This is a genomic window from Daeguia caeni (assembly GCF_042653845.1).
Lineage (GTDB): Bacteria > Pseudomonadota > Alphaproteobacteria > Rhizobiales > Rhizobiaceae > Brucella > Brucella caeni.
In genome coordinates, this window is record NZ_JBHSEL010000044.1 from 57,672 (window position 1) to 165,742 (window position 108,071).

Genomic DNA, 108,071 nt, shown 5'->3' on the forward strand with positions numbered 1-108,071 from the left:
CGCACGGCATCCGGCTACCGCGTTTATGGGCACGATGAGGTGGAAACGCTGCGTTTCATCCGTCGCAGCCGTGATCTTGGCTTTTCCGTTGAGCAGATCCGCACATTATTGTCGCTCTGGCGCGACCGCAACCGCAGCTCGGCCGATGTGAAGCGCGTGGCCCTGCAGCATATTGCCGAGATTGAAGACAGGATGCGCGCCCTTGCCGCGATGGCCGATACGCTGCGCCATCTGGCCGAGACCTGCCAAGGCGATGATCAGCCAGACTGCCCGATCCTGCATCGACTGACGCAGGCCGAACCGGCCTGCTACACAAGACCCGACCGACGCAAGGGCGCGCTGTTGCACAATGAGCTTTAATCACGCCGCCAGCGGGCTTTTGAAGCTGCGCAGACGCAGCGCATTCGTCAGCACAAAGACACTCGACAGCGCCATGGCCGCAGCCGCCAGAATGGGCGACAGAAGCGTGCCGGAAAACGGATAAAGAATGCCTGCCGCAACCGGGATCAGCGCCGTGTTATAGGCGAAGGCCCAGAACAGGTTTTCGCCAATATTGCGCATTGTCGCCTTTGAAATGGCAATGGCATTGACCACGCCGGTGAGTTCGCCCGACATCAGCACCACATCGGCACTTTCAATGGCAATATCCGTGCCGGTGCCAATGGCAATGCCGACATCGGCCACTGCCAGGGCGGGCGCATCATTGATGCCGTCACCGACAAAGGCTATGCGTTTGCCGCTTTCGGCAAACCGCTTCAGCACATCCACCTTGCCATCCGGCAGAACCTCGGCCACGACCTCGTCAATGCCAAGCTTTCTGGCAATGGCTTCCGCCGTGCGGCGATTGTCGCCGCTGACCATCACCACCTTCAGCCCCTGACCATGCAAGGCAGCGATTGCGGCCGGTGTCGTTTCCTTTATGGGATCGGCAACGGTGATGATGGCAGCAAGCCTGCCATCAACCGCCGCATAAAGCGGCGACTGGCCTTCATCGCCAAAACGCCTTGCATCCTCTGCAAAGACTGCCACATCAAGCCCAAGCCTGGCCATATAACGGTCAGCGCCGATGGCCACGTCATGCCCATCCACACGCGCTTTCAGACCATAGCCGGGCAAGGCTTCAAAATCAGCCAATGCGCCCAGCGCAAGCCCCTTTTCTTTCGCGGCAGCAACAATCGCCTCGGCAATCGGATGTTCTGAACGCGCTTCAACGGATGCCACCAGCGCCAGCAATTCATCGGCATCAAAACCATCAGCCACCGAAAAATGCGCCAGTGCCGGCTTGCCCTTGGTCAGTGTGCCGGTCTTGTCGACGGCAACGACCGTGACATCACGCAATGCCTGCAAGGCATCGCCACGGCGAAACAACACGCCCATTTCCGCAGCGCGCCCCGTACCGACCATGATCGAGGTTGGCGTTGCCAGCCCCATGGCGCATGGGCAGGCAATGATGAGCACGGCAATTGCGTTGACCAGCGCATAGCCCAGCATTGCTGTGCCGCCAAGGATGAGCCAGAGCACGAAGGTCAGCGCCGCTGCAACCATGACCGCCGGCACGAACCAGCCGGTGACCTTGTCGACCAGCGCCTGAATCGGCAGCTTGTCGGCCTGCGCATCTTCAACCATGCGGATGATCTGCGCAATGACCATATCGCGGCCAACCTTGGTAGCGCGGAAGGTGAAGGTGCCGGTTCGGTTGATCGTGCCACCGACGACGCTCGCCCCCGCATGTTTCTCAACCGGAACCGGCTCACCGGTGATCATCGATTCATCCACAAAGGATGAACCTTCCATAACCTCACCATCAACCGGCACTTTTTCGCCAGGACGCACCTGAACGAGATCCCCAACGCGCACCTCGTCCAGCGCAACATCAACAGCCACGCCATCGCGCAGAACACGCGCCGTCTTTGCCTGCAGGCCCACCAGACGACTGATCGCGGCACTGGTGCGGCCCTTTGCGCGCGCCTCAAAATAGCGCCCGACCAGGATCAGGGTAACAATAACAACCGCCGCCTCATAATAGACATTGACGGTGCCTGCCGGCAGAATGCCGGGAAGAAAGGTTGCGACAACCGAAAATCCCCATGCGGCAAGCGTGCCAAGAACGACCAGCGAATTCATGTCCGGCCTTGCGCGGAAAAGCGCAGGGATGCCTTTCTTGAAGAAGCCAAGACCGGGGCCAAACAGCGCAAGCGTCGTCAACACGAATTGCAGATACCAGCTGTTTGCCATGCCGATCGTGTCCATGACGAACATATGCATGGCGGAAAAGAGATGCGAGCCCATCTCAAGCACGAAGACGGGCGCGGCGAGAATGGCGGCGACCAGCGCCTTGCGTTTCAGCCCGGCTGCTTCCGCATCACGTCTTTCACTTTGCGTTTCGCCCGAAACAGCCTGTTCATCGCCCAGCGCATGTGCCTCATAGCCGGCATCGGCAACCGCGCTCACCAAGGCTGCAACCGGCACGGCGCCGGTAAATTCAACATGGGCGCGCTCGGTTGCAAGGTTCACGCTTGCCCGCGTCACACCCGCAACAGACTGCAACGCCTTTTCAACCGCGCCAACGCAAGAAGCACAACTCATGCCCTCGACCGCAAGATCGACACTGCCGGACGGCACGTCATAGCCCGCATTGCGAATGGCTTCGATGACGCCCGGCACATCCGGCGTGCCCTTGAAGCGCACACTGGCACGTTCGGTCGCCAGATTGACCGAAACCGAATCCACCTGCGGCAGCCGGGCAATCGCCTTTTCAACCGCCGCAACACAGGACGCACAGCTCATGCCTTCAACCGGAATGGAGGTCGTCATCTGATCGGGCTTTACGGTCGTGTTCATGACAAATCCTTTCGGCGATGCCTGATATCTTATCGCAATCAGCGCATAGTCCTATCAATAAGGCTTCCCACCGTTGGAAGGTCAAGCGGTGTCGTTCCCCGGCGCGATTGCACGCAGCTCCAGCGCGAAGATGCTTCTGGGCCTGACTTCAAACCCTGAGCGGGCCGGACGACTGGCGGATGATGAGTTTATAACCGATCTGGCGTGACGGCTCGGTCTTGCCGCTTTCGATCTGCTGCAACAGCATGTCTGCCGCATCGCGCGTCATTTCAAAGACCGGCTGGCGGACGGTGGTGATCTGCGGTGCAACCATGCTGGCAATGGCGCTGTCGTCAAAGCCGACAACGGTCAGATCATCCGGTACCCTGATGCCATGATTGAAGGCGACCTGCAGGGTAGCGGCAGCCATATCGTCATTGGAGGCAAAGATTGCCGTCGGCCGATCCTTGAGCGTCAACAGCCTTTCACCGGCCACAAGCCCGCTTGCAAAGGAAAACCCGCCTTCGGCGACATAATCCGGATTGGCTTCAATGCCGGTCCCGGCCAGAACCTTGTGATAGGCGGCCAGACGCAACTGCGCCGAACGGTGGCTCAGATCGCCAGTAATGAAGCCAATCTTCCTGTGGCCGAGCGAAAGCAGATAATGCAGCAATTCTTCAGCTGCTGCCATATCATCAATGGTGACGCTGCTATTGGGGTAGACGGCAAGATCGCCCGCAACACGGGCAAAGGGCATGCCCGATTCCATCAGTTCCTTCAGGATGGCCGGATCATCCGACATGGGCGGGGTGACGATGATCCCGTCAAGCCCGGAGGCATGTGCGGTTTCCACCAGTGCACCCAGAATATCCGCACGGCGTTCAACCGGAAAGATCAGCAGGCGATAGCGCGTCTCGCGCAACCGTTCGAGCGCCCCCATCTGCAATTCCGTGACATAGGCAGCGCTGGGATTTTCAAAGAACAGGCCAATCAGATTGGAACGCCGCTCCACCAGATTGCGCGCCGCCGCATTGGGGCGGTAGCGCAATTGCGCGCCTGCTTCCTTCACCCTTTCGCGAATGACATCGCGGACATTCGGCTCACCCTTATAGACACGCGACACCGTCTTGATCGACACGCCCGCCAGACGCGCCACATCATGAATTGTCGCCCTTTTCGCCATTTCTGCCGCCATCAATAACCATCTACCCCCGTACTGGAGGTGTTACTACAGCATCAGCAGCAAAACCGGAAACGCTTTTCAGCAAATACAATGCGCAAAAACAAAAGGATAGAACACCCCGCGTAAAGCCAGCAGGCACGGCACGCAAGGCAGTTGCCGGCCGTCCGGCAGTGCATTGCATTTCGCAGTTGCAGACGGAAAACCGGTGCCACTTTCCCGGAACTGCTTAAGGCAACGAACAAACACGTGAACGGGTGAGGAAACGTACCTCGCGCCCATTGTCGAGCGAGAACATGCCGCCTCGGCCCGGCACCACATCGATGATCAGCTCGGTATGTTTCCACGCCTCATATTGCGGGCCACTGATATAGAACGGTGCGCCGCCGATCTCGCCCAGCTTCACATCCGTATCCGAGATGAGAAATTCGCCCTGCTGATAGCACATCGGCGAGGACCCATCGCAACAGCCGCCGGATTGGTGGAACATGATCGGGCCATATTCGGCCTGAAGTTCCTTGATCAGGGCAAGAGCGGCCTCGGTTGCACTGACCCGGCCAGTATCTAGTTGTTCAGCCACTTTTTCCTCCCTGTTTTCCGTGTGCGGGAACAGTCGGGACGCGCCGCAGCCAGCAGGCGCGCCCCGGACATCACCCCGGATCGATCTCAGAAGAAGCCAAGCTTCTTCGGGCTGTAGCTTACCAGCATGTTCTTGGTCTGCTGGTAGTGCTCAAGCATCTTGAGGTGGTTTTCACGGCCAATGCCGGACTGTTTATAACCGCCAAATGCCGCATGCGCCGGATAGGCGTGGTAGCAGTTGGTCCAGACACGACCGGCCTGGATGCCACGGCCAAAGCGATAGGCACGGTTGCCATCACGTGTCCACACACCCGCGCCAAGGCCATAAAGCGTGTCATTGGCAATCGACAACGCCTCGGCATCGTCCTTGAAGGTGGTGACCGAAACCACCGGCCCAAAGATTTCCTCCTGGAAGATGCGCATCTTGTTGTGGCCCCGGAATACGGTCGGCTTGACATAATAGCCGCCTGCCAGTTCGCCCGGCAGGATGTTGCGTTCGCCGCCGGTCAGGACTTCCGCGCCTTCCTGCTTGCCAATGTCGATATAGCTCAGGATCTTCTCAAGCTGTTCAGTGGAAGCCTGTGCGCCGATCATGGTTGCAGGATCAAGCGGGTCGCCCTGCACGATGGCTTCAACGCGCTTCAGCGCACGTTCCATGAACTTGTCATAGATTTTTTCATGGATCAGCGCGCGGCTTGGGCAGGTGCAGACCTCGCCCTGATTGAGCGCGAACATGACAAAGCCTTCAATCGCCTTGTCGAGATAGTCATCATCTTCCGCCATCACATCCTGGAAGAAGATGTTTGGCGACTTGCCGCCCAGTTCCAGTGTGACCGGGATGAGGTTCTGGCTGGCATATTGCATGATAAGACGGCCAGTCGTCGTCTCACCCGTGAAGGCGATCTTGGCAATGCGCGGGCTGGAGGCCAGTGGCTTGCCGGCCTCAAGGCCAAAGCCATTGACAACATTGACCACGCCGGGCGGCAGGAGATCCGCAATCAGCTCCATCAACACGAGGATGGAAGCCGGTGTCTGTTCAGCCGGCTTCAGCACCACGCAATTGCCGGCGGCAAGGGCTGGCGCCAGTTTCCAGACGGCCATCAGCAGCGGGAAGTTCCATGGGATGATCTGACCGACAACACCAAGCGGCTCATGGAAATGATAGGCGATAGTGTCATGGTCGATTTCGGAAATGCCACCTTCCTGCGCGCGGATCGCGCCGGCAAAATAGCGGAAATGGTCGATTGCCAACGGCAGGTCGGCATGGGTTGTTTCACGGATCGGCTTGCCATTGTCCCAGGTTTCGGCTGTGGCCAGCCTGGCAAGATTGGCTTCCATGCGGTCGGCAATCTTGTTGAGAATGATGGCGCGTTCTGCCGGGCTGGTTCTGCCCCATGCCTCCCTTGCGGCATGGGCGGCATCAAGGGCCGCCTCGACATCAGCGGCCTCAGACCGGGCCACCTCGCACAGAACCTGACCATTGACCGGCGAGGTATTTTCAAAATAACGCCCGGACTTTGGCTCAACCCATTTGCCGCCGATGAAATTGCCATAGCGCTTGGCGAATTCCGGTTTCACCGTTCGGTGAAATTCTACCTTATTCATGACATTTCTCCTCCTGATAGAACGCCGCTCCTCCGGCGTTTATAAGAACAGGATGCCGCGCAGCCGTTCAGATGTCATCCTGCTCGCCCAAGCTGGCAATATCTTCTGTCGCAATATTGAGACAGTTGCATCCGTCATTATGGGCCGCATCGCTGCAGGCGGCAGTCAATGCGCACGTATGATTTTCAGGCGATTGAGCTTGCGATGCATGGTCGCGCGGCTGATGCCCAGCAAGGCCGCCGCCGCCGAAATATTGCCTTCACAACGCGCAAGCGCGCGCATGATGACACTGCGCTCAGAATCGGCCAGATCCTCACGCGGATCGACCTCCTGCCCCAGCAAATCCGCCGCGGGCAGTCCATGACTCAGGGCTTCATCGGTCAGATCAAGCGCAAGCCGCGCTGCGCGCGTTGCGCCGATCACCAGATCATTCCGATCCACCGCAATCAGCGCGCCGCCCGTCCGGTCGGCGCAAGGGGCAAGCATGATGCGCGCATCGGCAAAGACCTGACGGAAATATTCCATCTCGATGCGGCGCGCCGCGTCAACCACAGCCATGGCAATCAGATGAACGAAGGACTCGGTCAGATCAGACCGGCAGGACGATACATCAAGTGCTGCAATCAGCCGGCCCTGATGATCGTGAATGGGCGCAACCGTGCAGGAAAGCCCGATATTGCGCGCATGAAAATGCTGGTCGCGATGGATGGTCAGTGCACGCTGTTCGGCAATGCAGGTGCCAATGCCATTGGTACCTTCGCTTTCCTCACTCCACACAGCACCCGGCCAGAGCCCCCAGCGGTAAAAGGTGGAATCATCGCCCGCCGCCCCGCGCCGCTCCACCGGCACACCATTGCCATCGGCCAGCAGCACACAGCAGCCAACCCCACCAACGGCGAGATAAAGCCTGTCCATACTGCCCTGCGCCACATGAACAAGACGTTCGACACGCTCCCGCGCCTCGCGGAATTCGCGGTCGGACAAGGTTCTTACCGGCCCGGTCGAAGCCGGATCCAGGCCATAATGTTCGGCTGAACGGCGCCACGAAGCAACGAGTGCCGACCGCGCGGCATCACCCATTGCTATGGCGCGCTGAATACGCTCTGCGTGACTTCTTCCCTGCGGCGTGCCCATTTTTCCTCCCAACGGGCTTCTACCCCCCGACAGGATATAATGGACTCTTGTGCCGCCACTGGCAAGCGTGACACAGTATGATATCAGGCCACCGGAACTGTCGCGAAAAAGTCCTGCAATTGCCTTGCCTCGGCTGCAGAAAGCCGCAGCCCAAGCTTGGTGCGCCGCCATAGCACGTCTTCCGCACTGCGCGCCCATTCATGGTCGATGAGATAGCGCAGTTCCGCCTCATAGAGGTCAGCGCCGAAATGCCGGCCGAGATCTTCCAGCTTCCTTGCCTCACCAAGCAGTACGCGCGAGCGCGTGCCATAGAGTTTGAACAGCCGTCTGGCATGCGCCTCGGTCAGGAACGGATAATCCCTGTGCAGCTTCTCGCTTTCGGCAGCGAAAGCCTCAACGGCAAAATCACCGCCGGGCAGCTTTGCCTGATGCGTCCATGGCGCGCCACGCTTGCCCAGCTGATGCTCGATCTTTTCCAGCATATGTTCGGCAAGCTTCCTTGCCGTGGTAAGCTTGCCGCCAAACACGCTGATCAGCGGTGCAGAACCCTTTGACGCATCTTCCTTCAGCACATAGTCACGGGTTGCGGCCTGTGCCTCGGTTGCACCATCATCATAGAGCGGACGCACGCCGGAAAATGTCCAGACAATATCCTCGCGACGCACCGGCTCGCGGAAGTATTCGCTTGCCGCCTCGCAGAGATAATCGATTTCCTCTTCGCTGATGACGACATTTGCCGGATCGCCATGATAATCACGGTCTGTCGTGCCGATCATGGTGAAATCATCTTCATAGGGAATGGCGAAGATGATGCGCTTGTCATTGTTCTGGAAGAAATAGGAGCGCGGCCCGTCAAACTTGCGGCGGATGACAATATGGCTACCCTGGACGAGACGGATATTGTGCAGGTCGCGGTCACCTTCCACCCCTTGCAGCACCTTGTCCACCCATGGACCGGCCGCATTGACAAGCAGGCGGGCGCGCACTTCGTCACGTGCGCCGGTGACGACATTTTCCAGCGTCACCGTCCAGCACGCATGATCGCGGCGAGCGGCGACAACCTTGGTGCGCGTGCGGATCACCGCCCCGCGATCGGCCGCATCGCGTGCGTTAAGCACCACGAAGCGTGCATCATCGACACTGCAGTCGGAATATTCAAACGCCTTGGTAAAGAGCGGCTTCAGCGGTTCTGCCGCCGGGTCTGTACGCATGTCGAGCGTTGCCGTTGCAGGCAGTCTCTTGCGGCCACCCAGATGGTCGTAAAGGAAAAGACCAAGGCGCAGCAGCCATGCCGGGCGCACACCGCCCGGATGATAGGGCAGAACAAAGCGCATCGGATGAATGATGTGCGGTGCCGTTGCCCACAGCACTTCGCGCTCGATCAGTGCCTCGCGCACCAGACGGAATTCATAATATTCAAGATAGCGCAGACCACCATGAATGAGCTTGGTTGCGCGCGAGGAGGTTCCGCTTGCCAGATCATCCATTTCCGCAAGCACAACCGAAAATCCACGCCCGACCGCGTCCCGCGCGATGCCACAGCCATTGATGCCGCCGCCAATTACAAAAATGTCAACAATTTCTTCCTGTGCCATCAAGGACTCCGGGCCATGGCATGCCGCCATGCGCATTCATGATCGAATATGACAGATAATCGAAAGCAAGGTCTTTCGCGCGCGGATTATGTCATAATCCTTATAATAAATACGTTTTGCAGGGCAAATAAGTTGTGAAGGGAAAATGGTCGGAGTGAGAGGATTCGAACCTCCGACCCCCTCGTCCCGAACGAGGTGCGCTACCAGGCTGCGCTACACTCCGCGACCAGATCAAGAGAAGCGGCAAAACCGCGTCTGATGCGCGGCTTATAACGCTCTGATTTCGATGCTGCAAGTATGAAATGCGAATTTTTTGTCACAGGCCCATGGGCTTCACACAGGCGTGACAATCTGTGCCGCCGCAGGCCCGTAAGCGATAAAATGCGAGTTGCAGAATGCCGCAACTCCCTTGCCCGATCCGCGCCCGTAAAACAGCGTGGAGCCATCCGGCCTGACCGTCATGCCGCCTGCCGCGCGCAAGATTGCGTCACCTGCTGCCGTGTCCCATTCCATGGTTGGGCCAAAGCGCGGATAAATATCTGCCTGCCCACGCGCAATCAGGCAGAATTTCAAGGATGAGCCAACCGAAACACAGTGCTCCATATTGTGTCTTTCAAGCCAGGCCGCAGTCTCCGGCGTCTGGTGGGAGCGGCTTGCAACCGCAACAAGCGCGTCTGCCGACCGGCGCACACTGATCGGGCGGCGTTTTGTGATCATATGGTCAGGCGAGGTTTCGACCTCCTCGGCCTGTCCATTGGCTGCAGTGAACAAGAGATTGCGCGCCGGCGCATAAACCACGCCCAGAACAGGAACGCCCTCTTCAATCAGTGCAATATTGACGGTGAAATCGCGGTTGCGCGCCAGAAATTCCCGCGTGCCATCAAGCGGATCAACCAGAACAAAGCGCGCGCCCAGTTTCTCCGGCAGGCGGCCTGCTGCTGCTTCTTCTTCCGCCACCACCGGCACGCCAGGAAGCGCCCTGGCGAGGGCTGCAAGAATGATTCGCTCTGCCGCATGATCTGCATCCGTGACCGGCGACTGATCCGGCTTTGCAAAGACGCCGCATTGACCATCATAAAACTGCATGATGGCGCAGCCAGCCTCCAGGGCAGTCTGTTCCAGAATGGCGGACAGGGTTTCGCCATTCGACTTGTCATTCTCGGAGGCTGACATCTTCATTGCTTATCTAGATGGACCAGGAATCACTGCCATAACTGCCGACAATGCCGCGTTCGGCGAGATACTTCTCTACTTCCGCGACGAGTTCGTCAATGTCGCGTCCCCTGGTTTTCAGATGCAATTCTGGCGATGCAGGGATTTCATAAGGCGAATCGATGCCGGTGAAGCATGTGATCTCTCCCTTGAGCGCCCTGGCATAAAGCCCTTTTGGATCACGCGCGATGCAGTCTTCAAGTGGCGTATCGACAAAGATCTCGATGAATTCCCCTTCGCCGAGACGGGCACGGATACGGTCACGTTCGGCCTGGAAAGGCGAAATGAAGGAGGCAAGCACGATCAGCCCCGCATCCACCATCAGCCTAGCCACCTCGCCGACGCGGCGGATATTTTCTGCCCGGTCTTCTGTCGAAAAGCCGAGATCACTGTTCAGCCCATGGCGGACATTGTCGCCATCAAGCAGATAGGTGTGCTTGCCCAGAGCATGCAGGCGCTGTTCCAGCCGGTTGGCGATTGTCGACTTGCCGGATGCCGAAAGCCCCGTAAACCACAGCACAACCGGCTTCTGGAACTTCTGCGCCGCGCGCGCCTGCTTGTCGAGATCGAAGGCATGCAGATGCACATTGGTTGACTGGCGAAGCGCACTGTCGATCATGCCTGCGCCAATCGTGGCATTGCTGATGCGGTCGATCAGAATGAATGCGCCGGTGACGCGATTGGCAGAATATGGATCAAAGGCGATCGCTTCGACCGTCTGCACATGGCAAAGGCCGACTTCATTGAGATCAAGCCGGTCTGCCGCCTGCCGCGCAAATGTATTCACATCCGTGCGATGCTCGATCCGACTGATCGTCACCGGTGTCTGGTCGGTTTCGGTGCGCAAGAGATAGGAACGCCCCGGCTGCATTGGCTCTTCGCCGAACCAGACAATATGGGCAGCAAAACGGTCGGCCACTTCTGGTCGCGCTTCTGTACCAACCAGAATATTGCCACGGGAAATATCGATCTCGTCTTCCAGCACAAGCGTCACCGCCTCGCCCTCGCTGGCGCGGGGCAGATCGCCATCATAGGTAACAATCCGCTTTACGCGCGACTGCTTGCCGGACCTGGCCACCACCACACTGTCCCCCACGGCAATGGAACCGGAAGCTATCGTGCCGGCAAAGCCGCGGAAATTGAGGTTTGGCCGGTTGACATATTGCACCGGAAAACGGAACGGCCTTGCCACCGCCTCATCATCGATACGCACCGTTTCCAGATGCTCCAGCAGACAGGGCCCCTGATACCAGCCAAGGCGCGGTGAGCGTGCAGTGACATTGTCGCCAAAGCGCGCCGAAAGCGGAATCGCCTGAATGCCGGCAAAGCCGAGGTCCCCGGCAAAGCCCAGATAATCGGCAACGATCCGTTCAAAGACATCCTGCGAGAAATCAACAAGGTCGATCTTGTTGACGGCCAGAACGATATGCCGGATGCTAAGCAGTGAGGCGATGAAGGAATGGCGGCGTGTCTGCGTCTGCACGCCCTGACGCGCATCGACCAGCACCACGGCAAGATCGGCAGTCGAGGCACCGGTTGCCATGTTGCGGGTATATTGCGCATGGCCGGGCGTGTCGGCGACGATGAATTTGCGCCGCGGGGTTGAGAAAAAGCGATAGGCGACATCGATGGTGATGCCCTGTTCGCGCTCGGCCTCCAGCCCATCCACCAGCAGCGCAAAGTCGAAATCATCATCCGTCGTGCCGAATTTGCGGCTGTCATTTCTGAGGGCTGCAAGCTGATCTTCGAAAACCAGCCGGGTGTCATAGAGCAGACGACCAATCAGCGTCGATTTGCCATCATCCACCGATCCGCAAGTGAGAAAGCGCAACAGCGTCTTGCGCTCCTGCTCGGCAATGAAATCGGCAACCCTTGCGCTTTTGCCTTGTGGCTGGATTACGGCATGCATCAGAAGTAGCCCTCGCGTTTCTTCTTTTCCATCGAGCCGGTCTCGTCGCGGTCAATGGCGCGGCCCTGACGCTCGGATGTACGAGCAATCAGCATTTCCTCGACAATGTCGGAAAGGGTGACGGCCTGCGATTCAATCGCACCGGTCAGCGGATAACAGCCGAGCGTGCGAAAACGCACGAGCCGATCTTCCACCTTCTCGCCCGGGCGCAATTGCATGCGCGCATCATCCACCATGATCAGCATGCCATCGCGCTCCACCACCGGACGGCGGGCGGCAAAATAAAGCGGCACGATCGGGATGTTTTCCTGCAGAATATATTGCCAGATATCGAGTTCCGTCCAGTTCGACAGCGGGAAGACGCGGATGGATTCGCCCTGTGCAATGCGCGTGTTATAAATCTTCCACATTTCCGGCCGCTGGTTCTTGGGATCCCAGCCATGCTGGGCATTGCGGAAGGAGAAAATGCGCTCCTTGGCGCGTGATTTTTCTTCATCACGTCGTGCGCCGCCAAAGGCGGCATCAAACTTGTATTTGTCGAGCGCCTGACGCAGCGCCACCGTCTTCATCACATGGGTGTGGACATTCGAGCCATGCGTGAACGGGCCAACGCCCTCACGCACGCCATCCTCATTGACATGGATGAGCAGTTCAAAACCTTTTTCGCGCGCCTGCGCATCGCGAAACTCAATCATCTCGCGGAATTTCCATGTCGTATCAACATGAAGAAAGGGAAACGGCGGTGGGGCCGGATAAAAAGCCTTCATCGCCAGATGCAGCATGACAGAGGAATCCTTGCCCACCGAATAGAGCATGACCGGATTGGCGAAACTTGCCGCCACTTCGCGAAAGATATGGATCGACTCTGCTTCAAGACGCTGCAGATGCGTCAGGTTTTTCGTCAGCAAGGCATGATGCACGACATTACTCCCGGCAAGCAAACAAAACCATGCCGGTCACATGATGGACTTCATCCGGCACGGATCGCCTGGCTCTGCTGAACCAGTTGGCCGTGCATTGTCGTGAATTGCGCACGCGATGGGAAAGAATGCTATCGCCAATTGCATGGAGCTTGCAGGAAAAACTGCCCGCGCCTGCAGCAATTGCGGAACAAACTTGCACAGAGCATAAAAAGTGATTTTTGCGCTTTTTGCCGCAAAATCATACAAAATCTATATGATTTTTGCTTTATAGCGCGAAATTCTGCGTTTCATGCAGTGATCAGCGCGAGATCTTTGCGGCCGGAATAGGTGGAGGGAAATGAAGAACAGGTCCAACGAGCACACCGTCGTGGACGAGAAATAGCCTAGAGCAAACCGAAAGTGCGCGCCTTTGCGACGGCCTGTACCTTGTTCACGGCAACAAGTTTATTAAGGACATTGCTGATGTGAAAATTGACCGTGCGCGTTGAGATATTCAGGATTGCCCCAACGATTTCGGCCGTCTTGCCTTCGCTGGTCCAGCGCAGGATTTCACGTTCACGCGCTGTCAGATTGACTTCAGCGATGCGGCTGATGCCCGGAATGTCAACACGTTCAAACATGGCAAGATGCAGCATGTTGCTGGCCAGCTGCAACTGACGGCGCAGCATCGAGATTTCCCCAGGTGTCAGTGCCGGCTTCTCGCGCAGCAGCGTCAACATGCCGAACACACCCTGGGCGGCCCAGCATGACTGGGTAATGCCGTGTTTCAAACCAAATCTATTTGCATCTGCCCAGATCTGTGGCGCCTCCTCAAAGAGATTTTCCGTCCACACGACAGGCTCGATGCTCTTTATGGCTCGACGGACAAGCGGATCGATTTCTGCATATTTCTGTTTGGTATAATTTTCTGCCCAACCTGCTGGCATGTCTTCATAACGCAACCATTTGACTGTACCGTTCAAGGACGGCACCTGCATGATGTAGGAAACATGCACAAAGCCAAGCTTATGGGCAAACTGCCTGATATGTTCAAATAATTGCTGGTCTGTGTCTGCAGACTGCATGGCTTCATATAATTTTTCCAATTGCATGTAAGACACCCCCATGTCTTGCGTCAGGAACGTGCATCATGACATAGCGGCACAAATGTACTGCATTACAATGCATCACCTGCTGCTACTTACAATTGTTTCATCCTGCCTGAGCCATTACTAGCTCAAACGGGTAAAAATCATAAATAATCACTTGGACTTCGGGGCGGATAAACGACTGCACCGGACTTTCTTAATATCATAATTCTGCATTCAACTCTACAATTATCAGTTGCATAAAATCACAGTAATTACAAATTACTTCGACTTTCAGAGAATTCAGAAATTGCTAATGTGGAAAGGCAGCCTGAAATTCAGGCTGCCGCATCCTCCTTGTCGCCCGGCACATAGTTGAGGATCGGAGCCAGCCAGCGTTCGACCTCGGCAATGTCCATGCCCTTGCGCGCGGCATAGTCCTCGACCTGATCCCGCTCGACCTTGGCAACGCCGAAATAATAGCTTTCCGGATGGCCGATATAGAGACCGGAGACGGATGAGCCCGGCCACATGGCATAGCTTTCGGTGAGTTCCACACCCGTTGCGGCGGTGGCATCCAGCAGGCGGAACAGGGTTGCCTTTTCGGTATGGTCAGGCTGCGCCGGATAGCCCGGAGCCGGACGAATACCCTTGTAAGGCTCGGCAATCAGTTCTTCCGGCGTAAAATTCTCATCCGGCGCATAGGCCCAGAATTCCTTGCGCACCCGCTCATGCATCAGTTCGGCAAAGGCCTCGGCAAAGCGATCGGCCAGCGCCTTGACGAGAATTGCAGAATAATCATCATTGGCGCGTTCAAAACGCTCGGCAATAGCTGCCTCGCCAATGCCGGCCGTCACGACAAAGCCGCCGACATAATCCGGCTTGCCGCTTTCGACCGGCGCGACGAAATCTGACAGTGCCACATTCGGGCGGCCATCGCGCTTCGACAATTGCTGGCGCAGGGTAAACAGGGTGGCAAGTTCCTGCCTGCGGCTGTCATCAGTGAAGAGGCGAATATCATCCCCCACTGCATTTGCCGGCCAGAAGCCGATAACAGCTTTCGGATGGAACCATTTTTCATCAATGATCTTGGCAAGCATCGCCTGCGCATCGGCCCAGAGCTGGCGTGCGGCGGGCCCTTGCGCCTCATCATCGAGAATGGCGGGGTAGCGGCCTTTCAGTTCCCAGGTCTGGAAGAAAGGCGTCCAGTCAATATAGCGCGCAATCTCGGCCAGATCATAATCCTCGAACACTTTCGTTCCGGTGAAGGCTGGCTTGACCGGAGCAAAATTCTCCCAGTCCAGTTTCTGACCATTTGCACGGGCGCGTGCCAGTGACAGGCGCTGCTTTTCCGCCTCATTGCGTGCATGTGCTTGGGCAACCCGGGCATATTCAGCGCGAATGCCTGCAATATAGTCGTCTCTGATTTCCGGCGACAGAAGATTGGAAACAACGCCGACCGCGCGGCTAGCATCAATCACATAAACGGCCTGACCGCGCTGATAGCGAGGATGGATCTTCACCGCCGTATGCACGCGGCTGGTGGTCGCACCGCCAATCATCAACGGAATGTCAAAGCCTTCACGCTCCATTTCGGAAGCGACATGCACCATTTCATCGAGCGACGGGGTAATGAGTCCCGAAAGACCGATCACATCGACCTTTTCCTCGCGCGCCACCTGCAGGATCTTCTGCGCCGGCACCATGACGCCAAGATCGATGATCTCATAATTGTTGCAGGCCAGAACCACGCCGACAATGTTCTTGCCAATGTCGTGCACATCGCCCTTGACGGTCGCCATCAGCACCTTGCCGGCGCTCTGACGGCCTTCACCACCATTGAGCCGCTTTTCCTCTTCCATATAAGGCAGAAGAACGGCAACCGCCTGCTTCATCACGCGCGCGGATTTCACCACCTGCGGCAGGAACATTTTTCCTGCGCCAAACAGATCACCAACCACATTCATGCCGGCCATCAGCGGGCCTTCAATGACATGCAGCGGACGTTCGGCCTGCTGGCGCGCTTCTTCGGTGTCGATCTCGATAAACTCGGTAATGCCATTGACCAGCGCATGTTCCAGGCGCTTTTCAACCGGCCATTCGCGCCAGCCGAGATCCTGCGCCTTGGCTTCCTTGCTACCGGCATTGCGGAAGCGTTCTGCAATCTCCAGCAGGCGCTCGGTCGCATCCGGGCGGCGGTTCAGCACCACATCTTCGCAAGCCTCACGCAGTTCCGGATCAATCGCGTCATAAACGGCAAGCTGGCCGGCATTGACAATGCCCATATCCATGCCCGCCTGAATGGCGTGATAGAGGAAGACGGCATGCATCGCCTCGCGCACCGGCTCATTGCCGCGGAAGGAGAAGGACAGGTTCGACACACCGCCCGAGACATGGACATGCGGCAGGGTGCGCACGATCTCGCGCGTTGCCTCGATGAAATCGACACCGTAATTGTTGTGTTCCTCAATGCCGGTGGCAACAGCGAAAATATTGGGGTCAAAGATGATGTCTTCAGGCGCCAGACCGGCCTTCTCGGTCAAAATCCTGTAAGCACGGGTGCAGATTTCGATCTTGCGTTCACGCGTATCGGCCTGCCCCATTTCATCAAAGGCCATGACGACAACCGCAGCACCATAGGCACGCACCAGACTGGCGTGATGAATGAAGGCTTCCTCGCCTTCCTTCAACGAAATGGAATTGACGACCGCCTTGCCCTGCACGCATTTGAGGCCTGCCTCGATCACCTCCCATTTGGAGCTGTCGATCATGATCGGCACACGGGCAATATCCGGTTCGGCGGCAATGAGATTCAAAAACTCCACCATCGCCTTTTCCGAATCGATCAGGCCTTCATCCATATTGATGTCAATGATCTGCGCTCCATTGGCGACCTGGTCACGCGCCACATCAAGGGCTGCCGCATAATCGCCCGCCGTGATCAGCTTGCGGAATTTGGCCGAGCCGGTGACATTGGTACGCTCCCCCACATTGACGAATGGAATATCCCTGGTGAGCGTGAACGGCTCAAGGCCGGACAGGCGCATCAGCGGTTCGAGCTTCGGGGGCTGGCGCGGCTTGTATTTTGCCACCGCTGCCGCAATGGCGCGGATATGTTCCGGCGTCGAGCCACAGCAGCCACCGACAATATTGACCAGGCCATCACGGGCAAATTCCTCGACCTGGGCTGCCATCAGTTCCGGCGTCTCGTCATATTGGCCGAACTCATTCGGCAGACCGGCATTCGGATAGGCGCAGATGAAGGTATCGGCCACGGTCGAGAGTTCATCGAGATGGGCGCGCATGGCGCTTGCCCCCAGCGCACAGTTAAGCCCGATGGTAAAGGGCTTGGCATGGCGCAGCGAATACCAGAAGGCCGTCGGCGTCTGGCCGGACAGGGTGCGGCCGGAAAGATCGGTGATCGTGCCGGAAATCATGATCGGCAGACGGATACCGAATTCAGCAAAGACTTCTTCTGCCGCAAAGACAGCCGCCTTGGCGTTCAACGTATCGAAAATGGTTTCGATCAGGATGATGTCAGCCCCGCCATCGATCAGGCCGCGGATCTGTTCGGCATAGGCAATGCGCAGCTCGTCAAAGGTGATGGCGCGAAAACCCGGATTGTTGACATCCGGCGACAGCGAGGCGGTGCGGTTTGTCGGCCCAAGCGCACCGGCAACAAAACGGCGGCGGCCATCCTTCTGTTCCGCGCGCAAGGCGGCGCGGCGGGCAAGGCGCGCACCATCACGGTTCAGCTCATAGACGACATCTTCCATGCCATAATCGGCCTGCGCGATCGAAGTGGAAGAGAATGTATTGGTTTCGAGAATGTCCGCGCCGGCCATGGCGTAGGCATAGTGGATTTCCTCGATCGCCTTTGGCTGGGTCAGTGTCAGAAGATCATTATTGCCCTTGAGCTGGCAGTCGCAGCCGATGAAACGGTCGCCGCGGAAATGTTCTTCATGAAAGCCAAGGCCCTGGATCTGCGTGCCCATCGCACCATCAAGGATCAGGATGCGTTCACGTGCAGCTTTTGTCAGCGCGGCCAGCACCTCCGAACCGTCCGGCCTTGCCGCCGTTGCACCGAAAAGAGCGTCGAGAGATGACGTCATGAGAAGTACCGCCTTGATGGTTATGCGCTGATCATGGAGGACCGTTTAATGACATAAACATATCTTTATGTCAAATCGCACACGCGACCCGCAGCCCACAATCATCTACTGATTTCATCCCCTATAAACTGTGATCCTGCAGGACACGGCTTTGCCATAGTGCAGCCATAGATTGCGCAATGCATTCACGATGAACCTTGTTGTCTTGCATGACGTTGCATGACCTCGGACGCGCCATCGGCAGATCATTTTCAAGTCTGCAATGTTTTATGGTAATTTTGATGAAAAAACGTGTTTCAGCCCTGTTTGTCATGTGCCTGTCGCTTGGCGCAGCTGTTTCAGCCAGTAGCGCCCATCCGATGACCATACAGTTTCTGCATGTCATGACCATGTATGCGGACATGGCCAAGCCTGCGCAATATCATGATTATCGCCATGGCCCGGCCTGGTGGCATGTCCCACGCTGGTGGAACGGTCCGCTCTGGCGGTTTGGTCCGCGCCGGTGGGATGATGCACGCTGGTGGCCCCGCCTGCCCTATAACGGCCCCGTGTCCCGCCATGTCCCGTGCCATTACCGGCCCATGCCGGTCTGTCGCACCTATATCAATGCGCATATGCGCTGGTGCTATGACCGCTATCGTTCCTGTCGGGCCCATGACAACACCTACCAGTCCGTCAACGGCCCACGCCGACAGTGCCATTCGCCCTTTATCTGACGAATGGCATGATATGAAAAGCCCCGGCCAAGACCGGGGCTTTCACGCAATCCTGCAGCCTGCCGATTACGTCACATAGGCCGTGATGGAAGCGGCCACCAGCGCAATGGCTGCGACAATCATGCCGCCATAGACACGCGGCTTGTCAAACAGCACGGCAAAGGCTGCAAACCAGCTTACCACGGCCGCGCCCAACGCAAAGAGAAAGCCCGGCTTGTCGCCCGCAATCAGATTTGCCGCCATCAGGCCGGCAATGATCAGCGCGCCAAATACGATCATCAAACCCGTGGCATATCGCTCGTAATCGTCCATTTCATTTCCTCGGCTTCCGCTCATGCCTGAACGGAACATGTCACCATTGCGACCAGCGGCACGGGAAAAGAATCGTCCTCTTCCCTTCCCTGCCAGATTGCTTTCACAAAATCATTATTCTGGCCGTTGTTCAACCGTCTCGCTGCAGCCTGCAACTTTTATCAGGCTGAATAGGATAAAACTGGGTCAACAAGACGGCATTCGCAAAGAAACGGTCAGCCGTTTTCGGTCTTGATATCGGCAGAGAAGCGCAATTCCCGCATCGGACGCACAAGCTGTGTCGTCGCATCATAGGTCGGATGATTCTTGTAGGCGTAGAAAGCCTCTTCATCCTTGAATTCGGCATAAACAACCAGGTCAATCTTGTCGCACATCGGATCGACCTGCATGTTCGGCAGAACCTCAAACACATCCGAATACGGGATCGTGCCAAGCTGCAACAGCCCCTGACGAACCGTCTCGATATCCTGCCCTTCCTTGACGCTGAAGAAAACAATATGCCTGATCACGCCTAGTCTCCGAAATTTGGTGAGCCGTATCTAGCGCATCAAACCCCGGAGACAAACAGGAAAATCAGCAACGCAAAAATTCAGACAGCTTTCACACGTCGCCAGGCAAAGCCGCCCTCTGCCTTAACAGAGCCATGCCCCGGCTGATAATAAGCGGGTGTGTCAACCAGACGGCGCTGTTCCAGCCGGGCAAGCGCCACCGGATTGGACACCTGCAGCGTATCAAAGCCGGTGCGCAGCATGAATGCCGCCTGATCAATCAGCACATCGCCATAGGCGCGCAATTCGCCGCGAAAACCGGAACGACGCAGAATTTCCGCCTTGGAATAGGAACGCCCATCATTGAAAGCCGGAAAATGCAGCGCGATCAAGGGTAGCTCATCCAGACGGTCAAGCAGCGGTTCGATCTTTTCGGCGGGCGCGACACTGACCCCGATGCGGCGGTTCGAGGTGCGGCGACGCCCTTCATCAAGGCCAAGCCAGACGGCAAGGGGAAGGATCACCGCAGGCGCATCACCTGCCTGTTCCAGATCATCAGCAAAAATATAGTCATCCGTGCGAAAGCCGTCCCCGGACCAGAGTTTTGTTTCGGTTGTGTCGGTCATGTCTGGTCTGATGCTCCCAAATTCTTCAAACGATCGGTCAGTCCGGAAAGATGGATGCCGCATTCTGTCTTTTCCGAGCCGGCCCAGCGGCCGGCGCGTTGATCTTCACCCTCATAGACCGGCCTTGTGCAGGGCATGCAGCCGATGGAGCGATAGCCTTCCGCCGTCAGCGGATGAACTGGCAGGTCGTGTTGTTCGGCATAGGCTTTCAGATCGGCTGCCTGCCAGCGCGCCAGCGGGTTGATGCGCATGCGCGGACCGACGGCTTCAAACACCGCAAGTGTGGCGCGTGTTGCCGCCTGAAACTGTTTGCGTCCCGTCATCCATGCCGCAAAGGGGGCAACCGCACGCGCCATCGGCTCAACCTTGCGGATGAAGCAGCAGCGATCCTTGTCGATCATCGACAAGGCGCCAAAGGGGTCTTCTTTTTTCAACATTTCACCGAGCGGTAGAATGTCCTGAACATTTTGCAGCCCCAGCCGTTCAGCCAGCGTCTTGCGATATTCGAGCGTTGCGCGAAAATGCCTGCCCGTATCAAGAAAGAGAACAGGCGTTGCCGGATCGACCGCGGCAATCATGTGCAAAAGCACCGCAGATTCCGCACCAAAGGACGAGACAACGGCAATGCGCCCGGCAAATAGCTCCTGAACGGCCTGCGCAATGATTTCCTGTGGCGTGGACGCGCCATGGCTTGCCTCATAAAGCCGCGCCAAGGCTTGCATCCTTGTCTCATCGTCAGGAAGACCATTCTCTGGGCCGGGATCAGGCTGCACGGGAGACCTCGCCATAAAGTGCCTGCCTGAACGGCTCCATGCCAACACGACGATAAACGGCAAGGAAGGTTTCTTCCGGTGACTGGCGCAAGCCCAGATAGGTATTGACGATGGTCTCGATCGCATCGACCACTTCTTCCGAAGAAAAGCCGCGCCCGGTGATTTCGCCAATGGCGGCATGTTCATCGGCCGAGCCGCCCAGCGTGATCTGGTAAAGCTCATCGCCCTTCTTTTCGACGCCGAGAATGCCAATATGGGCGACATGGTGATGGCCGCAGGCATTGATGCAGCCGGAGATTTTTATCTTGAGATCACCGATTTCCGTCTGACGCTGCTGGTCGCCAAAGCGTTCGGAAATGCGCTGTGCCACAGGAATGGAACGCGCATTGGCCAGTGCGCAATAATCAAGACCGGGGCAGGCAATGATGTCGGTGATGAGACCGGCATTGGCCGTCACCAGACCAACCGTTTTCAGCCGCACATAGACGGCTGGCAGATCAGCCTTGGCGACATGCGGCAAAACGAGATTCTGCTCATGGCTGACGCGGATTTCATCAAAGGAATAGGCTTCGGCAAGATCAGCCACCAGATCCATCTGCTCAGAGCTTGCATCACCCGGAATGCCGCCAATCGGCTTCAGCGAAATCGTGACGATGGCATAATCCGGATTCCTGTGCGCCGTCACGTTGCGTCTTACCCAGCCGGCAAAATCGGGATCCGTCCTTTCTGCCATGGCCAGAATGCCCCAGCCTTCGGCCCGTTCCGGCAGATCCGGCAGGCGGAAATAGTTTTCAATCGCTTCGATATCGCGCTGCGGCAGTGTCAATTCGCCATTGCGGATCTGTTCCCATTCGGCATCGATTTCCCTGACGAGTTGATCAACACCCGTCTCGTGCACGAGGATCTTGATGCGCGCCTTGTATTTGTTGTCGCGCCGTCCATAGAGATTATAGACGCGGACAATGGCCGTCACATAGGTGAGCATCTCCTCGACCGGCAGGAAATCGCGGATTTTCTTCGCTACCATCGGCGTGCGACCCTGACCGCCGCCAATATAGACCGCAAGCCCCAGCGCGCCTGCCTCATTCCTTTTCAGCTGCAGGCCGATGTCATGCACCTGGATGGCCGCGCGGTCATGTTCAGCACCGATAATGGCGATCTTGAACTTGCGCGGCAGATAGGAAAATTCCGGATGGAGCGACGACCATTGGCGCAGGATTTCAGCATAGGGGCGCGGATCGGCAACCTCATCGGCCGCGGCACCGGCAAAATGGTCTGCCGTGACATTGCGAATGCAATTGCCAGACGTCTGGATGGCATGCATTTCGACTTCCGCCAGTTCTTCCAGAATGCGCGGTACATCCTTCAGCGCCGGCCAGTTGAACTGGATGTTCTGGCGCGTGGTGAAATGGCCGAAATTGCGGTCATAGGTACGGGCAATATGGGCAAGCTTGCGCATCTGTCGGCCGGACAGCGTCCCATAGGGAATTGCCACGCGCAGCATATAGGCGTGCAGTTGCAGATAAAGACCGTTCATCAGACGCAGCGGGCGGAACTGCTCCTCTGTCAGCTCGCCAGACAAGCGCCGCGCAACCTGATCCTTGAACTGTTCAACGCGAGCCGCAACAAAATCACGGTCGAATTCATCATAACGATACATAAGCAAAATCCAGTATGGGGCAAATCCGGTATGGAATCAGCGGTCAAGAGGCTTTTTTCAGCGCCTGATGATCACCGAAGGTCACGATGGTCGGGCCCGACAGGCGAATGCGCTCGCGCAGGCGGATCGGGTAAAGCCCCTCCGCACGCTCCTCGACATCAATTACATTCACATCGACCACCAGATTGTCGCGCGCTGCCCTTTTGCCCGCCTCTTCCAGCGCGGCCACGGCCTCGGCATGGCGCGCAACCAGCGCACCCTCAATGGTTTCCAGCCATTTGCCATCAGCGCCAAGCCAGACAGCCTGCCCATCAATCAGGCGGTTTGCGGTGAGAACCTTTACGATCATGTCACAACTCCAGAATTCAGGATGCGAGCGTGGCCGGAACCGAGACAGGCTGACGCGCCAGCGCCTCTGCCCTGTCAATCGCGCTTCCGGCAACGGCATCGCCAATGATCACCATGACCGGGCCGGAAAGCGCCATGCTTTCCAGCGCGGGCAAATCTTTCAGCGTTCCGTGAAACAGACGCTTGTCCTTGCGGCTGGCATTTTCCACCACGGCAACGGCGGTATCCTCATGCAGGCCGGTGGCGATCAGCCGTGCTGCCACCGATGCGGCAACCGAAGCGCCCATATAGACCGCAATGGTGGCGCCAGAGATGGCAAGCTTCGCCCAGTCCGGCAAAACATCGCCATACATGTCATGTCCGGTGGTAAAGACGAGCGAGGCAGACACACCGCGCAGTGTCAGCGGCAATTCCATATCCGCCGCCGCCGCAAAGGCCGATGTAATGCCGGGCACGATCTCAAAACCGATATTGGCAGCGCGCAATGCCGCCATTTCCTCGCCTGCACGACCATAGACCAGCGGATCGCCCGATTTCAGCCGCACGACACGCTTGCCTTCCCGGCCAAGCCTGATCAGGAGGCGGTTGATTTCGCTCTGGCTTCTTGAGTGGCAACCCTTGCGCTTGCCAACTGCAATGCGCTCGGCATCGCGCCGGCCCATGGCGACGATTGTTTCCGGCACCAATGCGTCATGGACAATCACATCCGCCTGCATCAGCACGCGCTGCGCCCGCAGAGTCAAAAGGTCTTCCGCGCCCGGCCCGGCACCAACCAGCCAGACATGACCCTGTCCCTGATCCTGCGGCTTTTCAATCAGCATTGCGGCTGCGGCAGCCGCCTGTTCATGGTCGCCATTTTCAATTGCGCGTGCGACCGGCCCATTGAAAAAATGGCGCCAGAAACTGCGCCGCGCCAGACCTTTTGGCACCAGCCGTTCAACCAGCGGCCGAAAACGATCGGCAAAGCGTGCGAGTTCCCCGAGATGCGGCGAAAAGGCCGCATCAATGCGGGCACGCAACATCTGCGCCAGAACAGGTGCCGTGCCTTCAGAACCAATGGCGATGGCCACCGGGGCACGGTTAACAATGGCAGGCGTCAGAAAATCGCAAAGGACAGGACGATCAACGACATTGACCGGAATTTTCAGCGCCCTTGCCATTTCAGCCGCAGCACGGTCTTGTTCCTCATTGCCAGTAGCCACGAAAACAAGTTTGGCCCCGGCAAGATATTTTTCTGCCAGAGGCGCGGCAATATGCTCAATCCCCTGGCTTGCGATGAACTCTGCCAGCGATGGCTCAACCGTTTCTGCCACAATGCGCAAGCGTGCTTCTGTTTGCGCCACAAGGCGCGCCTTGTTCAGGGCCTCTTCGCCGCCGCCAACAATGACGACAACCTCCCCCCGCACGCGGAAGAAGACAGGAAAATCAGCCAGAAGTGACGCATTCGATGACGACACGGAACCATCCTTTCAAAGATGGCTTATTATCCCGTGAGATTAGACTGATTATAAGAAACGGGCTTGCGCCGCCTTATTGTGATGCGCATAAGTTTTTCCAGAAAATGACCAATACAGAATTTTAATTCCGCAAAAGGCGGATTTTATATCCTACAATTTTTGTGTAGTTATACTTTTCACCCGCTATGATTTCCTACCGTAAAAAAGCCCGCCACATGTTTTGGCAGGCGGCGCGGCAAAACCGCAATCAGGTCAAAACGTAGTGAAAGACGGGCATGATCGGGCTGCTTTGCCAACCACAGATCAGCCGCTGCCTCGATACGCCGCATGGCCTGTGGCGTGACGGCCTGATGGGCGGCTTCAAGGCTCGCGCGCGCCTTCACTTCCACGATCAGCACCAGATCGCCGCGTCGGGCAATCAGATCAATTTCGCCAAGCCGGGTGCGATAGCGTCGCGCGACAATGCGAAAAACCCTTGAGAACAAGAAGCCATGCGGCAATGCGTTCGGCATTCAGTCCACGAAAGAAAGCAGCCTGCTTTTTTCCGCGGGTTTTGCTCATCCGCGCTCCGCCTTCAACTGCATCAGGCGCTGATAGAGAACCGATTTCTGTCCGCCGGTCATGCGCGCTGCCTCGCCTGCCGCTTTGGATGGCGGCAATTCCGCGGCAAGTGACAGGAGCAACCTGTCAATATCGGCCTCGCTTTGCGGTGCCACCTCATCCGTTGGCGGACCGACCAGAAGCACGACTTCGCCACGGATACGGTCTTCGCCGTCAAATTCCTGCGCCAGTTCGCCCAGCGGCAGGGTGACGATGGTTTCATAAGCCTTGGTCAGTTCGCGGCAAAGGGCTGCCTGCCGATCCGCCCCGAAGACATCCACCATATCGGCAAGGCTGGCCGCAGCGCGGTTGGGCGATTCATAGAAAACCAGAGTCGCATCAATGGCCTTCAGGCTTTCAAGCCTTGAGATGCGCTGCCCGTGTCTGGACGGCAGAAAGCCGCAGAACATGAACTGATCGGTCGGAAGACCCGATGCGGCAAGGGCAGCAAGAACGGCAGAAGCCCCTGGCACGGGCACGACACGAATACCCGCTTGCCGCGCCTCTCCAACCAGCCGGAAGCCGGGATCGGACACCAGCGGCGTACCGGCATCAGAGACCAGCGCAACGCTTTTGCCAGAAGCAAGAGCCGCAATCAGCTTTTCGCCAGCTTCCGCCGCATTATGTTCATGATAGCTCATCGGGCGACGCTGAATGCCATAGCGATCAAGCAGCACACGGGTGACGCGTGTATCCTCACAGGCGATGATGTCGGCGCTTGCCAATGTTTCTATGCCGCGCAGCGTCATGTCGCCCAGATTGCCGATTGGTGTCGAGACAATATAGAGCGCAGGCTCCAGCGGACGGGCGCGCATGGTCATGCCGCCAATCACATAATCACGCCGTTCTTCGTTTGATCCTTCGCTCATCTTTCCCTCAGGCGACCAGTTCGGCCACAAGTGTATTGAGAACCAGCGCGCCATCCGGCGTCGCACGGATGATATTGCCGCTCACAGGCTCGATCATGCCCTGAGCGACCAGTCTTGCAAGCCGCCTTTCATCAAGGTCATGACCGGTGAGCCGCCGGTAACGGTCAAGATCGACTCCTTCACGCAGGCGAAGTCCCATCATCAGGAATTCATCGCCCTCCTGCTCACCATTGAGGCGTTCCTCCTCAACAATGCCATGGCCGGCGCGTTCAACGCGCTTCGCCCATGTTTCCGGATGTTTTTCGGTGATGGTGACGGTGCGCGTGCCGTTTTCGACAAAGCGTCCATGCGCGCCGGGGCCAATGCCGACATATTGGCCATAGCGCCAATAGACGAGATTGTGCTGCGATTCCCGTCCCGGCACGGCGTGATTGGAAATCTCATAGGCAGGAAGCCCGCGTTCTGCCGTCACAACTTGCGTTTCTTCATAAAGGGCTGCGGCATGATCGGGATCAGGCGTGGTGAGTTTGCCTGCCTTCCAGAGATTATAAAACGGCGTGCCCTCTTCAATGGTCAGCTGATAGAGCGACAGATGATCGGCCGCCAGATCAATGGCTTCCTTCAGCTCCTCACGCCAAGCCGTGATGGACTGCTCGGGACGGGCATAAATCAGATCAAAGGAAAGGCGCGGAAAAATCGCGCGCGCCAGCCGGATGGCAGCCTTGGCCTCATCGACCGAGTGCATGCGGCCAAGACGGCGCAGATCCGGATCATTGAGCGCCTGAATGCCCAGCGAAACACGATTGACGCCCGCAGCGCGATAACCGCGGAAACGCCCGGCCTCAACACTGGTCGGATTGGCCTCCAGCGTGACCTCAATATCGGGCGCAATCGACCAGAAACGGGCAATGCCATCAAGCAGGGCAGCAACCGTTTCCGGCTGCATCAGGGACGGCGTGCCGCCGCCGAGAAAAATGCTGGTAACAGTGCGCGGGCCGGTGCGCGCGCGCAAAGTCTCCATCTCGCGGACAAAGGCTGCCGCAAAGCGCTTCTGATCCACCGGCTGATGGCGCACATGACTGTTGAAATCACAATAGGGGCATTTGGCCAGACAAAACGGCCAGTGCAGATAGACGCCAAAGGCATTTTCCCCATCCGTCCGCGCGATGGGCAACGCATCTGGCTGGGGAATGTGCGCCATCATTATGCCTGTGCCGCTTGAACGCCGAAAACGGCCTCTGCAAATTTCTTGAAGGCGCGGGCGCGATGCGACAGGGCCGAAGCATCGCCCGGCTTCCAGCCATGTTTTTCATCCGCTGTCATTTCGCCAAAGGTTCGGTCATAACCATCCGGCAGGAAGACCGGATCATAGCCAAAACCGAGCGTGCCGCGCGGTGGCCAGACCAGCGTGCCTTCCACCTCACCGCGGAAATATTCGGCCGTGCCATCCGGGAAAGTGAGGCAGATGACCGAGATAAAGCGCGCCTTGCGTTGGTCGGGTGTGGTTGCCCCCTTTTTCTGCAACAGGTCCTCCACCTTCTGCATGGCCAGGCTGAAATCGCGCTTTCCATCTGCGGTTTCCGCCCAGTTGGCGGTATAGACGCCGGGTTCGCCATCAAGCGCATCAACAGCAAGACCGGAATCATCCGACAATGCTGGCAGGCCAGTGGCCTTGGCGGCAGCGAGCGCCTTGATATAGGCGTTTTCCTCAAAGGTCGTGCCGGTTTCATCCGGCTCCGGCAGGCCGAGTGCTGCAACGGAGACCACCTCGAAGCCGAAGGGGCCAAGCAGCCCGTCAAATTCCCTGAGCTTGCCTGCATTGTGCGAGGCAAGGACCAGCTTGCCTTTTTCCAGCCTTGTCATTTTCATTCCCATAATCTTTTCAGGCCTTTTCAGCCCCAGAGTCCCGGTTCGGCGATTTCCAGCGAATTGCCGGATGGATCACGAAAATAGATCGAGCGCGCGCCATTCGGCCAGGAAAAATCAGCCTCAATGGCAATGCCATGGCGCTTGAGATGCTGGCGCCACGCATCGATTTCATCGCCCTCTGCTGCAAAACAGACATGCCCCGGCCCGGTTGCGCCATGTGTTGGCACAGGCAATTGGCCGGGCTGTGCCGGTTTCAGGCTTTCTTCCGCCTTGAACAGCAGCAATATGCCGTCGCCACAGCGGAAAAAGGCATTGCGCTCGTTTTGTCTGCCAACCGGCTCAAGTCCGATCACCTCGCGGTAGAAACGCACCGCCTCGGCGATATCACGGACATAGAGCGCGGTTTCAAGAATGCGGGCAGCCTGCATTTCCGGTTCCCCCGAAAAGCCGCCCGTCCAGTGTCAGGCGACAGCCATTTTCTGCAGCGATACTAGGCGATCAATGCCGCCACGGGCAAGCCGCATCAGCGCGCTGAACTCTTCTTCCGAGAAGGGCGCACCTTCCGCAGTGCCCTGAATTTCGACAATGCCGCCCTTGCCGGTCATGACGAAATTGGCATCGGTTTCGGCTGATGAATCTTCGGCATAATCAAGGTCAAGCACCGGCGTGCCTTCATAAATGCCGCAGGAAATGGCGGCAACATGGTCCTTCAGCACCTTCTCGACCTTGACCATCTGGCGCATTTCCATCCAGCGCAGGCAATCGTAAAGCGCAATCCAGCCGCCGGTGATCGAAGCCGTGCGCGTGCCGCCATCAGCCTGCAGCACATCGCAGTCCACCGTGATCTGGAATTCGCCCAGCGCCTGCAGGTCAACGACTGCGCGCAGCGAACGGCCGATCAGACGCTGGATTTCCTGCGTGCGCCCACCCTGTTTGCCGACGGCAGCCTCGCGGCGCATGCGCTCGCCGGTTGAACGCGGCAGCATGCCATATTCCGCCGTCACCCAGCCCTTGCCGGAATTGCGCATCCAGCCCGGCACCTTTTCCTCAAGGCTTGCAGTGCACAGCACATGCGTATCGCCAAACTTGACGAGGCACGAACCTTCCGCATGTTTGGAGACGCCACACTCGAAGGAGACGGGGCGCATTTCGTCAAAAGCGCGATTGGATGGACGCATGATCTTTCCTCTATAAATATCCTGTTGCGGCTTTTTAGGCGCAACACGACAAAATAGAAAGGCGTTTTGCCGGACAATGACCAATACTATGCCCAGTTATCATGAAACGGCATGAATTACAGCGCCACCCCCTTTGACGACAAAGGGTTCAAGCCTATATTTATGCCGGAAATAGTGGGTTCCCAAAGACAGGATCATGATCAAACAACCGGAACATCAATTACTGAATGCGCTGGATCAGAGGTCGCGCGACATTTTCCGGTTGATCGTCGAAAGCTATTTGAGCGGCGGCGAACCGGTGGGGTCACGCAACCTGTCTCGCCTGCTGCCCCAATCCCTGTCTCCTGCCACCATCCGCAATGTGATGAGTGACCTGGAGCATCTGGGGCTGATCTATGCGCCGCATGTTTCTGCCGGTCGCCTGCCGACGCATATTGGCCTGCGCTTTTTCGTCGATGCCTTTCTGGAGGTCGGCGACCTGCCACCGGATGAGCGCAGCTCCATCGAAGCACAGGTCAGCGCCGCAAGCGCCAGCAATTCGGTTGAAAGCCTCCTGACCGAAGCAAGCCAGGTGCTTTCGGGTCTGTCGCGCGGCGCGGGTCTTGTGCTTGCCACCAAGACAGAAGGGGCGCTCAAACATATTGAATTCGTCCGCCTTGAGCCGACGCGCGCGCTTGCCGTTCTGGTGATGCAAAATGGCGATGTGGAAAATCGCGTCATCGACCTGCCGGCCGGCATCACCGCCTCGCAGCTTACCGAGGCCTCGAATTTCCTTAATGCGCATATTCAGGGCCAAACCCTGTCAGAAGCACGCGCGGCCTTGCGCAAGCTTTATGAACAGACCCGCATCGAGCTTGACCAGCTTTCACAGGAGCTTGTCGCCAAGGGCCTTGCGGTGTGGAGCGGTGCCAGCTCTGACCAGCCTGCCCGGTTGATCGTGCGCGGCCGCGCCAATCTTCTGGAAAATGTCAGCGCCCAGGAAGATATTGAGCGCCTGCGCCATCTCTTTGACGATCTCGAAACGCAGGATGGCATGATCCAGCTGCTTGATCTGGCCGAGGAAGGCTCTGGCGTGCGCATTTTCATCGGCTCTGAAAACAAGCTGTTTTCGCTTTCCGGCTCATCGCTGGTGGTCGCGCCCTATCGCGACAGCGAACAGCGCATCATTGGCGCGCTTGGCGTGATTGGCCCGACAAGGCTCAATTATGCGCGCATCATTCCTATGGTCGATTACACCGCACAGATCGTCTCGCGCCTGCTGCGCTAGATGACAGAGCTGACAAGTTTACAAATTAGACCTTGATTTTATTGACCTGACACTCGATATCCCGGTCAAAGACACGATATTCGAGACGGAAGAGAAGTATGGCCGACGAAAAGAACAAATCCACAAAGTCCGATCTTGAGCAGCGCGACATCAACAATCCACGCGACCGCGAAGCACTGAGCCGGGCTGCCGACGAATTCCTCAAGGCGCGCAAGGCCGAAGCCATGGCCGAAGCCGCTGAAGATGAAGCCGTTTCTGAAACTGATGAAACCGCAAACCGCATCCTTGCGCTTGAGGCGGACAATGCCGAGCTGAAGGATCAGCTTCTCCGCCTTGCCGCCGACATGGAAAACCTGCGCAAGCGCACCCAGCGCGACGTGCAGGATGCACGCGCCTATGCAGTGACCAATTTCGCGCGCGACATGCTGTCGGTTTGCGACAATCTGCGCCGCGCCATTGAAGCCATTCCGACCGATGCGCTGGAAACGGATTCCAATCTGAAGGCTTTGGCCGAAGGCGTCGAGATGACCGAACGCGCCATGCTGCAGACGCTGGAACGCCATGGCGTGACCAAGCTTGAACCGGAAGGCCAGAAATTCGACCCGAATTTCCATCAGGCCATGTTCGAGGTGCCAAACCCGGATCTGCCAAGCAATACGGTTGTTCAGGTCGTGCAGGCCGGCTATGCCATTGGCGACCGCGTGCTGCGCCCGGCGCTGGTTGGCGTTTCCAAAGGGGGCCCGAAAGCTGCCGCCAATGGCGAGACCAAGGCTGCAGCCAATGACGAGGCCGGCAAAGACAACGCCTGATATTGTTGCAAACCGAATGCGAACAGAGCGGCGGCATTGTCCGCCGCTTTTTATTTGATCCCGGTCAAAATTTGACGACTATCACCATATAGCAAATGCGCGTGCCGCCGCTGACCTGTGGCTTGGCCCCGGCACCATTTCACACGGAAGGCCGCGACGTGACGCTTTTTGAGTTCCTGAATTACATCGGTGTTTTTGTATTTGCCGCAACAGGCGCGCTTTCGGCCTCGCGCCGCCAGCTTGATATTATCGGCTTCATTTTCCTGGCCAATATCACCGGCATTGGCGGCGGTACCATGCGCGACCTTCTGCTGGGTACACCGGTGTTCTGGGTCGAGAGACCGATCTATCTGCTGCCGGGAACGCTTGCCGCCATCATCGTCTATTTCACCGCGCACCGTGTCGAATCGCGCTACCGCCTGCTTCTGTGGCTCGATGCCATCGGCATGGCGGCCTATACGGTAATGGGCGCGGCAAAGGGGCTTGATTTTGGCTTTGGCGCACCCGTGGCAATCGTCACCGGCATATTCACCGCAACACTTGGCGGCATATTGCGCGATATGGTGGCAGGTGAACCATCCGTGCTGATGCGGCGCGAAATCTATATCACGGCCGCCTTTGCGGGCGCCTGTCTCTATGTGATTCTGGCTTGGTTCGGCATCAATCCGATCATCACGGCGCTGACATCGGGGCTGCTTGCCTTTATCGTTCGGGGCGGCGCGCTTTATTTCGGCTGGACATTACCGGTCTATAAAAGCCGGCCCGGCCGCACGGCAGAAGAACTCCTGCGCGACCGGATCGTGCGTTGATGCAACCAAGCCTGCCAATGGCCCGGATCAGCCTTGCTGCCCCGTCAGAGGAGGCCTGCTTTCCTTGCCACGTCCTTGAGGCTTACCTGCGAACGCGGGCCCATCTGCTGCACGATCGTGCCTGCGGCAAGCGCACCAAGACGGGCGCAATCTTCCAGCGAGCGATCCTGCGTATAGCCATAGAGGAAGCCGGCGGCAAACAGATCGCCTGCGCCGGTACTGTCCACCAACCTTTCAATCTCGATGGCCGGAACATAATGGGTCTGTTGGCCTGAAACGACCACGGCGCCCTTTTCCGAACGGGTGATGATGGCAAGCGAGCATTCATGCCGCAGTGCCGTGACAACCGTATCAAGCGATTGCGTCTCGTACAGCGACTTTGCCTCTTCTTCATTGGCAAAGACGATATCAACCATGCGCTGGCGCATGAGCGTCAGGAACTCATCGCGGTAGCGGTCGACACAGAAGGGATCAGACAGGCTCATGGCAACCTTGCGGCCGTTTTCATGCGCAATCTTCGATGCCATGACAATAGCTTCCTTGGCGCGCGGCGGATCCCACAGATAGCCTTCGAAATAGGTCACTTTCGAATCAGCAACCTTGGAGGCTTCCACGTCTTCCGGGCCGAATTCGACGCTGGCACCGAGGAAGGTGTTCATCGAGCGCTCGCCATCCGGCGTGATGAAAATCATCGAGCGGGCGGTTGGCGTACCTTTTTCCAGCGGGCGCGTATCAAAGGCAACGCCCTGCGCGCGAATGTCGTGCGAGAAAACACGGCCAAGATGGTCGGTCGCCACCTTGCCGAAATAGGCAGCACGGCCGCCAAGGCTAGCAATGCCTGCCGCCGTATTGCCTGCGCTGCCACCGGACATTTCCGTGGCAGGTCCCATGCGCTTGTAGAGCAGTTCGGCGCGGCTGGCGTCGATCAGATTCATGGCACCCTTGATGATGCCGTTTGCTTCGAGAAAGGCGTCATCCGTGCGCGCCAGAATATCGACAATGGCATTGCCAATGCAAAGAACGTCGTACGTAGCCATGAGCTGTCCGGTAGCTCCCCTTGTTACCTGCGGCAAACATGCCGCTGTCATGTAGTGCCGGTTTAGCGATTTGCAACACCTTTGGCTAGCCTGCCCGGCAACAGTTATGCCTTGCGGGGGAAAACCGGCATACCTATCTCATCAGCGTCAATTGCCAGGACGAAGCCAAAATGATCCTTGATGCAGCGTTGAAAGCCCTAAGCCGCCTGTTTACGCCGGAATTCCGCTCCGTTTTGTGGAAGTCGCTCGGCCTGACGCTGCTTTTGCTCGTCGGCCTGTGGATTTCCATCAGGCAGATGTTTTTCTCCTTTGGCTGGCCGTGGCTGGAACAGATCCTGCCGGGCATGCCCGACTGGGCTGGCTGGCTTGGTATCGTTGCGGCCATCATTGCGGGCCTTGGTCTTGCCTTCGTGCTGGCTCTCCTGATTGCCCCCATCACGGCATTGGTCGCCGGACTGTTTCTGGACGATGTGGCAGAAGTCATTGAGCGCGAGGACTATCCGGATGACAGCCCCGGCACGGCCCTTCCGCTGATGCGCTCCATGGTCGTATCGCTCAAGTTTCTGTGTGTCGTCATTCTCGGCAATATTGCAGCGCTCTTGATGCTGCTGATACCCGGCGTCAACCTGATCGCCTTTTTCATGGTCAACGCCTATTTGCTCAGCCGCGAATTCTTTGAATTTGCCGCCATGCGCTTTCGCAGCGAGGCCGATGCCAAGGCGCTCAGGGCAAGACATGGCGTCACCGTCTTTCTGGCCGGCCTGCCGATTGCATGTTTCATGGCGGTTCCGCTGCTCAACCTGCTCACCCCGCTTTTCGCAGCAGCCATGATGATCCATCTCTACAAGGCGATTTGCCGGCGCGAATCTGCTCAGGCCTGAGGCGGCAGTTCAACCAGCGAGGCTGGCACATCGCAGGTCTTTTCCGGCGATTTGCAGATATCGGCAATGACGCATTTCGCACATTCGGGCTTGCGCGCCTTGCAGATATAGCGCCCATGCAGGATCAGCCAGTGATGCGCATGCTGCATATATTGCAGCGGGATGACACGCACGAGAATATCCTCGACCGCTTCCGGCGTCTTGCCCGGCGCAAGTCCGATGCGATTGCCGATGCGCAGAATATGGGTGTCGACCGCCATGGTCGGCTGACCGAAGGCCATATTGAGCACGACATTGGCCGTCTTGCGCCCAACACCCGGCAGTTTCATCAATTCCTCGCGGCTGTCCGGCACCTGTCCGCCATAGTCGCGGATCAGCACTTCTGACAGCAGAATGACATTCTTCGCCTTGTTGCGCCAAAGGCCGATGGTGCGGATATATTCGCCGACCTTTTCCTCGCCCAGCGCCAGCATTTTCTGCGGCGTGTCGGCCACCGCAAACAGGCCGCGTGTTGCCTTGTTGACGCCGGCATCCGTTGCCTGTGCCGACAGCACCACCGCCACCAGCAGTGTAAAGGCATTGACATGTTCAAGCTCGCCCTTCGGCTCCGGGCGCTGCACCGAAAAGCGGCGGAAAATCTCGGCAATCTCGTCGGCGGTATAAAGCGTGCCGGCAACCCGGCGCGCCTTGCGGCCGGGGGCAGGAGAAATGGATGATTTGATTTTGGCGTTTTGCATTTTGCCTCTATAGTCGCAGCGGGTTGCGCTGTACAATCCATGTGCCAATGAATATTGCGTGTGGCCATGTCTCATCCTGACGGAAAGACACAACCGGACAGAATGCCTCAGCCTGAGGGATCATCCCTGTCCGCGCCAGCATATCACCCGGACGGGGCCAATCCCGATCGCTATGATGCGCCCATTTTTCAGGCGCTGCTTGTGCCCTATCGTTCGTTGGGGCAGACGGGCTTTTTCATCCTGATGACGGCGCTGATCAGTTGCTGGCTTTTCATCGGCATCCTGTTCTGGTCGATCGGCGCCTGGCCGATCTTCGGCTTTTTCGGGCTGGACGTGCTGGCGATCTATCTCGCCTTTCGCTGGAATTATCGCGCCGCCCGCGTGCGGGAGGAGATTTCCGTCTCCCGGCGCGAACTGCAAATCAAACAGGTCGCTCCGTCCGGCAAGATCACCACGCACAGTTTTCATCCCTTCTGGACGCGCTTCAGAGTACATCGGCGCACCGGCATCGGCCGCGATGACAAGGTCAAGGGCATTGCCGCCATGCATGTCGTCTCGCGCGAAAAACAGGTGCTGATCGGCAGCTTTCTCAATCCGGATGACCGCGAAAGCTTTGCGGCCGCCTTCCGTGCCGCCCTTGCGGAAGCAAGACGTTAACCGTCTTCATTCTCGTCAACAGGAATCGATTGCGTGCTCTTGAAGTCCGGCGGATCAGAAGCCATATCTTATGCAGGAAAGTGACGCCGTAAGGGTGCTTTCCAATACGGTCGCTTCAACGAGGACTGAAATATGACACGCATGACTCCATTTTCGAGCCCATTGCTGCTCGGATTTGACACAATGGAAAAGACGCTGGAGCGCATCGCCAAATCCGGCGATGGCTATCCGCCGTACAATATTGAACGCCTGCGCGGTGAAACCGGATCTGAACGCCTGCGCATCACGCTCGCGGTTGCGGGTTTTTCAAGCGATGATCTTGAAGTGACTACGGAAGATAACCAGCTTGTCATCCGTGGACGTCAGAACGACGATACTGAACGGGATTATCTGCATCGCGGCATTGCGGCGCGGCAATTTCAGCGCATCTTCGTGCTTGCAGACGGTATGCGGGTTATTGGCTGCGAACTGAAAAACGGCTTGCTTTCGATTGACCTCGACAGACCGGAGCCGGAACGGCTCGTCAAGCGCATCAACATTACGGTTAAGGATTGACCGCGAAATCTGAAGCACCCTGATCGGCATGCTTGAAGCGGCTGCTCTGATTTCAGCTTTCCGGACAGATTGCAGATGGTGACAGCATCATCCGGCGATTGTCTGGCAGATGAAACTGGCATGGCGCGCATCACGGCGACTGATCCTCGTGTCTGATGTGCGCATGTCCCGCCGGGCTTGTTCATGCCCGGTTCAGTGAGCAAGGCTCACGCTCAAATACCAGCTCTTGGCGGCATGGTCGCTCAAGACATGCCGCATAAATGGAGGCCAAGACCATGAACAGACCGATCTTCACAGACACCGAATTCGCCAGACTTGGCGTTGGTGAAGTTGCCTATCTGCGCAAGATTCGCTCCGAAGATCTGGCGCGCAGCTTCCCATCCCTGCCGCCCATAGCCAAGGGTCTTGAACTTTGGGCCCTCTTTGGCGCAAGCGGCGAACCGATCGTGCTTTCCGACATGCGCGCCACCGCCCTTCTCAGCGCAAGCGAACACGATCTGCAGACCGTCACCCTGCAGTAAGTCCATCAGGGTGCAAAAGCGAGAGCAATTCAGATTTTCACGCAAATGCTGAATTGCTCCAGTCCATTGCTCCTTTCTCGCCGTTCCGGACGGAAAGCCACCTGCCGGAACGGCCCGAAAGCACAGAAAGGCCGTCGCCCGAAAGGAGCGACGGCCCTTGCATATCGGAAAGAACAAATCAGGCAGCGTTGCTTGTCGGCTGCGCCTTCAGGAATGAATAGAGTGCCTGAGCGTCCCGCGTGCCACGCAATTTGGCCACAGTATCGGCATCACGCAGCATGCGCGCAATACGCGACAGGGCCTTCAGATGATCTGCTCCGGCATTTTCCGGCGCCAGCAGCAGGAAAACCAGATCAACCGGCTGGTCATCCAGAGCCTCAAAATCGACCGGTGTTTCCAGACGCGCGAAGATACCGGCGATCTTGTCGATATTGGCCAGCTTGCCGTGCGGGATGGCCACACCATTGCCAACGCCGGTGGAACCGAGGCGTTCGCGCTGCAAAATCGTTTCAAATACTTCGCGTTCAGGGAGTCCGGTCAGTTCTGCTGCCTTTTCAGACAATACCTGCAAGAGCTGCTTCTTGGAGCTGGCTTTCAGCGCAGGGATGATTGCTCCCGGCTGAATCAGATCGCTGAGATCCATACTCTCCGTTCCTTCTTCAATCGAACCCTAATGGATCCGTTATGGAGAAGCGCTCGCAAACACCGCGCATTGGCGGAACATGCGAGCGCCTCCGGTTACTGTCAGGCGCGTGACGTTGCCTGGCGGGTGACCGTAGATGGATCGACCCAGCCGATGTTGCCGTCGGCCCGACGATAAACAATATTCACTTCATCATTGCCTGCGTTGCGGAACACAAGAACCGGCTGATCAATCAGATCCAGTTCCACGACCGCTGAAGCCACAGACATGGTGCGCAGTGCAACGGACGATTCTGCAACGATGGTCGGTGCATAATCCGCCGGAAGATCCTCATCCTCTTCCGGCAGCGGTGCCATAACACGATATGCAACGTCATCATAGACTGCATTTGACTGTTGTACACTGCGCGACTTCAATCTGCGATTGTAACGACGCAGGCGCTTTTCAAGCTTTTCAGCCGCAATGTCAAATGCCAGCTGCGGATCCTGGGCTTCGCCAGAGACCTGAAGAGTTGCGCCGCTATCAAGGTGTAAGGTGCAATCGGCACTATAACGCGAACCGGATTTGGTAACGGTGACCTGGCCGGAAAAACCGTGGTCGAAATATTTCTCGACCGCATTATTCACCCGATCAACGATCTTGCTCGTAAAAGCCTCGCCGACCTCCATATGCTTTCCAGATACACGCAGAGTCATGGTTACACCTCATTTGCGTTGCATTACACAAGCAGTCTAATCGCAAGCTGCGCGAAGCGCAAAGCCAACCATCATCAAAGTAGCGTTCATTCCAATTTTTTTACAGCTGTTAACAGATGGTTATCAAAAATCAGCCGTAGAAACAAATAATACCAGCGCAAACTGTCACACAAACCGGCAATTGCTCCATATTTCCTGACAATGCGTGTGGATTTCACAGAACGGCCAATCATTTTTTTGAATGAAACGCGTCAAGCTTCAAGATTATTCATGATAAAAACCCCGCTCGCGAAGAATTGAACAACTCAATCCGGCTGCAGCCAGCTTAACCGCATGAATATCCCGCAATAGACTGGAACCGTTCTTATTTTAGTAATTCCGGAAGGAAAACCGGCGCCCACTTTTCCTGAACTGCTCTAGCGCCGGCCTGCCGCCATGGCCTTCTTTTCACGGCGGCGCTGGACGGAAGAAGCTATATTCATGGCCTCGCGATATTTGGCCACGGTGCGGCGAGCAATATCAATGCCATCCTTCTTCAGCGCCTCCACGATCGCATCATCCGACAGCACGTCATCGGGTTTTTCCGCGTCGATCATCTGGCGAATGCGATGGCGCACGCTTTCCGAGGAATGCGCATCCCCCCCTTCAGACGAAGCGATGGAGGCGGTGAAGAAATAGCGCATTTCAAACACGCCGCGCGGCGTGGCGACAAACTTGTTGGCCGTCACGCGGCTGATGGTTGATTCGTGCATGCCAACCGCGTCGGCAACATTGCGCAGATTCATTGGCTTGAGATAGGTCACGCCATGGCGCAGAAAGCCATCCTGCTGGCGGACAATCTCCTGCGTGACCTTCAGGATCGTCCGCGCACGCTGGTCAAGGCTGCGCACCAGCCAGCTTGCTGTCTGCATGCAGTCCGACAGAAAGGTCTTTTCCTCGCCCTTCACGGAGGCGCTGACTTCCGCATAATACTGATTGTTCACGATCAGGCGCGGCATGGCCGCAGGCGTCAGCTCGATGGCCCAGCCGCCCTCATTGGTCGGCGTTATGACCGCATCCGGCACGATCGCCTCGGCCACTGCGACCTCGAACTGCGCGCCGGGCTTGGGATCAAGCGTGCGGATCTCCGCCAACATATCAAACAGATCTGCCTGATCCACATTGCAGATTTTCTTGAGCGCGGCAAAATCGCGCCTGGCCAGCAGATCGAGGTGATCGATCAGGGTCGCCATGGCCGGATCAAGACGATCCTTCTGCTGCAACTGGATTGCAAGGCACTCACGCAGATCGCGCGCAAAAATGCCTGGCGGATCAAAGCCCTGCACAAGGCGCAGGATCCGTTCGATTTCGCCCGTCTCCACCCCAAGCTGTTCGGCCATGGCGTAGATATCGCCGCGCATATAGCCACTTTCATCCAGTGCATCGGCAAGCGCCGTCGCGATAAAGCGATCAGCCGGGTCGGCAAAGCCAAGCGCGATCTGTTCGGCCACATGATCGCGCAGCGAAACACGCACGGCCGTGACCTGATCAATGTCATAACTGCCGGTCGAAATCGGTGCATCGAGATTAAGGCAATGCCATTCGCTGTCGCGTTCAGGCATCACCACATCGCTCTGGCCCGGATCATCGGGAAAGATGTTTTCCAATGAACTGTCAAAGGTGGAAGAAAGGCTTTCAGCATCGTCCGTGACTTCTGTCCTGAACCAGTCGCCTTCGGCATTGGCGGAAGGCTGGACATCATCCAGCGGTTCATCTGCTTCTTCCAGCGCATCCGTGCCGGAAAAATCATCATTGGCTGCCTCGATTCTGTCCAGCAGCGGATTGCGCTCGATCTCCAGGTTCAGAAACTGCTCCAACTCGACATGCGTCATTTGCAGCAGCTTGATGGACTGCATCAGCTGCGGCGTCATCACCAGTGACTGGGACTGACGGATATCTAGTTTCGGCGATAAAGCCATAAAATGCGTCACACCCCAATTTATTGCACATTTTGCAACTGCAATTGCCGAATCCGACAATTGCCATGCAAAAAGTGATGGATTTTTATCAATGCTGACCCAATACTATGAAACCGGGCCGCAGCCTGTATTGATGGTCCCCGTGTCCGGCGCTTCCTCCAGCCAGACAAAACCATAATACACGGCCCAGAGTAAATTGAAACTGGTATGATCCTTGCTTGTGAGTTTAGTTTGCCCATGCATGGATGGGAAGCGGAAAATCGTCGCGGATCATGACAGGGGACAGATTTTCCAGAATGCGCACCCCATCCCGGCCGCAACAACGGGCGGCCTGATGAAACGGCAAGGGACAGAAAAGACCGGAACTGCCCTTACAGCGTGAACTGATCCCCCAGATAGAGCCGGCGCACATCCGGATTGGCGACGATTTCGGCCGGGCGTCCATGGGTCAGAACCTGACCGGCATGGATGATATAGGCGCGGTCGATCAGGCCCAGTGTCTCACGCACATTATGGTCGGTGATCAGGACACCAATGCCGCGGCTGGTCAGATGGCGCACAAGCTGCTGGATATCGGCAACCGCAATCGGATCAACACCGGCGAAAGGTTCGTCCAGCAGCATGAAATTGGGGCGCGAAGCCAACGCACGGGCAATTTCCAGACGCCGCCGCTCGCCACCCGAAAGCGATATGGCCGGTGCCTTGCGCAGATGGGCAATGTGGAATTCTTCCAGCAGCGCATCCAGTTCGGCTGCCCGCTTGGCGCGATCCTTTTCGACCACCTCAAGCACGGCCTTGATATTGTTCTCGACCGACAGGCCGCGGAAAATCGAGGCCTCCTGCGGCAGATAGCCAATGCCCAGACGCGAACGGCGATACATCGGCATGGATGTGACATCAAAGCCGTCAATCTCGATCGAGCCGCTGTCGGCAGGCACAAGGCCGGTCACCATATAAAAGCATGTGGTCTTGCCGGCACCATTGGGCCCCAGAATGCCGACGGCCTCGCCAGCACGCACCCCGAAGGAAACGCCATTGACGACCTGACGGCCGCGATAGCTCTTGCACAGACCGCGTGCAACCAGCGTCCCCTTCAGCCGCTCTGCCTTGCCGGGCTGCTCTGGCAACACGTCATCATGCGCACCGGAAAAAGCGACCGGAGCATCTTCTGCCTCAGGCGTCTTGGTTTTCTTGTTCCAGAACAGTCCCACCTGCACCCCGATCAGTTCTTGCTGGGCGCAGCACCGTTCTGCTGCTTCTCGCCTGGTGACATGATGATCGATACACGGCCCTTCTTGGCTGCGCCCTTGCAGCTTTCAAGAAAAGCCTTGCCGGTATCCATATGAGCGGTCAGCTTGCAGCCGGTTGCGACATTGTCGCCGTCCGTCAGCACGACCTTCGAACCTTCGAGAACCAGAACCTGGCTCTTGCCGTCATAGGTGCCGCGATCGCCTGTTGCGACCTGCGTGCCGGATTTCAGATAGACCTTGCCGCTGACATCCAGACGGTCAATGCCCGACGCGCTGAGGCCGGCCGTTCCGCCCTGTGATGCACCTTCGCCCTGTTTCTGGGAGTCCTTGTTGTAATAGACGATCATCTTGCCGGATTTGAGCAGCGCATCGCCCTGTTCCACCGAGACATTGCCGCTGAAAATGGCTATGCCTTCCTTGTCGCGCATTTCCAGTTTGTCAGCATCGATCTTGACCGGATCCTTGCCGCTGGAAAGCTTCAGACTGCCGAACGGAACCTGTTCACCGCTGGATGCTTCCTGTGCCGAGACGGCAACCGGCGTTGCGGCAACAGCCAGCGCCACAACCATCAATCCAATCTGCCCCATCCGCCCAATCTGCATTGCGCGGGCCTTCCTGCCCATGTCCATCTTGCCCGTCTCGCGTTTCATATTCCGTTCAGTCCTTAAAGCGCCTTCGCTTCCGAACATGACACTCATGCCATATCAGCCGCTCGAATCCCTTGATACAAGGGGTATAATGTGGTCCGGAATTCTGTTCAATGTTTCAGAATCCTGTTCCAGACATCGGCCTTGCCCTGCAACAGGCAATGGTCAACCAGACAATCGCCGTCATCAGGACTTGCTGTCCGAGGCACCAGTATTGCCGTCGATCGTCATGCGGACATCTTTCTCGAAGATCAGAACGGCTCCCTTGTCCTTCACCTGCATCTGACCAGCCTGGATTTCCGTGGTGCCGGTCTGGATCCGGACAGGCTTGTTGGTAGTGATCTGACCACTCTTCAGATTGATATCCGCCGAGCGCAAGACTGCCTTCAGCCCATTGTCTGTCGTAACAACAAAATCCTTATCAAGTTGCAAACGTCCATTGGCATTATCATAAATGCCAGACTTTGCCTTGACCATTGCTCGGCCATTGTCGCCAATCGGAAGCTCGGCGGAAATGCCTTCCAGCACGATCGTGCCGTTCTTCTTCTGATCCTGCGTGGCCTTGACGGCCGTCATCGAATAGGGACGATTGTCCTTGGTATAGCCATTGAGATGCGGACTGGTCATCACCAGCTTGCCATTCTCCCCGCCGGTATTGATCTCAAGCTTGACCGGTGCCGGCGGCGTGGCCAGAAAGGTGAACCATGAAAATATGGCAGCCACCGTCACAGCCAGGACAGGCAGGGCCAGCTTCAGAACACGCACCCGGATGGAATGGCGTTGCGCGGCACGGAAAACCGAAACCGCCTTTTCAGAAGCGCCAAATTGCGCGCGAGCGGACTGGCCATCGTTGCCCCCATTGGCATGCGCAGCAACAGCAATATCGCCTTTCGGCGATGGCGCACGCATGTCAATCATTGTCGTATCGGCAGTCATAGGCTCGTCCGGTTCTCTCGTCTTGTATCAAAATGAATGATCGCCCTGTTACATAAATCTGATAGGTACCACAAATCACAGGAAATATGGTTTATTTGGGATCCGGATCATAGCAAAACAAGAGTATCGGCCCTGCGCACAGGCGCGCACCAAATCGTCAATTGCTCATATCCCCCAGATCGCAACCAGATGCCCTGATTATCCTGTCTCCCTTAATCGCCCATCCTATTTATTGCGCAGCCTGATTGAAAGCACAAATCAACATACGTTTCATGTCGCATGGAGTAACAGTATGAAGAAGCTGTCCGTTACACCATATTTCTCAGTTGCGGACGGAAAACCGGTTCCCGTTTTTCCTGGAACTGCTTGTATGTTCCGACAGATTTCAGGGCAAGACTATGCAGAAGCAGTCTGCCCTCATATACTTTCCCGCATTGCATGAAGATATGACAGGTATTTCACGATGGCTTACGATGCCGATGCACTGATCGAGCGACGAAAATTGCGCCGCAAGCTGACCACCTGGCGCATTGCGTTTCTTCTTCTCGTTGCCGCCATGATTCTTGGCCTTGTCGGCTATTCCTTGCGCAATGCATCGTTCAGCCAGCCGCATATTGCCAAGGTGCGCATCGAAGGCACGATCTTTGAAAATGCGGAACTGATCAAGCGCCTCGACCGCATTGCCAAAAATGATGCGGTAAAGGGGGTTATCATCATTCTTGATTCTCCGGGCGGCACCACAGTCGGCGGCGAGACGATCTATGAAGCCGTACGCAGAATCGCGGAAAAGAAGCCGGTTGTCACCACGGTCGGCACGCTAGCCGCCTCGGCCGGCTACATGATTGCCAGCGCCTCCGACCATATCATTGCACACCAGACGTCCATTGTCGGCTCGATTGGCGTGCTGTTTCAGTATCCGGACATTTCCCGCCTGCTCGAAAAGGTGGGCGTGAGCATTGAAACCATCAAGTCCTCACCCCTGAAAGCAGAGCCGAACTATTTCAGCCCGGCCAGCGAGGAAGCCAGGGCCATGATCCGTAACATGATCATGGATTCCTATGACTGGTTTGTCGCACTGGTCGAAAAGCGGCGCAACTTCACCCATGAACAGGCGCTGTCGCTGTCCAATGGCGCCATTTTCACCGGGCGCCAGGCGCTGGAGAAGAAGCTGATCGACGGTCTTGGCGGTGAAGAGGAAGCTGTGGCCTGGCTTGCAACCAAAGGCGTTGACAGATCCCTGCCGCGCCTGGAGTGGAAACCACAGAATCAATCGACCGGCTTTTCACTGCGCGACCTGATCATCCATGCCGCAGCACAGCTCTTCGGCCTGCCGCAGGAAACCAATATGCTGATCAAGGATATCGCGAAAGAGCGCATCTTCCTTGACGGACTTCTTTCGGTTTGGCACGTTGATACCATGTCGGGTGCTGAACCGGCGGAACAATGACACGCCGGAAGCAAAAGCTGCCGAGCCAACCAAAAGCAAGGGGTTAAAGCCGTGATCAAATCGGAACTCGTTCAGATCATCGCCAGCCGCAATCCGCATCTTTTCCAGCGCGATGTTGAAAACATCGTCGGCGCGGTGTTTGAAGAGATCACCAATGCACTGGCCGAGGGCAACCGCGTGGAACTGCGCGGCTTTGGCGCTTTCTCCGTCAAGAACCGCCCGGCCCGCAGCGGTCGCAACCCGCGCACCGGCGAAACGGTCCATGTGGAAGAAAAGTGGGTGCCGTTCTTCAAGACCGGCAAGGAACTGCGCGACCGGCTGAACGGCACCGCCTGAGCCTGATCTTCCGGCCACCATCCGGCCGGGGGCCGTGGCCTGTTCATGACAGGATATTTCGGCGGACATCCCCGGCGAAATATCCTGGAGCATTTCGCTTCCAAACGCAATTTCTGCTGAATGGATGATGCGCTCTGCTCCGGATTTGTTTACGCTTGTCTTGTCGCCTCACTCGCGGGCGGCATGTTGCAAAGGGTGATTATGCTGGCAAAACGCATTCTGATGATTGTCATTTTCGTGCCATTGGCGGTGATCCTGATTGCGCTTGCCGTTGCCAATCGCACGTCGACTGTTCTGACCATCGATCCGTTCAATCCCGGCAATCCCGCCCTGTCCTATACTGCGCCACTGTTTCTCTGGCTTATCGGCGCGCTGATTGTCGGCGTCCTGATCGGATCGGCGGCAACCTGGTTTGCGCAGGGCAAGCACCGCCGCACGGCAAGACGGCACAAGCTGGAAGCGCAGCAATTGCTGGTGCGCGCCGAACAGGCAGAAAAACGCAATCTTCCAGTCAATGGCTGACAGCATGGCCATATTCGGCGTTCTTGGCCCTTCCGTTCAGTTTCTGTTTGGCCTATAGCAGTTCCAGAAAAGACCGATTTTCGTCTGGAACTGCGAAAAAACAATGTGTTAGAGCATCCCTGCCAAAGCGGAAACGGTTTTGGAAAGACCACAAGGCTGAAGCATTTCGCTGCGAGATGCGTCGGTGCAGTGCAGCTCCCCGGCTGCGGGGACGCTTGAACGATTTGCTAGAACGCGCATCCTGATGATCAGACCGATGCTCGGGAGCATCGCAAAGCCAGAGCATGAAGCGGAGTTTCGGGTGAAAGCGCCAAAAGGTAAAGGCAGAAAAGCTTCCAGTGACAAACGCGCAGGCGAGCGTCATGACAGCGCGCGCCCCGACAGCCGGCCCACCGGCTTCAGGAAGCCTCGGCCGCAATTTGCCAAACCTGCCGCGAAAAGCCCGGAAGAAAAGACCCAGACCTCCATCCGCGCAATCAAACCCTATTCCGGCCCGCGTCCGGCTGAACGCCTGCCGCTCATTCTGGAAACCGAGCCAACGGCTGACTATGCCCTGCTTGACAGCGGCAACGGGCTGAAGCTCGAACAATATGGCCCCTATCGCATCATCCGCCCGGAAGGCCAAGCGATCTGGCTGCCGACCCTGCCGAAGAAGGAATGGGATGCGGCAGATGCGATTTTCACCGGCAACACGGATGAAGAGGGCATGGGACGCTGGGCCTTTCCGAAAGTGCCGCTTGGCGAAACATGGCCGATGCAGCATGACGGCATTTCGTTTTATGGCCGTTTCACCTCGTTCCGCCATGTCGGCGTTTTTCCGGAACAGGCCGCACACTGGTCTTTCATGGACGCGCTTGTGCGTGAGGCTACAAGACAGGGCCGCACGGTAAAAGTGCTGAACCTTTTCGGCTATACCGGCCTTGCTTCGCTGGTGGCCGCGCGCGCAGGCGCGGAAGTCACCCATGTGGACGCCTCCAGGAAGGCCATCCTCTGGGCGCGCGAAAACCAGGAAATGGCGGGGCTTTCCGACAAGCCGATCCGCTGGATCTGCGAAGATGCGATGAAATTCGTTCTGCGCGAGGAACGCCGCGGCAGTTTCTATGACATCATTCTGCTGGACCCACCGGCCTATGGCCGCGGGCCTTCGGGCGAGGTGTGGCAATTGTTCGAGCATCTGCCGGCCATGGTCGATACCTGCCGTTCGATCCTGACCCGAAAGCCGCTTGCCGTCATTCTGACCGCCTATTCCATCCGCGCCTCCTTCTTCGCCATTCATGAACTGATGCGCGACCGTTTCACCGGCCTTGGCGGCACGGTCGAATCGGGCGAGCTGATCCTGCGTGAGCAGGCAGGCGGGCGCGCGCTTTCCACTTCCATGTTCAGCCGCTGGGTAGCAAAATGAGCCGTAACGACGATTTCTCCAGAACGGGCGGTTCCCGCGTTGGCCAGGTCAAGGAGGTCACGAGCCTCACCAACCCGATCGTGAAGGATCTGCGCGCGCTTGCGCTGAAAAAATACCGCGATCAGCAGGGCGTGTTTCTGGCCGAAGGGCTGAAACTGGTGATCGATGCAATGGAACAGGACTGGCGTATCAAGACGCTGGTTTTCGCCAAGGCCGGCAAGGGCAACAAGCTGATCGAACAGGTCGCAGCCCGCACATTTGCCAAAGGCGGGCTGGTGCTGGAAGTCAGCGAAAAGGTCATTTCCGCCATAACCCGCCGCGACAATCCGCAGATGGTGGTTGGCGTCTTTGAACAGCAATATAATCCGCTCGCCAGCCTCAGGCCGCAGGGTAATGATGTCCATGTCGCGCTCGATCGTGTACGCGACCCCGGCAATCTCGGCACCATCATCCGCACGGCCGATGCGGTGGGCGCGAAAGGCATTATTCTCATCGGCGACACCACCGATCCCTATTCACTGGAAACAGTGCGCGCCACGATGGGCTCGATCTTTTCCATACCGCTCTACAAGGTGACGGAAGCCGAATTCCTCAACTGGCGCAAAGGTTTTTCCGGCCTGCTGGTCGGCACGCATCTCAAGGGTGCCGTCGATTACCGCACCATTTCCTATTCCAACCAGCCGGTCGTGCTGATGATGGGCAATGAGCAGCAGGGGCTGCCCGACAGTCTGGCAGCTGCGTGTGACAGGCTGGCGCGCATTCCGCAGGCAGGCCGCGCCGATTCGCTCAACCTTGCGATTGCAACCGGCGTCATGCTCTATGAAATCCGCCGTGACGCGCTCATCCTTGATGAAAGGCCTGGCCTATGAAGCGACATGCGGTCTGGTCGTCCCTGCTTGTGGTCATCATTGCAGTTCTCGGCGACCAGATTGTCAAATATCTGGTCGAGACGCGCATGGATTATGCCGGACAGATCGATCTTCTGCCCTTTCTTGCCCTCTACCGCACCCATAATGAAGGCATCGCCTTCTCGATGCTGGCGGATCTGCATGACTGGGGATTGGTGGCGATCACACTCGCCGTCATCGCCTTCGTGCTTTACCTGTGGTGGACCAATGCGCCGGAGCGTATCTTTGCCCGCTATGGCTTTGCACTCGTTGTCGGCGGGGCGATCGGCAATCTGATCGACCGCGTCGTGCATGGCTATGTTGTTGATTATGTGCTGTTCCACCTGCCGACATGGTCCTTTGCCGTGTTCAATCTGGCGGATGCCTGTATCACTGTCGGAGCCGGACTGATCATTCTGCAGGAACTGATCGACTGGCGGCGGGAAAGAAAGGTCTAGGTTCAGACTTCCACGCACATTCCGAATTATCCTGGCATGTTGTTTCCTGTTTTCCCGCAGGGGCAGACGGGAAACCGATTTCCTCTTTCCCTGAAACCGCCTGTTTCTCCAGTTCCGGAACAAACATGCCAACCAGACGCCGGAACAATTCCATATGAACGGGAAATGTTCTGGATGATGTCTGGCAAGAAAAATCGTAACATCAGTCAATATCTATGTAATAACAACCTTCTAGGGAAGGCTCATCCATTTCAGTTAAAAATAAAATGATGTTGCCGGTCGGGCTGTTTCCCTTGAACCGCACCTGGCTTTCGCCTATTTTCATTTCATGATTGTTGGATTTTGAAAGGGACGAGGTCACACCAGCAGAATTGACATATTGGTGACATGCTTCTGTCATCCGGGCGTAGCACTGCGGCCTTATTGCATTTGTATGATCGCTTTTGCGGATCATCGCCGCAGCAGGTTACCGCGGAAATTTTACAATAAAACGAACAGTTTATTGTGTAGACAACAGGAGCGAATCATCATGACACTACTGTCTGGAACGAGTCAGGGAATCATTGATGGTACGATCATGTCCGGTCTAGAAGCACAAAAGCCCATTCTGCCCGCAAACGATGAGGCGGTGGTGCTTGGCCGTATCGGCGCGCTCGAAGTCCGGCTCGCCACGTCGCAGGACGAAGTTGAAGCTGCACAGGAACTGCGTTACCGCGTCTTTTACGATGAGATGGGTGCTCATGCACACTCCATGGCGGCGGCGGAACGGCGTGATGCTGACCGTTTTGATGCGGTGTGCGACCATCTGCTTGTCTATGACACCGCCCTCACCTGCCCGCAGCATCGCCAGATTGTCGGCACCTATCGCCTGATGCGCAGCGATCAGGCGGCAAAACATGGCGGTTTCTATTCCGCCGATGAATATGACGTGCACCAGCTTGCCCTGTCGCGCCCCAATCTCAGGCTCCTGGAACTTGGCCGCTCCTGCGTGCAGGCGGAATATCGTTCCAAGCGCACGGTGGAGCTGTTATGGCAGGGGGCATGGGCCTATTGCCGCCGCCATGCCATTGACGTGATGTTCGGCTGCGCCTCGTTCCACGGCACGATTCCGGCAGCCCATGCGCTTGGCCTGTCCTTCCTCTACAATAATTGCCGTGCAACACCGGACTGGGATGTACGCGCCCTGCCGCATCGCTATCAAACGATGGACCTGATGCCCAGGGAAGCGATCAACAACAAGGCTGCGCTGTTTTCCATGCCGCCGATGATCAAGGGCTATTTGCGCCTTGGCGCGATGATTGGCGATGGTGCGGTGGTTGATGAAGCCTTCGGCACCACCGATGTGTTCATCATCCTGCCGATCGAACGCATTTCCAGCCGTTACATCAGCTATTACGGCGCAGATGCCAACCGTTTCGTCTGAAGCAGATTTACTGGCCGCCATGGCAGTTCCAGCAAAAGCGGAAACCGGCGTTCCGTCCGCAGCCGTTATTCCTTCGCCGCCAGTTCCTTCAGCCTGTATATGAGATCAAGCGCTTCGCGCGGGGTCAGATCATCCGGGCTGACTGCGGCAAGCGTCTTTACCACCTCGCTCTCCTTCACCGCCTTTTGCGGCCTTGCCTGTTCCTGCTTCAGCACGACGGAAAACAGCGGCAGATCATCAATCAGCTTGTCGGCCTTGCCGGATGTCTCGCCAGCTTCCAGCTGTTGCAGCACGTCGCGGGCGCGTTTGACCACCGCTTCCGGCAGGCCCGCCAGACGCGCCACCTGCACGCCATAGGAGCGGTCGGCTGCTCCCTTGGCGACTTCATGCAGGAAGACCACGTCATTGTCCCATTCCTTCACCCGCATGGTGACATTGGAAAGCCGCTCAAGCTTTTCCGATAGCGCCGTCATCTCGTGGAAATGGGTGGCAAAGAGCGCACGGCAGCGATTCTTCTCATGCAGATATTCAACCGCCGCCCAGGCGATCGAAAGCCCGTCAAAGGTTGCCGTGCCGCGCCCGATTTCATCGAGAATGACCAGCGAGCGCTCGCCTGCCTGATTGAGAATGGCAGCCGTTTCAACCATTTCGACCATGAAGGTCGAACGGCCACGCGCCAGATCATCTGATGCACCAACACGGCTGAACAACCGGTCGACAATGCCGATATGGGCGGAGGTCGCAGGCACGAAGGAGCCCATCTGGGCCAGGATGGCAATCAGCGCATTCTGGCGAAGAAAGGTCGATTTACCGCCCATGTTCGGCCCGGTCAAAAGCCAGATAGCGCCATGATGGCCGTCCCTTTCCGGCGACAGGTCGCAATCATTGGCAACAAACGGATTGGCCGCCTGCCGGCGCAAGGCCTGTTCGACCACCGGATGGCGTCCGCCGACAATATTGAAGGCAAGGCTTTCATCGACCACTGGCCGGCAATAGCCCAGTTCATCGGCAAGCACGGCCAGAGCGGCCGAGACATCAAGCACACTCAACGCGCCTGCCGCCTTGCGGATGCGATCGGCATGGGCGACGGCTTCCGCCGTCAGTTCCTCGAAAATCGCCAGTTCAATCGACAGGGCGCGATCGGCCGCATTGGCGATCTTGCTTTCCAGTTCTGCCAGCTCTGTCGTGGTAAAGCGCATGGCGTTTGACATGGTCTGGCGATGGATGAAGCGCGCCTTGGCGGCATCCGTCTCGGTCATGGCAGCCGCATGATTGGCGGTCACTTCAATGAAATAGCCAAGCACATTGTTATGCTTGATCTTGAGCGACTTGATGCCGGTCTCTTCGATATAGTCGTTTTGCAGCCCGGCAATGATGCGGCGCGACTGGTCGCGCAAGGCGCGCATTTCATCCAGTTCCGCATTATAGGCTTCGCGGACAAAACCGCCGTCGCGCTTGATCAGCGGCATTTCATCGGCCAACGCCCGGTCAAGATGGCAGGCAAAATCAAGCGGCAACGCGGCAATTGCCTCGCGCGCCTCGGCCAGTTCATCCGGCAAAAGCGCATTTTCAAACAATTCGGCAATGACTCGGGCGGCTTCAAATCCGCGGGCCAGAGCCCCCAGATCACGCGGGCCGCCGCGCCCGACCGCAAGACGCGACAGGGCGCGCGGCATATCCGGCACGCTTTTGAGTTCAAGCCGAACGGCATCGCGCAAGGTAGGTTCGGACAGGAACCATGACACGGAATCAAGCCGCTTGCCGATTTCCGCGGGAATGGTCAAAGGGGCGGTCAGCCGCTCGGCAAGCAAACGCGCACCGCCGCCGGTCACCGTACGATCGATGGCTTTCAGCAGGCTGCCATCGCGATTGCCCGACATGGTACGGGTGAGCTCCAGGCTGGCGCGGGTGGCGGGGTCGATGAAAAGCGTGCCGCCCTCTTCCTCGCGTTCCGGCCGCATCAAGGGCGGGCGCTCGGAAATCTGCGTCTTTTCAATATAGGCAATGGCACCGGCAATCGCCGACAGTTCAGCGCGCGAAAACCGGCCAAAACCGTCCAGCGTCGCCACATTGAAATAGCGCTGGATGCGCGCCTCTGCCGCCGCACTGTCAAACAGGGTCGCAGGCTGCGGCGTCACCGCCTTGCCGATCAGGTCAAATATCGGCTTCAGTTCCGCATCATGATAGGCGCTGTCGGCCACGACCAGCTCACGCGGATCAATGCGCATGATATCAGCATAAAGCCGCTCAACCATGGTTTCACTGACGCGGAACGTGCCGGTGGAAATGTCGATCCAGGCCAGCGCCAGACGATTGTCACCACGTGTGCGACCAAGCGACATCAGGAAATTGGCTTCCGATGGATCAAGCAGCTTTTCTTCCGTCAGCGTTCCGGGGGTTACAAGCCGGATGACATCGCGGCGCACCACCGATTTCGAGCCGCGCTTCTTGGCTTCTGCCGGGTCCTCCACCTGCTCACAGACGGCAACGCGATAGCCCTTGGCAATCAGCTTTTGCAGATAATCATCGGCAGTGTGAATCGGCACGCCGCACATCGGAATATCTTCGCCCAGATGCTTGCCGCGCTTGGTCAGCGTAATGCCCAGTGCCTGCGAGGCCTCGATCGCATCATCGAAGAAGAGTTCGTAAAAATCGCCCATGCGATAGAACAGAAGCGAGTCGGGATTGGCCGCCTTGATCTCGATATATTGTTCCATCATCGGTGTGAGACGGACGGAGGCTGCGTCCTTGCCACCTGCCCCACCTTCCAGCTCCAGAGCTTTCAGATCATCACCTTCCGGCGCCTGACCTTCCGGACGAGCATCGCTGGCTTTCATTTCCATCTCAAAACCTTCATTTATTGCCTGTAGGTCACAAAATACGTTACAAAATTTCGTAATGTGCGGCTATATGCGACCCGTTATTACGGGATGGACAGTTTACAGCGCCGCTGTCTGGCGCTATCGCTTTCCGTCCCACAGAATTTGATCCGGAGGGAACATGCCAGCCTCGACGCCGAAGGGCAATATTGCAGAACGCGCACCCACAGCCAGTGAGAAGGAAGCGCTCGATTTTCATATGCAGGGTCGTCCCGGCAAGCTGGAAATTACCCCAACCAAGCCCATGACCACCCAGCGTGATCTGTCGCTTGCCTATTCTCCGGGTGTTGCCGTTCCGGTCAAGGCCATCGCCGAAAATCCGGCCTCGGCCTATGACTATACCGCCAAGGGCAATCTCGTTGCCGTCATTTCCAATGGTACGGCCATTCTTGGCCTCGGTAATCTCGGTGCGCTTGCCTCAAAGCCGGTCATGGAAGGCAAGGCCGTGCTGTTCAAGCGTTTTGCCGATGTTGATTCGATCGATCTTGAAATAGACACGACCGATATCGATGCCTTCATCAATGCGGTACGCTATCTGGGGCCATCCTTTGGCGGCATCAATCTGGAAGACATCAAGGCGCCGGACTGCTTCATCATTGAACAACGCCTGCGCGAATTGATGGATATTCCGGTTTTCCATGATGACCAGCATGGCACGGCAATCATTGCTGCCGCCGGCCTCCTCAATGCGCTGCATCTGACCGGGCGCGACATGAAGACGACCAGGCTCGTCTGCAATGGCGCAGGCTCTGCCGGCATTGCCTGTATCGAGCTGATCAAGGCCATGGGCTTCAACCCGGACAATGTCACGCTGTGCGATACCAAGGGCGTTGTCTATCAAGGTCGCGAAGAGGGCATGAACCAGTGGAAATCGGCGCATGCGGTCAAGACCGATGCCCGCACGCTGGCTGATGCCATGAAGGGGGCGGACGTCTTCTTCGGCCTGTCGGCCAAGGGTGCCTTGACCGAGGACATGGTGCGCTCCATGGCGCCCAATCCGATCATTTTCGCCATGGCCAATCCGGACCCGGAAATCACACCGGAAGAGGTGGCAGCCATCCGCGACGACGCCATCGTGGCCACGGGCCGTTCGGACTATCCGAATCAGGTCAACAATGTGCTGGGCTTTCCCTATATTTTCCGCGGCGCGCTTGATGTGCGCGCAACCACCATCAATGACGCAATGAAGATTGCAGCCGTCAATGCGCTGGCGGAACTGGCGCGTGAAGACGTGCCGGATGATGTGGTTGCCGCCTATCAGGGCAGCCGTCCGCGCTTTGGCCCGCAATATATCATCCCGGTTCCGTTCGATCCGCGCCTGCTTGCTTCCGTTTCCGCTGCCGTCGCCAAGGCTGCAATGGATAGCGGCGTTGCTGGCAAACCGATTGATGATATTGAAGCCTATAAGCGTGAATTGTCGGCACGTCGTGATCCGATTGCCAGCACCTTGCGCGGCATCTTTGAGCGCGTACGCCGTCAACCGAAGCGCATCGTCTTTGCCGAAGGCGAGGAAGAACAGGTCATGCGTGCCGCCGTTTCCTATGTCAATCAGGGGCTGGGCACGGCGATCCTGATCGGCCGCGAGGAACGCGTGGCAGAGACTGCGGAAGCCGCAGGCCTTGATCTCAACCGTCCGGGCATCGAGGTCATCAATGCGCGGCTTTCCAGCCGCAATACGGTCTATGCCGAATATCTTTATGCAAAATTGCAGCGCAAGGGCTATCTGGCGCGCGACTGCTACCGCCTGATCAACAATGACCGCAACCATTTTGCCGCCTGCATGGTGGCGCTGGGCGAAGCCGATGGCATGGTGACGGGCGTGACCCGCAACTATGCAACAGGTCTTGGCGATGTCATGCGGGTGATCGATTCCAAGCCCGGCCACCGGGTGGTCGGCGTTTCGATTGCCGTCTGCCTCGGCCGCACCGTGTTCATCGCCGATACGGCCGTGCATGAAAAGCCAACGGCGGAAGAGCTTGCCGATATTGCGGTTGAAGCCGCCGGCATGGCGCGGCGCATGGGCTATCTGCCGCGCGTTGCCTTCACCGCCTTCTCGAATTTCGGCCATATGGGCGGTGAAAGCGGCGCGCGCGTGCAGGAGGCCGTGCGCATCCTGTCGGAACGCCGCGTCGATTTTGAATTCGATGGCGAAATGAGCGCCGACGTGGCGCTGAACCCGAAGCTGATGGAACAATATCCATTCGTCCGCCTTTCGGGGGCGGCAAATGTGATTGTCACGCCGGACAATCATTCCGCCTCCATTGCCGCCGACATGCTGAAGGAACTGGGCGGTGCGACCATTATCGGCCCGCTTCTGGTTGGCCTCGACAAGCCGGCACAGATCGTCAGCATGAGCGCGAAAGACACCGATATCGTCAACATGGCGGCCATTGCCGCAGCCAGCGCCGCCCATTAAGGCAATTGTCTGAATTGCACAGGACATTGTTCGAGCATGCCGCCCAGGACCGGTTCCCGTTCTTGGGCGGCATGCTCGAACATAGTGTTGCCGGTCGTTTCTGACGGAAAACGGCTTCCAGCTTTCCGGGCAATGTTCCAGATGCAAACATCATGAAAATATAACAAAACGGGAGAAAACCATAGCATCCTCTTTATTGTGATTTATATTTTGAAATATTTTTCATAATATATTTTACGTTAATCGCTTAATTAATAACTTTAACACTTACTTTCATAAAGAGAAGTTATGCAGTATATTCTTCTGTCCCTGTCTATCGGCTTTCTTATGAACAAGGTCTACGACGTTATTGCAAATCTTGTCTCATAATAGCTGATCACAACATTCAGTTGCAGATCTGGCATGGCCCGGCTTCATCAATGCCGGGCTTTGTCACATGATGCGATTGGGCCGTGATTGAGTGTTTTGCGTGTTCATGACGCTGAAAAATGGTTATAGGGTGAGGTGAACCCCATAACCGGACTTGAATCTGCATGAGCACACATGATCTGAGACTGGATGAAATCATCAATGCAGAGGCTTTCCAGCGAAAACTGCATGAACTGGCAGATTCAACCAGTGAAGATTATACGAGTCCTGCCACCCGCAAGGTTATTCTTCAGGCCCTCAAGGATGCGCTGATCCGCGGGCGTGCCAATGCCGAAACCATGCTGATCAAGGATGGCGGCGGCACCTTGTGCGCCACCCGCCTGTCCTATCTGATGGACACGCTCATCAGCGCGCTGTTTGAGCTTGTTACCACCAAGATCTTCCCGATGCGCAATCCGTCCAAGGCGGAGAACATGGCCATCGTTGCCGTTGGCGGCTATGGACGCGGCGGACTGGCACCGGGCTCCGACATCGACCTTCTGTTTTTGCTGCCCTACAAGCAGACGCCATGGGGCGAGCAGGTCGTGGAATATATGCTCTACATGCTCTGGGATATGGGGCTGAAGGTGGGTCACGCCACGCGCAATGTCGATGAATGTATCCGCCTTGCGCGCGAGGACATGACGATCCGCACCGCCCTTCTCGATGCGCGCTTTCTGACCGGAAACCCTGAGCTGTTCGACACGCTGACCAAACGTTTCGATGTGGAAGTGGTGGAAGGCACGGGGCCCGAATTCATCCATGCCAAGCTTGCCGAACGCGACCTGCGCCACCGCAAGGCGGGCGAGACGCGCTATCTGGTCGAGCCCAATGTCAAGGAAGGCAAGGGCGGCCAGCGCGACCTGCATACATTGTTCTGGATCACCAAGTATTTCTACCGCGTCAAGACCAAGGAGGAACTGGTCAAGCTCGGTGTCCTGTCGCGCAGCGAGCTGAAACTGTTCAACAAGGCGGAAGATTTTCTCTGGGCCGTGCGCTGCCACATGCATTTTGTCACGCTCAAGGCCGAGGAACGCCTGTCATTCGACATCCAGCCGGACATTGCAAGCCGCCTTGGCTATCGTCCGCATCCGGGCCAGAATCATGTCGAACGCTTCATGAAGCACTATTTCCTCGTCGCCAAGGATGTCGGCGATCTCACCCGCATCATCTGTGCGGCGCTGGAGGAACGGCAGGCCAAGCATGTGCCCGGCCTCAACCGCGTTTTCAGCACATTTTCCCGCCGCAAGCGCAAGCTTTCGGCCAATGGCGACTTTATCGCGGAAAATCACCGCATCAACATTGCGCGGCCGGACGTATTCAAGGATGATCCGGTCAATATCATCCGCATCTTCCATCTCGCCGACAAGCACGGGCTGGAATTCCACCCCGAAGCCATGCAGCAGCTGACGCGCTCGCTGCGCCTCATCGATTCGAATTTGCGCGAAGATCCGGAAGCCAACAAGCTGTTTGTGGAGATACTCACCTCGCCACGCAATCCTGAACTCAACCTGCGTCGCATGAATGAATCGGGTGTCCTTGGCCGTTTCATCCCGGATTTCGGCAAGATCGTCGCGATGATGCAGTTCAACATGTATCACCACTATACGGTGGATGAGCATCTGCTGCGCTGCATCGCCATCCTGTCCGAGATCAAGCATGGCAAGCATGAACAGGAGCATCCGCTTTCCAACCATCTGATCAAGACGCTGAAGCGCGACCGCACCCTGCTTTATGTCGCAACGCTTTTGCATGACATTGCCAAGGGACGGCCGGAAGATCACTCGATTGCCGGCGAGCGCATTGCGCGCAAACTCTGCCCGCGCTTTGGCCTGTCGCCGGCCGAAACCGATACGGTTGCCTGGCTGGTGCGCGAACATCTGACCATGAGCATGGTGGCGCAATCGCGCGACCTCAATGACCGCAAGACGATCATTGATTTTGCTGACAGGGTGCAGACGCTGGAGCGCCTGAAGCTGCTGCTGATCCTCACGGTCTGCGATATCAAGGGCGTCGGTCCTGGCGTGTGGAATGGCTGGAAGGGACAATTGCTGCGCACGCTGTTCTATGAAACCGAGCTGGTTCTGACCGGCGGCTTCTCAGAACTGCCGCGGGCAGACCGCGAACGGCAGGCCCGTGAGGCACTGGCCGAGCGGCTGTCCGACTGGCCGCAGGCCGAGCGCGAGGCCTATATTGCGCTGCATTACATGAACTATTTCCTGACAGTCAGCCTCGAGGATCAGGTCCGCCACGCCGAATTCATCCGCGCAGCCGACCGCGAGGGCCGCCAGCTTGCCACCATGGCCAAGCCGCATACATTCGAGGCCGTTACCGAAATCACCATTCTGGCCCCCGACCATCCACGCCTGTTGTCGATCATCGCCGGCGCCTGTGCGGCGGCGGGCGGCAATATTGTTGACGCACAGATTTTCACCACCAGTGATGGCCGCGCGCTCGACACCATCATGATCAACCGCGAATTTGACACGGATGAGGATGAGCGCCGCCGCGCCGAACGTGTCGGCAAGGTGATTGAAGATGTGCTGTCCGGCAAGTCGCATCTGCCGGATGTACTGGCCAAGCGTGCCAAGCCGAAAAAGGGCACCAAGGCCTTCACCATCGAACCACAGGTCGAAATCGACAATAATCTGTCAGACAAGTTCACCGTAATTCAGGTGGAAGGGCTTGACCGTCTTGGCCTGTTGTCGGAACTGACCGGCATGATCTCCGATCTGTCACTCGACATCGCCTCTGCCCATATCACCACCTTTGGCGAAAAGGTCATCGACACATTCTATGTCACGGATCTGGTTGGCCACAAGATTTCCAGCCCGACGCGACAGGCCACAATCAAGCGCAAATTGACTGCAATGATGCGTGGAAAAACGGATGGCAAGACAGGCGCACGTTCGCCGCAAGCCGCAGCATAGGCCACCAAGCACATGAGTCTGGTCAGGAAATTCGCTACCGTCGCATCCGGCACGCTGATGAGCCGCATCTTTGGCTTCACGCGTGAAATGTTCATGGCAGCCGCACTCGGCACCGGCCCGGTTGCCGACGCCTTCAATGCCGCTTTCCGCTTTCCCAATACCTTCCGCAGGCTTTTTGCCGAAGGAGCGTTCAATTCCGCCTTCGTGCCGCTTTTTGCCAAGGAAATCGAAAACAACGGCATGGATGGCGCGCGCCGCTTTTCGGAAGAAGTGTTTGGCGTGCTGTTCACGGTTCTTCTGTTCCTCACCATCGTGATGGAACTGTCCATGCCCTTTCTGGTGCGCACCATCATTGCGCCGGGCTTCGTCGATGACCCGACCAAGTTCACGACGACCATCCGCATGGCAGTCATCATGTTCCCCTATCTTGCCTGCATGTCGCTTGCGGCCATGATGGGCGGCATGTTGAACTCGCTGCACCGCTATTTCGCCGCAGCCATTGCCCCGGTCTTTCTCAATGTCATCCTGATTGTCGTACTGGTCTATGCCTGGTGGCAAGGCTATGACGCGCTTGCCGTCGGCTATGGCCTGTCCTGGGGCGTGATGGCTGCAGGCCTCGTCCAGCTTGCCATTGTCTGGTTTGCGGTGCGCAATGCCGGTATGAGGATCGGCTTTCGCCGCCCGCGTCTGACGGCCAATGTCAAGCGCCTGCTGGTTCTGGCCTTGCCTGCCGCCATTACCGGCGGCATCACCCAGATCAATCTTCTGATCAACACCAATATTGCATCGGGTGCAGCAGGGGCAGTGTCCTCGCTCGTCTATGCCGACCGCATCTATCAATTGCCGCTTGGCGTGGTGGGCATTGCGGTGGCGACCGTGCTTCTGCCAGAGCTTTCACGCGCCTTGCGTGCCGGCAACATGCAGGAAGCCTCCAGCCTGCAAAACCGCTCGGTCGAATTCACCCTGTTTCTGACGCTGCCCGCCGCTGCCGCCCTTCTCGTCATGTCCGAACCGATTGTGCGGCTTCTGTTCGAACGTGGCAAGTTTGGCGCCGATTCGACACTTGAAGTATCAACCCTGCTTGCAATCTATGGCATTGGCCTGCCCGCTTTCGTGCTCAACAAGGCATTCATCCCGGGCTTCTTTGCACGTGAGGACACCCGCACCCCGATGATCTTTGCCGCCATTTCCATGGTGGTGAATGTCTCGATTGCGTTGAGCCTGTTTCCCTTCTTTGGCGCACGCGGCATTGTGACGGCGGAAATCGTCTCTGGCTGGCTTTATGCCCTGCTTCTTTTCTTCACGCTGGTCAGGCGCGGCCATTGGGGGCATGACAGGCCGCTGCTTTCCCGCATCCCGCGCCTCATCCTTTCTGCCGCCATCATGGCCGTCGCCATCCATTATGCCTGCATCCATTTTGCCCCCGAACTTTCCAGTGCCGCCTCGCTTGCCACCAGGGCCGTGACGGTCATTGCAATCGTGCTGGGCGCCATGGTGATCTATTTCGGCCTTGCCTTTGCCAGCGGCGGGGCAGACCTTGGCATGATCCGGCGCAGCATCAGGCGCCGCGCAAGCACAAAAACCGATGAACATCAGACAGAATAAGGCTTGAAAGGCCGTTTCGCCTTTGCGAAAAGACCGCATGCAAACCACCTCTGCTCTCCACCCGCAGAGGCAACATTCAGGAAACCAACATGAGCACGTTCAAACCGCTTGTCTTCTCCGGTGTACAGCCAACCGGAAACCTTCACCTCGGCAATTATCTCGGGGCGATCAAGCGGTGGGTCGAACTTCAGGATCAGCAGGAATGCATCTATTGCGTCGTTGACATGCATGCGATGACCGTTTCGCCTGATCCGGTTGAGCTGATGCAATCGACCCGCGAAGTCGCCGCAGCCTTCCTGGCTGCCGGAATTGATGTCAAGAAGAGCATTGTCTACAACCAGAGCCGTGTGCGCCAGCATGCCGAGCTTGCCTGGGTGTTCAACTGTGTTGCCCGCGTCGGCTGGATGAGCCGCATGACCCAGTTCAAGGACAAGGCGGGCAAGGATCGCGAAAATGCCTCGCTTGGCCTGTTTGCCTATCCAAGCCTGATGGCGGCCGACATTCTGCTTTATCGTGCCACGGCTGTACCGGTGGGCGAAGACCAGAAGCAGCATCTGGAGCTCACCCGCGACATCGCGCAGAAGTTCAACAATGACTATTCCGAGCGCATTGCCGCGCTTGGCATCGGCGTCGACATGCAGGTGGGCGACGAAAAGGTCTCCGGCTTCTTCCCGATGACCGAGCCGATGATTTCAGGCCCCGCCATGCGCATCATGTCGCTGCGCGATGGCAGCAAGAAAATGTCGAAATCAGATCCGTCCGATCTGTCGCGCATCAATCTGATCGATGATGAGGAAACCATCGTCAAGAAGATCCGCAAGGCCAAGACGGATTCGGATGGCCTGCCGTCCGAGGTTGGAGGCCTTGCCGGCCGGCTGGAAGCCGACAATCTGGTGGGCATCTATGCCGCCCTTGCCTCCACAAGCAAGGAAGAGGTGCTGAAGGAATTCGGCGGACGCCAGTTCTCCGAATTCAAGGCTGCCCTTGCCGATCTGGCGGTTTCACGCCTGTCGCCGATCACCCATGAAATGCGCCGTCTGGTGAGCGACCCCGGCTACATTGACAGCGTGCTGCGCGATGGCGGCGAACGCGCCGGTGTCATTGCCGAAGAAACCATGCGTCATGTCCGCGATATCATCGGCTGGCTGCAGGACTGATTTTACAACACGCCTGCTTCCGGCAGGTTTTGCTGCCGGCAGGCATTCTTGCGAACAGCCACCCAGGACAGGTTGCGTCAAAATTGTCGGCTTGCAGGCGGCTAACAGGGATGGCAAATTGCGCCCATGATATCAAAACGACTTAGCCGCGAAGCTGGCCATCGCCGCAAATTTCTCGCCGTCGTGGACGAGACGCCCGAATGCGGGCGTGCCGTCGCCTATGCCGCACGCCGCGCCAAGAATTCCAATGGCGCTCTGGTGATGGCCTTTGTCATCGACAATTCCGATTTCCAGCAAATCCTGGGTGTTGGCGAAATCATGCGCGCCGAGGCCTATGACCGCGCCCGTGCCGCTCTGGAAAAATATGCTGCCAGGGTGCGCTCGGAACAGGGTATCGAGCCGGAACTGCAGATCCGTGAAGGCCAGACGGCAGAAGAACTGCTCAATATCATCGATGAGGATCAGGATATCGCCATCCTGATCCTTGCTGCCGGCCCCGGCAAGGATGGCCCCGGCCCCCTGGTGCAATCGCTTGCCGGCCGGGCACAGTTTCCGCTGCCCGTGACGGTTATTCCGGCAGGTTTGACCGATGATGACATTGATGCGGTGAGCTGATCACCCTATATTAGGAGCAACAAGACGCGTTTTCGCCCTGGCAGGATCAGCCCCGTGGCGGTTTGGCGCGTTTATCCCCATCGAACAGTCGGGAGATCCATATGTTCATCCAGACCGAGACCACGCCGAACCCGGCAACGCTCAAGTTCCTGCCCGGCAAGGTCGTCATGCCGGAAGGCACAGCCGATTTCCGGGATGCTGCCTCTGCCGCCAATACGTCCCCGCTTGCAGCCAAACTCTTTGCCGTGCCCGGCGTGACCGGTGTTTTCTTCGGTTATGATTTCATCACCGTCACCAAGACGGATGGCGAATGGCAGCATCTGAAACCTGCCATTCTCGGTACGATCATGGAACATTTCATGTCCGGCGCACCGGTCATGGCCAACAATGGCAACAGCAATGCCGCAGCCGAACATGACGACGGCGAATTCTATGACGCAGCCGATACGGAAATCGTGGCAACCATCAAGGAACTGATCGAAACCCGCGTGCGCCCGGCTGTCGCCCAGGATGGCGGCGACATTACCTTCCGTGGCTATGAAAACGGCACCGTGTTCCTACACATGAAGGGCGCCTGCTCCGGCTGCCCATCCTCCACCGCAACGCTGAAGCACGGCATCCAGAACCTGCTTCGCCATTTCGTGCCGGAAGTGCAGCAGGTCGAACAGATCTGACAATAATCCCTGTCAACGCCAAGGCGCCTGTCTGATCCGCTCAGACAGGCGCTTTTGCTTGTAATGCATACTGATGCGATTGCCGCACGGCCCCGCCGGCTGGCCTGCATGCCTGCCAGCGCAGCCCCGCACAAGGCCAAACTATTGGGGCAAAGATATTCACGGCCATATGTTGCGGTTTACATTATACTGATAAAATAGCACTAACATGACGCACCACAAAATATGGAGATTTTATAATTATATAAAAATAAATATCAAAACAATCGTTACATATTATCTGATCAATACTTGTCACTCATAATGACAGATAGTGGTCATATTTTCATGTAACCAACTAAAGCAAAGCACATCTTTCGTTCCGGATGTGCTTTGCAATATTTTATCGGGCTTACTGCTGGACGATAACTTTCGCGCCCTGCTCTGCGCGTTCATAGAGATCGATAATATCATGGTTCATCATGCGGATGCAGCCCGAGGACATTGCCTTGCCGATCGACCACCATTCCGGCGTACCATGAATGCGATAGCCGGTATCACCGCCCTTGTTGAACAGATAAAGCGCGCGCGCGCCAAGCGGATTTTTCAGGCCGGGACTCATGCCATTACGATATTTCGCCAGTTCCGGCTGACGCCTGATCATGGCGGCTGGTGGCGTCCAGGTTGGCCATTCACGCTTCATGGCAATACGCGCAGTGCCCGACCATTCAAAGCCCTCACGCCCGACCCCGATACCGTAACGCATGGCCTTGCCGCCGGGCATGATGAAATAAAGGAATTTTGACTTCGTATCGACAATGATGGTGCCGGGCGCCTCATTCGTCGCGTAATTCACGATCTGGCGGCGATATTGCGGCGGAATTTTCTCTGTCGGAATGGCCGGGATCACATAGCCAGCGTCGCTGACGGACGTGTAGGATGCGGTGTAGAACGTATTGCCGAAGGTAGAGCAACCAGCCAGGACAGCACCGATAAACATGACCGATGCCAGCCGCGAAATGCGCGATTTCATAACCCCTCCCCATCTGGAGCACGATAAATGCGAATCAAATCCCGCTCACAAAACTATGCGTACTATCGTTAACGATTCATTAACCGTAAATTGAAAATTCATATTTTTGCCGTATTCTCGCCCTTTTTGCCTTGAATTTGCACTGTTGCTGCCGGCACATTTCGTGCGATTTTGGTTGTTTTCACCGCGATTCCGGTTGTTTGCACGGCCTTATGTACGCATTATGTGGCCATGCCAATCGTGACCCTCGACAATGCCCACCCGCTGATTGACCGGCGCCAATCCGACAACGCCCTTGTAGTGCGCCGCGGCGTGTTGCGGCTTTTCATCAATATGGGACTGGCCGCCTTGCCGGAATTCTCACTCGCATCCGGCCGCCGTGCTGACCTCATCGGCGTGACGCGCAAGGGAGAAATCTGGATTGTGGAGATAAAATCCTCGGTTGAGGACTGGAAGGCTGATCGCAAATGGCCGGACTATCGCGATTTCTGTGATCGGCTGTTCTTTGCCTCGCACCCCGGCGTGCCGCGCGAGATTTTCCCGGAAGAATGCGGTTTCATCCTGTCGGATGGCTATGGCGCGGAAATCCTGCGCGATGCGCCTGAGCACAAGCTTTCAGGCGCGACCAGAAAGGCGCTGATGCTGCGTTTTGCCCGCGCAGGCGCGGCCCGGCTGACACAAGCGGAACTGGCCGGCTTCGCGATCCCCGAAGCCGAGCTTGACTGAGGCTTCAAGCAGCCGGATTCAGCGCGGTGCGCGCTTGGCCAGAATGCGCTGCAGGGTGCGGCGATGCATGTTGAGGCGACGCGCCGTTTCCGACACATTGCGTTCGCACATTTCGTAGACACGCTGGATATGTTCCCAGCGGACACGATCCGCCGACATCGGATTTTCCGGCGGGGCAACCTTTTCACCTGGCTTGCGCGTCAGGGCGGCAAAGACTTCATCCGCATCGGCCGGCTTGGACAGATAATCGATCGCGCCAAGCTTCACTGCATTGACGGCAGTGGCTATATTGCCATAGCCGGTCAGCACAATGGCGCGCGTATCGCTGCGGCGGGAGCGAATGGCTTCGATGATATCCAGCCCATTGCCATCCCCCAGACGCATGTCAACCACTGCGAAAGCGGGCGGGGCAGCCTTGACGGCCGCAATACCCTCTTCGACAGATTCGGCCGTGGTTACCTGAAAGCCGCGCGATTCCATCGCGCGCGCAAGGCGCTGCAAGAATGGCTTGTCATCATCAACCAGAAGAAGGGTGGGATCATTGCCAATGGCGTCAGTATCTTCCTGCTTCAAGTCGTCCATCTGAAAATTCCTGCTATTTTCTACGTTCCCTTATTGATACCCCTGCGTCAAAAAGTCAAATAGCCATTAAGTGATCACGACAGGGCCATATGCGGCAACAAGGCGAATCCGGGCTGGAAACATTGTTTTTACTGCCAATTTCTAGCAAATTGTTTTCGACCATGCAGCCTGAAACATGACGAAAGCCAGCAAACGGCATATCGGCAAAGGCTGGATCAGCCATTGGCGGAGAAAAGTGTGCGCGGCCAAACGACCCGCACCTCGGCTCCCTGTCCCGGATTGCTGCGGTTGCGGAAGGAGATCTGCGCCCCTGACCGCTCCAGCAGGGTCTTGGCAATGAAGAGGCCCAGACCAAGCCCGCCGCCGGTCTGGTTGGCATCGCGGCTGGTCGTATAGGGCTCACCGATTCGGTCGAGAATTTCCGGCCTGAAGCCTTCGCCATCATCCTCGATGAGAATGAAAACATCTGTATCCGTCCAGCCCCATGTGACATTGACCTCGCCACGGGCAAAATCGACCGCATTTTCAATCAGATTGCCCAGCCCATAGAGCAGGCCGGGATTGCGGCGGGTGATTGGTTCAGCACTTGCGCCGGCGCGTTTGTACACATTAATGGTGACGCCAAAATTGCGATGCGGCGCGATCACTTCCTCAATCAGCGAGGACAGCGGCAGGCGCGACATATGTTCCTCATTTTCCGACGACAGGCTGGTCAGACGCTGAAGAATCTCGCGGCAGCGCTGGGTCTGCGAATGCAGTAGCGCAATATCTTCCGCAAGCGCGGGATCCTTGCCATGGGCGCGCTGCATTTCCTTGACCACCAGCGCGATTGTGGCAAGCGGGGTGCCGAGTTCGTGCGCGGCGGCAGCCGCAAGCCCGTCGAGCGCCGACAGGTGCTGCTCGCGCTGCAGCACCAGTTCGGCTGCCGTCAGCGCATCGCCCAGCTGGCGCGCTTCCTCGGCAATGCGATAGGCATAGACGGCGGTAAAGCCAAGCGCGGAAATGATCGCACACCAGATGCCGATGACATAGAAAAAGGGCAGATCAAGCTGTTCGCTCGGAAACCACGGCAGAGGCTCGTAATAGATCGTCAGCAATGATGTGCAGGCCACGACCAGGAGCCCCAGAAAGAAGGTATGGCGCGCAGACAGCGAGGTGGCAGAAATGATGACGGGCACGATCATCAGAATGACAAAGGGGTTCTGCAAGCCGCCGGTCAGATAAAGCAGCCCGGCCAATTGCAGAATGTCAAAGGCCAGAACCAGGCTGGCCGCAGCCGGATTGAGGCGGTGATTGCTGGGAAAGCGGAAGGCCAAAAGCAGGTTCAGCCAGGCCGAGGCGGCAATGAGCGCAAGACAGATGCCAACGGCGAATGGAAATTGCAGATAAAGCGCCACCAGCATGACCGTTGCCGTCTGGCCGGCAATGGCAAGCCAGCGCACACGCACAAGCGTGGTCAGGCGCGGACGGCGCGAGAGATTTGAGGCGCGATTGCTGAGCTCGGATTGCATTATGATGGTCATTTCCGCATGGATTTACGGCTGGAAACCGCCTTCCAACCACTTGGTTGATGTCGATGGCGTGAACCTTCGCGTTCTGGATTAACGTCCGAAGATCTTCTGCTTTTCAGCTTCAAACTCTTCCTGCGTAATCGCACCACTGTCCTTCAGTTTTGCGAGCCGTTCAAGAGCATCGATCGTAACAATCACCTCTGACGCGGCTTTTGTCCGTGGCTGGTAACGTTCACCAACCGGACATGATGCTACACCACTTCCTGCAGGTCCCAGAGCAGCTGCTCCGGGCTTTGCAATGTCCCATTCAGCAGGTCGCTGGCAGCACCAGACAATGAGCGCAATGGTGCCAACCGGCGGACAAAAAACCAGCAATTGCAGCCAACCGCTTCTGTTGGTGTCGTGCAGGCGGCGCGCCGTCACGGCCAACGAAGGCAAAACGGTGGCAAGAAACCACAGCTCATCAAGATTTCCAGTTTGGTCAGCTGCACTTAGAACGCCGGAAACAATGCAGAGAAACAATATCGAATACCAGAATTCCGACCGGCTGGCTCGACCGGAAAAATTCACGTAGTTGCGAAAGAATGACGCTATTGCTTCCGTAAATTCGCGCGATTCGGCAACATCGCCAAAACGGTTTTCTCCTTCCGGACGTCCTTTGAAAATGAAATAAAGCGGAATGCCGACCGCGATGAGAACGATCAGCCAATGCCAAATTGAAATTGCACCCATAATGCCCCCCCACACGCGTAAATGATCACGACAATACAGCCCCAAAGCGGATTCGATTTTTGGAAAGCACGATACGTAGATTCAATGAGTCAGAGCCCGCTTCAGCGCCAAACAGGCCTGAGAATTCAATTCTCCATCAGTCCATCTGCAATCGCTAAATCTTTGTGCTGTCGCTTTCAAGCCCCGCGCGGCTTGGCGCGGCGGGTGGCTTCTGCATTGGCGGGATCTTCCGGCCAGACATGTTTTGGATAGCGTCCGCGCATGTCGGCACGCACATCCGCCCATGAACCTTTCCAGAAGCCCGGCAGATCGCGTGTGATCTGGATCGGGCGATGGGCAGGCGAAAGAAGCTCCAGCAAAAGCGGCACCTTGCCATTGGCAATCGACGGATGTTCGGAAAGGCCGAACAGTTCCTGTACACGTACAGCGATCACCGGCTCGTCGCCATCATAGCGGATGGGAATATTGGAGCCGGTCGGCACTTCAAAATGGGTTGGGGCAAGCCTGTCGACACTGCGTTGCAGATCAAAAGGCACAAGGCTCATCAGGCCATTGCGCATGGCATGTCCCGGTATACGGTCAAGCTCGGCTTCGCCAGTCAGAAATGGCAAAAGCCAGTTTTCAAGCCTGTCCAGAAGATAGTCGTCATCCATTGGCGGCCATGGCTCGCCAAGGCCGCGATAGAGCCAACCAAGACGGCAGCGCAGGATTTCCGTCTCCTTGGTCCAGGGCAGGATTGCAAGCCCATGCTCGCGCACGGCGGCAATCACGCCTTCATCGGCGGCAGCCCCCTTAGGAGCGGCAAGCGGCTTTTCCGACAGGGCAATGGCGCCGATTCGCACTGCTTCGCGCGCGCGCAGCGCATTCTTTTCCGGATCATAAATGACCTGACTGCCACTTTCGATCCTGCTGCCAAGGGCGGCGCGGATTTCGGCTTCCGTCACTTCCGCCGCAGACAGGATGCGTGCGCGCCCTGCCTTGCCCGACATATCGGCCACCACCAGCCATGAGGCGCGGCTGAGGCTTGAACCCGTGTCGATTTCACCGCCGCGCCCATTGGCCAGCAGAAATTGCCCCGCCTGTCCGCGCGCCTTGGCAATTCGGTCGGGATAGGCATCGATCAGCATGCGCCCGATGCTGGAGCCGCTGCCTTCGCCCTGACTCGGCACGGACTCGGCAAGGCGTTTTGCCAGCCCCCGCACACGCTGGGCGCGGTCGGAGCGGTCATTGCGAAAACGCGCCATGCGGCTTTCAAGGTCAACGTCATTGCCACCAAGGCCGCGCTCGGTCAAAAGCATGGCAAGTTCTGCCGCAGCCCTTGCCTCGCCGCGCTTGCCCGCCTCGGCCACCATATGGGCAAGGCGCGCCGGAAGCGCCAAGGCACGCATGGCCATGCCATCTGGCGTAATCCGGCCATCCGCATCAAGCGCGCCCAGCCGGGTGAGCAGGGCCCTGGCTTCCTTGAGCGCCGGTTTTGGCGGCGGGTCAAGAAAGGACAAGGTGGCAGGATCCGTCACCCCCCATGCAGCCGCGTCCAGCACAAGGCCGGAAAGATCAGCCTCCAGAATTTCCGGCGGCGCAAAGGCCGGCAAGGAGGCCGTCTGGCCCTGATGCCAGAGGCGAATGGCAATGCCGGGCTCCGTACGGCCAGCGCGACCAGCGCGCTGATCGACGGCAGCACGCGCGGCTCGCACCGTCTCAAGCCGGGTCAGGCCGGTTGCCGGTTCATATTTGGGCAAGCGGGCAAGGCCGCTGTCGATCACCACGCGCACGCCATCAATGGTGATGGAAGTTTCGGCAATCGAGGTTGCCAGCACGACCTTGCGGCAGCCTTCCGGCGCCGGTCTGATCGCCGCATCCTGATCACGGCCTTCCATCGCGCCATAAAGCGGGGCAAGCATCACATTGGCTGGCAAGCGCTCTTCCAGCAGACGCGCCGTGCGTTCAATCTCGCCCTGCCCCGGCAGAAAAGCCAGAATGGAGCCGGTTTCTTCCACCAGCGCATCGCGGATTGCGCGCGCCATTGCCTCTTCAATGCGTTCATCCGCCTTGCGGTCGCGATAGCGTATCTCGACCGGATAAGCGCGGCCTTCGCTTTCGACCACCGGTGCATCCCTCAGAAGCGAAGCCACACGCGCGCCGTCAAGCGTTGCCGACATGACCAGGATTTTCAGGTCATCGCGAAGAGCAGCCTGCACATCGAGCGCCAAGGCCAGACCGAAATCCGTATCAAGGCTGCGTTCATGAAACTCGTCAAACAGCACGGCGGCAATGCCTGTCAGATCCGGATCATCAAGGATCATGCGGGCAAAGACGCCCTCGGTGACGACCAGGATTTTTGTCTTCGCCGAGACTTTGCTTTCAAGCCGCATGCGGTAGCCGACCGTCTCGCCCGGCTGTTCGCCGAGCAGTGCGGCCATGCGGTTGGCGCTGGCACGCGCGGCCAAACGGCGCGGCTCAAGCAACACGATCATGCCGTCACCCCGCCAGGATGCATCAAGCAGGTGCAGCGGCACCAGCGTGGTCTTGCCCGCCCCGGGTGGCGCAACCAGCACCGCGCTCTGATGGCGGGAAAGCGCCTCATCCAGAGCAGGCAAGATGCGGGTCACGGGTAAATCGGGCAGTGTCGGCACGCTGTCGCTTCCATTGGTTCAAGGCTGTTGCGGTTTGCATCAGCTTGAAGCGCTTGTCCAGTGAGACAGTGCGATTGACATACTCCCCTAGAGTATATAGTCTTGTCCTGTCGGGAGGATTTCCATGCCACATTCGCCAGAGGACAAGAAACGCGCCTTGACGCGTCTGCGCCGCATACGCGGACAGGCCGAAGCGCTTGAGCGCGCGGTTGAAGCGGGCACGGATTGTGCTGCACTATTGCAGCAGATTGCCGCCCTGCGCGGGGCTGCCAATGGGCTGATGGCGGAAGTTCTGGAAAGCCATATGCGCGAAACCTTTGGTCAGGCGCGCGCCACGCTGGCGCTGCCCCCTGTGGCCGACCCCGACGCCGAAATCGACGAAATCATGCGAATCCTGCGCACCTATCTGAAATAGGATGCCGCAGCCAACCAGAAGGGAACAAACCATGAAATCACGCGCTGCCGTTGCCTGGGAGGCAAACAAGCCGCTGACCATTGAGACCATCGACATCAGCGGCCCGAAGGCGGGCGAAGTGCTGGTCGAAATCATGGCGACCGGCGTTTGCCACACGGATGCCTATACGCTGTCGGGACTTGATTCCGAAGGCAAGTTCCCGGCCATTCTCGGCCATGAGGGTGCTGGCATTGTGCGCGAGGTGGGCGCAGGGGTGACGACCGTGAAGCCGGGCGACCATGTCATTCCGCTTTACACGCCGGAGTGCCGCCAGTGCAAAACCTGCCTGTCGCAGCGCTCAAACCTTTGCACCGCGATCCGCGCCACGCAGGGACAGGGATTGATGCCGGACCGCACCACGCGCTTTTCCTGCGATGGCAGTGAAATCTTCCACTATATGGGCTGTTCGACCTTCTCGAACTTCACGGTTCTGCCGGAAATCGCCGTGGCAAAAGTGCGCGAAGACGCCCCCTTCGACAAGATCTGTTACATTGGCTGCGGCGTTACCACCGGCATTGGCGCGGTGATCTATACGGCAAAAGTCCGCCCCGGCTCGAATGTCGTGGTGTTTGGCCTAGGCGGCATTGGGCTTAACGTCATTCAGGGTGCGCGGATGGTCGGCGCCGACAAGATCATCGGCGTTGACATCAATCCGGCCAAGGAAGCCATGGCGCGCAAATTCGGCATGACCGACTTCATCAATCCACGCGAAATCGGCAATGACAAGGTGGTGCAGGCCATTCAGGATCTTACCGATGGCGGCGCGGATTATTCCTTTGATGCCACCGGCAATGTCGATGTCATGCGGCAGGCGCTGGAATGCTGCCATCGCGGCTGGGGTGAATCGATCATCATCGGCGTGGCGGAAGCCGGCAAGGAAATCTCCACCCGTCCGTTCCAGCTCGTCACCGGCCGCGTGTGGAAGGGTACGGCCTTTGGCGGTGCGCGCGGCCGCACGGACGTGCCAAAGATCGTCGACTGGTACATGGAAGGCAAGATCAACATCGATGATCTCATCACCCACACCATGCCGCTGGAAGAGATCAACACCGCCTTCGACCTGATGCATGAAGGCAAGTCGATCCGCTCGGTCATCGTCTATTGATGTGGACAGACCATGCGGCAAAGATCCACTCTTTGCTGCATGGTCCATATTCCGCGCCGTGCATGGGTGCGAGGCCCTGGGGGCAATGACATGATGTTCCTGCTGCGTCGCCATATGTCGTTCTATCTGGCTGCCCTTGGCGGTCTGCCTGCCTTTGGCGCAGCCTTTTACCTCGACCGGCCACTTGCCCCGATCATCGGGGCAAACTGCTTTTTCCTGCTCTTTCTGGCGCTCAGCCTGACAACGCTTCCGCACCTGACGGCAGGTTTTCTCAAGAAAAACGCTGCCAGCACCGACCAGCCGACATGGATCATCTTTCTCGTCACCATTGCCACGGTCGTAGTGGCGGTTGTCTCGCTGTTCATGCTGGTCAACCAGAAGCCACAGGCAAGCCTGTTTTCGCTCATTTCGACGCTCGCATCCGTGCCGCTTGGCTGGGCGACGATCCACATGATGACAGCGCTGCATTATGCCCATGTCTATTGGCAGCCGGAGCAGGCAACAAGCGCAAGCACGCCAGGCCACAAAGGCGGGCTGGAGTTTCCCGGCACGAAAGCTCCCTGCGGCTGGGATTTTGCCTATTATGCCTTCATCATCGGCATGTGCGCCCAGACATCCGACACCAATGTCACCACCACGACCATGCGCCGCATAACGCTGGCGCATTCGGTTCTCGCATTCTTCTTCAATACGGTTCTTGTCGCCGCCGCCGTCAATGCCGCGGTCGCACTTGGAGGTTAGGAATTCATGGAAACGATCGCAAAAGCCAAAAGCCATGGCGGGGTTCAGGGCGTCTATCGCCACGCAAGTGAGACCTGCAAATGCGACATGACCTTTGCCCTTTTTCTGCCGCCGCAGGCAGAGCAAGGCCCCGTCCCGCTGCTCTGGTATCTGTCGGGGCTTACATGCACACACCAGAATGTCATGGACAAGGGCGAATATCGGCAATTGGCCGCAGAACTTGGAATTGCCGTCATTTGCCCTGATACAAGCCCACGTGGCGACACCATCCCCGATGAGCCGGATAACTGGCAATTCGGCAAGGGGGCCGGTTTCTATCTTGATGCAACCGAAGCCCCCTTTGCCGAACATTACCGGATGTACAGCTATGTCACGGATGAGCTGCCCAGGCTGATTGCAGCACAATTTCCGATTGACATGACACGACAGGCCATCACCGGCCATTCCATGGGTGGGCATGGCGCACTCACCATTGCGCTGAAAAATCCTGAGCGTTTCCGCTCGGTCTCGGCCTTTGCACCGATCGTGCAGCCATCAACGGCAGGCTGGTCGCGACCGGCGCTGGAAAAATATCTGGGACCGGATGAGACGGCATGGCGCGCCTATGATGCAACACTTCTGATCGAGGACGGCCATCGTGTGGCAGAAATTCTGGTCGATCAGGGCACGGCCGATGGCTTTCTCGATGAAGGTCTGCGGCCATGGCTCTTGCAGGAGGCCTGCGACAAGTCGGGCATTCCACTCACGCTCAACATGCGCGAGGGCTATGACCATTCCTATTTCTTCATCTCCACCTTCATGGGCGATCACCTGCGCTGGCATGCCGAAAGGCTGAAGAAATAATCTTGCGTCATGGCCGCAGCATGGAACGATCATTCAGCAGCTGCGGCCCCTTGCACGAAAGGGTGTACAACATCTGGCATTTTTCACGGCAATCCCCGGCAAAATACGCTGCAAAATTTGGAAAATCGGGCGTTAACGCCTATATTGAAGCCACGTTTGTCGAATGATTCGACACTTTCATTGCCTCCGCATGCGCGGCACATTTTCGAAAGATTTTCATGAGCGAGATGCCCGAAAAGAATTCCGAAGCCCCGGCCGAATATGGCGCGGATTCCATTCGTGTGTTGAAGGGTCTGGATGCCGTTCGCAAGCGTCCGGGCATGTATATTGGCGACACGGATGACGGCTCCGGCCTGCATCACATGGTCTACGAAGTCGTGGACAATGCCATTGATGAGGCGCTGGCCGGCCATGCCACGCTTGTCACGGTCACGCTCAATCCCGACGGCTCCTGCACGGTGACCGACAATGGCCGCGGCATCCCGACCGACATCCACAAGGAAGAAGGCGTGTCGGCGGCCGAAGTCATCATGACCCAGCTACATGCCGGCGGCAAGTTCGACCAGAATTCCTACAAGGTTTCCGGCGGTCTGCATGGTGTTGGCGTCTCGGTGGTCAATGCGCTTTCGACCTGGCTGAAGCTCAAGATCCGCCGCGGCGGCAAGATCCATGAAATGCGATTTACCCACGGCGTGGCTGATGCGCCGCTGGCCGTGACCGGCGAGGCTGGCGATGAGACGGGTACGGAAGTCACCTTCCTGCCATCGCCTGAAACCTTCACCATGACGGAATTCGACTATGACACGCTGGAACGGCGCCTGCGCGAGCTCGCCTTCCTCAATTCCGGCGTGCGCATCAGGCTGACCGACCGCCGCCATGCCGACGTGAAGGAACAGGAACTGCATTATGAGGGCGGCCTCATCGAATTCGTCAAATATATCGATCAGGGCAAGAAACCGCTGATCAATGAGCCGATCTATATCCGCAGCGAAAAGGACGGCATGACCGTTGAGGTCGCCATGTGGTGGAACGATTCCTACCACGAGAAGGTGCTGTGCTTTACCAACAATATTCCGCAGCGCGATGGCGGCACCCATCTGGCCGGTTTCCGCGCCGCGCTGACCCGTCAGGTGACGGGCTATGCCGATGCTTCCGGCATGACCAAGAAGGAAAAGGTTTCGTTGACCGGCGATGACTGCCGCGAGGGTCTGACCGCCATCCTTTCGGTCAAGGTGCCGGATCCGAAATTCTCCTCGCAGACCAAGGACAAGCTGGTTTCGTCCGAAGTGCGCCCGGTGGTCGAAAGCTTCGTCAACGAGGCGCTTTCTATCTGGCTGGAGGAACACCCGTCGCAGGGCCGCACCATTGTCGAAAAGGTCATTCAGGCCGCCGCCGCACGCGAGGCCGCCCGCAAGGCACGCGACATTACCCGCAAGAGCACGCTCAACGTAACCTCGCTGCCCGGCAAGCTTGCCGACTGTCAGGAACGCGACCCGGCCAAGTCAGAACTGTTCATCGTGGAAGGTGACTCGGCAGGCGGCTCGGCCAAGAGCGGCCGTTCGCGCCAGAATCAGGCGATCCTGCCGCTGCGCGGCAAGATCCTGAACGTCGAGCGCGTGCGCTTTGACCGTATGCTGTCTTCCGATCAGGTCGGCACGCTGATCACCGCGCTCGGCACCTCGATCGGCAAGGATGAAGTCAACGGCTTCAACCCGGACAAGCTGCGTTATCACAAGATCATCATCATGACCGACGCGGACGTCGACGGCGCGCATATTCGCACCCTGCTGTTGACCTTCTTCTTCCGCCAGATGCCGGAACTGATCGAACGCGGCCATGTCTATATTGCCCAGCCACCGCTCTATAAGGTGACGCGCGGCAAGTCCTCGCAATATATCAAGAACGAGGCTGCCTTTGAGGACTTCCTCATCGATACCGGCCTTGAAGAGGCAACGCTTGAGCTTGCCAGCGGGGAAATGCGCGCCGGTGCTGACCTGCGCAGCATTGTGGAAGATGCCCGCATGCTGCGCCAGCTGATGCATGGCCTGCATACGCGCTATGACCGGAAAGTCGTGGAACAGGCAGCCATTGCCGGCCTGCTTAACCCCGAAGCCATCAAGGATGATGCGACCGCACAGCGCTCGGCCGATCTCGTGGCCAAACGTCTCGACATGATTTCGGAAGAAACCGAACGCGGCTGGGTTGGCCACAAGACCGAGGAAGGCGGCTTCCGTTTCGAACGCACCGTGCGCGGCGTGAAGGATGTCTCGGTCATCGACATGGCCCTGCTTGGCTCTGTCGATGCGCGCCAGATCGACAAGGTTGCGGCACGCATGGCCGATATTTTTGCCGAACCGGCAACGCTGCGACGCAAGGACAAGGTTGATACCGTCGCCGGGCCAATGACTCTGCTGGATGCGGTCTTTGCCGCCGGCCGCAAGGGGCTCACCATGCAGCGTTACAAAGGTCTTGGCGAAATGAATGCCGAGCAGCTCTGGGAAACCACGCTTGATCCGAATGCCCGTTCGCTGCTGCAGGTGAAGATCACCGATGCAACCAATGCCGATCAGCTCTTCTCGCGCCTGATGGGCGATGATGTCGAGCCGCGCCGCGAATTCATTCAGGAAAACGCGCTGAGCGTCGCCAATCTGGACGTGTGATCTTGTTCCGGCGGCGTCACGCGCTGCCGGAATGCCTTCTTCTTAACAATCAGACAAAAGCCCCGTAAATCCGGGGCTTTTTCATGCATTCAGTTCAGGCCGATTACTTTTCAGCGTGGCGTTTCTTCGCGTCAGACTTATGGCCGCCCTTGCCGAATTGACGCGGCTTGTCCCATCTGTCGCCCTTCGGGCGATCAGACCTGTAACCGCCATCGCGATAGCCGCCATCCTTGGAGCCGTCATTGCGGCGGCGGAAATCGCCACGGCCTTCTCGGCGTGATGAGGCATCGCCCCCAGTACCGGCAACAGCGGCGCGGATGGTCAGGCCATTTTCGCCCGTACCACGTTCAGAGACCGACTGGCGGAATTCTTCTGCCTTGGAAGAGGCGATTTCAAATCGGGTTTCGTTGTCGAAAATCCTGATCGAACCGACATCGCGCCTGGAAATATCGCCTGCCTTGCAGATCAGTGGCAGAAGCCATTTCGGATCAGCGCGGTGCTTGCGGCCTGCGGAAATCGAAAACCACACGCCGTCAAATCTCGCATTGCGGTCAAAGCGTTCGCCCGGCTCACCGCGTTCGCGACGATCAAAGCGCTCGCCACGCTCGGAGCGTTCACGCGGTTTTCTGCCGCCCAGCGGGTGAACCGGCGTGTCGGAGACTTCTTCCGGTGCTGGCGCAAGCGAAAGTTCGCGGTTCAGATAGGCACTGGCAAGCTGTTCCGGCGTATAGCGTTCCAGAAGCTCCTTCAGCACATCCTGATATTCTTCCTCGACCGGCTGGGTGAAGGCTTCAGCATTGAGAATACGCTCATTGTTCTTCGCCTGAACTGCGGCAATACCCGGTGCTGCAATGGTTTGCGCATCCAGCTTTGCCATCTGCAACAGGCGTTCTGCCGTGCGGCGGCGCGAGAATGGCACGACGAGCACGCAGGTGCCCTTGCGACCAGCGCGCCCCGTACGGCCGGAGCGGTGCAGCAGGGTTTCGGCATTGGTTGGCAGATCGGCATGGATGACCAGATCAAGATTTGGCAGATCTATGCCGCGCGCGGCAACGTCGGTGGCCACACAGACGCGGGCGCGGCCATCACGCATGGCCTGCAGCGCATTGTTGCGCTCGGCCTGGCTCAATTCGCCCGAAAGCGCCACAACCGCAAAACCGCGATTGGAAAGCCGGCTTGCCATGTGCTTCACCGCCTCACGGGTCGAGCAGAAGATGATCGAATTCTGTGAATCGTAATATAGCAGCGTATTGATGATCGCGTGGTCGCGCTCATGCGGCGGAACCGGCATGGCGACATAATCAATATCGGCATGCTGGCTGGTCTGGCTTTCAATGGTAAGCCGCAGCGCATCATTCTGGAAGCGCTTGGCAAGCTGGGCAATCGTCCTTGGCACCGTTGCCGAAAACATCAGCGTGCGGCGGTCTTCCGGCGCTTCATCAAGGATGAATTCGAGGTCTTCGCGAAAGCCCATATCGAGCATTTCGTCAGCTTCATCGAGCACGACAACGCGAAGTTCCGACATATCAAGCGCTTCGCGGGTGATATGGTCGCGCAGACGTCCCGGCGTGCCGACAACAATATGCGCGCCACGCTCAAGCGCGCGGCGCTCGGTGCGTATATCCATGCCGCCAACGCAGGAAGCGATCCGCGCGCCCGTATCGGCATAAAGCCATTCCAGTTCACGGCGCACCTGCAACGCAAGTTCACGCGTGGGCGCGATGATCATGGCAAGCGGCGCACCTGCCTCGCCAAAGCGCAGTTCGTTTTTCAGAATCGTATTGGCCATGGCAAGGCCAAAGGCAACCGTCTTGCCCGATCCGGTTTGCGCCGAAACGAGAAGATCACGGTCGAGCGTTTCAGAAGCGAGAACGGCAGTCTGGACGGCAGTCAGGGTTGCATAACCGCGAGCGGCTAATGCTCCGGAAAGAGCCGGAGCGATGGTGGCTGGTAGGGACATGATCGACTTTCAAAAAAAGCTTCTGAAGCCGCACACCCACTGTCCGCAATAGATTGCGGCACCTCTGACGACCAACGAAGCAACAAGTTTGCAGCATCCCTATAGGGTCTGGACGATGAGGTCAATCGATTAAAATCGCTCTTTTGCGCAATAAATCCATTTGAGCGGATAAAACACAGGCAAAAACGCGGAACAGGGCATTGCGCCGGATACAAATAAACGCACTGCCCTGCCCTGATTAATGCGCCTCATCCCAGTTTTGTGCCGCGCGTGCATCGACATGCAGCGGCACTTTCAGCGCCACCGCCGGCATGGCGGCATTTTCCATCACATGGCGCACGACGGGTATGGTTCTTTCAACCTCGTCATCCGGCACCTCAAAGATCAGTTCGTCATGCACCTGCAACAACATGCGCGCATTGAGCCTTTCCTGCACCAGCGCATCTTCCATGCGGATCATGGCGCGACGGATGATATCGGCGGCAGAGCCCTGGATCGGCGCATTGATGGCCGCACGCTCATTGAAGGCACGCAGCTGCGGGTTGGAGGCTTTGATTTCGGGATAATGGGCACGGCGGCCAAAGATGGTTTCCACATAGCCATGCTCGCGGGCAAAGGCCTTGGTTTCTTCCATATAATCCCTGATGCCGGGGAAGCGTTCGAAATAGGTGCGGATATATTGCCCGGCCTCCTCGCGCGAGATCGACAGCTGATTGGCAAGGCCAAAGGCCGAAATGCCGTAAATAATACCGAAATTGATCGCCTTGGCGCGGCGACGCACTTCCGATGGCATGCCTTCGATCGGCACGCCGAACATTTCCGATGCCGTCATGGCATGAATATCAAGGCCATCGGCAAAGGCCTGTTTGAGCTGCGCAATATCGGCAACATGAGCCAGCACGCGCAATTCGATCTGGCTATAGTCGGCAGAAACCAGTTTGTGGCCGGGTTCGGCGATGAAGGCCGTTCTGATCTTGCGCCCTTCGGCCGTGCGCACCGGAATATTCTGCAAATTCGGATCAGACGAGGAAAGGCGCCCCGTCGATGTCGCCGCCATGGCGTAGGACGTGTGGACACGCTTGGTCTGAGGATTGATAAATCCCGGCAGCGCATCGGTATAGGTGGACTTGAGCTTGGTGATCTGACGCCAGTCAACAATCTTGCGCGGCAGTTCATGACCTTCGGCCGCCAGATCTTCCAGAACCTGTGCCGAGGTTGACCATTGGCCGGTCCTGGTTTTGGACGCGCCCGGCAGGCCCATCTTGCCAAACAGAATATCGCCAAGCTGTTTTGGCGAGCCGATGGTGAATTTTTCGCCGGCAAGCTGATAGATTTCCTCTTCCAGCGCGCCAGCAGCCTGCGCCAGATCGCCGGAAAGCCGCGACAGAACCTGTCGATCAACCGAAATGCCGCGCTCTTCCATGCGTGCCAGCACGTCAACCAGCGGGCGTTCGAGCCGTTCATAGACCGACACCATCCCTTCCGCGACAAGTCGCGGTTTCAACACCTGCCAGAGACGCAGCGTCACATCGGCGTCTTCAGCGGCATAGGCGGTGGCGCGTTCAATATCGACCATGTCGAAACTGACGGCATTCCGGCCTGAGCCGGCCACCTCCTTGAAGGCAATCGGGGTGTGACCCAACCAGCGCTCAGACAAAGCATCCATGCCGTGGCTGCCGGTACCGGCATCCAGCACATAGGAAATCAGCATCGTGTCATCGAAGGCGACGATGTTGATGCCGTGGCGGCGCATGACCAGCCAGTCATATTTCATGTTCTGCGCGATCTTGAGAACAGAGGCGTCTTCCAGCACCGGCTTCAGCGCGGCAAGGGCCGCCTGCAGCGGGATCTGGTTTTCTATCAGCCCGCCGCCCAGAAGATCACCCTGGCCCGACCTGTGCTGCAACGGAACATAGGCAGCCTTGCCGGGGGCAAGCGCCAGCGAAAAGCCGACCAGTTCCGCCTGCATCGGATCAAGCGATGTGGTCTCCGTATCAAAGGCGAGAATGCCGGTTTCAACCGCTTCCCTGAGCCATGAATTCAGCGTGTCGAGATCGCGGATCGTGACATAGCTTGCCGTATCGAATTTCTGTGTCAGTGCCTCTGAAGCGCGTTTTGCTGCCAATGCGCCCGGCGTATAGCCTTCCGGTGCCGCAGGTGCCGTCTTTTCAGCCGCCGGGACGGAGGCATTTTCAAACAGGCTTGCCTGATTTTCTGCCGCCCCCGGCTTCACCGGCACATCCATATCCGGCCCGTGCGCATCCTTGCCCCAGTCGGTTTCGACATGGCAGGGCTCGACCGCAGAAGCATCCGTATCGGTTGCCTCGGCCACGCGGCGGGTCAGCGAGGTAAATTCCATCGCCTTGAGAAAGCTGATCAGTTTCGGGCCGTCCTGCGGTTCAAGCACCAGCCCGTCCAGATCGACATCAAGCGGCACATCCTTGCGCAAGGTCACAAGCTGGCGCGCAATCCGCGCCTGATCGGCATGGGCGATGATGTTTTCGCGCCGCTTGTTCTGCTTGATCTCGGCGGCCCGGGCAAGCAGCGTGTCGAGATCGCCAAATTCCTCCAGCAATTGCGCTGCCGTCTTTGGCCCGATGCCGGGAATGCCGGGAATATTGTCCGTGCTGTCACCGGTAAGCGATTGCAGATCGATCATCTTTTCCGGCGGGACACCCCATTTTTCGATCACTTCGGGAATCGAAATCTGCTTGTCCTTCATGCCGTCATACATCGACACCTTTTGTGTCACGAGCTGCATGAGATCCTTGTCGGAAGAGACGATCGTCACGTCCGCGCCGGCCTGTTCGGCCAGATGCGCATAAGTGGCGATCAGATCATCGGCCTCAAAGCCTTCCTTTTCGATGCAGGGCAGATTGAAGGCGCGGGTTGCCTGACGGATCAGGCCGAATTGCGGCACCAGATCTTCCGGCGGCGCAGTGCGGTTGGCCTTGTATTCGGGATAGATTTCATTGCGAAAGGTCTTGGAGGAATAGTCAAAGATGACGGCAAAATGCGTCGGCACCACGCCCACATCGGTGTTGCGCGCATCCTTCAGCAGTTTCCATAGCATGTTGCAGAAACCCGACACGGCACCAACCGGCAGGCCATCGCTCTTGCGGGTCAAGGGCGGCAAGGCATGGTAGGCGCGGAAGATATAGCCCGAACCGTCAACGAGAAAGAGATGATCGCCCTGTTTCATGGCCTTGTCCTTGCCTGATCAAAAAAATCGCCCAAGGCTTAAAGGAAAGTGACAGCGATGGGAACCGGCCTCTTGTCAGGAGCCATCACCATCCACCTTAAAGCGTGTCAAAAAACTTGTCCGAAACCAACCATTACAGATTTTTAATCTGTCGGCCTTTGAAACGCCATTTTTTATTCCCAGATTACAAACATCGACGCCACGTCGATTACCGGCCGCACAACTCGTCCCCCGTTGGTCGCCGGTTACTCGCAGCAGCCTCTTCCCCTCTCCAGGCTGCTGCTTGAGTCTTGTGATATGGCCGTTGTGGTTCCCCCTCGCCGCAACGGCCAATCTTTTTGCCTTTTCCGGCCTTCTCCCGATTTGTTGACGACATTCCTGCCGAAACAGCCACTGGTACGACCCAAAGCGGGTTTCTTCTTTACGTTGCAGGTTGTACTGTGCCGCAAGATTTACGACTCGTCAGGAAGTTTTCATGTCTACGCAATCGATCGACAAAGTCCTCAACCACCTTGATGTCAATCTGGACAAAAGCCTCGACCGGCTGTTTTCCCTTCTGCGCATCAAGTCGATCTCGACGGATCCGGCTTTCAAGGATGAGTGCCGCAAGGCCGCCGAATGGCTGGTTGAAGATCTGAAATCCATCGGCTTTGACGCCAGCATCCGCGAAACCCCCGGCCATCCGATGGTGGTTGCCCATCATGAGGGGCCAACAGCCGATGCACCGCATGTGCTGTTCTATGGCCATTATGACGTGCAGCCGGTTGACCCGCTCAATCTTTGGGAAAGCGACCCGTTCGATCCGGCCATCAAGGATCTCGGCAATGGCCGCAAGATCCTGACCGGTCGCGGCACGTCGGACGACAAGGGCCAGCTGATGACCTTCGTTGAAGCCTGCCGCGCCTATAAGGCCGTCCATGGCAATCTGCCGGTGAAGGTCACCATCCTGTTTGAAGGCGAGGAGGAATCCGGTTCGCCGTCGCTCAAGCCATTCCTTGACGCACACAAGGATGAACTCAAGGCCGATTTCGCACTCGTCTGCGACACATCCATGTGGGATGCCGAAACGCCGGCCATCTGTGTCGGCCTGCGCGGTCTGGTGGGTGATGAAATCGTCATCAAGGCGGCTGACCGCGATCTGCATTCTGGCTCCTTCGGCGGGGCTGCAGCAAACCCGATCCATATTCTGACCAAAATTCTGGCCGATCTGCATGATGAAAACGGCCGCGTGACCATTCCGGGCTTCTATGACGGCGTTGAGGAAACACCGGCACAGATCCTGCAATCGTGGGAAAGCCTTGGTCGCACACCGGAAAATTTCCTCGGCCCGATCGGGCTTTCCATCCCGGCAGGTGAAAAGGGCCGCAGCGTGCTGGAACTGACATGGGCGCGCCCGACGGCGGAAGTCAACGGCATTACCGGCGGCTATACGGGCGAAGGTTTCAAGACCGTGATTGCGTCTCAGGCCTCGGCGAAAGTATCGTTCCGACTGGTACACAAACAGGACCCGGTCAAGATCCGCGAAGCCTTCCGTAAATTCGTGCAGGATCGTGTTCCGGCTGACTGCTCGGTTGAATTTCACCCGCATGGTGGCTCGCCAGCCATCCAGCTTCCTTATGATTCACCGCTGGTCTCCAAGGCCAAGGATGCACTGTCCGATGAATGGCCAAAGCCTGCCGTGCTGATTGCCATGGGCGGCTCGATCCCGATTGTCGGCGATTTTGACAAGTTCCTCGGCATGGAATCGCTTCTGGTCGGTTTCGGCCTTGAGGATGACCGCATCCATTCGCCCAATGAAAAATATGAGCTGAATTCCTTCCACAAGGGCCAGCGCTCCTGGGCAAGGATCCTGGATGCCATCGCATCCAGATAGGGGTATGCATTCTGGAATCACGCCCCATAGCAAAAACAGTTGCGCGTCCGCACAGGACGCGCAAGATGGCTGCAATCCAGCCTGATCAGGAATGACTGCATGACAATTCGCTACCACAAAAATGATCTGCCCAATCTGGACAATTATCAGGTTGATGCAGTGGCCATCGACACCGAAACGCTCGGCCTCAATCCACATCGTGACCGGCTCTGCGTGGTACAGATTTCGCCGGGCGACGGCACGGCCGATGTGATCCAGATTGAAGCCGGACAGAAAAAGGCGCCCAATCTGGTCAAGCTTCTCAAGGATCGCTCCATCACCAAGATTTTCCACTTCGGCCGCTTTGATCTGGCGGTTCTGGCGCACACCTTTGGCGTCATGCCGCAGCCGGTCTTCTGCACCAAGATTGCCTCGAAGCTCACCCGCACCTATACGGATCGCCACGGGCTGAAAGAACTGTGCAACGAATTGCTGGATGTCTCGATTTCCAAGCAGCAGCAGTCGTCAGACTGGGGGGCATCGGTGCTGAGCCAGGCACAGCTTGAATATGCCGCTTCCGACGTGCTTTATCTGCATCGCCTGAAGGCCATTCTGGAACAGCGTCTGGAACGCGAAGGCCGTACGAAACAGGCCGAAGCCTGCTTCAAGTTTCTGCCGACGCGGGCAGAACTCGATCTGATGGGCTGGCCGGAAGACGATATATTCGCCCATAGCTGATCCCGGAGCCCTATGGGCATGGTTTTCCGGGAAAACTGAAAAATGACAGGGCCTCGAGCATGACGCGGCCCTTTTCATGTTTTTCGGTTTACCTCCCTTTAAACCGCCGCATTTATCATTCAGGCGATTGATCATATCAAAAGCATTCAGAGCGCGGATAAAGCCATGTCAGACTGACTGATCAAGACACATTTATCGCCCTGAATGGTAATGAAAACGGTAGATCAAGGCGCTTATGGCATCGCGTGACCGCAATAATGGACGCATCGAACCGCGTTTTGGCGATGACGACGAACGTGACGAAGATGATTTCCGGATCGACGAGGAGGATCGCATGGCCGCATCCCGCCGTCGCGGGCGAAAATCGTCTGACGAGCGCGAACCTCGCGGTTCCCGCCGCAGACGCAGGAAGTCGCGTAGGCCTTTCGGCCTGATCCGGCGCGCCGTTTACTGGTCGCTCGTGCTGGCGCTGTGGGGCGGCATCGCCTTTGCCGGCCTGATGGTCTATTTCGCCGCCAAGATGCCGCCAACGGCTGAATGGGTCATTCCCGATCGTCCGCCCAATGTGCGCATCGTCGATGTCAATGGCGAGCTGATTGCCAATCGCGGCACCACCGGCGGCCAGGCGGTCAGCCTTGCCGAAATGTCGCCCTATATTCCGCAGGCCGTCATCGCCATTGAAGACCACCGTTTCTATTCGCATTTCGGCATTGATCCGATCGGTCTTGCGCGCGCTGTTGTCACCAATCTGACAACCGGGCGCACGGCACAGGGTGGCTCAACCCTGACACAGCAGCTTGCCAAGAACCTGTTTCTGTCGCCCGAGCGCACGATTGAGCGCAAGGTACAGGAAGTCATGCTGGCACTCTGGCTGGAGCAGAAATATACCAAGGATCAGATTCTGGAGATGTATCTGAACCGCGTCTATCTCGGTTCGGGCGCCTTTGGCGTGGATGCAGCCTCGCGGCGTTATTTCAACAAATCGGCCAAGGACGTGAACCTCATGGAGGCGGCAACGCTGGCAGGGCTGCTCAAGGCGCCGTCGCGTCTGTCGCCCGCCCGCGATCCGGAAGCAGCAGCAGCCCGCGCCAGGCTGGTGCTTGCCGCCATGCGCCGCGAAGGCATGATTGACGATAAGGAACTGGCCATTGCCGAAAGCGAACCACCCGCGCGCCCAGCCTCCTTCTGGCAGGGCTCGGAAAATTTTGTCGCCGACCGCGTGGTTGCCGAGCTTCCGGCCCTCATTGGCGAAGCAAAGAGCGACATCACTGTCTACACGACGATTGACCTCAATCTTCAGCGCGTTGGCGAGGAGGCGATCAAGGACCAGATCGCGCAGAACGGCAAGAAGATGAATGTGAGCCAGGGCGCACTGGTTTCGATCGACAATACCGGCGCCATTCGCGCCATGGTGGGTGGCGTTGACTATGCGGCAAGCCAGTTCAACCATGTCACGGAAGCCAAACGCCAGCCGGCATCGAGCTTCAAGCCATTCGTCTATCTGACGGCAATCGAACAGGGCCGCACGCCCAATTCGGTGCGCAATGATGCGCCGGTGCGCATCGGCAAATGGACGCCGAGCAACGACAATGGCAAGTATATGGGCGAAGTCACGCTTGCGACCGCACTTTCCCATTCGCTCAATTCGGTTTCCGCCCAGCTTGTGATGGAAGTCGGTCCCGAAGCCGTGGTGGATACGGCGCATCGCCTTGGCATTGAATCCAGGCTTGAGCCCAATGCGTCGCTGGCGCTTGGCACATCCGAGGTTACGCTGCTGGAACTGACCGATGCCTATGTGCCCTTTGCCAATGGCGGCTTCCGCGCGCCGGCCTATCTGATCACCAAGGTGACCGATGCCGATGGCAATGTGCTCTATCAGCGGTCGGAAGGCGTCGGCCCGCGGGTGCTGGACGACAGAAGCCTTGGCATGATGAATGCCATGCTGCGCCGCACCGTGGAAGATGGCACAGCCAAACGCGCCGCCTTTGGCTGGCCTGCCGCCGGCAAGACCGGCACCAGCCAGAATTTCCGCGATGCGTGGTTTATCGGCTATACTTCCAATCTCACCACCGGCGTGTGGTTCGGCAATGATGACGGCAAGCCGATGAAGCGGGTGTTTGGCGCAACCCTGCCTGTCAATGCGTGGAAGGCCTATATGAAGGCTGCGCACAAGGGCGTGCCGATTGCCGAACTGCCCGGCCATTATGACATTGAAAATGTCCTGCCCGGCGGCAGCGACGGCATGTTTGACCCCGATCAGCCAATGGACCCGAACATGATGCCGCAGGGCAGCTATGATCATCAGCCAGCCCTGCCGGAAGATGACGGCTATTGGCCGCCAGCACCGGCAGCACAGGCGCCGGGCTATCCGGCACACAATGACGGCCTTGCGTCGCCGCCCGGCAATGTCAGCGGCAGACAGCGTGGTTCAACCACCCTGCTCGACATCATCATGGGCAATTAGCAGGACTGCTGCCCGCCCCTGAGCCATCCCTGCACAGCATGGCGCAAAGCAAGAATTCCACTCGAATTCCTGACATGCTTGGTCTATTTATGGAATCCTGCACATCGGCCCGAAAATCAGAACCGCTTTTCGGCAAGCACGATGCGTAAAACAATAGCCTAGAGCATCATGTGCAGCCGAAAGGATGCACGGCGCTCTAATGAGGTTGCCATGTCACAAGTCTGCCCAATTACTGGATTTTCGACCGAAACCCCGCCAACACAGGATGGCGAACGCAAGACTCTGGTTCTGACTGGCGCAAGCCGCGGTATCGGCCATGCGACAGTGAAGCGTTTCTCGCGCGCTGGCTGGCGAGTAATCACCTGCTCCCGACAGGATTTTTCCCAAGACTGCCCATGGCCTGCCGGGCCCGAAGACCATATCAAGGTTGATCTCTCCGATGCCGAGGACATTGGCAGGGCGATCGCCGAAATCCGCCGCCGTCTGGAAGCCGATGGCAGCAAGCTGCATGCATTGGTCAACAATGCCGGCATCTCGCCCAAGGCGGAAGGCGGCAAGCGCATGAACTCCATCGAAACACCAATGGCAATCTGGCGCGACGTGTTTCAGGTCAATTTCTTTGCACCCATCATGCTGGCGCGCGGCCTGTTCAAGGAACTGGAAGCAGCCAAGGGTTCGGTCGTCAATGTGACCTCCATCGCCGGCAGCCGCGTCCATCCTTTCGCCGGTACCGCCTATGCCACCTCCAAGGCGGCTCTTGCTGCGCTTACCCGTGAAATGGCATCCGATTTTGGTCCCTATGGCATTCGCGTCAATGCAATTGCGCCGGGCGAAATCGAAACCTCCATCCTGTCGCCCGGTACGGAAAAGCTGGTGGAACAATTGCCCATGCGCCGTCTTGGCCAGACGTCGGAAGTGGCCGAAACCATCTATTTCCTATGCACCGACGCCTCATCCTATGTGACGGGTGCAGAAATTCACATCAACGGCGGTCAGCACGTATGATATGGCGCGGTCAGCGTCATATATGATATGCGCAGACCCGGTATTAAATCGATTGAAGCGGGAGGAACTGATGATACTGTGCTGTGGCGAGGCCCTGATCGACATGCTGCCGCGCGAGACGGCAGGCGGAGAGACGGGATTTGTGCCCCATGCAGGCGGATCGGTCTTCAATAGCGCCATTGCGCTTGGGCGGCTCGGGGTGAAGACCGGTTTTTTCTCCGGCCTTTCATCGGACTTTCTGGGTGACATCCTGCGCGATACGCTGGCACGTTCCAATGTCGATTATTCCTTTGCCAGGATCGCCGACCGCCCGACCACGCTGGCCTTTGTGCGGCTTGTCGATGGGCAGGCGCGCTACGCCTTCTATGATGAAAATACCGCTGGCCGAATGCTGGCGGAAAGCGATCTGCCCGTACTCGATGACAGTATCGAGGCCATGCTGTTTGGCTGCATCAGCCTGATTTCCGAGCCTTGCGGCAGTGTCTATGAAAAGCTGATGACGCGCGAGGCGGCACGCCTCGTCATGTTCCTCGATCCCAATATCCGCGCAAGCTTCATCACCGACCGGGAAAGCCATCTTGCCCGCATGAAACGGATGATCGCGCTTGCCGATATTGTCAAACTGTCCGACGAGGATCTTGCCTGGTTTGGCGAACAGGGCAGCCATGCTGAAATTGCCGCGCGCTGGCTGAAAATGGGGCCGAAACTGGTGGTGATCACCAGGGGCGCGCATGGGGCGGATGCCTATAGCCGGAACCATACCGTGCATGTTCCGGGCGTGAAGGTGGATGTGGTTGATACGGTCGGCGCTGGCGACACGGTCAATGCCGGGATACTGGCAAGCCTGAAGGCCCAAGGCCTGCTCGGCAAGGACGCCATTGCAGGCCTGAGCGAAGAGGCCATCCATTCGGCCGTTGCCTATGGCGTGCGGGCTGCCGCCGTCACCGTCTCGCGCGCCGGCGCCAATCCGCCATGGCTGCATGAAATGCAGGACTAATCCTCCCCCAATTCACACCCCCCACAAAATTACCGTCTTGTGCCAATAAGTGGTGGAACATCATGAGGATATAAAGGGTCAGACCATTGGACGTTCTACGCATTGCAGCCTTTTCGCAGGGTAATCAGGGCGGAAACCCCGCCGGTGTGGTCATTGAAGAACACTTGCCGCCGGCAGACATGATGCAGGTCATTGCCCGTGAAGTCGGCTTTTCGGAAACCGTCTTTGCCATGCCGGAAGGCAATGGCTGGCGCGTGCGCTATTTTGCGCCGGAAATGGAAGTGCCGTTTTGCGGCCATGCAACTATTGCGCTTGGGGTTGCGCTCGCCATGCGCGAGGGCGATGGGCGCTTCATCCTGCACCTCAACCATGACACGATCAGCGTTGACGGACGCCGGGAGGGCGATCTCTTTGCTGCCAGCCTGCTATCGCCTGCAACGCGCAATCGTGCGGCAACCGACAATGAAACAGAACAGGCCATGGCGCTGTTCGGTTATGAGAAGGATGATCTCGCACCAGACATTCCGCCTGCCCTGATCAATGCCGGGGCGGATCATATTGTGCTGGCCTTGCGCACGCGCGAGAAACTGGCTGCGATGAACTATGACCTCACCCGCGGGCGCGTTCTCATGAACCGGCAGGGCTGGACGACGATTCTGCTCATCCATGCCGAAACGCCGCAGCGCTTCCACAGCCGCAACCCGTTTGCCTCGGGCGGGGTTTATGAAGATCCCGCCACTGGCGCCTCCACGGCTGCCTTTGCCGCTTATCTGCGCGATATTGGCTGGCCGCATGACGGCCGGATCGAAGTCATCCAGGGCGAGGATATGGGCTGCCCGTCGCAGCTATGGGCCAAAATCGGCAATGAACGCGGCGGCCCGATTCGCGTCTTCGGCACGGCAAGACTGATGGATTAAATCAGCCCCCGCATCAGACGCGCACAGTCTGATCGACACGCTGCTCATTGCCAAAGAATTTCAGATAGCGCGCGACTTCCTTCGGATCGCCCGTGGCCTTCTGCGGATTGTCCGACAGTTTCACCGCCGGACGGCCATTGGCATCCGTGACCTTGCAGACCAGCGAAATGGCATTCAGCCCCTCGATATTCTGCGGCGCGCAGCCGGCAAAATCATTGGTGAGATTGGTGCCCCAGCCAAAGCTCATGCGCACGCGGCCATGAAAATGGCGATAGGTCGATTCGATCGTATCGACATCAAGTGCATCCGAGAAAATCAGCAGTTTTTCGCGCGGATCCTTGCCCTTGGATTTCCACCATTCAATGATGCGCTCACCGCCTTCGATCGGCGGGGCGCTGTCTGGGCGAAAGCCTGTCCAGTCTGCCACCCAGTCCGGCGCATTGCGCAGGAAGGCCGCCGTGCCAAAGGCATCCGGCAGGACGATCAGCAGATTGCCGCCATAATAGCGGTTCCAGTCCTGCAAAACGCGATAAGGCGCGGTGCGCAGTTCCTCGTCTGTGGTGGCAAGGGCCGCCAGCACCATGGGCAATTCATGCGCATTGGTGCCGAGCGCTTCCAAATCGGTATCCATGGCAAGCAGTACATTGCTGGTGCCGGTGAAGGCATCACCAATGCCTTCCTTCAATGCCTCGACACACCAGCGCTGCCACAGGAAGGAATGTCGGCGGCGCGTGCCGAAATCCGAGATTTTCAGATCAGGCAAGGCGCGCAGACGTTCCACCTTGCTCCACATCTTGGCCTTGGCGCGGGCATAGAGCACATCGAGCGAAAAGGGGCCGAGATTTTTCATCGCCGCGCGCGAGCGCAGCTCGTTGATGATGGCGAGCGCCGGAATTTCCCACATGGTCGTATGCGTCCAGGGCCCGTGGAAATGCAGCTCATACTGGCCATTGCGGCGGCGCAACTCATATTCTGGCAGCTGGAAATCGGCAAGCCAGCTCAGGAATTCCGGCTGGAAAATCTGCTTGCGGCCATAAAAGCTGTTACCGGCAAGCCAGATCATTTCCTTCTTGGAAAAACGCAATGTGCGGGCATGATCCAGCTGGGCGCGCAATTCACTTTCCTCGATCTCATCGGCCAGACGCACCGAGGTCGTGCGGTTGATCAGCGAAAAGGTCGCATTCACCTTGGGGTACAGCCCCCAGATCATCTGCAGCATCAAGAGCTTGTAAAAGTCCGTATCCAGCAGGCTGCGTATGATGGGGTCAAGCTTCCATGTATGGTTATAAACGCGCCGGGCTATGTCGGTTTTGGCCATTGAGGGCTCCAATGCAGGGAATTACGCTGCCAACGCCAGATTTATACTGAAAAGGCGGGGGGTTCCCGCCTTTTAAAGGTTTCGTCACGCTTTGGGAAGCTCCACCACTATTTCATGCTCACCATCCGGCTTGATGAGCACGCCATCGTCCGGCTTGGTGACCTTGCGGCCATCCAGCTTGATCGCCTTGGCCTTCGCTCCGGCCACGACCCTGATGCGGTAGAGCGTTTCACCGAAGCGCAGTTCGGCCTCATAGCCATCCCATTCCGGCGGCAGCACCGGATCAAGATGCAGCCGGTCGCCGCGCCGCTTGATGCCGAGAATGCCCTCGGTTGCCACGCGATAGAACCAGCCGGCAGAGCCCGTATACCATGTCCAGCCGCCCTGGCCGCGGCGCGGCTCGACCGAATAGATGTCAGCGGCAATGACATAGGGTTCGACGCGGTAGACATCCGGGTTGCGGCCATGGTTGACCGGGCTGATCAGCGAGAACAGCCGCCAGGCTTCCGCCGCCTTGCCCATGCGGGCAAGCGCCAGAATGGCCCAGGTTGCGCCATGGGTATATTGGCCACCATTTTCGCGCACACCGGCCGGGTAGCCCTTGATATAGCCCGGCTCCTGCTCGCTCTTGTCAAAGGGCGGCGTGAAGAGGCGCAGCAATTCGCCCTCTTCATCCAGCAGGTGCCTTTCAAGCGAAACCATCGCCTGCTCGGCACGCTTTGGATCGGCAACGCCCGACAGAACGCTCCACGACTGGGCAATCGCATCGATCTGGCATTCGTCGCTGTCCTTCGAGCCAAGCGGTGCGCCATTGTCGTAGAAGCCGCGGCGATACCATTCGCCATCCCAACCATCGCGGTCGAGCGCCTTGATGAGGCTTTCCAGATGTTTCGACCAGCGGGCAACGCGATCCTTGTCCTTGCGCGCCTCGGCAATCGGCAGGAAGGCCTTCAGCGTATAGGCAAGGAACCAGCCAAGCCATACGCTTTCGCCCTGTCCATGTACGCCGACAAGGTTCATGCCGTCATTCCAGTCGCCACCAAGCATCAACGGCAGGCCATGCTTGCCGGTGCGCTTGATGGCAAGGTCAAGCGCCAGCGCGCAATGTTCATAAAGGCTTGCCGTCTCCCTGGAGATTTCCGGCTGATAGAAGGCATCATGTTCGCCCTCTTCGAGGGTACGGCCTTCAAGGAAAGGCAGTTTCTCATCGAGAATCGAGCGGTCACCCGTGGTCTCGACATAAAGCGACGTGCCATAGCCAAGCCAGACCACATCATCCGAGATCAGCGTGCGCACGCCCGCCCCCGTGCCAGGCAGCCACCAATGCTGGACATCGCCCTCGGGAAACTGGCGCGAGGCGGCATTGAGGATCTGTGCCCGTGCCAGCGACGGATCAATAAGCAGCAGCGACAGCGTGTCCTGCAACTGGTCGCGGAAACCGAAGGCGCCCGATGCCTGATAGAAGGCGGCACGCGCCCAGATGCGGCAGGCAAGCGCCTGATAAGGCAGCCAGCCATTGACCATGAGGTCGAAGGCCGGATCCGGCGTCTTCACCTGGACATGGCTGAAGAAGTCCCGCCACTGGCGCCTTGTCGCGGCAAACTTGTCCTCGAACGAAACCTTGCGGTTTTCGGCAACCAGCGCCCTGGCCGCAGCCTGATTTTCCGCATTGCCCATAAGGAAGACGACTTCGCGCGATTCACGCGGATCGATCTCGATATCAATGGCAATGGCAGCGCATGGATCGCGACCGGCCTCGACCGTGTTTGACAGCGTCTTGCCCTGCAGCACGACTTCCGGCAGATCGACAGAGCCGGTCGAGCCGATGAATTCGCTGCGATCGGCCGTGACCGATTGCGGCGTTTCACTGGCTGCAAAGAAGGCGATCTGGCCGGACTTGTCCGGGTGATATGGATTGCCGGCAAACAGCGCGCCCAGTTCCGCATCATGCGACGGCACGATGAACGGTACATTCTTCGAGCGTTCATTGCCCAGCGCCCATTCGACATAGCCATAGATGCGCAGCTTGCGCTTCGAGCGGCCATTATTGGAAATGGTCAGGCGTGAGAAGCGCACCGGCCTTTCGACATCGACAATATGGGTGAGGTCGAGCAGCAATTCGCCATGGCGTGAGGAGAAACTGGAGAAGCCATGGCCATGGCGCGCCTCATAGGTCACGCTTTCATCGCGCACCACATTGGCGGTTGGCGCAAAGCTGCGGCCAGTCTCGCGGTCAAGAATATAGATCGCCTCTCCCGGACGATTGACCACCGGATCATTGGCCCACGGCGTGAGCTGATAATCGCGGCTGTTGCCGGCCCAGGTGAAGCTCGTTCCTTCCGCTGAGACATGGAAGCCGAAGGATGGATTGGCAATCACATTGATCCATGGGTGCGGCGTGGTGGTGCGGCCATTCAAACGCACGACATAGCTGCCATCCTCGGCAAAGCCGCCATAGCCGTTCCAGAATTTCAGATCATCGCCATCTGGACGCGGACGCTCCGGCGCGCGCCTGACGACAGGGAAACGCTTTTCCTCCTGTCCGCGCTCCGCCGTAGCCTGGCCAGCCGCGCCAAGGCCACTGGCGGCCTGTGGCAGGGCGGCCGCCTTGTCACTGCGGGCGGCAAGGTCGCCGGAGATTTCCTCATTGCGGCGCAGCTGTTCGGCAAGCGAACCGTTCTGCGCATGCATGACAATGCGTGCGGAGGCGAGCAGCGTATTGTAGCTTTCCTCGCTCATCTGGTCGCGGCGCACCGCAAAGATGTGCGGCAGACCACCGCCGCGGGCGCGGAAGCCTTCCACGATCCATTCAATGGCGCGCTGCGTATCCTGCGCATAGGAGAAGGCGCGTTCATTGATCGCCACCACGTCAACAATCAGCCCCTTGCTGCGCCAGTATTCCTGTGCCCTCAGCACGCCGCGCAGCACATCGAGATCGGCCTCATTGTCGATGCGCAGGGCAAAGATCGGATTGTCGCCGGAAATCGACATTGGCCAGAGATCGGACTGTTTGCCAAGGCCGCTGGCGATGGTCTCCGGCGGCTGGCGCAGGGTGCGTTCCGGGTAAAGCAGATAGGTCGCAGCCTTCTGATAGTCGGCCGCTTCCGCAGGCTTGATGCCGATATGGTAGAGCTGCACCTGCGAGCTCGTCCAGGACAGGGCATATTCGCGCACGAAGGTTTCCGGATGGCGATGGCTGGCCACGGCCTGTTCCACCGCCTCGCGGCTTCCGCCGGCGAAAGTCCAGAACACGAGGCTCACCTTCTTGTGTGCCGGCACACGGACGCGGGTGCGCACCGAGGCGATCGGATCGAGCGTGCAGCCCTGGCTGCCGCCATAAGGTGCATCCGGCTCGAAGACGATTGGATTGCGCAAGGTGCGGCCACGGCCGATGAAAGCGCGGCGGTCGGTTTCGGCCGCCGTTTCGCGCACGCCCCCCGTCAGATCCGCCACAAAATGCGCGACATGGATATCCGGGTCCTTCGGCGAGCGCTTGCGGCGCTTGGCATAGATGGTCGAACCATTGTCGGCAATTTCGGTCTCGACGAACATCTTGGCAAAGGCCGGATGCGCGGCATCGCTGGCGCTGTCATTCAGCACCAGTTCGGCATAGGAGGTCACCTCGATGATGCGGTCGCGCGCCGAGGTGTTGATGATGTCGAGCCTGCGACCCTCGCCATCCGAATCGGAAGTGACAATGACTTCCACCACCGTCTTGATGTCGCCGGCAGTCTTGTAGAATTCGGCCTTGTCTTCGGTGAAGACGGTCTTGGCCTCTTCATCCGGATTGCGGACAGGCTCGCCCGTCGCCGACCAGAAATAGCCGCTTTCCATATCGCGCAGGAACAGGAAGGTGCCCTGCAGATCTTCCGTCGCATCGGCATGGAAGCGGGTAATGTCCCAATTGTGCCAGCGGCTGTAGCCCGAACCATTGGCCGTCAGCATCAGCGCATATTGTCCGTTGGACATCATATGCGTGGTGCGCGGCGCCTTGAACGGCTTGTCGATGATGCGCATGGGCGCATCGTCGAAACCACCGGAATCCACACGCATCGGGTTTTCCGTCTTGGCGTAGATCATCGGGATTTCGCGCGGCGCCTTTTCCTGCAGCAGGAGTTCGGCTGCCTCGATCACCGGATCGGAATGGAAGCGTTCGCGCATGCGGCCTTCAAAGATGACATTGTTGACCGCGATGATCGACATGCCATGGTGGTGGGCATAATAGTTCTTCACCACGGCACAGGTTTCGCCCTCACGCACACGCGACGGGGTGAAGTCAACCGCATCATGGAAGCCATAACGGCCAAGCGCGCCGAGCTTTTCCAGCCGCTTGAGGTTCGCAACCGCCGCCGCAGGCTGATATTGTGCGGCAAGCAGGCTGGCATAAGGCGCAATCACCGCATTGCGCGACAGGCCGCGCTGAAGCCCGAGATTTGGCACGCCGAAGTTTGAATACTGGTAGTTCATATGCGCATCGCGCGCATTGAAGGCAGCTTCCGAAATGCCCCAGGGCAGACCGCGCGAGGTGGCATATTCGATCTGGCGCTGCACGATGAGCTTGTTGGTCTGGTCAAGCAGCGAGCCGAGCGGTTCGGACATGACCAGCGGCGGCATCAGATATTCGAACATCGAGCCGGACCAGGACAGAAGCGCTCCCTTCCAGCCCACCGGCACCAGAAGGCGGCCAAGCTTGAACCAGTGTTCAACCGGCACGTCGCCCTTGGCAATGGCAAACAGGCTGGCCAGACGCGCTTCGGAAGCCAGAAGGTCGTAGCAGCTTTCGTCGAGTTCATTTTCCTGTACGCGGAAGCCGATCGACAGAAGCCGGCGCTCCTTGCGTTCAAGGAAGCCGAACTGCATGTCAAAGGCAAGCTGGCGGGCGCGGGCGGCCAGATCACGCAGACGCTCACGCAGCGCATCCGTATCATGTTCGCCAATGGCGTCATTGGTATGCGCTTCGCAGGTCTCGACCAAAATATGCGTCCATTCCCTGGCCTCGGCGCTGTCCTGGGTCTGGATTTCACCATCCAGCTCGTCCATCAGCCGCTCGATATCCTGCGCAAACAGGGTCAGGTTGATGGTGCGGAAGGATGCCGTTTCCGGCTCTTCCTTCATCATGCGCACGGCGCGGCGGAAATTGGCGATGCGTTCTTCCAGCCGACGGCGCAGCGGGCGCAGGATACGACGGTCGTCCGGGATCTTGGCGATCGTTTCTTCCAGGATGGCATTGACGTCGAGAATGCCGTCAAGATCGGCCTGGACATAGACGGATGGGGCTTCGGCCCATTCTTCCAGCGCCGAGGAGAGTGTCACCAGATGGCCGGCCAGATTGCCGCTATCGACTGCCGAGACATAGAGCGGGCGCAGCGGGGTCAGCGTATCGGTCTCATACCAGTTGTAGAGATGGCCCTGATATTTTTCCATCTTCTCCAGGGTCTGGATGGTCGCCTCGATACGGTCGACCGTCTCGTCAAAGCCGATCCAGCCAAAATCACGTGCCGCGACCACCGAAAGCAGATAGACGCCGATATTGGTCGGCGAGGTGCGGCGGGCAAGGATCGGCGCCGGATCTTCCTGGAAATTGTCTGGCGGCAGGTGGTTGTTTTCCGCATTGGCAAATTCGGCAAAATAACGCCAGGTACGCCGCGCATAGCGGCGCAGCGCATTCCTGTCCGAGGACAGCACTTCCAGCGTATCCTGCGGCTTTGCCGAACGGCTGACCAGCCAGGCAATCAGCGGCGATACGAACCAGATCACGGCAAATGGTGCCGCGATGATGGCCGACGGGCTTTGGGCCGCCAACGGAAACAGGATGGCAAGGACAGCGATGGCAAGGGCCGGCCACATCAGCTGGATATAGAACAGCAGCGTATCGGGTGAAGCCTTGGCCTGAGCGGCCGTGCGCCATTCCAGAAGGTCACGGCGCGAGACAAACAGGCGGTAAAGCGTGCGGATGATCGCATCCGCCATCGAATAGGCCGTATGGGCAAGGAAGGTGGTGCGCAGCGCCACATCCGCCGTGCCAAGCGCCACATCGGTCAGCACCGACTGGGCATGGCCCTTCAGCGAATAGTCCATATTGACCGGAATCAGATTGGCCAGAATGCCAAAGGTCGGCGCCACGAACATGCTGACAATGAGGAAAAGCTGCCAGACAGCCGCCACGCCAAGCGGCAGCACGCTCCAGCCGACGATGGAGGCAATCAGCCACAGGATCGGATTGAGTGAGCGGCGCAGATTGTCCACCATCTTCCAGCGCGTGATATTGCTGATGCCGCGATTGGTGGAGAAAAGCCATGGCAGAAGCTGCCAGTCGCCGCGCGTCCAGCGGTGATGGCGCGAGGCATCGACATTATAGCCGGTCGGATAGTCTTCAACGACTTCCACATCCGTCACCAGCGCACAGCGCACATAGCCGCCTTCCAGAAGGTCGTGGCTGAGCAGCGTATTGTCCGGCACGCGGCCCTTCATCGCCGCTTCAAAGGCATCGATGTCATAAAGCCCCTTGCCGGTGAAGGTGCCCTCGCCCAGCAGATCCTGATAGGTATCGGACACGGCAAAGACATAAGGATCAATGCCGCGATTGACCGAGAAGACGCGCTGCAGGAACGAAGCCTCGTCGCCCGTGGTGAGCGACGGCGTGACGCGCGGCTGCAAAATGCCATAGCCGCGGGTGACCGTGCCGGTCTTCGGGTCGATGACCGGGCGGTTGATCGGATGGTTGAGCTTGCCGACCAGATGGGTGACCGCTTCCGGCGTCAGGCGCGTATCGGCATCAAGCGTCATGACAAACTTGATGTCCTTTGGCAGGCGTTCATCCGCCGGGAAGAAGGTAGTATCCTGATCGCCGCGCAGAAGCAGGTTGAGCTCATGCAGCTTGCCGCGCTTGCGCTCCCAGCCCATCCAGCATGACTGTTTTTCGTTATAAAGCCGTCGACGGTGCAGCAGGAAGAAACGCGGCTGGCCGTCGCCGGTATAATGCGCGTTCAGCTTGGCGATTTCCTCGCGTGCATATTCATAGATTTCCATGTCGGCAGGCGAAATTTCCTGCTGGGAATCCGTCCAGTCACTGACCAGCGCGAAATAGATCTCGCCACGCGGATTGGTCAGATAATGCACTTCCAGATTGCGGATCTGCTCATCCACCGAGTCGCGTGAAGTAATGAAGGTCGGCACGGCCACAAGCGTGCGCGCCTCGGCCGGCACCCCGTCCTTATATTCAAAGCCCACAAGGCGCGTTGGCTGGACAAAGCGCGGCACCAGCGCATTGAACAGCGAATAGGCCGCATCCATGGCTGGAAACAGCGCCAGAAGCGTGAACAGCGTGCGCAGTTCGGCCGAAAGGCCCGCGCGCATCATGAGATAATGGGTGAGGCACAGAATGATGACCGTGAAGATCGCGGTCGGAATGAACAGGCCCCACAGGCCAAGCCCGCGATAAAAACGCAGCAGGCGCACGCTGAGCGGCGCACGATAGCCGCAGATCCTTTCCAGCTCCTTGCGCCCATCGCCGGACAGATAATAAGCAAGCGAACCGGCGATGGCCTCTTCGCCATTGCCTGCCGCCACGGCATGGCTGCCTTCTGATGCCAGCTTGAGTGCCGCCCAGGCGATGTCGATCTCACTCATATTGGAGTGGCGGGCAAGCTGCTCGATCGTGACGCGATAGGCATTGCGCGAGTGAAAATCGAGCAGTTCGAAATCGCTGTGATCGCGCAGGATCGCATCGACCTCATTGACGGTTTCAAACCATGTTTCCCAGTCGATGTCGTCAATCGACTTAAGACTGCGGATGATGTTGCCCATCGTCACACCGCCGGTCGACTGGCGGGCGTGTTCTTCGACGATGGCATCTTCGGCATGGCTGCCTGCCTTGTCCAGAATGCGCTCCAGCCAGTCGGCGGCCGGTGTCGTATCGATGGATGCATTGCGCAGACGATAGAGAAGATGGGTGGCGAAGGTGCTGTCGGCGGCCACCTGTTCATATTGCGCCAGAACCGAATCAAGATCGCCACTTTCAAGGGCGACCACGATGCGGTCTGCCGCCGTATTGGCGAGATTGCGCATGGTGCGCGCGCGATCAACGCGCATCGCAAGACGGCGCGCATTTTCGATCAGTACATAGCGCACCGCCGATGGCAGGGCCCACAGCTCACCGATCTTCAGCGGCTCGACAGACTGGAAGCCATTGACGATGGCCGTCAGGGTCGTCAACGAGAAATTGCTGTCGGTATGGGCGACATAGAGCCAGGCCAGCGCAAAGATGCGTGGCATGTCGGGGATTGCCTTGTAGACCGGCAGTTCACGGATGAACTTGCGCGGCAGGTCTCGGCGGGTTTGCTGGACGTTCTTGTCGATCTGGTAATGGTTATCAAGCAGCCATTGCGCGGCTGGCGTGATCGTCTCACCCTGACGTGAGGCCGCATCAGCGGCGCGATAGGCATGCAGAATGAGCTTGCCATTTTCTGACAGGCGCTTGTCGAACGGAAAAGCCAGATAAGCTGGAAGGGGCAGGTCTTCGCCGCGCGCAACGGTTGCGGCGAGTTCATAAAGCTCCTGCTCTGACTGATATGGCGCGCGAATCGGAACCGGCAACTCGGCCGGAATCTGCAGGACGCCATCCGGAGCGTTTTTTTTCTGCCCCGATTTTTTCAGGACTGACTTTTCTTTTGAACTGGATAGCGAAGAAGACAATTCGGGCATCTGCCTTAACAGCCTTTCCGAGAAGAATGATCGATATCGGCGGGGGATGGCAGGCCATGTTGCAAGCCAGCCATATTGGGTACCCTTCTTGCCTGTAGCATTCGTCCAAAATGCGACGGCAAAATGTGCTGATATTCAAACCGTTTAAATCGCAACGCACAAATCATTCCGACTGGTAATGTTGCGTTATAAACCCAAGGTTCCATTCAAACCCAACCGACTGAAAATAACAATAGTCCTGCGGCAAAAACAGGCCTTTGCGCAAGCGCGGAAACTGTGCCGCGGATGCGGGAACACGCAGTCTCATCGCCCCGGAAACCGGCACGGAGCGGCAAAAAGAAAGCCATTTGCCCACCTGTCACGGGCAAATGGCATTTGCATATCCGGATCGGGAGAATCAGCCGTTTTTCGCAAAGACCTTCCAGTAACGCGGGCGGAAGGCCAGACGACTCTTGTCGGTGGCCGGATGATCGGCCGGAATTTCGATTTCGACACGATTCCGCGCGCCGCCGATTTCCAGTTCCACCCGGCGCTTGGCACCGGAACGGCGGCTGGTGATCACGGTACCAACCAGACAGCCACCGCAATCGCCCAGCAGATCGACATCATGCGGACGGAAGAACAGCTGCGCATCGCCATCCGGCACATCTGTCGCTTTCAGGCCGATCGTGCGGTCGGCAAGCCAGACCTCGCCCTTTTCGACCCGTACCGGCAGCGCGCTCGATTCACCGATGAAGCCATAGACGAATGGCGAATTGGGATTGTCATAGATCTCGTCCGGCGTGCCGATCTGTTCAATGCGGCCCTGGCTCATGACAACGACACGGTCGGCCAGTTCCAGTGCCTCATCCTGATCATGGGTGACGAATACGGTTGTATGACCGGTCTTGTCATGGATCTCGCGCAGCCAGCGACGCAGTTCCTTGCGCACCAGCGCGTCCAGCGCGCCGAATGGCTCGTCCAGCAGCAGCACCCTCGGTTCGATCGCCAGGGCACGGGCAAGCGCCACGCGCTGGCGCTGACCACCCGACAATTGCGCCGGATAGCGTTTTTCCAGCCCCTTGAGCTGCACCAGATCGAGCAGTTCCAGCGCGCGCCGGTTGATTTCCTGTTTCGACGGGCGGATCGCGCGGCGGCGAACCTTGAGGCCAAAGCCGATGTTTTCCGCTACCGTCATGTGGCGGAACAGGGCATAATGCTGGAAGACGAAGCCGACATTGCGCTCCTGCACCGTCTTGTGCGAAGCATCCTCATCGCCAAAATAGATCGTGCCCTCCGTTGGCGTTTCAAGCCCGGCAATCAGGCGCAGAAGCGTTGTCTTGCCTGAACCGGACGGCCCAAGCAGGGCAATCAGTTCGCCGGAGCGAATGTCCAGCGAGATATTGTGCAAGGCGGGGAAACGGGAAAATTCCTTCCGAACGCCAGCAACCCGAACTTCCATATATCTTCCCTCTTAAACCACCGCGACAGCGGCATTCCTTCTCGCCATCAGATGGCATTTCCGATTTCCAGTTTGCTGTTGCGCAGCATCCATTTCCGTCCGTCATCCAGAGCGAACCAGATTTTCCGCACACATGCTGAATGCTTCAACATCTTGTTTTTTCGCAGTTCCAGACGGAAAACAGTTCCCACTTTTCCTGAAACCGCTATAGCCGAAACAGCGCCCGGCCAGAACGGAAAAATTCCCTTTTCGACTTTTCAAATCTTTCAGCGTCCTCTGCCGATTGCCACGAGTTCATCCCCATAGCGCAATTCCAGCAATTTCTTGATGGCCAGCGTGAACAGCGCCAGAAAGGCCAGCAGGGATGCCACCGCAAAAGCCGCAACGAAATTATATTCATTATAGAGAATTTCGACATGCAGCGGCATGGTATTGGTTAGCCCGCGAATATGACCGGATACCACGGAAACGGCACCAAATTCGCCCATGGCGCGCGCATTGCACAACAGAACGCCATAAAGCAGGCCCCATTTGATATTGGGCAAGGTGACATAGCGGAACGTCTGCCAGCCATTGGCGCCAAGCGAAATGGCCGCCTCCTCATCGCCCGTACCCTGTTCCTGCATCAGCGGAATGAGCTCGCGCGCAACGAAAGGAAAGGTGACAAACAGCGTCGCCAGAACAATACCCGGCACGGCAAACAGGATTTCAATGCCATGGCGTGCCAGCCACGGCCCAAGCAGACTCTGGCTTGAAAACAGAAGCACAAAGACCAGGCCCGAAATCACCGGTGAAATCGAAAATGGCAGATCGATCAGGGTGGTAAACAGCGCCTTGCCCTTGAACTCATATTTGGCGATCGCCCATGCCGCACAAACGCCGAACACCAGATTGAGTGGCACGGCAATGGCGGCAACCGTCAGCGTCAGCCGGATCGACGCCCAGGCATCCGGTTCAAGGATGGCCTCCAGATATTCGCCTGCCCCCTTGCGGAAGGCTTCCGCGAAGACGGCAACCACGGGCAGGATGAGAAACAGCGACAGAAAGCCAAGCGCCACAATGATCAGCCCAATGCGCGTGGCCAGGCTTTCCGTGACGGCCCTGTTGCCGTGGCTGAAATCATGATCACTCGCCATGGCCATATCTCCGTCGCGACCAGGTCTGAATGAGATTGATGACGAGCAGCATCAGGAATGACAGCACCAGCATGACACAGGCCAGCGCCGTTGCCCCGGCATAGTCATATTCCTCCAGCCGGACGACAATCAGCAGCGGAGCGATCTCCGATACATAAGGCGTGTTGCCGGCAATGAAGATGACCGAGCCATATTCCCCCACCCCGCGCGCCAGGGCGAGCGCAAAACCGGTAAGGACTGCCGGCTGAAGGCCCGGCAACAGAACGCATGCGATGGTCTGCAACCGCGATGCCCCAAGGGTTGCAGCCACCTCCTCAACGTCGAGGCTGATTTCCTCCATGATTGGCTGCACGGTGCGCACGACAAAGGGAAGGCCAATGAAGATCAGGGCAACGACAATGCCTGCGCGGGTAAAGGCGATGCGGATATCAAATGGTGCAAGCAGGCTGCCGATCCAGCCATTCGGCGCATAGATGGCAGCCAGCGAAATACCCGCCACTGCCGTTGGCAGGGCAAAGGGAATATCGACAATCGCATCAACAAGACGGCGGCCAGGAAAGCGGTAACGTACCAGAACCCACGCCAGAATGACGCCGAAAAACACATTGACGAGTGCAGCAATCAGCGCCGTACCGAAGCTGGTTTCAAGCGCCTTGATCGTGCGTTCATCGGTCACGATTCTCCAGAAACCGCTGAAGCCAACCTGTGTCGAATGCAGAACCAGTGCGGCAAGCGGGATCAGGATGAGAAGGGTGAGATAGGCAAGGCTGAACCCGAATGTCAGTCCGAAGCCCGGAAGAACACTTGGCTTTTTCAATCGAAGCCCGGATCTGGCCCTGACGGCGAATGAGGTCATGTGGCGGTTGATTCCTCTCTGCAAACGCTTCCCCAAGCTTTCCCCGCGAATCAAAGCATGGGAATGCCCTCTGTGTCTGTTTCGGCACCCCGTCCGTCCCGAACTGCAGCAGGCCCGGAGGGGCACCTGTCTTCAGTTTGCGCCTGTCTGCAGCGCAGCCAACCGACGCCCGATCCGCTTACCTGACAGGATTGGGCATCGCAGAAGTGTCTGCTATTTTGCCGGCTTGTAAATCTGGTCAAAAGTTCCACCATCACCAAAGTGGTAGGGCTGTGCCTTGGCCCATCCGCCAAAGATCGGATCATCAATGGTGATCAGAGAGACTTGCGGAAATTCCCGGCGCTGGTCAGCCGGGATAATGTCCGGTCTGGACGGACGGTAATAATGTTTGGCCGCAATGGCCTGACCTTCCGGCGAATAGAGATATTCCAGATAGGCTTCAGCCAGTTTGCGCGTGCCATTGGCATCGACATTCTTGTCCACGATGGCAACCGGCGGCTCGGCAAGGATCGATTGCGGCGGAACCACAATATCAAAGGCATTGTCGCCGAATTCGGCGATCGACAGATAGGCCTCGTTTTCCCAGGCCAGCAGAACGTCGCCAAGCTGACGCTGGACGAAGGTTGTGGTCGAGCCGCGCGCTCCCGTATCCAGCACCGGAACATGGCGGAAAAGTTCGGCAATATATTCCTTGATCTTCGCCTCGTCGCCGCCAAATTCCTTGTGCGCCCAGGCCCATGCAGCCAGATAGTTCCAGCGCGCGCCGCCTGAAGTCTTCGGATTTGGCGTGATGACCTCAACGCCTTCCTTTACCAGATCACCCCAATCCCTGATGCCCTTCGGATTGCCCTTGCGCACCAGAAACACGATGGTTGAGGTATAGGGCGCAGAATTGTTCGGCAGGCGCCCGCGCCAATCCTTGTCGATCTTGCCGGAGTGCTCGACAATGGCGTCGATATCGCTCTCAAGCGCAAGCGTGACCACATCCGCCTTGACGCCATCGATCACCGAACGCGCCTGTTTGCCAGAGCCTCCATGCGACGCACGCAGCGTTACATCTTCACCGGTTTGCTGTTTCCAGTGTCTGGCAAAGGCAGCATTATAATCCTTGTAGAGTTCACGTGTCGGATCATATGACACATTGAGCAAGGTCTGACCGGCTAAAGAAGACTGAACCGTTCCTGCAAGAGATGCAGCAGCCACAAATACCGCCAGCGTGAGAGTAAATTTCAAAATCTTCATGACCGCCTCCTGTGTCCATCTGACAGAACAGTAGCAGAGCTGCGCAGTCTTAGGATGCCATAACCGCACCGATATTCAAAACAGCTTCGAAAAATCCATACAGTCCACGCAGGTATGGAAGAAAATTATTTCGCTCTACAGTTGAAAACAACCATCAATCGGAAGATTTGTGCACCAACACGCCCTCTCCCGCAGGGGCATGGCCAAGAGACAGGACAACCGGCGCCTCTGTTCTTGCCGGTTCCATCATGGTGCGGTGCCTTCCTTCCCGCTTGGCCTGGTAGAGGAGCACATCCGCACGCCTGACCGTCTCCCAGAAATCGGTGTCCCGCTGCAAGCGGGCACAGCCAATACTGCAGGTGACACGATGCGACCAGTCCTCGTCGCTGAAATCGGTCTGGCTGACCTGAAGACGCAGCGCCTCCAGCCGTTGAAGGACCGCCTCCTGCGGCAAATCATCCAGAATCAGGATGAATTCCTCGCCGCCAAAGCGGCCAATGATGCGATAGTGCGTGTACAGTTCATTCAGCAATTGTGCAAAGCGGACAAGCACAATATCGCCTGTCGCATGACCATGAATGTCATTGATCTGCTTGAAATGATCGATGTCGCACAGTGCAATCCAGCACGTCCTGCCCGGCCTATGCCATTTCTGGAAGGCATGCAGCATGCCGCGGCGGTTGAGAAGGCCGGTCAGTGGATCCGTATCGCGCTCGTGCTCCATATCCCTGAAATGATCCGAAGCCACCGTGACAAACAGGCTAAAGCCAAGCAGAACGCCACAGATCAGGGCCGTATATTCATTTACCCGCCAGAATGCGGAGTTGTAAAAACTTTCCGCGCTCATGCCAGGAATGACGGAGAACAGGGCCACGACAAGGCGTGGCACGAAATGCAGGCCAACAAGGGTCAACATGATCAGCAGGAGACGATCCGCGACACCATTGTGAAATGTCCGGCGCAAATGCCATGCCGTGATGAACAGGGTCGTGGCAATGCCCGCATTGAGAATGAGCGTGCGCCCCAGGACATTGCGATGGACGTAATAGAAATAGGCAATGCCGCCCAGAACCAGCGCAAAGACAAGGGCAAACTGGCCCCAGGGCGCGGAAATGGCCTGCCGCGTGAGCAGGCCCCGTCCAAACAGGATGACGCCCAGCATGTAAAGCGATGTTGATGCGAGGGCATTCAGCCCCAGATCAGCCGGAACATGCGACAGCTGGACAGCAAAGCTGATGCCAAAAAGTGCGAAGCCCAGCGCATTATAGATGAGATAAGGCGCCCTGCGCACAAAAAACCACAGCATGATAAATGCCGCAGCAAACAATATCAGTACTGGCGGCACCATATAGCGCATCTGGCAGCCAACTTGTTGCAGATTTTCACATTGCAAATTTTGCGTTTTGATTACACAAAAGGCAATATCAGAACAATTCATCTGATTATAAAGTACTAGAATTAATTTACCACTCGACTGATCCACAGATCAGCGCTTGATTTTCCGCCCGGTGCCGTGTTTCAACCAGCCAAGGATGGAGATGGCCGCATGACGAGAAATTTCCATGCTGCCTCGAAAGGATAAGTCATGAAACCCGTTTTCCTTCAGTTGCAATGCACGCCTGGCAAGACCTATGAAGTGGCTGACGAGCTTTTCCGGCGCGAAATCGTCTCCGAACTTTATTCAACCAGCGGTGAATTCGATCTGCTGATGAAGATCTATGTCAAGGAAGGCGAGGATATCGGCAAATTCATCAATGAGAATGTGCTGAACATCCCGCATATCGTACGCTCGCTGACGACGCTCACCTTCACCGCATTCTGAAGCCGGGATTTGACGCAACTGGCGGCGACATGCCGCCAGTTGCCCGCTGCCCGCATCGACCTGCACAAGCGCATCAGCGCAAGCAATTTCATTACGTTTTTGACGTAATTTCTTTTGCAAAATAACAAAGCAGTGCTAGATTGGCCGGACCGGCAAATGCGTCTTGCGCTTTGCCGGGATCTCCTGTGTGTCCGGCGCAGTCAGGCCATGCGCACATGGCCTGAGGTGTGATCGTGCACCAAGCTGGGGCAATTTGTGCTTTGCCAACGGATGCGTTCTGGCATACAGGAAAACACCTTAGTGCAGTTCCAGGAAAAGTGGGAACCGGTTTTCCGTCGGCAACTGCAAAACACTATGTCAGAACAGTTCCTAAAAGGATCGAAAATGCCTCCTTATCGTTCGCGTACAACCACCCATGGCCGCAATATGGCGGGAGCGCGCGGCCTCTGGCGCGCCACTGGCATGAAAGATGAGGATTTCGGCAAGCCGATCATTGCTGTGGTGAATTCCTTCACCCAGTTTGTTCCGGGTCATGTGCATCTGAAGGATCTCGGCCAGCTTGTCGCGCGCGAGATCGAACGCGCCGGCGGCGTTGCCAAGGAGTTCAACACCATCGCGGTCGATGACGGCATCGCCATGGGCCATGACGGCATGCTCTATTCGCTGCCTTCCCGCGAACTGATTGCCGACTCGGTCGAATATATGGTCAATGCACATTGCGCCGATGCAATGGTGTGCATTTCCAACTGCGACAAGATCACGCCCGGCATGCTGATGGCGGCATTGCGCCTGAACATTCCGGTCGTCTTTGTTTCCGGCGGCCCGATGGAAGCCGGCAAGGTTGTCTGGGACGACAAGGTCAAGAAGCTCGACCTCGTTGATGCAATGGTTGCGGCAGCCGATGATCATTACTCCGACGATCAGGTCAAGGCGATTGAGCGTTCCGCCTGCCCGACCTGCGGCTCGTGCTCCGGCATGTTCACGGCCAATTCGATGAACTGCCTCACCGAAGCGCTTGGCCTGTCGCTGCCGGGCAATGGCTCGACGCTGGCAACCCATGCCGATCGCAAGCGCCTGTTCCTCGAAGCTGGCCGCCTGATCGTTGAGCTTGCCCGCCGCTATTATGAACAGAATGACGAAAGTGTCCTGCCGCGTTCGATCGCCACTTTCGAGGCTTTCGAAAATGCCATGACGCTCGACATCGCCATGGGCGGCTCGACCAATACGGTTCTGCATCTGCTGGCAGCCGCACAGGAGGCGGAAGTCAATTTCACCATGGCCGATATTGACCGGCTGTCGCGCCGCGTGCCGGTGCTGTGCAAGGTCGCCCCGGCAGTCAACACGGTGCATATGGAAGACGTCCACCATGCCGGCGGCATCATGGGCATTCTCGGTCAGCTCGACAGGGCAGGCCTGCTGAACACCAGCGTCTCGACGATCCATGCAAAGACCCTGGCCGATGCGCTGGACAAGTGGGATGTCACCCGCACCAATGATGAAGAGGTGCACAGATTCTACCGCGCTGCACCGGGTGGCGTGCCGACGCAGGAAGCCTTCAGCCAGGATCGCCGCTATGACAGCGTCGATACCGACCGCGAAAAGGGTGTCATCCGCTCGAAGGAACACGCCTTCAGCCAGGATGGCGGTCTTGCCGTGCTTTACGGCAATCTCGCCGAGGATGGCTGTATCGTGAAGACGGCCGGTGTGGATGAATCCATCCTGAAATTTTCTGGCCCGGCGCGCATTTTCGAAAGCCAGGATTCGGCCGTTCATGGCATTTTGAACGGCAAGATCAAGCCTGGCGACATCGTGCTGATCCGCTATGAAGGCCCGCGTGGCGGCCCCGGCATGCAGGAAATGCTCTATCCGACCAGCTATCTGAAGTCGAAGGGACTGGGCAAGGCCTGCGCGCTGATCACCGACGGCCGTTTTTCGGGCGGCTCATCGGGTCTGTCGATCGGCCATGTCTCGCCGGAAGCGGCCGAAGGTGGCACGATCGGTCTGGTACGCGAAGGGGATATCATCCATATCGACATTCCAAACCGCACCATCCATCTTGATGTGGACGACGCGACCCTTGCCGCCCGCCGCGCTGAACAGGACGCCAAGGGCTGGAAGCCGGCAGAGGAACGCAAGCGCAAGGTTTCAACCGCACTCAAGGCCTATGCCGCGATGGCAACCAGTGCCGCTTATGGTGCGGTGAGAAAATTGCCGGCATGAATTCAGTCATAAAATCCTGGATTGGAGGCCCCTCAAAGGGGCCTCGGATTGATTACCCTCCCTCTCGTTTTCGGCAGTGGTCGAAAACGAGGGGTTTGCAATCAATCTGCGGGAGCTGACGCTCCCTTATTCATTTTCATAGCCAAAAGCTTTGAGCAAATTGACAAAACCTTTAAGCTGCTTTCCAGACCGGTATTAAAATCGTTCCCTGCCTATCCAAACCAATCCCAGCAACCATCAAAGCTTTCCCTGGCTGGATTCACTTCTGGATATAAAGGACAACATTATAGACATCTGCCCACCTGTATAGACATCTGCCCACCTGTTTAATTGCGTCGCCCAGCAAATCTACCCCCTTGTAATCCGCATTCAAATCCGGGGCCATGGACTTCGCAGCCTGATTCATCCATGCAAAGCAATGCGTAAGCCACATCTGTCATTGCCTTTCCGAAAACTGTTCGGAATATAGGCAAATCCTCTTGTATCCATTGATGACCCTGCCGGGAATATCGGCTCATCCTGACTGAAGGTTACGATTTTCCCATTGGGACCGTCTTGCACAGGCTTGTCACTTTTGCCGTATTAATCTGTAAAAATCAGTTCAGCGCCATCAATCTCACAATGCCTATATATGGATGTACGGGCATTACAGTCATCGGCGTTTCCCTGCAGTCGAGCCTCTCTGCTTGGAAAATATGGCCAAAATTCCTGTTTCCATCATCTATAATACGGATATGCACGGATGATGTTTGAGACGAATTGTCAGAGGATAAACTTGGCGTCGACGTCACGATTTCCAATCCCTCGTAGCATCAACCACAATCGCAATACAGTTTCATCCTTGGTTTCATGCAAAAATAAGCTCTTCCTCCCTCGAAATTTGCAAGTCGGCTGTGAATATTTCCACCATCGGATAACAAAGCTCTCCGCGTCGCAATCTCTGCCCATTGCCTGATATTTTCCGACGTCATGTAACTTGTCACATCATAAGGAGGATAAGCATCTTCCATGCATTTTAATATTGCCATCCCTCCTGTTCCGGTCACACCCAGACCTTCAGCGCAGGCATAGGGCCTACCTGCAAGAATTGCTGCCCATTGAAAACTTCTGGCTGATTGATTTGTGCCTGAATAGACATAAAAGCACCGGAAGATGTTGCGGCAATGGCAATTCTGTCCTGCCTATACTAATCCCATCCGACGTCGTTATGCGATATACAACAAAATATAAAATAATGAATTACTTACAAAGAGAGCATGTTCATGGATGTGCCAGCTTTATTAAAGCTTATACTTATACACCGCGATATTATCAGCTGCCAAGCTGAAAGATATTTCAGGCGGCTGAAACCAGCTTTCGTTATGGATCCTCCTCAGCCGTCTTTCCCTCGGCTGCTGGACACGCCTGAACACAAGCTTGTCGCCCGATCGACAGAAACGCTTCATGCACACCTACCCTCACTCAATGACGAATGGCGCTGCATACCAAAGCAATTCAGCTTTCACGGAATCGTTGATTGCCATTGACCTGCCCCCCGGTCGTCCCTCGTTCATAACGAGAGTCCTTGGGGTTGATAGTGGTCGGTTTCGGATGTGGCAAGCGCGCC

General features: G+C 57.6%; 83 protein-coding genes, 1 tRNA gene and 1 pseudogene (1 of these 85 only partly in view). 36 read left to right on the forward strand and 49 right to left on the reverse strand.

Annotation, left to right across the window (positions count from 1 at the left end):
• Positions 1-360, forward strand: the 3' portion of a protein-coding gene (cueR, locus tag ACFO1V_RS05340; protein WP_374830183.1) for a Cu(I)-responsive transcriptional regulator. 90 nt of this gene lie to the left of the window's left edge; 360 of the gene's 450 nt are visible here — the last part of the coding sequence; its start codon lies off the left edge, out of view; the stop codon is at positions 358-360.
• On the opposite strand, the gene ACFO1V_RS05345 is transcribed toward cueR, so the two are convergent.
• The 12 genes from ACFO1V_RS05345 to metH all read right to left on the reverse strand — a co-directional run bounded on the left by ACFO1V_RS05345 (position 361) and on the right by metH (position 18,136).
• Positions 361-2,841: a heavy metal translocating P-type ATPase gene (locus ACFO1V_RS05345; protein ID WP_374830181.1), complete on the reverse strand. Its 2,481-nt coding sequence runs from the start codon at positions 2,839-2,841 to the stop codon at positions 361-363. It lies immediately after the preceding gene.
• Positions 2,842-2,989: 148 nt separating this feature from the next.
• Positions 2,990-4,015 (reverse strand): LacI family DNA-binding transcriptional regulator, encoded by a 1,026-nt coding sequence (locus ACFO1V_RS05350; protein ID WP_374830179.1) that lies wholly within the window; start codon positions 4,013-4,015, stop codon positions 2,990-2,992.
• Between the two features lie 214 nt (positions 4,016-4,229).
• Complete coding sequence (locus ACFO1V_RS05355; protein ID WP_374830177.1) at positions 4,230-4,580, reverse strand: DUF779 domain-containing protein; 351 nt, start codon at positions 4,578-4,580, stop codon at positions 4,230-4,232.
• 86 nt (positions 4,581-4,666) lie between these two features.
• The gene (adh, locus tag ACFO1V_RS05360) at positions 4,667-6,184 is read right to left on the reverse strand and encodes an aldehyde dehydrogenase (protein WP_374830175.1); all 1,518 of its coding nucleotides are present in this window, start codon (positions 6,182-6,184) and stop codon (positions 4,667-4,669) included.
• A gap of 165 nt (positions 6,185-6,349) precedes the next feature.
• Positions 6,350-7,318: a GAF domain-containing protein gene (locus ACFO1V_RS05365; RefSeq protein ID WP_374830173.1), complete on the reverse strand. Its 969-nt coding sequence runs from the start codon at positions 7,316-7,318 to the stop codon at positions 6,350-6,352.
• 83 nt (positions 7,319-7,401) lie between these two features.
• Positions 7,402-8,913 (reverse strand): glycerol-3-phosphate dehydrogenase, encoded by a 1,512-nt coding sequence (gene glpD, locus ACFO1V_RS05370; protein WP_374830171.1) that lies wholly within the window; start codon positions 8,911-8,913, stop codon positions 7,402-7,404.
• Between the two features lie 146 nt (positions 8,914-9,059).
• Positions 9,060-9,136, reverse strand: a tRNA-Pro gene (locus ACFO1V_RS05375).
• A gap of 110 nt (positions 9,137-9,246) precedes the next feature.
• Positions 9,247-10,092, reverse strand: a complete 846-nt coding sequence (gene cysQ, locus ACFO1V_RS05380) for a 3'(2'),5'-bisphosphate nucleotidase CysQ (RefSeq protein ID WP_374830169.1) — start codon at positions 10,090-10,092, stop codon at positions 9,247-9,249.
• Positions 10,093-10,099: 7 nt separating this feature from the next.
• Positions 10,100-12,034, reverse strand: a complete 1,935-nt coding sequence (gene cysN, locus ACFO1V_RS05385; protein ID WP_374830167.1) for a sulfate adenylyltransferase subunit CysN — start codon at positions 12,032-12,034, stop codon at positions 10,100-10,102.
• Positions 12,034-12,954, reverse strand: a complete 921-nt coding sequence (gene cysD / locus ACFO1V_RS05390; RefSeq protein WP_374830165.1) for a sulfate adenylyltransferase subunit CysD — start codon at positions 12,952-12,954, stop codon at positions 12,034-12,036. The genes cysN and cysD overlap by 1 nt, the downstream gene beginning before the upstream one ends.
• Positions 12,955-13,340: 386 nt before the next feature.
• On the reverse strand, positions 13,341-14,048 hold the full coding sequence (locus ACFO1V_RS05395; RefSeq protein ID WP_374830163.1) for a LuxR family transcriptional regulator: 708 nt from the start codon (positions 14,046-14,048) through the stop codon (positions 13,341-13,343).
• Between the two features lie 314 nt (positions 14,049-14,362).
• The gene (metH, locus tag ACFO1V_RS05400) at positions 14,363-18,136 is read right to left on the reverse strand and encodes a methionine synthase (RefSeq protein WP_374830161.1); all 3,774 of its coding nucleotides are present in this window, start codon (positions 18,134-18,136) and stop codon (positions 14,363-14,365) included.
• A gap of 281 nt (positions 18,137-18,417) precedes the next feature.
• Here metH and ACFO1V_RS05405 point away from each other — a divergent pair, with 281 nt between their 5' ends.
• Positions 18,418-18,852 (forward strand): BA14K family protein, encoded by a 435-nt coding sequence (locus ACFO1V_RS05405; protein ID WP_374830158.1) that lies wholly within the window; start codon positions 18,418-18,420, stop codon positions 18,850-18,852.
• 66 nt (positions 18,853-18,918) lie between these two features.
• On the opposite strand, the gene ACFO1V_RS05410 is transcribed toward ACFO1V_RS05405, so the two are convergent.
• The 13 genes and pseudogenes from ACFO1V_RS05410 to rph all read right to left on the reverse strand — a co-directional run bounded on the left by ACFO1V_RS05410 (position 18,919) and on the right by rph (position 29,032).
• Positions 18,919-19,164, reverse strand: coding sequence for a hypothetical protein (locus ACFO1V_RS05410; protein ID WP_374830156.1), 246 nt, complete (start codon positions 19,162-19,164; stop codon positions 18,919-18,921).
• A 215-nt stretch (positions 19,165-19,379) separates the two neighbouring features.
• On the reverse strand, positions 19,380-19,673 hold the full coding sequence (locus tag ACFO1V_RS05415; protein WP_374830154.1) for a Dabb family protein: 294 nt from the start codon (positions 19,671-19,673) through the stop codon (positions 19,380-19,382).
• A gap of 80 nt (positions 19,674-19,753) precedes the next feature.
• Complete coding sequence (locus ACFO1V_RS05420; protein ID WP_374830152.1) at positions 19,754-20,278, reverse strand: DUF934 domain-containing protein; 525 nt, start codon at positions 20,276-20,278, stop codon at positions 19,754-19,756.
• Entirely contained in the window at positions 20,275-21,000 is a 726-nt protein-coding gene (locus ACFO1V_RS05425) for a phosphoadenylyl-sulfate reductase (RefSeq protein ID WP_374830150.1), read from the reverse strand. The genes ACFO1V_RS05420 and ACFO1V_RS05425 overlap by 4 nt, the downstream gene beginning before the upstream one ends.
• Positions 21,001-21,040: 40 nt before the next feature.
• On the reverse strand, positions 21,041-22,711 hold the full coding sequence (locus tag ACFO1V_RS05430) for a nitrite/sulfite reductase (protein ID WP_374830148.1): 1,671 nt from the start codon (positions 22,709-22,711) through the stop codon (positions 21,041-21,043).
• Positions 22,712-22,754: 43 nt separating this feature from the next.
• Positions 22,755-23,060 carry a DUF2849 domain-containing protein gene (locus ACFO1V_RS05435; protein ID WP_374830146.1) on the reverse strand — a complete coding sequence of 102 codons (306 nt, stop codon included), beginning with the start codon at positions 23,058-23,060 and terminating at the stop codon, positions 22,755-22,757.
• 16 nt (positions 23,061-23,076) lie between these two features.
• On the reverse strand, positions 23,077-24,516 hold the full coding sequence (cysG, locus tag ACFO1V_RS05440; protein ID WP_374830144.1) for a siroheme synthase CysG: 1,440 nt from the start codon (positions 24,514-24,516) through the stop codon (positions 23,077-23,079).
• 176 nt (positions 24,517-24,692) lie between these two features.
• Positions 24,693-25,077 (reverse strand): annotated as a pseudogene (locus ACFO1V_RS05445) (YraN family protein).
• Positions 25,074-25,985, reverse strand: coding sequence for a 16S rRNA (cytidine(1402)-2'-O)-methyltransferase (rsmI, locus tag ACFO1V_RS05450; protein WP_374830142.1), 912 nt, complete (start codon positions 25,983-25,985; stop codon positions 25,074-25,076). The pseudogene ACFO1V_RS05445 and the gene rsmI overlap by 4 nt, the downstream one beginning before the upstream one ends.
• 7 nt (positions 25,986-25,992) lie before the next feature.
• Positions 25,993-27,186, reverse strand: coding sequence for a radical SAM family heme chaperone HemW (hemW, locus tag ACFO1V_RS05455; RefSeq protein ID WP_374830140.1), 1,194 nt, complete (start codon positions 27,184-27,186; stop codon positions 25,993-25,995).
• A gap of 2 nt (positions 27,187-27,188) precedes the next feature.
• Entirely contained in the window at positions 27,189-27,848 is a 660-nt protein-coding gene (gene rdgB, locus ACFO1V_RS05460) for an RdgB/HAM1 family non-canonical purine NTP pyrophosphatase (RefSeq protein ID WP_374830138.1), read from the reverse strand.
• 29 nt (positions 27,849-27,877) lie between these two features.
• Complete coding sequence (locus ACFO1V_RS05465; protein ID WP_374830136.1) at positions 27,878-28,282, reverse strand: VOC family protein; 405 nt, start codon at positions 28,280-28,282, stop codon at positions 27,878-27,880.
• Positions 28,283-28,315: 33 nt separating this feature from the next.
• Entirely contained in the window at positions 28,316-29,032 is a 717-nt protein-coding gene (rph, locus tag ACFO1V_RS05470; RefSeq protein ID WP_374830134.1) for a ribonuclease PH, read from the reverse strand.
• 196 nt (positions 29,033-29,228) lie between these two features.
• Here rph and hrcA point away from each other — a divergent pair, with 196 nt between their 5' ends.
• The 3 genes from hrcA (at position 29,229) to ACFO1V_RS05485 (ending at position 31,917) form a co-directional block, all read left to right on the forward strand.
• Positions 29,229-30,299 (forward strand): heat-inducible transcriptional repressor HrcA, encoded by a 1,071-nt coding sequence (gene hrcA / locus ACFO1V_RS05475; protein WP_374830132.1) that lies wholly within the window; start codon positions 29,229-29,231, stop codon positions 30,297-30,299.
• Positions 30,300-30,397: 98 nt separating this feature from the next.
• Positions 30,398-31,108 carry a nucleotide exchange factor GrpE gene (gene grpE / locus ACFO1V_RS05480; RefSeq protein WP_374830130.1) on the forward strand — a complete coding sequence of 237 codons (711 nt, stop codon included), beginning with the start codon at positions 30,398-30,400 and terminating at the stop codon, positions 31,106-31,108.
• A gap of 158 nt (positions 31,109-31,266) precedes the next feature.
• Complete coding sequence (locus ACFO1V_RS05485) at positions 31,267-31,917, forward strand: trimeric intracellular cation channel family protein (RefSeq protein ID WP_374830128.1); 651 nt, start codon at positions 31,267-31,269, stop codon at positions 31,915-31,917.
• A gap of 44 nt (positions 31,918-31,961) precedes the next feature.
• Here ACFO1V_RS05485 and ACFO1V_RS05490 read toward each other — a convergent pair whose 3' ends face one another.
• Entirely contained in the window at positions 31,962-32,954 is a 993-nt protein-coding gene (locus ACFO1V_RS05490) for an adenosine kinase (protein ID WP_374830126.1), read from the reverse strand.
• A gap of 170 nt (positions 32,955-33,124) precedes the next feature.
• Between ACFO1V_RS05490 and ACFO1V_RS05495 the strand changes: the two genes are divergently transcribed.
• Positions 33,125-33,835 (forward strand): sulfate transporter family protein, encoded by a 711-nt coding sequence (locus ACFO1V_RS05495; RefSeq protein WP_374830124.1) that lies wholly within the window; start codon positions 33,125-33,127, stop codon positions 33,833-33,835.
• On the opposite strand, the gene nth is transcribed toward ACFO1V_RS05495, so the two are convergent.
• The gene (nth, locus tag ACFO1V_RS05500; RefSeq protein WP_374830122.1) at positions 33,826-34,572 is read right to left on the reverse strand and encodes an endonuclease III; all 747 of its coding nucleotides are present in this window, start codon (positions 34,570-34,572) and stop codon (positions 33,826-33,828) included. The genes ACFO1V_RS05495 and nth overlap by 10 nt on opposite strands.
• Before the next feature lie 102 nt (positions 34,573-34,674).
• Here nth and ACFO1V_RS05505 point away from each other — a divergent pair, with 102 nt between their 5' ends.
• The 3 genes from ACFO1V_RS05505 (at position 34,675) to ACFO1V_RS05515 (ending at position 36,305) form a co-directional block, all read left to right on the forward strand.
• Complete coding sequence (locus ACFO1V_RS05505; protein WP_374830120.1) at positions 34,675-35,229, forward strand: DUF2244 domain-containing protein; 555 nt, start codon at positions 34,675-34,677, stop codon at positions 35,227-35,229.
• Positions 35,230-35,361: 132 nt separating this feature from the next.
• Complete coding sequence (locus ACFO1V_RS05510; RefSeq protein ID WP_374830118.1) at positions 35,362-35,784, forward strand: Hsp20 family protein; 423 nt, start codon at positions 35,362-35,364, stop codon at positions 35,782-35,784.
• A gap of 275 nt (positions 35,785-36,059) precedes the next feature.
• Entirely contained in the window at positions 36,060-36,305 is a 246-nt protein-coding gene (locus ACFO1V_RS05515; RefSeq protein ID WP_374830116.1) for a BQ00720 family protein, read from the forward strand.
• Positions 36,306-36,483: 178 nt separating this feature from the next.
• On the opposite strand, the gene ptsN is transcribed toward ACFO1V_RS05515, so the two are convergent.
• The 6 genes from ptsN to lptC form a co-directional block, all read right to left on the reverse strand.
• Complete coding sequence (gene ptsN, locus ACFO1V_RS05520; protein ID WP_374830114.1) at positions 36,484-36,948, reverse strand: PTS IIA-like nitrogen regulatory protein PtsN; 465 nt, start codon at positions 36,946-36,948, stop codon at positions 36,484-36,486.
• A gap of 101 nt (positions 36,949-37,049) precedes the next feature.
• Positions 37,050-37,643 (reverse strand): ribosome hibernation-promoting factor, HPF/YfiA family, encoded by a 594-nt coding sequence (gene hpf, locus ACFO1V_RS05525; RefSeq protein ID WP_374830112.1) that lies wholly within the window; start codon positions 37,641-37,643, stop codon positions 37,050-37,052.
• Positions 37,644-38,059: 416 nt separating this feature from the next.
• Positions 38,060-39,601, reverse strand: a complete 1,542-nt coding sequence (rpoN, locus tag ACFO1V_RS05530; protein WP_374830110.1) for an RNA polymerase factor sigma-54 — start codon at positions 39,599-39,601, stop codon at positions 38,060-38,062.
• Between the two features lie 371 nt (positions 39,602-39,972).
• On the reverse strand, positions 39,973-40,812 hold the full coding sequence (gene lptB, locus ACFO1V_RS05535) for an LPS export ABC transporter ATP-binding protein (RefSeq protein ID WP_374830108.1): 840 nt from the start codon (positions 40,810-40,812) through the stop codon (positions 39,973-39,975).
• Between the two features lie 11 nt (positions 40,813-40,823).
• A complete protein-coding gene (locus tag ACFO1V_RS05540; RefSeq protein WP_374830106.1) occupies positions 40,824-41,501 on the reverse strand; it encodes an LptA/OstA family protein in 678 nt (225 codons plus the stop codon).
• Between the two features lie 183 nt (positions 41,502-41,684).
• Positions 41,685-42,434: an LPS export ABC transporter periplasmic protein LptC gene (gene lptC, locus ACFO1V_RS05545; RefSeq protein ID WP_374830104.1), complete on the reverse strand. Its 750-nt coding sequence runs from the start codon at positions 42,432-42,434 to the stop codon at positions 41,685-41,687.
• Positions 42,435-42,897: 463 nt separating this feature from the next.
• On the opposite strand from lptC, the gene sppA reads away from it, so the two are divergent.
• The 6 genes from sppA to lspA all read left to right on the forward strand — a co-directional run bounded on the left by sppA (position 42,898) and on the right by lspA (position 47,486).
• Positions 42,898-43,881 carry a signal peptide peptidase SppA gene (sppA, locus tag ACFO1V_RS05550; RefSeq protein WP_374830102.1) on the forward strand — a complete coding sequence of 328 codons (984 nt, stop codon included), beginning with the start codon at positions 42,898-42,900 and terminating at the stop codon, positions 43,879-43,881.
• Positions 43,882-43,932: 51 nt separating this feature from the next.
• On the forward strand, positions 43,933-44,217 hold the full coding sequence (locus ACFO1V_RS05555) for an integration host factor subunit beta (RefSeq protein WP_374830100.1): 285 nt from the start codon (positions 43,933-43,935) through the stop codon (positions 44,215-44,217).
• 201 nt (positions 44,218-44,418) lie between these two features.
• Entirely contained in the window at positions 44,419-44,739 is a 321-nt protein-coding gene (locus tag ACFO1V_RS05560) for a lipopolysaccharide assembly protein LapA domain-containing protein (RefSeq protein ID WP_374830098.1), read from the forward strand.
• A gap of 301 nt (positions 44,740-45,040) precedes the next feature.
• Complete coding sequence (locus tag ACFO1V_RS05565) at positions 45,041-46,141, forward strand: RsmD family RNA methyltransferase (RefSeq protein WP_374830096.1); 1,101 nt, start codon at positions 45,041-45,043, stop codon at positions 46,139-46,141.
• The gene (locus ACFO1V_RS05570) at positions 46,138-47,010 is read left to right on the forward strand and encodes a TrmH family RNA methyltransferase (RefSeq protein WP_374830094.1); all 873 of its coding nucleotides are present in this window, start codon (positions 46,138-46,140) and stop codon (positions 47,008-47,010) included. Before ACFO1V_RS05565 ends, ACFO1V_RS05570 begins: the two co-directional genes overlap by 4 nt.
• Positions 47,007-47,486 carry a signal peptidase II gene (gene lspA / locus ACFO1V_RS05575; RefSeq protein ID WP_374830092.1) on the forward strand — a complete coding sequence of 160 codons (480 nt, stop codon included), beginning with the start codon at positions 47,007-47,009 and terminating at the stop codon, positions 47,484-47,486. The genes ACFO1V_RS05570 and lspA overlap by 4 nt, the downstream gene beginning before the upstream one ends.
• 202 nt (positions 47,487-47,688) lie before the next feature.
• On the opposite strand, the gene ACFO1V_RS05580 is transcribed toward lspA, so the two are convergent.
• On the reverse strand, positions 47,689-47,940 hold the full coding sequence (locus tag ACFO1V_RS05580) for a hypothetical protein (protein ID WP_374830090.1): 252 nt from the start codon (positions 47,938-47,940) through the stop codon (positions 47,689-47,691).
• Positions 47,941-48,015: 75 nt separating this feature from the next.
• Here ACFO1V_RS05580 and olsB point away from each other — a divergent pair, with 75 nt between their 5' ends.
• Complete coding sequence (gene olsB, locus ACFO1V_RS05585; protein WP_374830088.1) at positions 48,016-48,909, forward strand: l-ornithine N(alpha)-acyltransferase; 894 nt, start codon at positions 48,016-48,018, stop codon at positions 48,907-48,909.
• Positions 48,910-48,974: 65 nt separating this feature from the next.
• On the opposite strand, the gene mutS is transcribed toward olsB, so the two are convergent.
• On the reverse strand, positions 48,975-51,752 hold the full coding sequence (mutS, locus tag ACFO1V_RS05590) for a DNA mismatch repair protein MutS (RefSeq protein ID WP_374830086.1): 2,778 nt from the start codon (positions 51,750-51,752) through the stop codon (positions 48,975-48,977).
• Positions 51,753-51,909: 157 nt separating this feature from the next.
• Here mutS and ACFO1V_RS05595 point away from each other — a divergent pair, with 157 nt between their 5' ends.
• The 6 genes from ACFO1V_RS05595 (at position 51,910) to ACFO1V_RS05620 (ending at position 61,593) form a co-directional block, all read left to right on the forward strand.
• Entirely contained in the window at positions 51,910-54,204 is a 2,295-nt protein-coding gene (locus ACFO1V_RS05595; protein ID WP_374830084.1) for an NADP-dependent malic enzyme, read from the forward strand.
• A gap of 533 nt (positions 54,205-54,737) precedes the next feature.
• A complete protein-coding gene (locus ACFO1V_RS05600) occupies positions 54,738-57,542 on the forward strand; it encodes a [protein-PII] uridylyltransferase (protein WP_374830082.1) in 2,805 nt (934 codons plus the stop codon).
• A 12-nt stretch (positions 57,543-57,554) separates the two neighbouring features.
• A complete protein-coding gene (gene murJ / locus ACFO1V_RS05605; protein ID WP_374830081.1) occupies positions 57,555-59,147 on the forward strand; it encodes a murein biosynthesis integral membrane protein MurJ in 1,593 nt (530 codons plus the stop codon).
• Between the two features lie 89 nt (positions 59,148-59,236).
• On the forward strand, positions 59,237-60,304 hold the full coding sequence (gene trpS / locus ACFO1V_RS05610; protein ID WP_374830079.1) for a tryptophan--tRNA ligase: 1,068 nt from the start codon (positions 59,237-59,239) through the stop codon (positions 60,302-60,304).
• A gap of 126 nt (positions 60,305-60,430) precedes the next feature.
• The gene (locus ACFO1V_RS05615; protein WP_374830077.1) at positions 60,431-60,919 is read left to right on the forward strand and encodes a universal stress protein; all 489 of its coding nucleotides are present in this window, start codon (positions 60,431-60,433) and stop codon (positions 60,917-60,919) included.
• Between the two features lie 101 nt (positions 60,920-61,020).
• Positions 61,021-61,593 (forward strand): NifU family protein, encoded by a 573-nt coding sequence (locus ACFO1V_RS05620; protein WP_374830075.1) that lies wholly within the window; start codon positions 61,021-61,023, stop codon positions 61,591-61,593.
• A 391-nt stretch (positions 61,594-61,984) separates the two neighbouring features.
• On the opposite strand, the gene ACFO1V_RS05625 is transcribed toward ACFO1V_RS05620, so the two are convergent.
• Positions 61,985-62,605 carry a L,D-transpeptidase gene (locus ACFO1V_RS05625; RefSeq protein ID WP_374830073.1) on the reverse strand — a complete coding sequence of 207 codons (621 nt, stop codon included), beginning with the start codon at positions 62,603-62,605 and terminating at the stop codon, positions 61,985-61,987.
• A 231-nt stretch (positions 62,606-62,836) separates the two neighbouring features.
• Between ACFO1V_RS05625 and ACFO1V_RS05630 the strand changes: the two genes are divergently transcribed.
• The gene (locus ACFO1V_RS05630) at positions 62,837-63,331 is read left to right on the forward strand and encodes an MmcB family DNA repair protein (RefSeq protein WP_374830071.1); all 495 of its coding nucleotides are present in this window, start codon (positions 62,837-62,839) and stop codon (positions 63,329-63,331) included.
• 18 nt (positions 63,332-63,349) lie between these two features.
• Here ACFO1V_RS05630 and regA read toward each other — a convergent pair whose 3' ends face one another.
• The 4 genes from regA to hrpB form a co-directional block, all read right to left on the reverse strand.
• On the reverse strand, positions 63,350-63,913 hold the full coding sequence (gene regA / locus ACFO1V_RS05635; protein ID WP_374830068.1) for a global response regulator transcription factor RegA: 564 nt from the start codon (positions 63,911-63,913) through the stop codon (positions 63,350-63,352).
• A 215-nt stretch (positions 63,914-64,128) separates the two neighbouring features.
• Complete coding sequence (locus ACFO1V_RS05640; RefSeq protein WP_374830066.1) at positions 64,129-65,424, reverse strand: ActS/PrrB/RegB family redox-sensitive histidine kinase; 1,296 nt, start codon at positions 65,422-65,424, stop codon at positions 64,129-64,131.
• 90 nt (positions 65,425-65,514) lie between these two features.
• Entirely contained in the window at positions 65,515-66,156 is a 642-nt protein-coding gene (locus tag ACFO1V_RS05645) for a DUF805 domain-containing protein (RefSeq protein WP_374830064.1), read from the reverse strand.
• Positions 66,157-66,332: 176 nt separating this feature from the next.
• Positions 66,333-68,789 carry an ATP-dependent helicase HrpB gene (gene hrpB, locus ACFO1V_RS05650; protein ID WP_374830062.1) on the reverse strand — a complete coding sequence of 819 codons (2,457 nt, stop codon included), beginning with the start codon at positions 68,787-68,789 and terminating at the stop codon, positions 66,333-66,335.
• 124 nt (positions 68,790-68,913) lie between these two features.
• Between hrpB and ACFO1V_RS05655 the strand changes: the two genes are divergently transcribed.
• The 5 genes from ACFO1V_RS05655 to gyrB all read left to right on the forward strand — a co-directional run bounded on the left by ACFO1V_RS05655 (position 68,914) and on the right by gyrB (position 74,592).
• The gene (locus tag ACFO1V_RS05655) at positions 68,914-69,204 is read left to right on the forward strand and encodes a metal/formaldehyde-sensitive transcriptional repressor (protein WP_374830060.1); all 291 of its coding nucleotides are present in this window, start codon (positions 68,914-68,916) and stop codon (positions 69,202-69,204) included.
• Positions 69,205-69,235: 31 nt separating this feature from the next.
• A complete protein-coding gene (locus tag ACFO1V_RS05660; protein ID WP_374830058.1) occupies positions 69,236-70,348 on the forward strand; it encodes an S-(hydroxymethyl)glutathione dehydrogenase/class III alcohol dehydrogenase in 1,113 nt (370 codons plus the stop codon).
• A 93-nt stretch (positions 70,349-70,441) separates the two neighbouring features.
• Positions 70,442-71,089 (forward strand): DUF1345 domain-containing protein, encoded by a 648-nt coding sequence (locus tag ACFO1V_RS05665; protein WP_374830274.1) that lies wholly within the window; start codon positions 70,442-70,444, stop codon positions 71,087-71,089.
• Positions 71,090-71,095: 6 nt separating this feature from the next.
• Positions 71,096-71,932: an S-formylglutathione hydrolase gene (gene fghA, locus ACFO1V_RS05670; RefSeq protein ID WP_374830056.1), complete on the forward strand. Its 837-nt coding sequence runs from the start codon at positions 71,096-71,098 to the stop codon at positions 71,930-71,932.
• Positions 71,933-72,150: 218 nt separating this feature from the next.
• A complete protein-coding gene (gene gyrB / locus ACFO1V_RS05675; protein ID WP_374830054.1) occupies positions 72,151-74,592 on the forward strand; it encodes a DNA topoisomerase (ATP-hydrolyzing) subunit B in 2,442 nt (813 codons plus the stop codon).
• Positions 74,593-74,695: 103 nt separating this feature from the next.
• Here the strand turns inward: gyrB and ACFO1V_RS05680 are convergent, their stop codons facing one another.
• Both ACFO1V_RS05680 and polA read right to left on the reverse strand, forming a co-directional pair.
• Positions 74,696-76,552, reverse strand: a complete 1,857-nt coding sequence (locus ACFO1V_RS05680) for a DEAD/DEAH box helicase (RefSeq protein ID WP_374830052.1) — start codon at positions 76,550-76,552, stop codon at positions 74,696-74,698.
• A gap of 238 nt (positions 76,553-76,790) precedes the next feature.
• Positions 76,791-79,754 carry a DNA polymerase I gene (gene polA / locus ACFO1V_RS05685; protein ID WP_374830050.1) on the reverse strand — a complete coding sequence of 988 codons (2,964 nt, stop codon included), beginning with the start codon at positions 79,752-79,754 and terminating at the stop codon, positions 76,791-76,793.
• Positions 79,755-80,229: 475 nt separating this feature from the next.
• On the opposite strand from polA, the gene ACFO1V_RS05690 reads away from it, so the two are divergent.
• The 6 genes from ACFO1V_RS05690 (at position 80,230) to ACFO1V_RS05715 (ending at position 87,727) form a co-directional block, all read left to right on the forward strand.
• Complete coding sequence (locus ACFO1V_RS05690) at positions 80,230-81,627, forward strand: dipeptidase (RefSeq protein WP_374830048.1); 1,398 nt, start codon at positions 80,230-80,232, stop codon at positions 81,625-81,627.
• Between the two features lie 99 nt (positions 81,628-81,726).
• A complete protein-coding gene (locus ACFO1V_RS05695) occupies positions 81,727-82,344 on the forward strand; it encodes a ribonuclease D (RefSeq protein WP_374830046.1) in 618 nt (205 codons plus the stop codon).
• 235 nt (positions 82,345-82,579) lie between these two features.
• On the forward strand, positions 82,580-84,808 hold the full coding sequence (locus ACFO1V_RS05700) for a transglycosylase domain-containing protein (protein ID WP_374830044.1): 2,229 nt from the start codon (positions 82,580-82,582) through the stop codon (positions 84,806-84,808).
• Between the two features lie 210 nt (positions 84,809-85,018).
• Complete coding sequence (locus ACFO1V_RS05705; RefSeq protein ID WP_374830042.1) at positions 85,019-85,813, forward strand: SDR family NAD(P)-dependent oxidoreductase; 795 nt, start codon at positions 85,019-85,021, stop codon at positions 85,811-85,813.
• Between the two features lie 70 nt (positions 85,814-85,883).
• Entirely contained in the window at positions 85,884-86,810 is a 927-nt protein-coding gene (locus ACFO1V_RS05710) for a carbohydrate kinase family protein (protein ID WP_374830040.1), read from the forward strand.
• 86 nt (positions 86,811-86,896) lie between these two features.
• Positions 86,897-87,727, forward strand: a complete 831-nt coding sequence (locus ACFO1V_RS05715; RefSeq protein WP_374830038.1) for a PhzF family phenazine biosynthesis protein — start codon at positions 86,897-86,899, stop codon at positions 87,725-87,727.
• A 13-nt stretch (positions 87,728-87,740) separates the two neighbouring features.
• Here the strand turns inward: ACFO1V_RS05715 and pncB are convergent, their stop codons facing one another.
• The 7 genes from pncB to ACFO1V_RS05750 form a co-directional block, all read right to left on the reverse strand.
• Entirely contained in the window at positions 87,741-89,045 is a 1,305-nt protein-coding gene (pncB, locus tag ACFO1V_RS05720; RefSeq protein ID WP_374830036.1) for a nicotinate phosphoribosyltransferase, read from the reverse strand.
• An 84-nt stretch (positions 89,046-89,129) separates the two neighbouring features.
• A complete protein-coding gene (locus tag ACFO1V_RS05725) occupies positions 89,130-97,748 on the reverse strand; it encodes a glycoside hydrolase family 94 protein (RefSeq protein ID WP_374830034.1) in 8,619 nt (2,872 codons plus the stop codon).
• A gap of 397 nt (positions 97,749-98,145) precedes the next feature.
• Complete coding sequence (locus ACFO1V_RS05730) at positions 98,146-99,189, reverse strand: sulfate/molybdate ABC transporter ATP-binding protein (protein ID WP_374830032.1); 1,044 nt, start codon at positions 99,187-99,189, stop codon at positions 98,146-98,148.
• A gap of 266 nt (positions 99,190-99,455) precedes the next feature.
• Complete coding sequence (gene cysW / locus ACFO1V_RS05735) at positions 99,456-100,325, reverse strand: sulfate ABC transporter permease subunit CysW (protein WP_374830030.1); 870 nt, start codon at positions 100,323-100,325, stop codon at positions 99,456-99,458.
• Entirely contained in the window at positions 100,315-101,181 is an 867-nt protein-coding gene (gene cysT / locus ACFO1V_RS05740; protein WP_374830028.1) for a sulfate ABC transporter permease subunit CysT, read from the reverse strand. The genes cysW and cysT overlap by 11 nt, the downstream gene beginning before the upstream one ends.
• A 213-nt stretch (positions 101,182-101,394) precedes the next feature.
• Complete coding sequence (locus ACFO1V_RS05745) at positions 101,395-102,423, reverse strand: sulfate ABC transporter substrate-binding protein (RefSeq protein ID WP_374830026.1); 1,029 nt, start codon at positions 102,421-102,423, stop codon at positions 101,395-101,397.
• A gap of 154 nt (positions 102,424-102,577) precedes the next feature.
• Positions 102,578-103,729 carry a GGDEF domain-containing protein gene (locus ACFO1V_RS05750; RefSeq protein ID WP_374830024.1) on the reverse strand — a complete coding sequence of 384 codons (1,152 nt, stop codon included), beginning with the start codon at positions 103,727-103,729 and terminating at the stop codon, positions 102,578-102,580.
• Between the two features lie 279 nt (positions 103,730-104,008).
• Here ACFO1V_RS05750 and ACFO1V_RS05755 point away from each other — a divergent pair, with 279 nt between their 5' ends.
• Positions 104,009-104,245 (forward strand): Lrp/AsnC ligand binding domain-containing protein, encoded by a 237-nt coding sequence (locus ACFO1V_RS05755; protein WP_374830022.1) that lies wholly within the window; start codon positions 104,009-104,011, stop codon positions 104,243-104,245.
• Between the two features lie 384 nt (positions 104,246-104,629).
• Positions 104,630-106,465, forward strand: coding sequence for a dihydroxy-acid dehydratase (ilvD, locus tag ACFO1V_RS05760; protein WP_374830020.1), 1,836 nt, complete (start codon positions 104,630-104,632; stop codon positions 106,463-106,465).
• Positions 106,466-108,071: the final 1,606 nt, after the last annotated feature.

What these genes read in the sequence shown, in the direction of transcription:
- ACFO1V_RS05345 (WP_374830181.1), bottom strand. Translation starts at nt 2,841, where the DNA reads ATGAACACGACCGTAAAGCCCGATCAGATGACGACCTCCATTCCGGTT.
- ACFO1V_RS05350 (WP_374830179.1), bottom strand. Translation starts at nt 4,015, where the DNA reads ATGGCGGCAGAAATGGCGAAAAGGGCGACAATTCATGATGTGGCGCGT.
- adh (WP_374830175.1), bottom strand. Translation starts at nt 6,184, where the DNA reads ATGAATAAGGTAGAATTTCACCGAACGGTGAAACCGGAATTCGCCAAG.
- ACFO1V_RS05365 (WP_374830173.1), bottom strand. Translation starts at nt 7,318, where the DNA reads ATGGGCACGCCGCAGGGAAGAAGTCACGCAGAGCGTATTCAGCGCGCC.
- glpD (WP_374830171.1), bottom strand. Translation starts at nt 8,913, where the DNA reads ATGGCACAGGAAGAAATTGTTGACATTTTTGTAATTGGCGGCGGCATC.
- cysQ (WP_374830169.1), bottom strand. Translation starts at nt 10,092, where the DNA reads ATGAAGATGTCAGCCTCCGAGAATGACAAGTCGAATGGCGAAACCCTG.
- cysN (WP_374830167.1), bottom strand. Translation starts at nt 12,034, where the DNA reads ATGCATGCCGTAATCCAGCCACAAGGCAAAAGCGCAAGGGTTGCCGAT.
- ACFO1V_RS05395 (WP_374830163.1), bottom strand. Translation starts at nt 14,048, where the DNA reads ATGCAATTGGAAAAATTATATGAAGCCATGCAGTCTGCAGACACAGAC.
- metH (WP_374830161.1), bottom strand. Translation starts at nt 18,136, where the DNA reads ATGACGTCATCTCTCGACGCTCTTTTCGGTGCAACGGCGGCAAGGCCG.
- ACFO1V_RS05405 (WP_374830158.1), top strand. Translation starts at nt 18,418, where the DNA reads ATGAAAAAACGTGTTTCAGCCCTGTTTGTCATGTGCCTGTCGCTTGGC.
- ACFO1V_RS05410 (WP_374830156.1), bottom strand. Translation starts at nt 19,164, where the DNA reads ATGGACGATTACGAGCGATATGCCACGGGTTTGATGATCGTATTTGGC.
- ACFO1V_RS05420 (WP_374830152.1), bottom strand. Translation starts at nt 20,278, where the DNA reads ATGACCGACACAACCGAAACAAAACTCTGGTCCGGGGACGGCTTTCGC.
- ACFO1V_RS05425 (WP_374830150.1), bottom strand. Translation starts at nt 21,000, where the DNA reads ATGCAAGCCTTGGCGCGGCTTTATGAGGCAAGCCATGGCGCGTCCACG.
- ACFO1V_RS05430 (WP_374830148.1), bottom strand. Translation starts at nt 22,711, where the DNA reads ATGTATCGTTATGATGAATTCGACCGTGATTTTGTTGCGGCTCGCGTT.
- ACFO1V_RS05435 (WP_374830146.1), bottom strand. Translation starts at nt 23,060, where the DNA reads ATGATCGTAAAGGTTCTCACCGCAAACCGCCTGATTGATGGGCAGGCT.
- rsmI (WP_374830142.1), bottom strand. Translation starts at nt 25,985, where the DNA reads ATGAGCGAAGGATCAAACGAAGAACGGCGTGATTATGTGATTGGCGGC.
- hemW (WP_374830140.1), bottom strand. Translation starts at nt 27,186, where the DNA reads ATGGCGCACATTCCCCAGCCAGATGCGTTGCCCATCGCGCGGACGGAT.
- rdgB (WP_374830138.1), bottom strand. Translation starts at nt 27,848, where the DNA reads ATGACAAGGCTGGAAAAAGGCAAGCTGGTCCTTGCCTCGCACAATGCA.
- ACFO1V_RS05465 (WP_374830136.1), bottom strand. Translation starts at nt 28,282, where the DNA reads ATGCAGGCTGCCCGCATTCTTGAAACCGCGCTCTATGTCCGTGATATC.
- rph (WP_374830134.1), bottom strand. Translation starts at nt 29,032, where the DNA reads ATGCGTCCATCCAATCGCGCTTTTGACGAAATGCGCCCCGTCTCCTTC.
- hrcA (WP_374830132.1), top strand. Translation starts at nt 29,229, where the DNA reads ATGATCAAACAACCGGAACATCAATTACTGAATGCGCTGGATCAGAGG.
- grpE (WP_374830130.1), top strand. Translation starts at nt 30,398, where the DNA reads ATGGCCGACGAAAAGAACAAATCCACAAAGTCCGATCTTGAGCAGCGC.
- ACFO1V_RS05490 (WP_374830126.1), bottom strand. Translation starts at nt 32,954, where the DNA reads ATGGCTACGTACGACGTTCTTTGCATTGGCAATGCCATTGTCGATATT.
- ACFO1V_RS05495 (WP_374830124.1), top strand. Translation starts at nt 33,125, where the DNA reads ATGATCCTTGATGCAGCGTTGAAAGCCCTAAGCCGCCTGTTTACGCCG.
- nth (WP_374830122.1), bottom strand. Translation starts at nt 34,572, where the DNA reads ATGCAAAACGCCAAAATCAAATCATCCATTTCTCCTGCCCCCGGCCGC.
- ACFO1V_RS05505 (WP_374830120.1), top strand. Translation starts at nt 34,675, where the DNA reads ATGCCTCAGCCTGAGGGATCATCCCTGTCCGCGCCAGCATATCACCCG.
- ACFO1V_RS05510 (WP_374830118.1), top strand. Translation starts at nt 35,362, where the DNA reads ATGACACGCATGACTCCATTTTCGAGCCCATTGCTGCTCGGATTTGAC.
- ACFO1V_RS05515 (WP_374830116.1), top strand. Translation starts at nt 36,060, where the DNA reads ATGAACAGACCGATCTTCACAGACACCGAATTCGCCAGACTTGGCGTT.
- ptsN (WP_374830114.1), bottom strand. Translation starts at nt 36,948, where the DNA reads ATGGATCTCAGCGATCTGATTCAGCCGGGAGCAATCATCCCTGCGCTG.
- hpf (WP_374830112.1), bottom strand. Translation starts at nt 37,643, where the DNA reads ATGACTCTGCGTGTATCTGGAAAGCATATGGAGGTCGGCGAGGCTTTT.
- rpoN (WP_374830110.1), bottom strand. Translation starts at nt 39,601, where the DNA reads ATGGCTTTATCGCCGAAACTAGATATCCGTCAGTCCCAGTCACTGGTG.
- ACFO1V_RS05540 (WP_374830106.1), bottom strand. Translation starts at nt 41,501, where the DNA reads ATGAAACGCGAGACGGGCAAGATGGACATGGGCAGGAAGGCCCGCGCA.
- lptC (WP_374830104.1), bottom strand. Translation starts at nt 42,434, where the DNA reads ATGACTGCCGATACGACAATGATTGACATGCGTGCGCCATCGCCGAAA.
- sppA (WP_374830102.1), top strand. Translation starts at nt 42,898, where the DNA reads ATGGCTTACGATGCCGATGCACTGATCGAGCGACGAAAATTGCGCCGC.
- ACFO1V_RS05560 (WP_374830098.1), top strand. Translation starts at nt 44,419, where the DNA reads ATGCTGGCAAAACGCATTCTGATGATTGTCATTTTCGTGCCATTGGCG.
- ACFO1V_RS05570 (WP_374830094.1), top strand. Translation starts at nt 46,138, where the DNA reads ATGAGCCGTAACGACGATTTCTCCAGAACGGGCGGTTCCCGCGTTGGC.
- lspA (WP_374830092.1), top strand. Translation starts at nt 47,007, where the DNA reads ATGAAGCGACATGCGGTCTGGTCGTCCCTGCTTGTGGTCATCATTGCA.
- ACFO1V_RS05580 (WP_374830090.1), bottom strand. Translation starts at nt 47,940, where the DNA reads ATGATCCGCAAAAGCGATCATACAAATGCAATAAGGCCGCAGTGCTAC.
- olsB (WP_374830088.1), top strand. Translation starts at nt 48,016, where the DNA reads ATGACACTACTGTCTGGAACGAGTCAGGGAATCATTGATGGTACGATC.
- mutS (WP_374830086.1), bottom strand. Translation starts at nt 51,752, where the DNA reads ATGGAAATGAAAGCCAGCGATGCTCGTCCGGAAGGTCAGGCGCCGGAA.
- ACFO1V_RS05595 (WP_374830084.1), top strand. Translation starts at nt 51,910, where the DNA reads ATGCCAGCCTCGACGCCGAAGGGCAATATTGCAGAACGCGCACCCACA.
- ACFO1V_RS05600 (WP_374830082.1), top strand. Translation starts at nt 54,738, where the DNA reads ATGAGCACACATGATCTGAGACTGGATGAAATCATCAATGCAGAGGCT.
- murJ (WP_374830081.1), top strand. Translation starts at nt 57,555, where the DNA reads ATGAGTCTGGTCAGGAAATTCGCTACCGTCGCATCCGGCACGCTGATG.
- trpS (WP_374830079.1), top strand. Translation starts at nt 59,237, where the DNA reads ATGAGCACGTTCAAACCGCTTGTCTTCTCCGGTGTACAGCCAACCGGA.
- ACFO1V_RS05615 (WP_374830077.1), top strand. Translation starts at nt 60,431, where the DNA reads ATGATATCAAAACGACTTAGCCGCGAAGCTGGCCATCGCCGCAAATTT.
- ACFO1V_RS05620 (WP_374830075.1), top strand. Translation starts at nt 61,021, where the DNA reads ATGTTCATCCAGACCGAGACCACGCCGAACCCGGCAACGCTCAAGTTC.
- ACFO1V_RS05625 (WP_374830073.1), bottom strand. Translation starts at nt 62,605, where the DNA reads ATGAAATCGCGCATTTCGCGGCTGGCATCGGTCATGTTTATCGGTGCT.
- ACFO1V_RS05630 (WP_374830071.1), top strand. Translation starts at nt 62,837, where the DNA reads ATGCCAATCGTGACCCTCGACAATGCCCACCCGCTGATTGACCGGCGC.
- regA (WP_374830068.1), bottom strand. Translation starts at nt 63,913, where the DNA reads ATGGACGACTTGAAGCAGGAAGATACTGACGCCATTGGCAATGATCCC.
- ACFO1V_RS05640 (WP_374830066.1), bottom strand. Translation starts at nt 65,424, where the DNA reads ATGCAATCCGAGCTCAGCAATCGCGCCTCAAATCTCTCGCGCCGTCCG.
- ACFO1V_RS05645 (WP_374830064.1), bottom strand. Translation starts at nt 66,156, where the DNA reads ATGGGTGCAATTTCAATTTGGCATTGGCTGATCGTTCTCATCGCGGTC.
- ACFO1V_RS05655 (WP_374830060.1), top strand. Translation starts at nt 68,914, where the DNA reads ATGCCACATTCGCCAGAGGACAAGAAACGCGCCTTGACGCGTCTGCGC.
- ACFO1V_RS05660 (WP_374830058.1), top strand. Translation starts at nt 69,236, where the DNA reads ATGAAATCACGCGCTGCCGTTGCCTGGGAGGCAAACAAGCCGCTGACC.
- ACFO1V_RS05665 (WP_374830274.1), top strand. Translation starts at nt 70,442, where the DNA reads ATGTTCCTGCTGCGTCGCCATATGTCGTTCTATCTGGCTGCCCTTGGC.
- fghA (WP_374830056.1), top strand. Translation starts at nt 71,096, where the DNA reads ATGGAAACGATCGCAAAAGCCAAAAGCCATGGCGGGGTTCAGGGCGTC.
- gyrB (WP_374830054.1), top strand. Translation starts at nt 72,151, where the DNA reads ATGAGCGAGATGCCCGAAAAGAATTCCGAAGCCCCGGCCGAATATGGC.
- ACFO1V_RS05680 (WP_374830052.1), bottom strand. Translation starts at nt 76,552, where the DNA reads ATGTCCCTACCAGCCACCATCGCTCCGGCTCTTTCCGGAGCATTAGCC.
- polA (WP_374830050.1), bottom strand. Translation starts at nt 79,754, where the DNA reads ATGAAACAGGGCGATCATCTCTTTCTCGTTGACGGTTCGGGCTATATC.
- ACFO1V_RS05690 (WP_374830048.1), top strand. Translation starts at nt 80,230, where the DNA reads ATGTCTACGCAATCGATCGACAAAGTCCTCAACCACCTTGATGTCAAT.
- ACFO1V_RS05695 (WP_374830046.1), top strand. Translation starts at nt 81,727, where the DNA reads ATGACAATTCGCTACCACAAAAATGATCTGCCCAATCTGGACAATTAT.
- ACFO1V_RS05700 (WP_374830044.1), top strand. Translation starts at nt 82,580, where the DNA reads ATGGCATCGCGTGACCGCAATAATGGACGCATCGAACCGCGTTTTGGC.
- ACFO1V_RS05705 (WP_374830042.1), top strand. Translation starts at nt 85,019, where the DNA reads ATGTCACAAGTCTGCCCAATTACTGGATTTTCGACCGAAACCCCGCCA.
- ACFO1V_RS05710 (WP_374830040.1), top strand. Translation starts at nt 85,884, where the DNA reads ATGATACTGTGCTGTGGCGAGGCCCTGATCGACATGCTGCCGCGCGAG.
- pncB (WP_374830036.1), bottom strand. Translation starts at nt 89,045, where the DNA reads ATGGCCAAAACCGACATAGCCCGGCGCGTTTATAACCATACATGGAAG.
- ACFO1V_RS05725 (WP_374830034.1), bottom strand. Translation starts at nt 97,748, where the DNA reads ATGCCCGAATTGTCTTCTTCGCTATCCAGTTCAAAAGAAAAGTCAGTC.
- ACFO1V_RS05730 (WP_374830032.1), bottom strand. Translation starts at nt 99,189, where the DNA reads ATGGAAGTTCGGGTTGCTGGCGTTCGGAAGGAATTTTCCCGTTTCCCC.
- cysW (WP_374830030.1), bottom strand. Translation starts at nt 100,325, where the DNA reads ATGGCGAGTGATCATGATTTCAGCCACGGCAACAGGGCCGTCACGGAA.
- cysT (WP_374830028.1), bottom strand. Translation starts at nt 101,181, where the DNA reads ATGACCTCATTCGCCGTCAGGGCCAGATCCGGGCTTCGATTGAAAAAG.
- ACFO1V_RS05745 (WP_374830026.1), bottom strand. Translation starts at nt 102,423, where the DNA reads ATGAAGATTTTGAAATTTACTCTCACGCTGGCGGTATTTGTGGCTGCT.
- ACFO1V_RS05750 (WP_374830024.1), bottom strand. Translation starts at nt 103,729, where the DNA reads ATGCTGTGGTTTTTTGTGCGCAGGGCGCCTTATCTCATCTATAATGCG.
- ACFO1V_RS05755 (WP_374830022.1), top strand. Translation starts at nt 104,009, where the DNA reads ATGAAACCCGTTTTCCTTCAGTTGCAATGCACGCCTGGCAAGACCTAT.
- ilvD (WP_374830020.1), top strand. Translation starts at nt 104,630, where the DNA reads ATGCCTCCTTATCGTTCGCGTACAACCACCCATGGCCGCAATATGGCG.